Origin of the sequence: Pseudoalteromonas tetraodonis, assembly GCF_002310835.1 — a bacterium.
In the GTDB taxonomy this organism is placed as follows: domain Bacteria; phylum Pseudomonadota; class Gammaproteobacteria; order Enterobacterales; family Alteromonadaceae; genus Pseudoalteromonas; species Pseudoalteromonas tetraodonis.
The window spans coordinates 115,343-230,685 of record NZ_CP011042.1; the positions used below are offsets into that span (position 1 = coordinate 115,343).

At 40.3% G+C, this 115,343-nt stretch carries 82 protein-coding genes and 5 pseudogenes (2 of these 87 running past the window's edge); 47 read left to right on the forward strand and 40 right to left on the reverse strand.

The window, feature by feature from the left end:
• On the forward strand, positions 1 to 360 hold the end of the coding sequence (locus PTET_RS16345) for an HNH endonuclease signature motif containing protein (protein ID WP_096038967.1). 1,179 nt of this gene lie to the left of the window's left edge; only the last 360 of its 1,539 coding nucleotides appear in the window; its start codon lies off the left edge, out of view; it ends in the stop codon at positions 358 to 360.
• 803 nt (positions 361 to 1,163) lie between these two features.
• Positions 1,164 to 2,648, forward strand: coding sequence for a hypothetical protein (locus PTET_RS16350; protein WP_157740517.1), 1,485 nt, complete (start codon positions 1,164 to 1,166; stop codon positions 2,646 to 2,648).
• Between the two features lie 9 nt (positions 2,649 to 2,657).
• Here PTET_RS16350 and PTET_RS16355 read toward each other — a convergent pair whose 3' ends face one another.
• Both PTET_RS16355 and PTET_RS16360 read right to left on the reverse strand, forming a co-directional pair.
• Positions 2,658 to 5,810 carry a DUF3427 domain-containing protein gene (locus PTET_RS16355; protein WP_096038969.1) on the reverse strand — a complete coding sequence of 1,051 codons (3,153 nt, stop codon included), beginning with the start codon at positions 5,808 to 5,810 and terminating at the stop codon, positions 2,658 to 2,660.
• 329 nt (positions 5,811 to 6,139) lie between these two features.
• The gene (locus tag PTET_RS16360) at positions 6,140 to 6,802 is read right to left on the reverse strand and encodes a hypothetical protein (protein WP_036955386.1); all 663 of its coding nucleotides are present in this window, start codon (positions 6,800 to 6,802) and stop codon (positions 6,140 to 6,142) included.
• A gap of 340 nt (positions 6,803 to 7,142) precedes the next feature.
• Here PTET_RS16360 and PTET_RS16365 point away from each other — a divergent pair, with 340 nt between their 5' ends.
• From PTET_RS16365 to PTET_RS16380, 4 genes are all read left to right on the forward strand, one after another.
• The gene (locus PTET_RS16365) at positions 7,143 to 7,619 is read left to right on the forward strand and encodes a hypothetical protein (protein ID WP_036955383.1); all 477 of its coding nucleotides are present in this window, start codon (positions 7,143 to 7,145) and stop codon (positions 7,617 to 7,619) included.
• Between the two features lie 2 nt (positions 7,620 to 7,621).
• Entirely contained in the window at positions 7,622 to 8,752 is a 1,131-nt protein-coding gene (locus tag PTET_RS16370; RefSeq protein ID WP_096038970.1) for a DUF1570 domain-containing protein, read from the forward strand.
• Between the two features lie 341 nt (positions 8,753 to 9,093).
• The gene (locus PTET_RS16375) at positions 9,094 to 9,393 is read left to right on the forward strand and encodes a helix-turn-helix domain-containing protein (RefSeq protein WP_096038971.1); all 300 of its coding nucleotides are present in this window, start codon (positions 9,094 to 9,096) and stop codon (positions 9,391 to 9,393) included.
• On the forward strand, positions 9,383 to 10,588 hold the full coding sequence (locus PTET_RS16380) for a type II toxin-antitoxin system HipA family toxin (RefSeq protein ID WP_096038972.1): 1,206 nt from the start codon (positions 9,383 to 9,385) through the stop codon (positions 10,586 to 10,588). Before PTET_RS16375 ends, PTET_RS16380 begins: the two co-directional genes overlap by 11 nt.
• 404 nt (positions 10,589 to 10,992) lie before the next feature.
• On the opposite strand, the gene PTET_RS16385 is transcribed toward PTET_RS16380, so the two are convergent.
• From PTET_RS16385 to dgt, 3 genes are all read right to left on the reverse strand, one after another.
• Complete coding sequence (locus PTET_RS16385; RefSeq protein ID WP_096038973.1) at positions 10,993 to 11,841, reverse strand: substrate-binding periplasmic protein; 849 nt, start codon at positions 11,839 to 11,841, stop codon at positions 10,993 to 10,995.
• A 162-nt stretch (positions 11,842 to 12,003) separates the two neighbouring features.
• Entirely contained in the window at positions 12,004 to 13,485 is a 1,482-nt protein-coding gene (locus tag PTET_RS16390) for a hypothetical protein (RefSeq protein WP_096038974.1), read from the reverse strand.
• Between the two features lie 345 nt (positions 13,486 to 13,830).
• On the reverse strand, positions 13,831 to 15,294 hold the full coding sequence (dgt, locus tag PTET_RS16395) for a dGTPase (protein ID WP_016899096.1): 1,464 nt from the start codon (positions 15,292 to 15,294) through the stop codon (positions 13,831 to 13,833).
• A gap of 149 nt (positions 15,295 to 15,443) precedes the next feature.
• Between dgt and PTET_RS16400 the strand changes: the two genes are divergently transcribed.
• Positions 15,444 to 16,664: an alkaline phosphatase family protein gene (locus PTET_RS16400; protein WP_036955370.1), complete on the forward strand. Its 1,221-nt coding sequence runs from the start codon at positions 15,444 to 15,446 to the stop codon at positions 16,662 to 16,664.
• A 119-nt stretch (positions 16,665 to 16,783) separates the two neighbouring features.
• Here PTET_RS16400 and PTET_RS16405 read toward each other — a convergent pair whose 3' ends face one another.
• Together PTET_RS16405 and PTET_RS16410 are read right to left on the reverse strand one after the other, a co-directional pair.
• Positions 16,784 to 17,527: a zinc-dependent metalloprotease family protein gene (locus PTET_RS16405; protein WP_024602595.1), complete on the reverse strand. Its 744-nt coding sequence runs from the start codon at positions 17,525 to 17,527 to the stop codon at positions 16,784 to 16,786.
• Positions 17,528 to 17,599: 72 nt separating this feature from the next.
• On the reverse strand, positions 17,600 to 18,313 hold the full coding sequence (locus tag PTET_RS16410; RefSeq protein WP_096038975.1) for a hypothetical protein: 714 nt from the start codon (positions 18,311 to 18,313) through the stop codon (positions 17,600 to 17,602).
• Positions 18,314 to 18,682: 369 nt separating this feature from the next.
• On the opposite strand from PTET_RS16410, the gene PTET_RS16415 reads away from it, so the two are divergent.
• Complete coding sequence (locus PTET_RS16415) at positions 18,683 to 19,840, forward strand: benzoate/H(+) symporter BenE family transporter (RefSeq protein ID WP_096038976.1); 1,158 nt, start codon at positions 18,683 to 18,685, stop codon at positions 19,838 to 19,840.
• Between the two features lie 157 nt (positions 19,841 to 19,997).
• On the opposite strand, the gene hemH is transcribed toward PTET_RS16415, so the two are convergent.
• From hemH to PTET_RS16435, 4 genes are all read right to left on the reverse strand, one after another.
• Positions 19,998 to 21,017, reverse strand: coding sequence for a ferrochelatase (gene hemH, locus PTET_RS16420; protein ID WP_064663630.1), 1,020 nt, complete (start codon positions 21,015 to 21,017; stop codon positions 19,998 to 20,000).
• A gap of 78 nt (positions 21,018 to 21,095) precedes the next feature.
• Positions 21,096 to 22,433: an HD domain-containing phosphohydrolase gene (locus tag PTET_RS16425; protein WP_096038977.1), complete on the reverse strand. Its 1,338-nt coding sequence runs from the start codon at positions 22,431 to 22,433 to the stop codon at positions 21,096 to 21,098.
• Positions 22,434 to 22,672: 239 nt separating this feature from the next.
• Positions 22,673 to 24,082, reverse strand: coding sequence for a sensor histidine kinase (locus PTET_RS16430; RefSeq protein WP_096038978.1), 1,410 nt, complete (start codon positions 24,080 to 24,082; stop codon positions 22,673 to 22,675).
• The gene (locus PTET_RS16435) at positions 24,079 to 25,263 is read right to left on the reverse strand and encodes an FIST signal transduction protein (RefSeq protein ID WP_096038979.1); all 1,185 of its coding nucleotides are present in this window, start codon (positions 25,261 to 25,263) and stop codon (positions 24,079 to 24,081) included. The genes PTET_RS16430 and PTET_RS16435 overlap by 4 nt, the downstream gene beginning before the upstream one ends.
• 473 nt (positions 25,264 to 25,736) lie before the next feature.
• Between PTET_RS16435 and PTET_RS16440 the strand changes: the two are divergent.
• From PTET_RS16440 to arfA, 4 genes and pseudogenes are all read left to right on the forward strand, one after another.
• Positions 25,737 to 27,745: pseudogene (locus tag PTET_RS16440) on the forward strand (EAL domain-containing response regulator).
• Entirely contained in the window at positions 27,742 to 28,899 is a 1,158-nt protein-coding gene (locus PTET_RS16445; RefSeq protein WP_096038980.1) for an HDOD domain-containing protein, read from the forward strand. Before PTET_RS16440 ends, PTET_RS16445 begins: the two are co-directional and overlap by 4 nt.
• A 438-nt stretch (positions 28,900 to 29,337) precedes the next feature.
• The gene (locus PTET_RS16450) at positions 29,338 to 31,866 is read left to right on the forward strand and encodes a TonB-dependent receptor plug domain-containing protein (RefSeq protein WP_096038981.1); all 2,529 of its coding nucleotides are present in this window, start codon (positions 29,338 to 29,340) and stop codon (positions 31,864 to 31,866) included.
• 183 nt (positions 31,867 to 32,049) lie between these two features.
• Positions 32,050 to 32,250 (forward strand): alternative ribosome rescue factor ArfA, encoded by a 201-nt coding sequence (gene arfA / locus PTET_RS16455; RefSeq protein ID WP_013462885.1) that lies wholly within the window; start codon positions 32,050 to 32,052, stop codon positions 32,248 to 32,250.
• Positions 32,251 to 32,793: 543 nt separating this feature from the next.
• Here the strand turns inward: arfA and PTET_RS18990 are convergent.
• Together PTET_RS18990 and PTET_RS16470 are read right to left on the reverse strand one after the other, a co-directional pair.
• Complete coding sequence (locus PTET_RS18990) at positions 32,794 to 33,519, reverse strand: MauE/DoxX family redox-associated membrane protein (protein WP_013462886.1); 726 nt, start codon at positions 33,517 to 33,519, stop codon at positions 32,794 to 32,796.
• Positions 33,520 to 33,882: 363 nt separating this feature from the next.
• Complete coding sequence (locus PTET_RS16470; protein ID WP_013462888.1) at positions 33,883 to 34,905, reverse strand: LacI family DNA-binding transcriptional regulator; 1,023 nt, start codon at positions 34,903 to 34,905, stop codon at positions 33,883 to 33,885.
• A 509-nt stretch (positions 34,906 to 35,414) separates the two neighbouring features.
• Here PTET_RS16470 and PTET_RS16475 point away from each other — a divergent pair.
• The 5 genes from PTET_RS16475 (at position 35,415) to nagP (ending at position 42,634) form a co-directional block, all read left to right on the forward strand.
• Complete coding sequence (locus PTET_RS16475; protein WP_096038982.1) at positions 35,415 to 38,105, forward strand: family 20 glycosylhydrolase; 2,691 nt, start codon at positions 35,415 to 35,417, stop codon at positions 38,103 to 38,105.
• Positions 38,106 to 38,268: 163 nt separating this feature from the next.
• Positions 38,269 to 39,180 (forward strand): N-acetylglucosamine kinase, encoded by a 912-nt coding sequence (gene nagK / locus PTET_RS16480; protein ID WP_013462890.1) that lies wholly within the window; start codon positions 38,269 to 38,271, stop codon positions 39,178 to 39,180.
• Positions 39,180 to 40,178: a glucosamine-6-phosphate deaminase NagB-II gene (nagB-II, locus tag PTET_RS16485; RefSeq protein WP_013462891.1), complete on the forward strand. Its 999-nt coding sequence runs from the start codon at positions 39,180 to 39,182 to the stop codon at positions 40,176 to 40,178. The genes nagK and nagB-II overlap by 1 nt, the downstream gene beginning before the upstream one ends.
• Positions 40,179 to 41,306 carry an N-acetylglucosamine-6-phosphate deacetylase gene (nagA, locus tag PTET_RS16490; protein ID WP_096038983.1) on the forward strand — a complete coding sequence of 376 codons (1,128 nt, stop codon included), beginning with the start codon at positions 40,179 to 40,181 and terminating at the stop codon, positions 41,304 to 41,306.
• A 32-nt stretch (positions 41,307 to 41,338) separates the two neighbouring features.
• Positions 41,339 to 42,634, forward strand: coding sequence for an N-acetylglucosamine MFS transporter NagP (nagP, locus tag PTET_RS16495; RefSeq protein ID WP_016899128.1), 1,296 nt, complete (start codon positions 41,339 to 41,341; stop codon positions 42,632 to 42,634).
• Between the two features lie 55 nt (positions 42,635 to 42,689).
• Here nagP and PTET_RS16500 read toward each other — a convergent pair whose 3' ends face one another.
• Entirely contained in the window at positions 42,690 to 44,189 is a 1,500-nt protein-coding gene (locus PTET_RS16500; RefSeq protein WP_096038984.1) for a phospholipase effector Tle1 domain-containing protein, read from the reverse strand.
• A gap of 94 nt (positions 44,190 to 44,283) precedes the next feature.
• Positions 44,284 to 45,588: an NAD(P)/FAD-dependent oxidoreductase gene (locus tag PTET_RS16505; RefSeq protein ID WP_016899130.1), complete on the reverse strand. Its 1,305-nt coding sequence runs from the start codon at positions 45,586 to 45,588 to the stop codon at positions 44,284 to 44,286.
• A 234-nt stretch (positions 45,589 to 45,822) separates the two neighbouring features.
• Between PTET_RS16505 and PTET_RS16510 the strand changes: the two genes are divergently transcribed.
• The 4 genes from PTET_RS16510 (at position 45,823) to PTET_RS16525 (ending at position 49,815) form a co-directional block, all read left to right on the forward strand.
• Entirely contained in the window at positions 45,823 to 47,763 is a 1,941-nt protein-coding gene (locus PTET_RS16510; RefSeq protein WP_028834291.1) for a RecQ family ATP-dependent DNA helicase, read from the forward strand.
• A 107-nt stretch (positions 47,764 to 47,870) separates the two neighbouring features.
• The gene (locus PTET_RS16515) at positions 47,871 to 48,944 is read left to right on the forward strand and encodes a porin (protein WP_096038985.1); all 1,074 of its coding nucleotides are present in this window, start codon (positions 47,871 to 47,873) and stop codon (positions 48,942 to 48,944) included.
• A gap of 11 nt (positions 48,945 to 48,955) precedes the next feature.
• Positions 48,956 to 49,363 (forward strand): substrate-binding domain-containing protein, encoded by a 408-nt coding sequence (locus PTET_RS16520; protein WP_013462898.1) that lies wholly within the window; start codon positions 48,956 to 48,958, stop codon positions 49,361 to 49,363.
• 149 nt (positions 49,364 to 49,512) lie between these two features.
• A complete protein-coding gene (locus PTET_RS16525; RefSeq protein WP_013462899.1) occupies positions 49,513 to 49,815 on the forward strand; it encodes a YkgJ family cysteine cluster protein in 303 nt (100 codons plus the stop codon).
• 32 nt (positions 49,816 to 49,847) lie between these two features.
• Here the strand turns inward: PTET_RS16525 and PTET_RS16530 are convergent, their stop codons facing one another.
• The 3 genes from PTET_RS16530 to PTET_RS16540 are packed head-to-tail and all read right to left on the reverse strand — an operon-like array spanning position 49,848 to position 53,334.
• Entirely contained in the window at positions 49,848 to 51,212 is a 1,365-nt protein-coding gene (locus PTET_RS16530; RefSeq protein WP_096038986.1) for a TrkH family potassium uptake protein, read from the reverse strand.
• 2 nt (positions 51,213 to 51,214) lie between these two features.
• A complete protein-coding gene (locus tag PTET_RS16535; protein ID WP_016899132.1) occupies positions 51,215 to 51,868 on the reverse strand; it encodes a potassium channel family protein in 654 nt (217 codons plus the stop codon).
• 11 nt (positions 51,869 to 51,879) lie between these two features.
• Positions 51,880 to 53,334: a TrkH family potassium uptake protein gene (locus PTET_RS16540; RefSeq protein ID WP_096038987.1), complete on the reverse strand. Its 1,455-nt coding sequence runs from the start codon at positions 53,332 to 53,334 to the stop codon at positions 51,880 to 51,882.
• Between the two features lie 205 nt (positions 53,335 to 53,539).
• Between PTET_RS16540 and PTET_RS16545 the strand changes: the two genes are divergently transcribed.
• The 4 genes from PTET_RS16545 to PTET_RS16560 all read left to right on the forward strand — a co-directional run bounded on the left by PTET_RS16545 (position 53,540) and on the right by PTET_RS16560 (position 59,440).
• Positions 53,540 to 54,865, forward strand: coding sequence for a DUF4118 domain-containing protein (locus tag PTET_RS16545; RefSeq protein ID WP_096038988.1), 1,326 nt, complete (start codon positions 53,540 to 53,542; stop codon positions 54,863 to 54,865).
• On the forward strand, positions 54,858 to 55,526 hold the full coding sequence (locus tag PTET_RS16550) for a response regulator (RefSeq protein ID WP_096038989.1): 669 nt from the start codon (positions 54,858 to 54,860) through the stop codon (positions 55,524 to 55,526). The genes PTET_RS16545 and PTET_RS16550 overlap by 8 nt, the downstream gene beginning before the upstream one ends.
• A 244-nt stretch (positions 55,527 to 55,770) precedes the next feature.
• Positions 55,771 to 57,885: an ATP-binding protein gene (locus PTET_RS16555; protein ID WP_244152527.1), complete on the forward strand. Its 2,115-nt coding sequence runs from the start codon at positions 55,771 to 55,773 to the stop codon at positions 57,883 to 57,885.
• A gap of 19 nt (positions 57,886 to 57,904) precedes the next feature.
• Entirely contained in the window at positions 57,905 to 59,440 is a 1,536-nt protein-coding gene (locus tag PTET_RS16560) for an HD domain-containing phosphohydrolase (protein ID WP_033103016.1), read from the forward strand.
• Between the two features lie 51 nt (positions 59,441 to 59,491).
• Here the strand turns inward: PTET_RS16560 and PTET_RS16565 are convergent, their stop codons facing one another.
• The 4 genes and pseudogenes from PTET_RS16565 to PTET_RS16580 all read right to left on the reverse strand — a co-directional run.
• The gene (locus tag PTET_RS16565) at positions 59,492 to 60,109 is read right to left on the reverse strand and encodes a glutathione S-transferase family protein (RefSeq protein ID WP_036983685.1); all 618 of its coding nucleotides are present in this window, start codon (positions 60,107 to 60,109) and stop codon (positions 59,492 to 59,494) included.
• Between the two features lie 45 nt (positions 60,110 to 60,154).
• Positions 60,155 to 61,183 carry an NADP-dependent oxidoreductase gene (locus PTET_RS16570; RefSeq protein WP_013462909.1) on the reverse strand — a complete coding sequence of 343 codons (1,029 nt, stop codon included), beginning with the start codon at positions 61,181 to 61,183 and terminating at the stop codon, positions 60,155 to 60,157.
• A 172-nt stretch (positions 61,184 to 61,355) separates the two neighbouring features.
• Entirely contained in the window at positions 61,356 to 61,532 is a 177-nt protein-coding gene (locus PTET_RS16575) for a GNAT family N-acetyltransferase (RefSeq protein WP_083494676.1), read from the reverse strand.
• Positions 61,533 to 61,807: 275 nt separating this feature from the next.
• Positions 61,808 to 62,116 (reverse strand): annotated as a pseudogene (locus tag PTET_RS16580) (GNAT family N-acetyltransferase); the annotation flags it as partial.
• Positions 62,117 to 62,269: 153 nt separating this feature from the next.
• Here PTET_RS16580 and PTET_RS16585 point away from each other — a divergent pair.
• Positions 62,270 to 63,475 (forward strand): anhydro-N-acetylmuramic acid kinase, encoded by a 1,206-nt coding sequence (locus PTET_RS16585; protein ID WP_096038991.1) that lies wholly within the window; start codon positions 62,270 to 62,272, stop codon positions 63,473 to 63,475.
• Positions 63,476 to 63,511: 36 nt separating this feature from the next.
• Here PTET_RS16585 and PTET_RS16590 read toward each other — a convergent pair whose 3' ends face one another.
• Positions 63,512 to 63,997: a hypothetical protein gene (locus PTET_RS16590; RefSeq protein WP_013462913.1), complete on the reverse strand. Its 486-nt coding sequence runs from the start codon at positions 63,995 to 63,997 to the stop codon at positions 63,512 to 63,514.
• A 429-nt stretch (positions 63,998 to 64,426) separates the two neighbouring features.
• Here PTET_RS16590 and PTET_RS16595 point away from each other — a divergent pair, with 429 nt between their 5' ends.
• Positions 64,427 to 66,682 carry a bifunctional diguanylate cyclase/phosphodiesterase gene (locus tag PTET_RS16595; protein WP_024602620.1) on the forward strand — a complete coding sequence of 752 codons (2,256 nt, stop codon included), beginning with the start codon at positions 64,427 to 64,429 and terminating at the stop codon, positions 66,680 to 66,682.
• 1 nt (position 66,683) lies between these two features.
• Here the strand turns inward: PTET_RS16595 and PTET_RS16600 are convergent, their stop codons facing one another.
• The 4 genes from PTET_RS16600 to PTET_RS16615 are packed head-to-tail and all read right to left on the reverse strand — an operon-like array spanning position 66,684 to position 72,492.
• Positions 66,684 to 67,691, reverse strand: a complete 1,008-nt coding sequence (locus tag PTET_RS16600) for an L-threonylcarbamoyladenylate synthase (RefSeq protein WP_024602621.1) — start codon at positions 67,689 to 67,691, stop codon at positions 66,684 to 66,686.
• A gap of 8 nt (positions 67,692 to 67,699) precedes the next feature.
• On the reverse strand, positions 67,700 to 68,497 hold the full coding sequence (locus tag PTET_RS16605; protein WP_024602622.1) for a DUF6671 family protein: 798 nt from the start codon (positions 68,495 to 68,497) through the stop codon (positions 67,700 to 67,702).
• A gap of 3 nt (positions 68,498 to 68,500) precedes the next feature.
• Positions 68,501 to 70,927: a YbcC family protein gene (locus PTET_RS16610; protein WP_024602623.1), complete on the reverse strand. Its 2,427-nt coding sequence runs from the start codon at positions 70,925 to 70,927 to the stop codon at positions 68,501 to 68,503.
• On the reverse strand, positions 70,924 to 72,492 hold the full coding sequence (locus PTET_RS16615) for an NADH-quinone oxidoreductase subunit L (RefSeq protein ID WP_024602624.1): 1,569 nt from the start codon (positions 72,490 to 72,492) through the stop codon (positions 70,924 to 70,926). Before PTET_RS16615 ends, PTET_RS16610 begins: the two co-directional genes overlap by 4 nt.
• Before the next feature lie 96 nt (positions 72,493 to 72,588).
• Here PTET_RS16615 and PTET_RS16620 point away from each other — a divergent pair, with 96 nt between their 5' ends.
• The 3 genes from PTET_RS16620 (at position 72,589) to PTET_RS16630 (ending at position 76,063) form a co-directional block, all read left to right on the forward strand.
• Positions 72,589 to 73,467 (forward strand): LysR family transcriptional regulator, encoded by an 879-nt coding sequence (locus PTET_RS16620; RefSeq protein ID WP_096038992.1) that lies wholly within the window; start codon positions 72,589 to 72,591, stop codon positions 73,465 to 73,467.
• A 119-nt stretch (positions 73,468 to 73,586) separates the two neighbouring features.
• A complete protein-coding gene (locus PTET_RS16625) occupies positions 73,587 to 75,542 on the forward strand; it encodes a hypothetical protein (protein ID WP_024602626.1) in 1,956 nt (651 codons plus the stop codon).
• A gap of 62 nt (positions 75,543 to 75,604) precedes the next feature.
• The gene (locus PTET_RS16630; RefSeq protein WP_024602627.1) at positions 75,605 to 76,063 is read left to right on the forward strand and encodes a TlpA family protein disulfide reductase; all 459 of its coding nucleotides are present in this window, start codon (positions 75,605 to 75,607) and stop codon (positions 76,061 to 76,063) included.
• A 40-nt stretch (positions 76,064 to 76,103) separates the two neighbouring features.
• On the opposite strand, the gene PTET_RS16635 is transcribed toward PTET_RS16630, so the two are convergent.
• The 4 genes from PTET_RS16635 to PTET_RS16650 all read right to left on the reverse strand — a co-directional run bounded on the left by PTET_RS16635 (position 76,104) and on the right by PTET_RS16650 (position 80,503).
• Positions 76,104 to 77,414, reverse strand: a complete 1,311-nt coding sequence (locus tag PTET_RS16635; RefSeq protein ID WP_024602628.1) for a DASH family cryptochrome — start codon at positions 77,412 to 77,414, stop codon at positions 76,104 to 76,106.
• 123 nt (positions 77,415 to 77,537) lie between these two features.
• A complete protein-coding gene (locus PTET_RS16640) occupies positions 77,538 to 77,873 on the reverse strand; it encodes a hypothetical protein (RefSeq protein ID WP_024602629.1) in 336 nt (111 codons plus the stop codon).
• Positions 77,874 to 78,029: 156 nt separating this feature from the next.
• On the reverse strand, positions 78,030 to 78,470 hold the full coding sequence (locus PTET_RS19240; protein WP_244186399.1) for a winged helix-turn-helix domain-containing protein: 441 nt from the start codon (positions 78,468 to 78,470) through the stop codon (positions 78,030 to 78,032).
• Positions 78,471 to 78,784: 314 nt separating this feature from the next.
• Positions 78,785 to 80,503 (reverse strand): DUF885 domain-containing protein, encoded by a 1,719-nt coding sequence (locus tag PTET_RS16650; RefSeq protein ID WP_029750443.1) that lies wholly within the window; start codon positions 80,501 to 80,503, stop codon positions 78,785 to 78,787.
• Between the two features lie 200 nt (positions 80,504 to 80,703).
• On the opposite strand from PTET_RS16650, the pseudogene PTET_RS19075 reads away from it, so the two are divergent.
• A pseudogene (locus PTET_RS19075) lies at positions 80,704 to 80,877 on the forward strand (DUF4202 domain-containing protein); the annotation flags it as partial.
• A 41-nt stretch (positions 80,878 to 80,918) separates the two neighbouring features.
• Positions 80,919 to 81,425 (forward strand): TFIIB-type zinc ribbon-containing protein, encoded by a 507-nt coding sequence (locus PTET_RS16655; protein WP_024602631.1) that lies wholly within the window; start codon positions 80,919 to 80,921, stop codon positions 81,423 to 81,425.
• A gap of 53 nt (positions 81,426 to 81,478) precedes the next feature.
• Here PTET_RS16655 and der read toward each other — a convergent pair whose 3' ends face one another.
• From der to ndk, 9 genes and pseudogenes are all read right to left on the reverse strand, one after another.
• Complete coding sequence (gene der, locus PTET_RS16660; protein WP_010389444.1) at positions 81,479 to 82,948, reverse strand: ribosome biogenesis GTPase Der; 1,470 nt, start codon at positions 82,946 to 82,948, stop codon at positions 81,479 to 81,481.
• 93 nt (positions 82,949 to 83,041) lie between these two features.
• Positions 83,042 to 84,220, reverse strand: coding sequence for an outer membrane protein assembly factor BamB (bamB, locus tag PTET_RS16665; protein WP_013462927.1), 1,179 nt, complete (start codon positions 84,218 to 84,220; stop codon positions 83,042 to 83,044).
• Between the two features lie 10 nt (positions 84,221 to 84,230).
• A complete protein-coding gene (locus PTET_RS16670) occupies positions 84,231 to 84,851 on the reverse strand; it encodes a YfgM family protein (protein WP_013462928.1) in 621 nt (206 codons plus the stop codon).
• A gap of 45 nt (positions 84,852 to 84,896) precedes the next feature.
• A complete protein-coding gene (gene hisS, locus PTET_RS16675; RefSeq protein ID WP_013462929.1) occupies positions 84,897 to 86,177 on the reverse strand; it encodes a histidine--tRNA ligase in 1,281 nt (426 codons plus the stop codon).
• A gap of 186 nt (positions 86,178 to 86,363) precedes the next feature.
• Positions 86,364 to 87,482, reverse strand: coding sequence for a flavodoxin-dependent (E)-4-hydroxy-3-methylbut-2-enyl-diphosphate synthase (gene ispG / locus PTET_RS16680; RefSeq protein ID WP_008111348.1), 1,119 nt, complete (start codon positions 87,480 to 87,482; stop codon positions 86,364 to 86,366).
• A gap of 5 nt (positions 87,483 to 87,487) precedes the next feature.
• Positions 87,488 to 88,357, reverse strand: coding sequence for a RodZ domain-containing protein (locus PTET_RS16685; protein ID WP_036983706.1), 870 nt, complete (start codon positions 88,355 to 88,357; stop codon positions 87,488 to 87,490).
• A 649-nt stretch (positions 88,358 to 89,006) separates the two neighbouring features.
• A pseudogene (gene pilW, locus PTET_RS16690) lies at positions 89,007 to 89,912 on the reverse strand (type IV pilus biogenesis/stability protein PilW); the annotation flags it as partial.
• A gap of 116 nt (positions 89,913 to 90,028) precedes the next feature.
• Positions 90,029 to 91,159: a bifunctional tRNA (adenosine(37)-C2)-methyltransferase TrmG/ribosomal RNA large subunit methyltransferase RlmN gene (locus tag PTET_RS16695; protein WP_010389431.1), complete on the reverse strand. Its 1,131-nt coding sequence runs from the start codon at positions 91,157 to 91,159 to the stop codon at positions 90,029 to 90,031.
• A 183-nt stretch (positions 91,160 to 91,342) separates the two neighbouring features.
• On the reverse strand, positions 91,343 to 91,774 hold the full coding sequence (gene ndk, locus PTET_RS16700; protein ID WP_036983708.1) for a nucleoside-diphosphate kinase: 432 nt from the start codon (positions 91,772 to 91,774) through the stop codon (positions 91,343 to 91,345).
• Positions 91,775 to 92,047: 273 nt separating this feature from the next.
• Here ndk and PTET_RS16705 point away from each other — a divergent pair, with 273 nt between their 5' ends.
• From PTET_RS16705 to PTET_RS16775, 15 genes and pseudogenes are all read left to right on the forward strand, one after another.
• On the forward strand, positions 92,048 to 93,373 hold the full coding sequence (locus tag PTET_RS16705; protein ID WP_069439100.1) for a methyl-accepting chemotaxis protein: 1,326 nt from the start codon (positions 92,048 to 92,050) through the stop codon (positions 93,371 to 93,373).
• 365 nt (positions 93,374 to 93,738) lie between these two features.
• Positions 93,739 to 95,127 carry a prephenate-dependent tRNA uridine(34) hydroxylase TrhP gene (gene trhP / locus PTET_RS16710; protein WP_096038994.1) on the forward strand — a complete coding sequence of 463 codons (1,389 nt, stop codon included), beginning with the start codon at positions 93,739 to 93,741 and terminating at the stop codon, positions 95,125 to 95,127.
• Between the two features lie 14 nt (positions 95,128 to 95,141).
• Complete coding sequence (locus PTET_RS16715; RefSeq protein ID WP_083238652.1) at positions 95,142 to 95,387, forward strand: YfhL family 4Fe-4S dicluster ferredoxin; 246 nt, start codon at positions 95,142 to 95,144, stop codon at positions 95,385 to 95,387.
• Positions 95,388 to 95,589: 202 nt separating this feature from the next.
• Entirely contained in the window at positions 95,590 to 97,203 is a 1,614-nt protein-coding gene (locus PTET_RS16720) for a type I restriction-modification system subunit M (RefSeq protein WP_096038995.1), read from the forward strand.
• A 13-nt stretch (positions 97,204 to 97,216) separates the two neighbouring features.
• Positions 97,217 to 98,764, forward strand: a complete 1,548-nt coding sequence (locus PTET_RS16725) for a restriction endonuclease subunit S (RefSeq protein ID WP_244186409.1) — start codon at positions 97,217 to 97,219, stop codon at positions 98,762 to 98,764.
• A 51-nt stretch (positions 98,765 to 98,815) separates the two neighbouring features.
• Positions 98,816 to 102,136 carry a type I restriction endonuclease subunit R gene (locus tag PTET_RS16730; protein WP_096038997.1) on the forward strand — a complete coding sequence of 1,107 codons (3,321 nt, stop codon included), beginning with the start codon at positions 98,816 to 98,818 and terminating at the stop codon, positions 102,134 to 102,136.
• Positions 102,137 to 102,235: 99 nt separating this feature from the next.
• Entirely contained in the window at positions 102,236 to 103,495 is a 1,260-nt protein-coding gene (locus PTET_RS16735) for a hypothetical protein (protein WP_096038998.1), read from the forward strand.
• Positions 103,488 to 105,455, forward strand: a complete 1,968-nt coding sequence (locus PTET_RS16740) for a phospholipase D-like domain-containing protein (RefSeq protein WP_096038999.1) — start codon at positions 103,488 to 103,490, stop codon at positions 105,453 to 105,455. Before PTET_RS16735 ends, PTET_RS16740 begins: the two co-directional genes overlap by 8 nt.
• The gene (locus PTET_RS16745; protein WP_167378577.1) at positions 105,448 to 108,024 is read left to right on the forward strand and encodes a DEAD/DEAH box helicase; all 2,577 of its coding nucleotides are present in this window, start codon (positions 105,448 to 105,450) and stop codon (positions 108,022 to 108,024) included. The genes PTET_RS16740 and PTET_RS16745 overlap by 8 nt, the downstream gene beginning before the upstream one ends.
• Before the next feature lie 15 nt (positions 108,025 to 108,039).
• The gene (locus PTET_RS16750) at positions 108,040 to 109,014 is read left to right on the forward strand and encodes a WYL domain-containing protein (protein WP_244186405.1); all 975 of its coding nucleotides are present in this window, start codon (positions 108,040 to 108,042) and stop codon (positions 109,012 to 109,014) included.
• 73 nt (positions 109,015 to 109,087) lie between these two features.
• On the forward strand, positions 109,088 to 110,185 hold the full coding sequence (locus tag PTET_RS16755; protein WP_096039001.1) for a cell division protein FtsZ: 1,098 nt from the start codon (positions 109,088 to 109,090) through the stop codon (positions 110,183 to 110,185).
• Between the two features lie 50 nt (positions 110,186 to 110,235).
• Complete coding sequence (locus tag PTET_RS16760; RefSeq protein WP_096039002.1) at positions 110,236 to 110,562, forward strand: cyclic-phosphate processing receiver domain-containing protein; 327 nt, start codon at positions 110,236 to 110,238, stop codon at positions 110,560 to 110,562.
• A 27-nt stretch (positions 110,563 to 110,589) separates the two neighbouring features.
• Positions 110,590 to 111,309 carry an SIR2 family NAD-dependent protein deacylase gene (locus PTET_RS16765; protein ID WP_096039003.1) on the forward strand — a complete coding sequence of 240 codons (720 nt, stop codon included), beginning with the start codon at positions 110,590 to 110,592 and terminating at the stop codon, positions 111,307 to 111,309.
• A 155-nt stretch (positions 111,310 to 111,464) separates the two neighbouring features.
• Positions 111,465 to 112,280, forward strand: coding sequence for a TlpA disulfide reductase family protein (locus PTET_RS16770; protein ID WP_096039004.1), 816 nt, complete (start codon positions 111,465 to 111,467; stop codon positions 112,278 to 112,280).
• A gap of 256 nt (positions 112,281 to 112,536) precedes the next feature.
• Positions 112,537 to 115,343, forward strand: a pseudogene (locus PTET_RS16775) (TonB-dependent receptor) (it continues 121 nt past the right edge of the window).

A 115,343-nucleotide genomic window follows, 5' to 3' on the forward strand; every position in this document is an offset into this window, starting at 1 on the left:
GATGAAAGCGATATGGAGTTGATGGATGCACCACTTGGTGCAGGTAAGCTCGACCCGCAAGTGCATTTTTTAGCGCACGCATCGGGTAACTCTATGAATGGTGGTAAGCACCCAATACTTGATGGTGATTTACTGCTACTTGAGCTTATAACGTCCGATAAAGCAGGATCGTTACGCGGCCAAATAGTGGCGATAGAGCGAGATGATATAGGCGGGGAAGGGCAGTATTTACTGCGTAAGGTTAATAAATTACCTAACGGGCAATATGAGCTAATCGCTCAAAACCCCGATTACGAAGTAATGATTGCTGATGAAAGCATGCGAACTTTCGCGCGGTTTAAACAAGTGGTTGCAGAGTAGTTTGTAGTCGCGCTTTAACTTGTAGTCGCTGAGCTTGCTCGCGCGAAAGCGCAGCTTTTAAATTTGTAGGTCGTGCCGTAGGCGAGAGTTTACCTCGCGCTTTTAAAGTGAAGGAATTGGCTTGAGCCGTGATTTATATATGATTTTGGGAAAGGGATTAAAAACCTTTATTCGAGGTTCTATCGCGTTGGCGATGGCAACCAAAGAGAGGCTGCCGCCGACCTCTCTCTGGACTCTCTCGGCGCACCCGAGGATCACACTGTGTCCTCAAGTTAAAAATTGATGTGAACGTAATCGCCGTGTATTCGCCATCCATGGCGAAGTCACGGCTTAACTTGCATCCATGCAAGTGATTACTCATCAATTTATAACTTTTGGGTGTGATCACGGGGAATTGGAGTGTGCTGGTAGATTGGTGTTTATGAATGTAGGCGGGAATTTATATCAGGCTTTTAACTTGTAGGCGTAGAGCTTGTTCGTGCGAAAAGCGCAGCTTTTAAATTTGTAGGTCATGCCGTGGTGGGAGTTTACCTCGCGCTTTTAAAGTGTAGGAATTGGCTTTTGCCGTGATTTTACATGGTTTTGGGAAAAGGGATTTAATAACCTCTATTCGAGGTTTTATCGCGTTGGCGATGGCAACCAAAGGGCGAATACCGCCGACCGTCCTTTGGAATCCCACGGCGCACCCGAGGATCATACTGTTCTCTCAATTTTAAAATTTAAGGATAAAAATGAGTTGTATATGCGAAGTTCAGAATTGTAATTTTGATACTTTTAAACAAAGTAGCATGTGTGTTTTACATATGGAGAAAAAAAATCTAAATTCTAAAGAGCTAAATTGCGTTGCTAAAGATTTTGATAATAAGCTTGTGTCATATGTTATTGACTACTTAGATAAGCACGAAGAAAAAACAGCACAGTCACTCAATGATAATGACTTGAAAAGTTACCTTTTAGAAAATACCGAAGTACACTCTTTTCCCCAAATCAGAATAAACGATAGGTTAAAACACGCTATTACTTTTGATCACATCAGCTTTCCAAAAACTGAGAGTTTCACTGGATTTAACTTCATAAAAATATTAAATAAAATTAAAAAGATTCACTTTAATTACTGCTTTTTTGAATGTAATTATTTTAAACTCAAGGACACTCAAACTTTTTATCAAGATTGTACTTTTCTAAATCGGTGGGATGTGGGTAAGACAGATATATTAGCAAACGAAAATAGTGTGCTCTTTCAAGATTGTGAATTTCAAGAAGATGTGAGCATTAGCAAACAAAGCCCTTTAGAGTTCAGTTTATTTAATAATTGTAAGTTCCTTAAAACACTTGAGCTATCGAATCAGTTAATTAACTCCTCACCTTTTAATAATACCGATAAAGTCGATTTGAAATGTTCAAAATTAAAAATAGAAAATTGTATATTTTCAGCTAAGTTTTTGTTCAACAATACAAAGCTCGATGAAGTTATTATCAAAGATTCTATATTTGAAGAAAAATTCGAGTTCAAAGAGAACTTCGTAGATAAATTTGAAATAATAAATTCAAATTTCAAGAAGTTATTTGATGCATATAAAACAAAATTTATAAACTTTAGATCATTTAAAAGTATTTACGATGACTTTGTAGGTTTTGAAAAATGTCAGTTTGGTATTTCTGAAAAAAATAGCGAAGAAGTAGGCTCAGTATCAAGTTTTACTTATACAACGTTTATGAGCTTTACTAATTTTAGAAATACGAAGTTTAATTCAGGTTTGGATCTTAAAAATACTAACTTAAAAGAACCACCAAACTTTTTAAATACAGAGTTGTACACTAAGTTTACTAATCGAGAAACTTTCAGAGTAATAAAAGATTCATTTGATAAGATCGGCAATCATATAGAAGCTAATCGATTTTTTGTTGGTGAAATGCAGAAATATAGAGAAGAATTAAAATTAAAAGAAGGTTGGTCGCAAGAAAAGGTTATTTTCCATTTAAATTATTTGGTATCAGATTTTGGAAGTAGTTATGTTAGACCTATAATGTGGATACTGTTAACTCTTTATGTATTTGATTTATTAGTAATAGGCTATGAAAAAAATCTACTTTATAAAGTTGTACCCATTTACAACCAAGAAATAGCTGCTGTCGCTGGATTCTTAAATAGTATTGCATCATATGCTTTACCTTTTAAAAAATTTCTTTTACCAGGTATGGAGCTAATTAGTTTAGTTTTTTATATCATAATCATTAGCCTAGTTTGGCAGGCTGTTAATGCATTAAAAAGACATACCAAAAGGTAGGTTTTTTTATCACCCAACCGCTAATTTCCCAGCCTCGTGCCACATTTCACTTGGCATGGGGTTGGTTAGTTCCCACGTTATATTCATCGGCTGGCTGCCGTTGTGGCTTTGGTATTTAACCTCGCCGTAGTTTACAAATCCCATAGTTCGGCCGTTTTCGTCTTTGCCCTGTTCGCGCACAAATAACAGGATGGTTTTGCCTGTTTTTTGGTGTTGCAAGTAACTCAAACCTCGGCCGTGTTCTGGGCGGGCGCTATTTTGCGTTTGCCAATGGAACAGGGTAGGGCTGATTGCGTAGTCGTGATACAACGTAGTGGGTGAATAGCTTTTTTCGCATTTATTCAGCGTTACAAATAACAGCTCGAGGTTTTGGTTTTTAAATTCTAAAACGCCTTCGCGGGCGGTCGATTTTTTATCGAACGTGTGCGCGCCAAACGCGGCCAGTATTTGTTGGCGCGTGTAGCGGCTGTGTAATTTTACTGGGTGATTAGGTAAGCACGTTAAATCGCTTTCTTGCTGGTAAATACGGTTTATTAAAAGCGTAATTACTTGCGCGAGTTCCTGCTGTAGCTCTTTGTGTTTAAGTGCTTGTAAGCTTTGCTCAAGCGTTTTAAACCCTAAACTTGTGCCTGTGGTATCCCAAAAGTTGTAATGCGCCATAAGCGCGTACTGCTGGTTTTGCGCTGTTGGGGTAAAGTTAAAGTCGTTTTTACATAAATCACGTAAAAAGCACAAGTAACTGAGTGAGTCGCAGCCGAGTAACTGGGTGTTGATTGCGCGGTAATACGCGGCGTAAATGTCGGCTTGGTCTGCGAGTATTTCATCGCCTTTTAGCCAGTGCCAGCCGCCGAGTTTTTTATCTTTTGGTTTGTAAATATCTTCAAGCGTGACCTGTGGGTTTATATGTAAAAAGTTACTTAGCGTAAGGGCGTCATTGGTATGTTGCGAATAGCTATTTATCAGCTGCTGTAAACGGCGTTTAGTGTTTATGGCTTGCTGAATATTTTTTAGTATTGTTTGTTGTGTGCGCTTTTGTAGCTCTATGCGGCAACCCAGTGGTAAATGCGGGAAGTGATTTTCAATCTCGGTTTTTATTGGTTGGTTGCTTTTACCAATCAATGCGCGGAACTTACTGGCAAAGTCGTATTCTGGTCGGGCGTTGCCTACAAAGTCGAGTACGGTACAGCATTGCTTTTGGCTGTTGTCGGGCAGGCGCATGCCACGGCCGAGTTGCTGTAAAAACAGCGTTAAGCTTTCAGTTGGGCGTAAAAATAAAAGTGTATCGACCTCTGGAATATCGACCCCTTCGTTAAAAATATCAACCACGCAGAGTATTTGTATTTCACCTTGTCGCAGTGCTTGTTGTTTGGCTGCGCGCTCATTGGTGTTTTTGCTGGTCAGCACATCGGCGTTTATACCTGCTAAGTTAAATTTAGACGCCATAAACTCTGCGTGTTTTTGGCTTACGCAAAATGCCAACGCTTTTATATCGTGAACATTAGTCACTATATCAGCCAAGCTCGATATAATTTTGTTAGCGCGGCTGTTCTCCCCTGTATAAAGACTACTTAGCTCGCTTATATCGTAACGGCCACCACGCCATGTTATTTGGCTTAGGTCGATATCATCATCTAGTCCAAAGTATTGAAACGGGCATAAGTGGCGTTGGTTTATTGCCTCGGGTAAGCGAATTTCAGCGGCTATTACACCGCAAAAATCATCGAGTATATTTGCGCCATCTTGTCGCTCTGGTGTAGCAGTTAAACCAAGTAATATTGTGGGCGTAAAGTGGTTTAAAATAGCGCGATAACTAGCTGCGCTTACGTGATGCACTTCATCTATCACTATGTAGTCGTAGTAATCGTGGGTTAGATTAAGCGATTCAATTTGGCTGTTTAATGTTTGGATTGACGCAAATAATTGGTTGTAGTGTTGTGGCTTATAGTTACCTACCCACAGCTCACCAAAATCGTTGTTTTTAAGCACGCCACGGTAAGCGCTTTGCGCTTGTTTAAGTATTTCTTCGCGGTGGGCTACAAACAAAAAGTGTGCGTTTGGGTTTTTATCGTAAACAGTTTTAAAGTCGAACGCCGATATAATGGTTTTACCCGTGCCCGTTGCGGCAACCACTAAATTTTTAAAGCGATTATGCACGCTACGTTCAACGCTTAGTTTTTCTAAAATAGCGAGCTGGTGCGTTTTTGGTGTTATATCAAAATAAAACTGGCTACTTGCTTGGCCAACACCGCGTTGCTCATTAAGTGAATTTATGAGCTTTTCTTTACATTCAGCTTTGCCAGTAAATAGTTCGAAATCTGGCGATTGCCAGTAGGTTTCAAAGGTACTTTTGGTTTTAGCTATAATGTGCGGTATTTCTTGCGCGGTAATTTTTAAGTTCCACTCAAGGCCGCTGGTAAGCGCTGAATGCGACAAATTAGACGAGCCAATATAACCGGTATGAAAACCCGTATTACGCATAAACAAGTATGACTTTGCGTGTAAGCGCTCTTGCTGGTTGTTGTAACTAAGTTTTACTTCAGTGTTTGGTAGGTTTGCTAAAAACTCCACCGCTTTAGCATCCGTTGCGCCCATGTACGAGGTGGTAATAACTTTGAGCTTATTGCCGCTTTTGGTAAAGGCTTCAAGCTCATTTTTAAATATGCGCAGCCCTGTCCATTTTATAAATGAGACAAGCCAGTAAATAGTGTCGGACGATTTAATCTCGCGCTTTAGCTCGGTTTCGAGCGATATACCTGCATTAGCACCGCTAAATAATTCGCTTTGTGTAAGCCCTGTTAGCGGAAAAATATCGTGAGAGTAATCTTTAAGATTTGCAGCAATAGGGTTTTGAGTATTAAACAGTGCAGTAAGAATACGGCCTTGGCTGTCGATAAGGTTTTCATTGATCAGCTCGTCATCGCGGATATGATCTTTAAGCCACAGCACAAGGTTGTTTGCGAGGTTAATTTGCTCGTGCAAACGCTCGCTTGAATTAGGGATTGCATCAATGGCATGTTCAACCAGCTTGCCTAAAAAACGCGAAAGCCACGTAGCCGCCTCAGCCGATTCTAGTTGGCGTTCGCCCACATAAAATTGGTCACGATTTAAATTTTGCTCAATTACTTGTGTAATTAACTGCTCGTAAATACCAATCTGTTGCATTAAATCGCTCCCTGTTTGCGAGCATTCAGTTTACTAAAAAATGCAATGTAAACAAGCATTAACTCATTATTGAATTAAAGGCAGCTGTTAAGATAATTCCCCCGTCATTTTGCCCGAAAAGACTCAATTGATGAGTAATTAATTGCATGGAAGCAATTAAAGACGTGACTTCGCCATGGACGGCGAATACACGGCGTTTACGTTCATATCAATTTAGGCTTTGAGGAAAGTGCAAAATGCTCGGGGCGCCGAGAGATTCCAAAGAGAAGTCGGCGGTTACTTCTCTTTGGTTGCCGTCGCCAACGCGACATTTTCTTTAGTTAATTAGACTATTTATTAATTTCTTCAACAGTTCTAATTACAGCTTTTTTTAAAGCGCTGCGCATAACTTCGTTAGTTAATTGATCCAATAATGTCTTATGGAGGACCCCCATACCCTCATTATTGGCCATAGTTGCATCAAATAATTCACGTGTAATTAATTCTTCCCCTAGCTTATTTACTAATGAAAGTGAAAAAGAAACATTTCTATTGCAGTCTAAAGTCCACGCACCATGACAATTAACATCAAAACTCATCAGGTCTGCAGAAATTAACATTTCAACTTGATTATTTATTGCAATATTACTTAGTAGTTTCGCTTCGCTAGATGCGGGTATTATGTCAATCTTTTTTGCATTTACACCTAATGATTGAAGTTCATCAATAAAGGCATTTCTTATAAAGTCGGCAACTCTAACAAATTCCTGTCCATCACTTGTCATGCCGATTGTTGCAGGGCCCATTCGCATAACTGCTTTTTCTGCTAATTCATCTTTAACAGTGGCAAGGTTTCTTTTATCTCTCCATTGGGTTACACCAATAGAGTCGATGTTTTTAACCTCTACACTTTCGATTGTTTTTTTATGGTATTCCACAGGGAATGAGTTTTGTATAGTACAACCAGATAAAATGGATAAGAAAGTGGCAGTTATAGTAAGTTTTTTTAACATATATTTATTTCCATATAAGGCTAAATATCGCACTTTTATCAAGTGCAAACCTAAAAAAGTTTAATTACTTACAATGATACACAAATTTTTATGAAAATAAGATCAATACTTTCAAATGGCTAAGTTATATTACAAATATAATAAACAGGTAAAAATTTGTAGGGGTCATTTCTATATAACTAAAAAGTAGATACAAACTCTCATCACAAACTGCTACAACAATCCCGCTCAGGCATGATTTAACAATTTGCTTAAACTATCTGTTTCTATTTTAGATTCAATCCTCTATATTCAGCCTAGGCGCCCAAAGGAAAAACAGCACTCAATTTAGGGATAAATAATGATTAAATGGATTTTATTGATACTACTTTGCGTATTCACTTCTCTCCCGCAAGCATACGAGCAATACTCGCAAGAACATTGCGATAGTATTGTAAAAGAACGTGAAACAATACGTTCACGGTTGCGTCAAAGCTATAAGGTGAAAGAAGGTGAGCGGTTAAAAGCACGGTTTAAATATTTGTTTGAAGAACTTGCAAAGCATTGTGATAAGCCCAAACAAACCAATCGAACATATCAACGCTCTTCGGCTTACAGCTCAAGTAACAATGCATTATTGCACACGCGGGTGCCTAATATGAAATTGCATAGCGACAGCTATAGCGATCCCGAAAAGCTAGCTGCATGGTCTGAATTTTATACTTTACCAAAGCGATGCCGTTCAAAAGGAATGCAATCATCCGATTTCGTGTGGTGCAGTGAATACCGTGGTGAACAAAAGCGCTTATTTGAAGCCCAGTGGAACAAGCGACGATAAAGATGTTGAGCACAAAATGGCGCGTGCTATTTGTATTTATTGTGCTGTTAATTGCAGCGGCACTTATTGCTAATCACCTAACTGGGCGGGTATTCAACTACCATGATCCTATTGGCAGTGTACGGACTATTTACGAGGATTTAAAAGTCGAAATCGAAGTAGTTGAAGAAACAGAGCAAACCCTAATTAAACCCTCTGCAGGCTCGTTTACCACTAAAACAGTAATACAAAACCATTTACCACAAGCCGATACAACGCGTTGTACAGATGTTTCATTAGGTGAAGTTAAATATAAGCGTAATGGCAATATTTACACTTGGACTGATAGCCATGGTGTGCCCCATTTTAGTGATACTAAGCCAGACTTTGCGGTTGAAACACTTGATACTGACTTAGTTGAGCCGCTCGATTACTTTGAATTAACGCTACAGGCCGCTAATTTACCGCCGTCGTTTACAGAAGAATTGCGGATAAAACTAAATACTGTGTTTAAAGTATATGGCCAAATTATAGGGGCAGATGCATTAAAAAAGGTAAGGTTAAACCTGACTGTATTTGCAACACGAAGTCGTTACGAACAAGCGATTAAACAGCGCGGGGCAGATCCAAGTAATACTGATGGTATATATTTTCATGCTACTAACTCTGCGTTTATATATTATCGAAACGAACAAAGCGCAATGCGCACAGCAATACACGAAGCGGTACATGCTATAAACAAAGCAATACTAGGCACAACTCCTCGTTGGCTTAATGAAGGGCTGGCTGAATATTTTGAATATACCAAAAACAGCATGCAATTAGTCAGCATTGAACCTCACCTAAGTTGGATAAGTAACAAACACATAGCGCAAAGTGTTTTCACTATTAATTGGTTGATAGGTTTAGATAACAAATGGCAAACAGCTGATGACACTAAACTTTATGCGAGCAGTTGGGCGGCGATATATTTTTTAATGGGCTCGAGCAAAGGCAAGCAGTTTTTAAAAAGCGTTATGTTAGCCGAGCAAAATTCACCTTGCAGTAAACTCACAGCTGAAACACTGGAAAGTATGTTGTATCAGCACTTTCCGCAGCTATCTAAAGACTATAAAACATGGTTAAACAAACCATTTATAAAGCACCGTTTTTAAAAAGATATTTAAAGCTGCGCTTTTCGCGTCAGCAAGCTTAACGCCTACGCTGATAAAAAGCGCTAGGTTGTGTTTTCTGCCCGTCGCTCGCTGCTCGAAACCCGCTGTCTTCTCTTTGTGCAAATATAGTTTTAAGTGATTTATTCGCAAAGAGGTTATGAGGCGCTGCGCTAAAGAGGTAACGCAAAAGGGACTAGGCGCTTTAAGCTCGAACCTCGAAGCTCGAAGCTCGAAGCTCGAACCTCGAAGCTCATTTCGTATCTATTTAAATAATATTGCAATCATATTAAATACCGCTAAACTAATCATTAGTATATTAATGACCGATTAGGTAGTCATTTATGAGATCTGAACAAGCATTAAAACTGGCGCGTCGATTGGGTGATTTAATTCGCCAGCATCGTACTTTACTTTATACCCAGAGCACGTTCGCTAAGATGATTGGTGTATCTCGCTCCACGGTACAAAAGCTTGAGCAAGGGGAGGTAGTAAAAAGCGATATATTGTTTGAATCCCTTGTTGTACTTCAATTGCAAGGCTCATTACTGGATGAAATTAACGAGCTTGCCGCAGATGTGGGCGGTTATAATGCAAGACAGCGTAAAAGCAATAAAACTCAGGTGATTAACGATGACTTCTGAAGCCTATGTATTTATTGACGGTTTAGAAGACAACCCGGTAATTTGTGGTTTTTTTAAGTTAAATACACAAACAGGCCGAGGTGAGTTTAATTATGGTAAAAGTTACCTTGCGCGCTCTGATGCGTTTGCGCTCGATCCGCTGCATTTACCATTACAGCCTGGCATCGTTAGTTATTCTGCCAATAAAGGTGTGTTTGGGGTGTTAAGTGATGCGGGGGCTGATTCGTGGGGGCGTAAGCTTATACTGTCGCTACATAATACCAAACCAAAAAATGAGCTAGAATTTTTACTCGCAGGCTCTGGGTATGGTGTTGGCGCCTTGGTATTTAGTTTGTCGCGCAGCGCATCAAAACATAAAGCGAATAAAAATACTTTAGCCGATTTAGCCTTATTGGATCAAGCAAAGGACGATTTGCTCGCCAATAAAACGATTTCACAGGAAGCAAAAAAAGCCTTTGAATTTGGTCAAAGCATGGGGGGAGCAAGACCTAAAACCTCTGTGAAAATTGACCAAAAACTTTATTTGGCAAAGTTTAATCGTCAAGACGATTTGTTTAATTTAGCTAGGGCTGAGCATGGCGCTATGTGTATGGCTAATGAATTGGGGATTCGCACTGCAAATACCCGTATTCATGAAACAGAAAATGGCGATGTTCTGTTAGTTGAACGTTTTGATGTAAGCGATGACTTACCAACTCATCACTTTTTAAGCGCCAATAGCTTATTACAAAAACCAAAAGTCGCGATAAACGACTTAGCAACATACTATAGCTACGGTGAATTGGCTGAATTTATTCGCCACCACACAGGTGAGTTCGCTGCTGATGCTACAGAGCTCTACAAGCGAATGGTATTTAACGTATTTATTGGTAATACTGATGATCACAGCCGAAATCATGCATTTTTGTATCACTTTTCAGGGCAAACGTGGCGTATGAGCCCCGCTTATGATATTACCCCTATTAATAACTCAAAGCAGCATGGCATAGGGCTTGGTGATGATGGCCGATATGCTAGTATCGATAATTTACTGTCGCAAGCCAAACGCTTCGGCCTCAACAAGGCTCAAGCAACAAAAATAATTGCCGAGGTTGAGAGCTATACTCGCCAGTGGCCAGCGCACTTTAAACGTTTTGCTAATATCAGTGATATTGACATAAAACGCTTAGAAAGCGTGATACCCTCTATAAGTTAAAGGCTAATAAAGCAGTCATTAGTGGTTTAATGACTGATTAAGTAGTCATTTATTAATTGGCGCTTATATGAACCTTAAAGCGGGAATGAGAAGGCAGCGGGCTTCGAGCGACGAGGCGCGGGTAAAATGCAAAAGCCTATAAATACGCGATATAAAATTGCTGCTACAGAATAATATTTGGCTTTTTTATTTCCTCTAAAAGCGCAGCGTCTCATAATCTCTTTATGAATAAATTACTTAAAAATTATTTGAACACAGAGAAGACAACGGGCTTCGAGCGACGAGTAGCGAGCTTGTACAAACACTAGAACCTAGAACCTAGAACCTAAAACCTAAAACCTAGCTCGTAGCCCGAAACCCGCGTTCCAAACATAAAACGCGCTGCATAAAGCCCTGCCTACAGGTTAGTCGGCCAGGGCGCTATTTGTGGGTTGATAAGCGCCATTATCTAACGCATCAAAGTAGGCTTGATAACGGCCGTTTTGTTTAAATTTAAGTAATTGCTGGTTAAATATTTCAAGCCGCTGTTCACTGAGTGGGTTATTTTTAGGGAACATCATAAAGCTTTGGTTTACCAACAATGCTTTGGGGTGGTGATTAATAGCGCTGAATAGGTCAGGTAATTTACTCGCTAATGTGAAATAGCCTACGCTTTGCTCTTCGGCAAAGGCGTCGATTCTGCCCATAGCTAAGCGTTTAAAGTTTTGCTCTGTGGTACTTACTCGCGACATATCGAATAAGCCTTCATCGGCTGCTTTATCAAAGTCTTTGCCGTAACTGTAGGCAAGCCCACCACCGAGTAATAAGCCTTTTAAATCGTTTAGATTTTGCCAATCAAAAGGGCGTTGTTTATGATAAAAAAATACAAAACGCTCGTTTAGCACTGGCTCACTGTAAAAATAATTCTTAGTACGTTGTTGTTCAAACATCCATACGGCAGTGGCTGCGTATTTATCATTAATGGTGTCGTGGTAAGCACGCGGCCACGGTAAAAAGGTAAAGTTAACTTTAATGTTAGCTTGTGCAAATATATCGGTAATTAAATGCGCAACCACGCCTTTGTGAGGCAGCGATTCGCTTAAAAAAGGTGGCCATTCGCCTGTACTTATATTTAAAGTAGCATGGTGATTAGGCGCTTTGCTTGAGGGTTGTATTGCTTCAATTGCGTGCGTGTAATGACTGGTAAAAGCCATCAGCAAAAAAGATGCGATATAAATACGGTATCTTAATTTAGCTGATAACATAACATGCATGTGTATAAGTCTCTCCTTCTATTAAATATACCCTTTTGGGATATAAAGCGGCTTTGAGCGTTGCTTAAAAAACAGGCTATTTTAAAGGCGTTAACTGAATGTAGGCTTAAGGGCTATACCGTCGCTTTACAGACTTATTTTAAGTATTTTTATGTTACCGCGTTATTCTTTTGTTTGCATGTTTTTTGCGCGTTCTTCTGCATCGATGAGTGCTTGTGATTTAGGCGCGCGTTTTTTTTCTTCTATTTTTGGTTTTTGTGGTGAATTTGGATCCCAGCTTTCATCAAGCGATAAATTAGCAAATGGATTGCTGCTTTGTGGTGAGTTATCAGGCTTACTTGGCTCTTCAGGGGCAACCTTTACTTGCTCAGGCATTACTTTTATTTTTTTAGTTGGTAGTGGCGCGTCGGGATCGAAAGTGCGTACTTCTGGCTCTTTAAAGTCGTGTTCAGTGGTTGAGCTTAATGATGAACGCTGCGTTTTTGCAGGATGGAAATCAGCTTGTGGCTGATGGGGTACAATGGGTTCAGGTGCGCTGTGTGAAGGCTTTATAGGCGCTTCTTGTTGTACCTTTTTGATTGGCTGATTTATAGGATTACGCTGAATTTTGGTTTGTTTGGCTTCGGGGTCAAAATCTCTTACTTGTGGCTCGGCAAACTCTGTTGCATTTTTTATCCGCTCTAAGGTTGCTTTAGCAGCTGCTTCAAACTCTGCCGTGTTAGGCTCCGGCTTTATTTTCACTGTATTAACTCGACTAGAATCAGGCTCTTTACCCTTGCTTTCGACGGCTGGGTTTTGCAGAACAGAGCCAGTCACCATCGGCTCAGTAACAACACTGTGAGTTTGATCATTGTCGTGACTTGGGGACATTTGCAATGGTATGCCAGTATCAGCCGTTTGTTTATTTTGCTTAATATTGCGCAGGCGCATTAATACCACAACCGTAATTACCACAATTAACAATAGTGCCACACTTGGTAATACTAGCGAGATTATATTAGCCCCTTTGGGCATTGAAGAGGCAATAACGGCTGTTTGCTCGCTGGCTTTTATAGTGATAGGTACGGCGGTTTGTGCAGGCTCAACGGTGGCTTTTTTTACCTCTGGTTGCGTATTTTCCTCAGTGTTTGATAATTCACTGGCCGGTATTTTGCCGGGCTGTGCATTTTTTTCAGAAGCGCTGCTTTGTTCAGCCGCTGCTGTTACATTGACTTGTGACTCATCAGGTGCTGTTGTGGTTGATGCTACTGGGGCATTTTTTTTAGCTTGCTCTATAGTTTGAGTGGCGCTTTTTTCGATTACATTATTTTGGGGTCCAGTTGCACTTTGCTCAGTTGCAGCGTCTGGGAACGTTGACTGTAAAGTGGGTTCTGTTTGTTGTGATTTTACAACCTCCGGGGTCGATTGTTCAATAACCGGCTGCGGTTTAGGCTTTGGTACTGGCAAAGTGCGTGCCGCTTGCGGATCACTGCAGTTTTTTTCAAAGTCTCGCGCAGCATTACGGTATTTACGGCTGGCTTTATTATTGCTGTGTTGCTGCATTTCTTGTTTTATAAGAATACACATAGCTTCGTTATAAGCGGCACTGCTGGCACTATAAAACAAAGCAAAACAAAAAAGTAAGCAACTCAGTAACGGTTTCATAAAACTCAAAAGTGGTTAAGCATCAATGCCCTAATCTTAAGCGTAAAGTGAAAAATTATCTAGAAGCGCCTAGCGTTAATTAGGGTCTGTTGACCTTTGCGGATTACAATTTGTTCAAACTAGGGGCGGTTTAATCGCGGCGCGAGGTTTGTAACCTAGTGGACTAAGTAAAAACCGAGCAACAAAGAGTAAATCGCTCCTAGGCAGAACCCGAAGGGCAGCGCCTGTTTGGCATTGATGCTGCGTTATCGCCTATTTATGGGGAACAACCACACTACATAGGCTCTGCCTTGCCTAAATACCAAACAGACTGCTGCAAATTTAACCTTGAAAGGTCAACAGACCCTAGTCAATTACCATTAAGCTTCGGTACTCGTCGTAAGCAAATTGATCGGTCATACCGCTAATGTAGTCTTGAATTAACCGACAGCGATAATAAAATTCATAGGCTGCAAAATGATCGGGCTCTTCTTGCATCGCATTTATGGCATGCTGATAGCTACTTAAATGCTTTTTAGAGAGCTTTTTAACGAGTCTCGATTCTATTAATAAGCGGTTGTCGCCATGCAATGCACGTTTAAAGTCATCGCTACTCAAAAGCAGCAAAGGTTTATAACAATCGAGTAGGCCATTAATAATACGGTAGCCTTGCAGTTCGAGCTTTTCGACTTCTTTGTGCGAAAATACATGCTCAAGCGCGACTTGTTTGAGCGCTTGGGTTGCTGCATGCAGGTAGCTGCGATCTTCTAATAATGCATGGTTAAAGTCGCCATGATAAATTGGCTCTATGTTTTCAATAAAGCGTTTTGCGGCATGGTTTACTAGCGGGTGCAGTAATGACACGCGTAAATAAATAAAAAACTCACTATTAAAATTAAAGGGCTGTGCTTGTGCCCGTTCTATGGCGTAGTTTATGGCGTCGTCCACAAAGCTTTGGTGTTGGGTGTCGTTAAGGGCTAAGTTAATTAGCGCTTTTTGATACTGCTTTTTTAGTTGCTCGCATAATAACTGTGTGGTGATAATGTCTTTTTCTACGGCGTCTTCTATGTCGGCAAGGCAATAAGAAATATCGTCAGCGGCTTCCATAATATAACTGGCAGGGTGACGGCAATAGGGCTCCATTTTCAGCTCAGTTTGCAGTGCCTCTACAAAGCTTTTTTCACTGTAGTAATACCCCACTTTTTTCATAATGTAGTTTTTATTTTGAGGAATATCTTGCTTCGCTAAACTTGCAGGGCGGGTGTACTTTAAAATAGCGGCAGTTTGGCTATAGGTTAAATTTAGGCTCAGCAAAGAGTGAATAATACGTATTCCTTGGGCGTTGCCTTCAAAGCTGCAAATATCTTGGGCTAAATGTTTAAAAATAACGCCAATGCTGCTGTTTGTTGTTTGGCAACGCTCAGGCGTAATGCTGGCTAAATTAGCATTAAACCAATTATTAATAGCCGCTTCGCCAAAGTGACCAAATGGTGGGTTACCAATGTCGTGCATCAGGCAGGCCATTTCTACTAGGGTTTCTAGTGGGCGCTCTAAACCCGACAAACCATATTCTTTTTGTTGCTGGTAATTTAAATTGGCAAAAATGCGCTGCACAATAAAGCGGCCAACTTGCTGAACTTCTAATGAGTGAGTTAGGCGCGAACGCACTGCCGCGTTGCGCTCCAGCGGAAATACTTGGGTTTTTTGTTGCAGCCGACGAATGGCTGCACTATTAATAATTCGGCCACGATCGCTCTCAAGCGCCATTTGTAAATTGGCAGTGGTGCGCTGCATACGTGCAGGGGTTACTTTGCTACTGAAGTTGATCATGGTAATCCTTTTTATGTGAATTAAGCACTTATTAAACGCACGATTATTTATTTTTAATAGTTTGCTTTAATTTATCAGCATGTATCATAAAGTAACAACTTGCTTTAGTATTATTTTTTATAAAATTAACATACATCTAGGTATTTAAAATGAAGTTGTGGATCACTAAGGTAATGTGTTTTTGCCTTTTATTGGGTGTGAATAGTGCGTTTGCCGCTAAAGAGCAAACGGTTGTTATGATCTCTATTGATGGCTTGCGTTGGGATTACATTGAAAAGCACGGTGCGCCTAATTTAAAAGCAATGGGTGAGCAAGGCGTAAGAGCGCAAAAAATGCAGCCTGTTTATCCTACTAAAACGTTTCCAAATCATATTTCGGTGATCACCGGTTTACTGCCAGTTAACCATGGCATTGTAGATAATAAGTTTTGTGACAAAGCGCGCAATAATGAATGCTACAGCATGGGGAAAGGACAAAAAGACAGTACCTGGGTACGCGGCACGCCACTGTGGAATTTAGTTAAAATGCATGGGCTTAAATCGGCGGTATACTTTTGGCCTGAGTCGGATGCGCGCTTTAATGGTATGACGCCTGACTATTATTTTCATTACTCTAAACAAGGTGACTACCAAGACCGAATTGATCAAATCATTCAATGGTTAAGCTTACCTAAAGCACAGCGCCCACGTTTTGTGGCGAGTTATTTTTCGTTAGTCGATAGCATGGGGCATGAATATGGCCCTGATGCGGTGCAAACGCGTGATGCCGTTAAACAGCTAGATGCGCTGATGGGGCAATTAAAAACCCGCTTGAGTAAGTTAGAGCAAGAGGTAAATCTGGTGATTGTGTCTGATCATGGTATGGCACAAGTTGAGCCTGAGCAGAGCATTGTTGTGAGCAGCTTACCTAAAGATGATAATTTTATGGTTGTTAATACCGGTCCTCGATTACTCATTTATACTAAAAGCGATGCTAAAAATGCAGATGTAGAGGCTTATAAAGCCCGTTTACAACATGCAGCAAAAGGACGTTACACGGTACTAACAGAGGAGCAGCTTGCAGGATATCACTATAATAAAGGCACTCGTGTGGGCGATATTGTGGTACAAACGACAGCGCCTGCGGTATTTAGCAGTAGTGCTAAAGTGCCTTACTTAGGAACGCATGGCTATGCCTATACCGATGATATGGCAGCGACATTTATTGCTACCGGGCCGGCGTTTAAAAAAGGGGTGAGCATTGAGCGAGTGAATAATTTAGATATTTACCCTGTGCTTGCTAAGGTGATGGGTTTAAAGCTAATGAGTAAAGTGGATAGCGATGGTAAAACCTTACTCCCTGCCATACAACAGAAAATGATTAATCATTAAAAAAGAGCGCCGAGGCGCTCCGCAAGGGAAACTTAATTGGTAAGCATGGGTAATTTACCCATGCTGATATTGTTATTTAAGCTGAATTTTGAGAATACATTTATTATTCAGAATTGAGCTTATTTAAAGTTAGCGATACTGGTTTTTGTGTCGGTAACGGTACGAATGGCGTACGACTGATTGGTCACCCCAAATGGGATACCGTTTACGCTCCAGTTAGGGTTTGAGAAATAGTCGTACTGTGTTGCACTGCCAAATACAAATGGGTAGGCCATAATACTGGCAAATTCATTTTGTACACCGTGCCCCATACCATCAACGTATACACCACCGGCTGTATCGCCTTGCTTACGTGAATGCGCTAAACCTTGGTTATGACCAAGCTCATGAACAAAGGTTGTGGCTCCACAATCGATTGCGGTGATTGAGTACATGCGGCTGCTCATTGAGCTGTATAAATTACCATTTGTGCCTTGGCCAACCCATGCTAAGCCACATGAAATTAAACCGTTACCTGCACTTTGGCCTGTACCGAGTACGGCAACCATGTCGGCTTTCCAATCATTGCGTAAACCATCTACGTAACTACTATTTGTGACGGCATTTAACCAATCTTCAGAAGGGGTTACTGCATAGTCACCTAAATTTTGAGTCCCAACTAAACGTAGCGTAATGTCAACGCCATTTTGGCTGTATACTTGGTTACTAAAAGCAATAAGCTGATTAATTTTGGTATTGATATTACTGGTAGCTGCTGCAGATTGATCGGTATATAAAATACCAATATCAATGGTTTCTGCTGACACTGTGCTGGCCGCACATAGCGCCGTTGCAATAGCGGCTGTTGAAATTACTTTTTTCATTGTTGTATTTCCTTACTTTTTACGATTGCAGTGTTTACTGCTAGGTCTTGTTGCCTGCGTTGACAGGTTTGTTTAAAAAGAGGGCGTGTTTTCAGCACGAGGTGCAAATGGATCTATGTCATCCGCATTTTTTGGTGCAGGTTCACCAACCTGATGCTCTATATGTGTTTTATATAGGTCACGCTTAGCTGCAATCCAGCCATATTGACCTTTACTTTCAAAAACATAATTACCACTTGGGGCTGTAAATTGACCGTAAACCGCATCATTGCCAACGGTTAATATGGTGGTGTGCATTGCGCCATTGGCCCCAATAACCTGACCAACAATGCTTTTATCGCCGTTACTGGCACGGGTAACATTGGTTATTTCAGCGCTGTAGGTTTCTGCGGTTTGCGGTATTGCAAGGTCAAAATTATCACCCGTTTTGAGGGTTTTTAGCGCCGCTAGATCAAATTCTATGTAGGCTTCATTTTGTAAATCGGTTGGCAGTACTTTTGCCGCTTTAAGTATTTCTTTAGCCTTTGCTGAAGGTTTATTAATTGCGTCAAATGAGTTTGAAGGTACGTTTGATTCAATGTTAGCGGGTTTTGCTGCAATAGGGTCTTTACTCATATCAATGGGCGATGGGTTATGTGTTTTTTTTGCAAACTCAGAATCAACAGGAACGATATCAATAGCAATGGGCGCTTCTACCTCATCGGTTTTTTTCTGATCATTAAGCAGCGTATACAAGGCAAATACAGACAAAGGAATAGCGATAGTTAAAACAATGTAACGTTTCATCTGTTTCTCTTTTAGGTTAAATGGTGAACTAATTGTTAAGTTTTATCTTAAAAAAAGAATTAGATCAAATTTAAATTGTAACCATAAAGTGGTAATTGCTTTTTTTATAACTTATTGTAAGTATTTGCTTTACCTTTTTTAGGTATACTTTTTTGGTTTAATAGGATGGCTTTTTTGTAGTAATGGCGCACCCTGTGGCATGTTTTTGGGTACGTGTGTGTTTTTTAAATCACACCGATTTTGACAAGTAAAACTGACCAATAAAATTTTTTAGTAACGTGATCATTTTTCATTATTCAAAGGGCTAATTGCAAAGTATAAATAGGCAAAGTATGTTGTATCGTTAAACACCTATTAAAAGAGGGAATTATGGCAGGGACTGATCAGTTACTTAGTCGAATTATGGCAGGACTTGTTGCGGTCATTATTGGTTTTTCAAGTTCTATTGCATTGATTTATCAAGTGGTGATCACCTTAGGTGGTACACCTGAACTTGTGGCAAGCTGGATATTAATGCTGGGGCTAGTAATGGGCGGTACGTCTATTATGCTGTCGTTTTATTATAAGGTGCCCATTTTAATTGCATGGTCGACCACCGGTGCAGCATTACTGATCTCAAGTGCCCAGGGCTACAGCTTACATGAAGCGATAGGCGCATTTATGCTATCAGCCTTATTGGTATTGGTATCTGGCATTACCGGTTGGTTTGAAAAAATCATGAACCGTATTCCCAGTGAACTGGCCTGTGCTATGTTAGCGGGGGTATTAGTCACATTTGGTATTGATGTGTTTAACTTTATGAACGACTTGCCATTGGTGATTGGTTTAATGGTGGTGGTGTACTTTATTGGCAAGCGCTTTTTTGCTCGTTTTGCAATGCTAAGTGTATTGTTAGCGGGTATATTTTTAACCTGGTATATGGGAAATATCGATACTAGCACCGTGCAGTGGCAGGCAAGCAGCTTTGCTTATATTGCACCAAGCTTTAGTTTGCAGGCATTTATAAGTATTAGTATTCCTTTGTATATAGTAACTATGACTTCACAAAACTTACCCGGTTTCGCTATTTTAAAAGCGCATAACTATAAAGCGCCAATATCATCGTCATTAACTGTGACCGGGTTAATAAATTTAGTAACCGCGCCATTTGGCACCTATTCAATTAATTTAGCGGCCATTACGGCTGCTATTTGTATGAGCGAAGAGGCCGATAAAAACCCTGATAAGCGCTATTGGGCGAGCATTGCTGGTGGGATGTTTTACATTATTATGGCGCTGTGTGCTGCAATGCTAGTGGCGATTGTAGCAAGCCTGCCGCAAGCACTGGTATTGGCGTTAGCGGGTATTGCTTTGTTTGGCACCATCGCTAATAGTTTGCAGCAGTCTTTGCACAGCCCCGAATATACAGAGGCGGCCATTATTACCTTTTTAGTTACGGCTTCTGATTTAACGTTATGGTCAGTCGGCTCTGCGTGCTGGGGGATAATAGCAGGGGCACTCACGTTAATGGTGACACGTAAGAGCTAAGAGCAGATTTTAGGTGTTAGGTGCGGGGATCGGGTGTCGAGCAACGGGTTTGGTACTGTGCGCGCGAGGTAAACTCACGCCTACAGTCGATCACCGCACTTAGCTGATCTCTTGCTGATCGCTGACAGCTAAAACCTAACCGCTGCTCTTCCCGTTTTTATAGCATTGGTTTTAACACATCAAACATGGCGTCTATGTGATCGTCACGGTCGTTAAGCGCTGCTATATAACGGTATTTTTCGCCGCCGGCTTCTTCAAAAATCTCTCGGTTTTCACCTTCTAATTCTTCAAGTGTTTCTAGGCAGTCGGCGCTAAAGGCAGGGCTGATAATAGCCACATCTTTAATTCCTTCGCCAGGTAAGCTCTCAAGAGTTGCATCTGTGTAAGGTTTTAACCATTCAGCTTTACCAAAACGGCTTTGGAAAGTGGTGATCACTTTGTCTTTATCTAGGCCTAGCTTTTCTACCACTAAACGGGTGGTTTGTTGGCATAGGCAGTGATAGGGGTCGCCATTATCTAAAAACTGTTTAGGCATGCCGTGATACGAAAACACCATTTTTTGTGGCATGCCGTGTTTTTCTAAATCTTCGCTAATGCTGTTAGCAAGCGACTCTAGGTAGGTTGGGTTTTTGTGATACCCATTTACAAAGTGTAGCTCAGGCACCCAGCGCCATTTTTTTAATACATTTGCCACGGCATCAAATGTTGAGCCTGTGGTTGGACTTGAATATTGTGGGTAAAGTGGTAACACAATAATGCGGGTTAAGCCTTTATCTCTGAGCTCTTCAAGGCCCGCTTCGATTGATGGATTACCATAGCGCATCGCCATAACCACTTCGGTGTTGGTATAGCCGTGCTGTTTTAATAAGGCATTTAATTTAATGCTTTGTTGGCGTGTAATGTGGGTCAGTGGCGAGCCATTTTCAGTCCATATGCTTTTATACAATTTAGCTGAGCGCTTTGGGCGTATACGCAAAATGATGCCATGCAGAATAAGCATCCACACAATACGCGGTATTTCTACGATACGAGGGTCTGACAAAAACTCACGTAAGTAAATACGCAATGCACTTGCTGTTGGGGCATCGGGGCTACCTAAGTTGGTCAGAAGTATTCCCGTTTTTTGGTTAAAACGCCCGTCGTGGGGATTGTCGGTAACGGCAGAAAATCGCGACACGTTGTGCTCCTTCAAGCAATGGATTTATAGGTATCTATTTAGGCTTAGTATAACGAATAAAAGAGTATTTTAGATCAATCATTTAGCCATTTTAACCATAATTCTAAATGGGGTCGGCTTTTTGGCTTCGAGTTGTTGTAGCTTAACAATCGATTTCGTATTGAAAATATGTCCTTTAGGCAAAAGCATAATACCTGTATGGCTGTGCAGTGAGTTTGCCAATATCATATTTTCTTCGAGTTCTTGTGCGCTCATCACCTTTATTGAACCAATAGAGCTGTCAGAGGCAATGAGTTTAGCGTGGCTGGCTTCAAGTGCATCGACAATACGCGGGTGGTATAAGCTGCCACTGTTTGATTTAATACTATTGAGCGCAAATTGATGGCGTTGTTTTGTTGTAAGTAACGGCTCACTTTGCTCGTAACTCTCCCAATAGTCACGAGCAACACTGAGCACCATAGCACCAATGGGAATATCGTTTTTAGCAAGTCCTTTGGGAATACCTTTGCCATTGTAGCGTTCGAATTGGTGGTAAATTGCATCAGACACATCGCTTAAATGAGTCGCAGGCATGAGCATTAATTGTGAAATACTTGGGTGGGTGTAAAATGTTTTTCTTTGAACTTCATTAAGCTCGTTAATGGGTTTGTTGTAAAGCTCAGGGTCCATAGCAAGTAAACCAATTTGAGCCAAATACCCCGCAATAGGCGCAAGTTCAATGCTTTTTTGCGATACGTTAAGGTAACGCGCTATTTGAGTACATGTACCGGCTATATTTTCTGCTCTTTTACCATCGAGATAGGGGTTTGCATTGATAAAATTATAAAGCAGTTCAACAGTAGATTGGTGCTCTCGTTTTTCACTTTCATTAGCGACTTCAAGTTTTTTTAATACGCTTCTTATTTGTTTTGTCCGCTTTTCGACGAGTTGCTCTAGGTTAGTATTCAGCTCTTTTAATTGTTCATTTTGCTGATTTACATGGCGCTGTAAAATCTCATTTTGCTTTTTGAGTCTAAACTTTTCGACGCCTGATTGGATAACGCTAATTAAGTGATCGTTTTGCCAAGGCTTTTGCACGTAGGCGTGAATGCCTCCTTCATTAACAGCACTAATTGTTGACTCTAAATCAGAAAAACCAGTTAACAAAATACGCTGGCTATCGGGGGCAACTTTTCTTGCTTTAGCTAAAAACTCAGCACCACTCATTAGTGGCATACGCATGTCACTGATGACGACATCAAACTGTTTTTTTTGCATTTTTTCAAGTGCATCATGGCCACTGGTTGAAACACTCACATCAAATTTATATTGGCGCAACAGTCGTACTAAAGATTTGAGTACATTGGCCTCATCATCTAGGCATAAAATGCTCGGCGGCTGTTCATTTAATTGCTCTAATACATCAATGTCCGTCATTTTTTTACCAATAAGATAGTGAGTTGTATGGCTAAATTTAGTCTAAGCTTTGGTTGTAAACAACTGATTTATTTAAGCCGTTTCCAAGTATAGTATTTGAACAATACGCAAATCATTGTTGTTAGGATTAAATAAGGTAACGCTGTGTTGTAGTTTGTATCTATTTTTACTGTAATTCTCTGTAATTCAACGTGAAGATGAGTACTGATATATAAGCAAAATCGAGAGTGTGACATAGCTTACTCAATTTGTTTGTTGGCATGTAATATGGTCAGTACGTCGTCAGTTAATGTGGGCTTCTTAGGTAACGTAATATAAAAAGCAGTGCCTTGGTTTAACTGGCTTTCAACCCGAATTTGGCCACTATGTTGCTCTATAATTGCTTTACTTATAGCTAGCCCTAACCCTGTGCCTTGGCCTATTGGTTTTGTAGTATAGAAAGGGTCAAAAATTTTATTTAATTTGTCCTCATCAATTCCACTGCCATTATCGGCAATGGTTATATAGGCATTTTTTTTATCGGCTTTAGTGGTAATAGTGATGACACCGACTTTGTCGCAAATGGCTTGAGCGGCGTTAAAAAATAAATTTAAAAATACCTGAGAGAGCTGGGTCGAACGTCCTGTGATGATAACGGGTTCTGTGTCGTAGTGTTTTTCAACGTTGGCGTTGTATTTAATTTCGTTCCAGGCAACACGTAATGTGTTATCAATGAGCTCTGTTATATCAATATCGCCAATTTGGGTTTGATCCGGATGAGCAAATTGCCTTAATCCTTGAACAATCTCCTTAACACGATCAGCCCCTTCAGTCATTTCAGCAATGATATCGCTTGAGTCTGTTTGTAATTCATCAAATTGATAATGTTGTAGCGTATCTGCTAATGTTTGCTGCGCTATGGCTTTTTCTGCTTTGAGTGCGTTAATTAAATGACTAAATTGCTCAAGGTTGTAAGCCAAATTTTGGATATTACTGACAATGTAGCTTAAAGGGTTGTTTATTTCGTGTGCAACGCCTGCCGCCATTTGCCCTAACGAAGCCATTTTTTCAGAGTTGATTAACACTTGTTCAATGTTACTTTGTTTTTCTTCCATTTCTTTTTGTTTAACAAGTAAATTTCGTTTTTCAAATTGTGAAATTGTATTCCCTGCAAAGCTGACAAAGCGTTGCATTAAAGTAATATCGTGCTGATTAAATGCGCCAATTGTTTCTGAAAAAATATAGAGCTGGTAGCTTTCTGTACTGGTACTTACTGGGGTGGTGAGCATTGCATGCTGCGAATGCCAAAAAGGATCAGTTACTTGCCAATCAGGAAGTTGGTGTAAGTTAAATACATTTTTAATGTCTCTATTGGGTTTATTTAGTGCTTTGAGTTGGGTAATTATTTCATCACTTTGTGGGTGCGATGCTGTAATTAACGTCGTGGTTTCATTGCTGGGGTTTATTTTAATTAAAATAGCCGCAGAAAAAGCAATGGCTTGCTGCAAAATATCAAAAAACTCAGTGAGTAAGGTTTCAGTTTTGTCGTTCTTTAAAATGGCATCTAAGCCATTTAAGATCAGGCTATTAAAGGCACGGTTTTCTTCAAGTGCTAAATTATGAACTTGTAATAAGTGTAGCTTTTCTAACAGTATTTCATTGCTACTCATTCAGGGCCACCAAAGATTTCGCATGAAATCATTAAATTACCATGTTTACTTGTTGAATCGCTGAATGTGCCGAGCTCCCCAAAAGTAAAGCCCATAATAAACGGTGTGTTGGGTAATTGTGCTGCAATAGACTCTTTAACTTCTTGCATGGCGTCTTTAATTGACAGCATACAGCCTCCGCAAAAAATGATAATGGCGCCGGTAATATTTTTTATGGCATGGAGTTCTGCCAATTTAGTTAATGAGGTGACAACCATATCACCTCGTTTAATTAATTGCTCTGGGCTTCCCGAAGCTAAATAAATAGTATCGCCAACGCTTAAATTTGAAAATAATTCTAGCGTGCCATTTTCAGCTACCGCTGGATGACTTAACAGTAATCGAGGGATTTCATCATTTAAAGAAAGGGCGCTTGCCAATGGGGTCATTGTTGATTGAGCAAGGATATTTCCTGAAGTTAAGGCGTTTAAACCTATGTTTTTTCGCCACTGATTATAAACATCAAACGCGGGCTGGTTATCAATTGTTTTTAATAAACGACCATCCACGTCTGTCACTGTACCTTGCTGGTCGGTTTTATCGTAGCCTGAACTATAAAAGCCGAATGTTTCTACACTGGGGTATAACACCGCAATAATAAAACCTTGTTGGTATACATTTTCAGTATCGCTAAAACACCACTTTGCTGAAATATCGTTGTCGGCGCAACTTCCTCCAAAAACAGGTATACGCTGCCCGATAGCATCTTGAATTCCCTGCAAAACCAGCTCCTCATTACCTGGGACTTGAAAGCACCAGACCATTTTTGGGGCGAGGCCTGCTTGGCCTGCATTAGCAATGGCTTTAAGTACGGTTTGAGCAGCATTTTCTCTTAGATTATCGGCTGCATTACAACTTGCAACACCATAATGACCATTTGAGTCTTTAATCGAGAATAAACTAATACTTTGCTCATTTAATGATAGGGTTTGGTCGGTTGATGACCCAAGACACGAAGAGATGATTAAACAATTGCGAGTGTTTTTTAAAAAGCCTGGCTGGTTATTAAAAAGGTATTTAATGGTATCGGTTGTAGCAAACCCAAGCAGTAAATCTGGGCTGTTGTTCGTAAACTGACTAACAGGTTGGATAAATTTATCTATATCGCTGCCGTGAGTGTGAAAAGTATCAATGGCGAACATAGATGCCCCTTGGTAATAACAATAGCCACAACCGTGGATGTTTTAATTATTAATAATCGCTTAGAATTTATTCTAGACTATATATTAAATAGAATGAATTTAGCTGCTAATTATTAGTCGATATCACCTTTGCCCACGAGTTTTATTTGTCGTGCTGCGTTTAAATTTATGTTAGCGTTGCGTTAAAATCAAGCTAATAATATTGACATTTTCAGCCCCGGTAAAGCTGAATAAGGTTGCTAATTACTTATATCCTCATCAGTGTATAGAAACGCTGGATCAATGTAGGAGGCCTAAAAGGGCACTCATTAGCTGAGCGAGGTAATTATAGCTACGAGTAAATAACTTTATTGCTTATGTGTTTAGGCACAACATGCTGATGTGAATTTATTTAAATCATTAAGTAACGATACATGGATGAGCTGTGTGAACAATTTACTAGGCACAAGTAAAACTCATTTGAGGTATAAATAGTGGCTTTGCGAATTTTATTGGTAGACGATGAACTCAATGTATTGAAATCTTTAAAACGAGTACTTGTTCGTTCAGGTTATGATGTAATGACGGCATCCACTGGTTTTGAGGCACTTGAAATATTAGCGGCTAATCAAGTTGAGATAATTATTACTGACTTTAGAATGCCAGAAATGAACGGCGCTGATTTATTACGCCAAGTTAAAATTAATTGGCCCGATTGCGTAAATTTAGTGCTCAGCGGGTATGCTGATTTTAAGTCTGTGGTTGAGTTATTAAATCAGGGATTAGTATTTCGTTTTTTAGAAAAGCCATGGGTTGATAGTGAGCTACTTGAAAACATTAGCGAGGCGAAAGTAAAATATGAACAGCGCCGAGCTAAAAGAGTAAGAGATCAGTTATTAATGGGCAGTATGTCGGCATTAATAGAAATAGACAATGACGGCATTATTAATCGTTTTAATGCACCTGCCGCTGAAATCATTTCAGATATTCATTTATACGAAAACAAACACCTCGCCAATTTAGATACAGCTCAAAACAAAGCGGTAAGTCAGTCGTTTGTTGATAAGCAAAGCAGTACACTTTTTATTAATTATGCTTGCACTTCTGATCTAGCTAAAAGCGAAGAAGTTATGATTGAGCGTTGTTTACATGACGGTTTTTGCCAGCTTTTAAAGTTATCAATTAACTCAAATAGTATGAGTAATATTTTTCAACTTACCAGAACACCATCAGTGGTGACTAACGAGTCTGATTTTTATCATCATTTAGCCCTGTGTGAAGCGAATAAAGAATGTTATGCCCTCGTTTATATAGGTATTGCGCAGTTTCAATTAATCAATGATCTGTTAGGCGCAGAAGATGGCAGCCACCTTATAAAATTGGTTTTGGAGGTGCTAAAAGGCGTATCAAAGCAACCGGTGAAAGTTCTTCATAAGAGCGCCGATCGGTTTGTATTATTTGTTCCTGAAATTAAATCTGATAGTGAAATTTTAACCGATTTAAATAAGGCGATGAATGATCTGAAAAAACTACTCCCTAGTAAATATAACGATGCCCATGTGCAGCTTTATGGCGTGTATGGGTTGTTTCCTGAAGATAATTTGAAAGGAAAAGAACTCGTTAATCAAATGCAGTTGACGATGAATTACCAAGTAAGTGAACAACAGCGTATTTGTTCTCGGTTTGATCCTCAGCTGGTAGCCGATTATAAAAAGAACTTTGAGTTAAGCCGTTTATTATTAACAGCGGTAAGTAATGATGAACTGTCGTTGCGTTTTCAGCCAAAAGTAGACACTAAAACAGGGCAAATATTGATTGCTGAGACGCTTATTCGCTGGTATGAGCCGAGTAAACATGGCTGGGTACCGCCAGCTCATTTTATCCCGATTGCTGAATGTGATGGCCAAATTATATCAATAGGACGCTGGGTTATTTCTCAAAGTTGTAAAACGTTAAAATATTGGACAGAGAACAATACAGGCGTGCGTGTATTGGCAATTAACTTATCTGCTAGACAATTAAAAGATGATCCCGATTGGATTGACTTTATGCTCGAGTGTTTAAGTCGCAATAATTTAGAGTCATCACAGTTGGTTTTTGAGTTAACAGAAACCTATTTAATAGAAGATTTTACTATTTGCGAACAACAGTTAATAAAATTAAGAACGTGGGGTTTAAGTTATTGATTGATGACTTTGGTGTAGGTTACTCATCACTTGGCTATCTTTCTAAGTTGCCAGTAGATGGTGTTAAACTAGATAGAGCCCTTATTGCTGATATAGAGTCGTCTTTAGCGATGCAAAGTATGATTCGTAATATTACGCGTATGTCACATGATCTAAATCTTAAAGTTGTTGCTGAGGGAGTAGAAACAGCCTATCAATGTGAATTAATTAAAAAGTTAGGGTGTGACTACATACAAGGCTATTACTATAGTGAGCCTTTAGAGCAGGATGATTTTTGTAATTACTTAAGCCATTTCAATTCTCAAGGTGCGCAATGAGTTCAATAGCGGTAGTCATACTAGATGACGATGCTTTTTTATTAAAAGTATTACAAAGAACTATTCATCGAGCCTTTCCAGAGGTTGATATAATGACAACCTCTGATATTGATGAATTTTGGCAACTACTAAACACTAAGCAAGACCTAGATTTAGTATTAAGTGATTATTTAATGCCGCAAATGAATGGTTTGGATGTTTTAGAGCAATGCTCGTCGCAAAACCCTTACCCAGTGAGGGCATTACTTACTGGCGATATGACACTGAGTACCATGATGCGACAGCCTAATGTTGTGCATGCTTATCTTGCTAAACCGTTTAATGAGGCAGACATAACCGCACTTTTTAACAATGTGGCGGCGTTAAAGTCGTTACCCTTTGCTTTTAATGTGCGCAGGCAGTTAGGGGCTATGATCAGCTTTCCTGTTTATCCTCTTATTTTGAAAGAACTCAGGGAGTTAGTACAAAGCGATGAATTTGATTTACACGACATTGCCCATGTTGTTTCTCAAGAGCCAATAATAACTGCTAAATTGTTGCAACTTGCAAACTCATCTTATCTTGGGTTTGTAAGGCCAACATCGTCAATTGATGAAGCTGTGTCGAGGCTCGGAACAACGATATTAATGGCTATCACCACTTCTTTATTAGTTGCCAAAAATTTTGAATCATCCATTCCTTCGGCTATCCATGAGAAACAATTGAATATAGCAGCGAATTACGCTAGTTGTGTTAAGCGTTTTGCTAAGCAGGCAGGTTTTAACTTACATGATCAAGAACTATTATTTTCAGTGGCGTTATTGAGTTTTGTTGGCAAAATTATTTTGCTGTCTCAAGGGGAAAGTGAAGCGTATTTTGAGCATGAAAAAGCCGTGAGTGAAGAATATGCTAGTTCTAACTTTATTTCGGCCTATGTTTTAAAGTTATGGGGATACGACACGAAAATGTGTAGCTTATTAATGAGTTGCCATGATTTAGCCGCCACTGATGATAATGAGTTAATTCCGCTTAATCATACGTTATTTATTGTTAGGCAAATTCTTTTTGATAAACACTCCCCCATGCAGTTACGCGCATACTGTGACTCAAAAGGTGTAGACCCTATACTTTGCCATCTAATTAGTGAATTTGATTGGCATAGTTATACCTCTTAAATAGGCCTGTACAAAATATTGTTTAAAAATGGACAGTACTACATAACTAGCTATGTATAGTTTTTTCTGAGTACCCTTTCTTCCCTTTATTATCTACTTTAGTCTTATAAAAACCGCATAAAACCTCATTTGGAGTGTATTTTTTGCTCATTGCAGAGTAAAAAATATACAAAACCGTTATTTTCACTAATTATGAATAAAACCTCATTATTAACATTGTATTAACTTTGGGCGCTGTGATATTAAATTGCTACTTTGGTTGTATTTTGAGCTTTTATAGGTGTTATTTTCCTGTTTTTAAAGTTATTTGCATTCTTATGCTAATTTTATCAAATTTTTTGTTTCTTTTTGTTTGTGTATGTTGCTAGGATGTTGGCAATGGGATACAGGAATATACCCCACACATATTATAAGAATACACAAAACAGGGTCATCATTATGTCAACATATCGTTTAAACACCTTGGCTGTAGCGGTTGCTTTTGCTTTCAGTGCACCAAGTATGGTTAATGCACAAGAAGCGCCTGCTAAAGCTGAAAAAAATATCGAACAAATATCTGTGTTAGGGTCGCGAGTTTCTAACCGAACAGCAACAGAGTCGTCATCACCTATTGATTTAATTGACGCGGATGATTTAAATAAAGGCGGCTTTACCGAGCTTGGGCAAAGCTTACAAGCGACAGCGCCATCGTTTAACTTTTCTCGTACACAAGTTTCTGACGGTTCCGATTTATTTCGCCCAGCAACATTACGCGGTTTACAGCCAGATCAAACGCTGGTTTTAGTCAACGGTAAGCGCCGCCATAATCAATCTATTTTTGGTTTAACTAGTACCGTGGGCGGTGGCTCTGCGGGGACTGATATGAATGCGATCCCGCTTATTGCCTTAAAAGGGGTTGAGGTTTTACGTGATGGTGCGGCGGCGCAGTACGGCTCAGATGCGATTGCGGGGGTTATCAATTTATCACTTAATAACTCAACAGATTTAACCACAGGTTATGTGCAATACGGTGAAACGGCAGAAGGCGATGGGGAAACAATTTCTGCAGGTTTAAATCGTGGTTTTGAACTAGGCAACGAAGGTGGATTTATTAATTTATCGCTTGAGTATCGCGATGCAGATAAAACCAATCGTGCCGAGCGAGATACCGGTGGTTCACTTAATGTCGCACCAGGTACTTTATCGGACGAAGTTCGTTGGGGACAAGGTAATGCAGAGAGTGAATTTACTTCGGTATTTTACAATATGGCATTGCCAATGAGTGAGGGCGAGCTTTACTCATTTGGTGGTTATTCTGAGCGTACTGCACTAGGTAACGGCTTTTATCGTAACTTTAACGAAGCATCTAAAAACGTGATTCAAGTCTATAGCGATGGATTTTTACCGCAAATAGACAATGAAGCACAGGATATCTCTGTTTCAATCGGTTTTAGAGGTGATATTAACCCTGATTGGAATTACGATGTATCGGCGGTATATGGTGAAAACCAATACGACTTTACCTCACGCAATACATTAAATGCCTCTTATGCTGCTGAGTATTTATTTAATAACCCAGGTGCAAGTGATGCCGATATTGCTGCAAATGCAGGACCAACTGAGGGGTATTCGGGTGGCTTTAGGTTTGACCAAACAACATTCAACGCGGATGTGAACGGGATTGTTGATATTGGCCGCAGTGAGCCTGTGTACGTGTCAATTGGTGCTGAATACCGTAAAGAAAACTATGAAATTGTACCCGGTGAAGAAGCCTCATACGCGTGTGGCACTGCTAACACAGATACTTCATACCCATCTGTGAACGATCCGAATCAATTTGCACAATGTGGTTTTCAAGCTTACAACGGCCTTCGCCCTGAAGCATCAAATAAAAGTGATCGCGATAGCTACGCCGTTTATATTGACGCAGAAACCATGGTTACCGATGCGTGGAATGTTAGCGGTGCACTTCGTTACGAAGATTTCTCTAATGCGGGTGACGACATAATTGGTAAAGTAGCCACGCGTTATGAATTTAACGATGATTTTGCGGTACGTGGTGCATTATCAACGGGTTTTAGAGCGCCATCATTACAGCAAAGCGGTTACACTGCGTTTACCACTAACTTAGGTTCTGACGGCACGTTAAGCCAGTCGTTTACAGCAACAACGGGCTCAGCATTTCCAGCTGCATTAGGCGTTGATAACTTAAAGCTTGAAACATCAACTAACTACAGTGCAGGCTTTGTTTATGATGTGACCAGTGATTTATCGTTAACGGTGGATTTTTACCGTGTAGAAATTGAAGACCGTATTACACTGGGCAGCTTGTTATCGGCTAATGATGTGGCATTTAGTCCTGATGCAGTTGCCGCGCTACAGGCAACGGGTGCAGTACAAGCGAATTACTTTTCAAACTCAGTGAATTCGACAACGCAGGGTGTTGACATTATTGCGTCCTATCGCACCGATTTATATGACGGTAATTTTTCTGCTACGTTTGCCGGTAATTTAAATGAAACTAAAATTGACAGTGTTAATGCAGCACCGGGTATTCCTGAAAATGTAGCACTTGATGATATCCAAAGTAGTTTTTTAACTGATGGGCAGCCGGGCGAACGTGCAACGCTTACGTTTGATTATGAGCGTGACGCGTATAGCTCAATGATCCGCTTTAATTACTTTGGCGAAACCGATGTGAAGTACTTTGGTAATGACCATATTGAACTTGCAACAGATGGCTCATTTAAAGCAACCAGTACGGTAGAATCAGCCGTATTAGTGGATTTAAATGTAAGTTATCAAATTAACGATATGTTTGCTCTATCGGTAGGTGCAGACAATGTATTTGATGAAACACCGGATGAATTAGGCGATGATGAAGTATTAAACGCTATTTCAAATGGGGCATTTAAATATCCGTTACGAGCCGTACCCTATGGCTTTGATGGTCGTACTTACTACGCAAAAGTAAGCTTTAGTTTTTAATTTTTAGGTTAAGTTAAACCAGCAAAGGCGCCGTTTATAAAGGCGCTTTTTTTATGGCTAAAATATATTTAAAACAGCATTAAAAATGATTGCATGCTTGAAAATTAAGCATACAATCGCCATCAATAACACAGTGGGATATATATCCCTCGTTATACTCATTTTATTAATAGGAAAAAATAAATGGCGAAAAAAAGCAAAGCAAAAGCGGTTAACAAATCCGCAGTAGACACTGGGCGCGGTGTGATAAAACACAACGCATTGGCAGCACTGGTAACCTCTAAAGTATTTAAACCGCAAGTGGTTAAAGCCAAAAAAGGCAAAGGCTCGTTTAAACGCAGTAACAAACATGCAGGACAAGAGTCCTATTTAATCGCGGCTTAAATAGCACCGATCAAATAGGGATTTTGTTGCGAGTTAGCTAAGTGTTTGCTGAAATAAGGCGGGCTTCGGGCTTCGGGCTTCGAGCATAGAGCTATGCTTCATAATTTTAATCCTGGGGCGATGTAAAATCGCTGCTATCGGCCTATGTTTGGCTTTTTACTTCCTCTAAAGCGCAGCGCCTCATAACCTCTTTGTGAATAAATCAGTTAGAAGATGTTTGCACAAAGAGAAGAGAATGAGGAGAAAATGAGCAGACAAAAAATACGGACTTTTGATTGTATGCATCTAATTATACTTAATAATTTTAATTCTGACGCGATATAAAATCGCTGTTACCGCTTTATATATGGCTTTATATTTCCTCTTTCAGCGCAGCGTCTCATAACCTCTTTGTAAATAAATCACTTAAAACATGTTTGCACAAAGAAAAGTGAGTGAGGGTTAATGTGAAAATATAAAAACAGGAATGCTCTTCCCGTAGCTCTTAGCTCGCTATCAAAACATGAAGGGCGCGGTAGGTTTTAAACCTATCGCGCCTTTTTATTATTTAACTAGCATCCAGATACCGGCTGCTATCATAAATAGGTTTTCGGTTAGTGAAATAAAGCCAAGCGGTACATTGCTATCGCCGCCAACACAGGCACATTTAAGTTCGCGTTTGTCTATATACACGGCTTTAATCACGGATATTGCGCCGACACTACCAATCAACAAAGAGATAGGTGCAACCAAGTAAACCGGAAGTGCTGCAATCATGGCCACGCCAACAAAGGCTTCTAAAAATGGATATACATAAGCGTAAGGAATCACTTTCATGGCAAGTAAGTCGTAAGTGATAAAGGAATTTGAAAAACTGTTTAAATCTTGCAGCTTTTGAATGGCCAGTACCGCCATGGTTAATGCCACGAAAAGCTCAAGTGTATACATGCTTAGCCCTGCACCACTTAACGAAAAAGCTAAACTGAGCAACAAGGTAACCGCAAAAATCGCTATCACAGGGGTATAGGTTGTACCTTGCTGACCGGCAGGCGATTTATTAAAGAAACTTCTAAGCTCATCGTAGCCACCGATGCGCTTATCATCTATAAACGTTTGTGGTGTTGTTTCTACGTCGTGTTGCTGTTTAAACGCATCGGTTTGCGCTCTTGAGGTGAGTAAGTGATCGTTTACTTCAAAGCCTTGACGTTCAAGTAAATCTTTAGATTTTAAACCAAATGGGCAAATATGTTCATCGGTTGCCATTCTATACAATTGGGCTGACTTGGCCATATTTTACTCCTGTATATTTATACCAATTTGCAATAATACTTAATCATTTTGAGGGGGCAAACCAGACGCTCACAGACGTTAAAAACGTCTCATTTAGAACAACTCAATAACGAAATTTTTTGCCTTGCTATCGACACGATTTTCCTCCCTCAAAATAGCTCAGTTAATTAAGCGAATTGGTATTGGAAAGGTTAACTGAGTTATATAACCTTGAAAGATCAACAGGCCCTAAGTGTAAAATTTACAACATGTGCCGTTTTATTGTTAATAAACTCAGTGGTACAGGCTATACGTTCAAAAATCAAGCCGCTTTTAATGCTTTAAGCGCTGAAGGGGGACTTGCAGCGCGTGCCAGCTAATTAATTATAAAGCTATGGGAGGGGCTGTTGAATCTCTGACAACCAGTTCTGGTGTGTATAGTTTAATAATATCGCGGTCATTGCCATTACGAATTTGCGCTATCAGTAAGCTGGCTGCATCTTCAGCAATTTTATTATTTGGCTGATGCGCTGTAGTGAGCTTTGGCCATGTTTGGCGTGAGAATGGGCTATCCTCAAACCCTGTAATAGAAAGCTCGCTGGGTATATCAATGTTCATTAATCTGGCTGCAAATAACGCACCGGCGGCTATTTCATCGTTACATGAGACGATAGCGGTTGGCCTGTTTTGTTGATTAATGAGTGTTTTAGCACCCTCAACCCCGGATTCAAATGAGTATTCGCCATCAATAATTAAGCTAGGGTCTATAGTAATGTCGTATTGTTTTAAAGCCGCTTTGTAGCCCTCTAAGCGCTCTTTGGTGGAGTTATGTTCGCTGCCCCCAGCTAAAAAGCCGATGCGTGTGTGGCCATTATTTATAAGGTGTTCGGTAATTGATTTAGAGGCGAGGTTATCGTCAATCATAATACAGGGCGTTAATGTATCGGGGGCGTCGTGCCCCGATAAAATACGCACAACTTTTAGGTCAAGCTGTGTCAGCTTTTCAACAAAATGTGGCATCTCTGAAAATGGCGGCGTGAGTAAAATACCGGCAATTCGGGTGCGTTTTATCATGCTGGTTATTTCGTCAATAATATGTGCTTCTTTGGCATCGCATGGGTGGATAAGTAGTTCAAACCCTTGCTTTTTACACGTATCTAAAATGCCGTTTTGCATATCTATAATATAGTAGGCATTTGGATTGTCGTAAATGTAAGCAATGCTGTAAGCTTTTGTTCCTGCGAGACTTCTTGCAGCAAGGTTAGGCTGAAAGTTCAACTTTTTAACCGACGCCATGACTTTCTCACGGGTGTTGTCACGCACCGAGGTTTCGTTATTTATTACTCGTGATACCGTTTTTATTGATACCCCGGCATCTTTTGCCACGTCGTTTATTGTTGTTCTCATAGGCTTAATAGACCTTTACATATCATTTTGGGTACTAATTTATCTTTATCGGTTAACAACTACAGCAAAAGCAGTTAACAGTGCTCGGTTTTTATTATTTGACGGCTAAATTATAAAGACATCATTGAATATTAACAGTTAATTTATACGCCTTTCTTGTGAGAATGGTAGATAAAGTTTTAGGTAATAATTTAGTCATATTTAAATTTAATTTAAATACAATAGTTTAAAAGAATATTAAGCACATACATGTAAATTTTTTGTATCTTTTTTGCCCTTCTGTGTAGCTATAAAAGAAAAAAAAGGATACATTAACAACTTAATGACAGCGTTGTCATAAATTGGTGCGCGCTGTTAATTATTATTTAAACCCTAGGGTAGCGGATTGTGTGCGCTAAGGTGGCAATTGCTAGATGTGAATAGTGATTGATTTAAAAGCGGGATTAATTTAAGTATCTGAAAGAGATACTTGAGTGACTAAGTTAATAACAATAGAGGGAAAGTAGCGAATGAAGATTAAATCATTACTGACAGCATGCTGCTTAGCACTGGGTTTGAGTGCGTGTCAGGGCAATGTTGATGAACAAAATACGGTATCGGTTCAGCTAAGCCCTGCAAACGATAGCGCCGTAGAGTTACTTGCTAAAACCTTACAAATAAAATATCAGCAGGTTGATAACCGTCCATCAGCACAGTGCGATCCAGATATAGAAAACGGTCACTGTTTTAAAGCGTATTTACATTTAACCGCCAACTCGGCGATTAACTTTGACCAATGGAAAATTTACTTTAGTCAAATTACACCTATTCAAACGGCGGTTAGCGATGAATTTACTATTAAACGTGTTAATGGCGATATTCATGTCATTGAGCTTAAAGACGGGTTTACTGGCTTTAAAGCGGGTGAGACTAAAACGATTACTTTTTATGCGCACTTTTGGTCATTATCGCAAAGCGACGCAATTCCTAATTATATAGTTGTTAATAATAATGACACCGCTAAAGTGATTGAAAGCACAAAACCTAAAATTGACCCAGAGACAGGGTTAGAGGTGTTGCCACATGTTATGCCTTACACCGATTATGAACGTCAGTTTAAACGTACCGCGAATGATAAAACGCAGTGGCTTAGCGCTGAGCGCTTGTTTGAGCGCAATGAAAAATATGACTTTTCTGCTTATTTAACGTCGCAAAATCAAGTGAGCAATGTGATTGCTCAACAAATTATTCCGTCCCCACGTTTTAGCGAATTTAGCCAAACTCAAACGCTAGATATAAGCCAAGGGCTTAATATTAACTACTCAGGAATAGATAAAACACACTTATCTGCCGCAACACAAAGGTTAGCACTACTAGGTATTAATATAAGCGATGATGCAGCGGCCATTAAGGTCACACTTAATACAGTAACTAAAAATGATGAATTTGAAGGCAGCTATAAGTTAGCGATTAAAGCTGATGAAATTGTGATTAATGCCGCTGATGAAGCGGGCATTTTTTATGCTTTGCAAAGCTTAGCGAGTTTGTATCAGGTTAACAGTAATATGTTACCTGTGGGAGAAGTAATTGATGCACCGCATTATCAGTTTAGAGGTGTGTTGGTGGATGTTGCGCGTAACTTTCGCGACAAAGGCTTTATTTTAAAGCTGCTTGATCAAATGGCGGCTTATAAACTTAATAAGCTGCATTTACATTTAGGTGATGATGAAGGTTGGCGTATAGAAATCCCATCACTTCCTGAACTTACGGATATAGGGGCGAAGCGTTGTTTTGATCAAAGCGAGCAACAATGTTTAATGCCACAGTTGGGCGCAGGGCTTGATACTTCAAGTGCAGCAAACGGCTATTATTCGGTGGCTGATTATCAAGAAATACTTAAAGCGGCGAGTGCGCGTCATATTCAAGTGATCCCATCACTTGATATGCCAGGGCATTCTCGCGCTGCAATTAAAGCCATGCAAGCGCGTTATAATAAATACATAAAACAAGGCGATAAACAAAAAGCCGAGCAGTTTTTACTTTATGATCCGCTTGATACAACCGTGTATTCGTCGGTACAGCACTATAACGACAATACCATTAATGTGTGTTTAGACTCATCGTATGCGTTTATTCGTGAAGTAATGGAACAGGTAAAAGGCATACACAGTGATGCACAGCATCCGTTAACCCGTTATCACATAGGCGCCGATGAAACCGCCGGAGCGTGGGTTGACTCACCAGCTTGTGCTGATTTTATTAAACAAAATAAGTTAGAAATTACTGAAGCGAGTCAGCTGGGCAGCTATTTTATTGAACGTATTGCGAATATGTTGGCTGATATGAATATTGAAACCGCTGCATGGAGCGATGGTTTATCGCATACTAATCCAGAGAATATGCCAGAGGTTGTACAAGGTAATAGCTGGGATTTATTAATGTGGAACGGCCATCAACGTGCCCATGAATTTGCTAATAGAAATTGGCAAGTGGTACTCTCGTCGCCAGATGTGCTGTATTTTGACTTTCCGTATGAAGCAGACCCACAAGAGCACGGCTATTACTGGGCTTCAAGGCATATAAATACCGAAAAAATATTTCAGTTTATGCCAGATAATTTACCTATTCATGCTGAATTTTGGCTCGATAGAGAAGATAATCCCTATGTCGCTGATGACACGTTACAGCGTGATGAGCAAGGCAAGGTAGTATCAGCGCCTTTGGCAAAAGATAAACGCTTTATTGGTATTCAAGGGCAGTTATGGAGTGAAAATACGCGCACCAATAATATGGCCGAATATAAGCTCTTCCCACGGTTATTATCGTTGGCACAAAGAGCATGGCATAAGGCAGATTGGGCGGTTCCGTATGATCACAATGGCTTTGTTTATAGCCAACAAACAAATCGCTTTAGCTCAGCATTAAAACAGCAGCGCGATCAGCAATGGCAGACTTTTGCAGCCACAATGGGATTAAAAGAATTTCCTAAGCTAGAAATGGCTGATGTGCATTATCGTCTTGCAAATGCGGGCGCAAAAATTGAGAACGGCATGTTGTACGCCAATATTGCCTACCCTGGTTTGGTAATTGAATACAAACAAGGAAGCGGCCAATGGCAAACCTATAAACAACCCGTCAAAGTAACACAAGATGTATGGATTCGCTCTAAGACTCCATCAGCAAGTCGTGTAAGCAGAAAGCTCAAAGTAACGCACCGATAAAGTGCGTTTTCCTTTAAATTATTGAAGATGAAAGAAGTTATTTATTTGTAAATAAAAATAATGACAACGCTGTCATTTGTGCTAGTATAAGATTCATACAGTATGACAGTCCGGTTTTATTTTCAGTGTTTTGCAAAACGGTCGAACAAATTAAGAGGCAAAAATGATCACCAACAATATTAATAACAATCAACTCTTTGTGGGGATCGATGGCGGTGGCACTAAATGTAAAGCAATTATCGTCAATAGCTGTAATGAAATAGTAGGCACCGGTGTGGCAGGCCCTGGTAACCCGTTACATGGATTTAGCCAAGCAACGCATTCCATTGAGCAATCAGCGCGTTTAGCCTTGCAAGATGCAGGACTCAAAGAGACGCCTTTATCTGCATTAATCGCAGGGGTTGGCCTGGCGGGAGTTAACTTACCAAGTTTGCATAATCAAATGACCCAGTGGCAACACCCATTTAAAACTATGCATTTAACGACTGATTTACTCATTGCTTGTATGGGCGCTCATCAAGGTAGTGATGGCGCAGTGATGATTGCAGGTACTGGCTCGTGTGGATTTTCATACGTTAATGGTCAATCGTTTATGATTGGTGGTCATGGTTTCCCGCATGGCGATAAAGGCAGCGGTGCATGGATAGGCTTTACTGCTTGTCAGCAGGTGTTGTTAAGCCTAGACAAGTTAATCCCAAGTGGTGCGCTTACTAATTTGATTATGAAGTATTTAGAAGTGCGTGATGCAATGCAACTTGTTGAAGTAATTGCGAATAAACCCGCCGCCTTTTTTGCGCAACTTGCAGGTTGTGTTTTTCAATCAGCACAAGCAAACGATGCCATTGCGATTGCCATTTTAAAAGAAGGTGGCGCGTACTTAAGCGATATTGCACGTCAACTATTAGATAAAAACCCACCAAGGCTTTCGTTTATCGGTGGCTTATTAGCCGTGATGACAACATGGTTAGATCCAGACATTCAAGCTATTTTATCAGCCCCATTATCGTCACCAGAAATGGGGTCTGTACTTTACGCTAAACAACAGCACGTTAATTACAGCAGCCAGGAGTTATGATGTTTAACACCCTAATGGAAAAAGAAGCGGCGCAAACGCCAAATGTTATTGAAAAGCAAATTATTGCCAACCAACCTTTAGTGGAAAAAATTGGTCATAAGCTTCGCGATATGGCCCCTAAGGTGGTGATGATGATTGGTCGCGGTTCATCAGATCATGCTGGCGTTTTTGGTAAGTACTTAATTGAAATTGAAGCCGGTGTACCGGTCAGTTCAGCAGCGCCATCAGTGGCGAGTGTATATGGTAAAACATTAAAGCTTGAAGGCGCTGTGGTGATTGTAATTTCTCAATCAGGACGCAGCCCAGATATTCTCGCTCAAGCAAAAATGGCGAAAGAGGCGGGCGCTTATTGTATTGCACTGGTTAACGATGAAGCGTCACCATTGCAAGACATAGTAGATGATTTTGTCCCCCTTAAAGCCGGTGATGAAATTTCGGTGGCGGCAACAAAAAGTTACTTAGCCACGTTATCGGCATTGGTACATATTGTTGCTAATTGGACGCAAAATGAGTCATTATTACAAGGGCTTAAAGAGCTGCCTAGCGCGCTTGATGCAATGATAGACTCGCCAACTCAGTTACAGCCTAGTGAGTTTGCAAACATTAAGAACATGGTGGTATTAGCCCGTGGTTTAGGGTTTTCTATCTCAAAAGAAATGGCACTTAAGCTTAAAGAAGTGTGTGCTATTCATGCTGAGTCATTCAGTAGTGCAGAATTTTTACATGGTCCGGTAACCTTAGTTGAGCAAGGGTTAGTGATTTTAGATTGCTCGGTTGATGATGAAACTAAAGAGTCACATCAGCAGCAAATTGCTGAGGTTAAAAAACGCGGTGCACACGTGATTAGCCTTAATCAAAACGGTATTAACGTACACCCTCGATTAGCGCCATTTTTAGTATTGCAGCGTTTTTATCTTGATGTGGCAAAAGTAGCGTTAAGCCGTGGTTTTAACCCTGATGAGCCTAAGGGGCTTAAAAAAGTAACAAGGACATTATAAATGTCAGTAAAACGTATTCATGTAGCAGAACTTTTTGATGGCGAGCAATTTGTTAACGACAAAGTGTTGAGCATTGATGCGGGTATTATTACGGCAATAGATGATAACGTGCAACAGGCAGATGAGCACCTAACGGGGTTAGTTGCGCCAGGCTTTATTGACATGCAAGTAAATGGTGGCGGTGGTGTATTGTTTAATCGTACTAGCAGTGTTGCTGGGGTTAAACAAATGCTGCTGGCACATGCCAAGTATGGCACAACTGCCATGTTGCCGACTTTAATTACTGACACGGTTGAAGTGATGCACCAAGCAGCCGATGTCATTGCTGATGCTATTGCTTTGCAGACTCCCGGTATTATTGGTATTCACTTTGAAGGCCCGCACTTATCTGTTGCAAAAAAAGGCGCTCATAGTGCTGATTATATTCGCCCTATTTCTGAACAAGAATGGCAGGTATTATCTCGCCAAGATTTAGGTAAAGTGGTGGTAACAGTTGCACCTGAAAATGTTCTGCCAAGTGATATCGCTAAAATGCGTGAGGTAGGCATACACGTTTGTTTAGGTCATACCAATGCAAGCTTTGCTCAAGCTCAGCGCGCGGTTGATGCTGGCGCAACCGGATTTACGCATTTATATAATGCTATGTCGCCATTACAGGGGCGTGAGCCAGGTGTTGTAGGCTGTGCATTATTAAACGATGACACCTATTGCGGCCTAATTGTTGATGGGCATCATGTTGATTACGCTGCATGTCAGCTTGCGTTAAAAGCAAAGCCAATGGGTCGTGTTTTTTTAGTCACTGATGCGATGCCACCAGTGGGTACGAATGACACCGAATTTGCTTTTTTTGACCGTACCGTCACCTTAGATAATGGTAAGCTCACCTCTACCACGGGAGAACTGGCAGGATCTGCGCTTGATATGGCAACCGCAGTAAGAAATACAGTAACCCATTTAAAGCAGCCATTAGCGCAAGCGCTTAATATGGCGAGTTTATATCCTGCTCAGTATTTAAAGTTGCCTGCCACACACGGGCGATTAATACCGGGTAGTCCAGCAGATTTTGTACAATTAAACACACAACAACAAGTCATTAGCACGTGGATTGGCGGCGCTCAGGTTTGTTAACAACATAATAAATATAAATAAAGGAAAATAACATGACAACCAATGTTATGGATACGTCCAAAAATAGTAGCGTGGTTCCAATGGCCATTGTTGCGGTATTATTTTTTATACTGGGCTTTGCTACTTGGCTAAATGGCTCATTAATGCCGTATTTAAGTCAAATTTTACAGTTAACTCCGTTTCAAGGGTCGTTAATTTTATTTTCCTTTTATATTGCCGTCACCTTTACTGCGCTTCCCTCGGCCGTGTTAATTAAAAAAGTTGGCTATAAGAACGGGATGGCGCTTGGCATGGGGTGTATGATGTTAGCGGGTTTACTGTTTATTCCTGCTGCTATGTCACAGTTTTTTCCTCTTTTTTTATTAGCCCAGTTAGTGATGGGCGCAGGTCAAACTCTATTACAAACTGCGGTTAACCCGTACGTAGTGCGTTTAGGGCCAGAAGAGTCGGCTGCTGTGCGTATTAGTATTATGGGTATTTTAAATAAAGGCGCAGGGGTTATTTCTCCGATGGTATTTACGGCCTTAATTTTAAGCAACTTTACCGGTACGGTAGGCACAGAGCTTAGCCAAGAGCAAGTTGATGATATGGCCAACGGCCTTATTTTACCTTACTTAGGCATGGCCATATTTATTGGTTTATTAGCTTTTGCGGTTAAAAAGTCGCCGCTACCTGAACTTATTAATGATGAAGTTGACGCAATAAACGATAAGGGTGAAATTCGTGAAACACTCTCTCATCCAAACTTAGTGTTAGGCGCTATTGCGATATTTTTGTACGTGGCGGTTGAGGTTATTGCAGGCGATACCATAGGTACTTTTGCACTATCGCTGGGAGTCGAAAAATATGGGGTAATGACCTCATACACTATGATGTTTATGGTGTTTGGTTATATTTTAGGTATTTTACTTATCCCTAAATTTATTTCTCAGCAGAGCGCTTTAACCGCATCGGCTGTATTAGGGATTGTTATTACATTATGTATTTTACTGCTTGATGCACAGTCGTTTGTTATTGCCAATGCGCTATTGGTGCCTTTAGGCGGCGCTAATTTGCCTGATGTTTTACTGCTGATTGCCTTTTTAGGCTTAGCAAACGCGATTGTTTGGCCTGCGGTGTTCCCACTAGCATTATCAGGGTTGGGTAAACTTACTAGTACTGGTTCTGCGCTTTTAATTATGGGGATTGCCGGAGGTGCATTTGGTCCCGTTTTATGGGGGCTACTGAGTGGCTTTACCTCGTTACAAACAGGCTACTCGGTGTTGTTACCTTGTTATCTATTCATATTATTTTATGCCGTGAAAGGCCATAAAATGAAAAAGCAATAACCTCCACCAGCTATCCCTAGCTCAGTGCACTTTGCAGTATAAAGTGCACTGATTATCAGCTTAATCGCGTTACTTTAAGTTTTATCCTACCGGCATTCGCACCATAAAAACGACTTAAATCATTAGCAAAAGGGCAAAACTCTCCCGATTTTTTAATGGTTATTTCAACGCCTTCAGCAATTTCAAAGGCATGTTCATCGCTTTGACCAATCGTGCCGATCAAGCTAAACCACTGCGATGTAGCTAAACGTCTAAATGGCTCAAGTAATGCCATAGGGATTTCTTTAACGCCGAGTTGCACGTTATCGCGATGCCACCCAGAAGGAGAGCACTTTATACCATCGTCATACCAATATTGATTAGGATAAGGTGTAAAACGGTAGGTCGCACCTTGGGCAAGCATTAAGCCGGTGGCGTTGTAGGCTTCACTGGCATATACCATCACATCTTGGCTTTGGTTTATGCTAAGTAAACTCATATTTTGGTTGGCTAGCATTATATGGGCACTGAGTCCCATAAAGTTTAACGTGCTGTCGTCGCTGTAAATCATTTTATAATGTAAGTTTTTTAACGATTCGGGGCGATAGCTGGTTAGTTTATTAATTCGCTGTGCAACACTGTGATGTATTAATGGGGCGACGTGGCTGATTTCATCGTCAATTAATACACAGCACTGCCTATCAACAAGTTTAAAAAATGAGTTTAGCCAAAAGTAATTTTGCTGATGACTTAACGCCAGTGGATCGGGAATAACAGTCACATCGTCTTGGGCAACCAAGTTACTCTCAGGTAAAAGGTTTTCGTAATCGATGTCATGACTGGTTAGCAATGAAACTGACAGTGGCTGAGCAATGAGCCACTCAAGTGCATAACGCAAGCAAATATCGGCAAGTCCATCGCGATAGTAGCCGCCTCCCACATCAGAATGGGCTCCTGCAAACCACAGCTCGGTAATGTTAGCTTGCTGGTTCATTAACGTCGGTTCAAAGGCGCGACGTTTTTCATCAAGCGCTACACAGTGCAGCGCCTCAGAGACATTACTGGCAATGGTGTGATTTTCAAAAATAACATGCTCTGCACCCCAAGTGGCTTTACTCACTTTTGACATGCCAATTGAGGCCACTGTATCAAACACACATAAATACACCTTTTCATGTATGAGTGGCTCTAAGCACTTTGCAAATCGCCGCGCTAATGCAGCGCCTCTGCTAAAGCCGGTAAGTAGGAGGGTATCGCCGCTTTGGTAATGCTGTTTAAAATCATTAATAGCTTGATTTAAAATGCTGGCTACATCGTCTGAACGTGGGGCGAGTGCTTGATTTAAAATTCGTTTTAAACGACTGCCTTTAGTGCCTATGCCTTGGTAATAAAAACTTAACTGTTTGGAAAATGGGGTGGTGGGAGAATCATCAAGTTTACCACCGAGCAATAAGTGTAGTTTTAAAATATTAGAAATACTGGCGTCTTCTTTAAAATGCTCTGTACTAAACTGATCTGCGTCTCGGGGTTCACTGCCGGTACCATCAAAATTAAAAATAAGCGTTTTATCCGACATAGCCTGTTTCCTTAAAATTTTTGTGTACTTTATATAGCTAATATTAAAAATTAAAGACAGTGGTAACTTAAATTACCACTGTCTTTAATTTTGGCTAGTGCAGCTTCATTTTAGGGCGCACAACACGCAGCACTTTTTCGCTGATCCACAAAGCAAAGGTTTTGGCACTGCCATGAATAGCGCGCTGATGCATTCTATATAATGAAATATACATAAAGCGGGCAATTTTACCTTCAATAAAAAAGCTATTACTGGTTAGGTTACCCATTAAGCTGCCTACTGTGCTGTAGCGCGATAAATTAACCAGTGAGCCATGGTCGTTATACTCGAATTTTTTAAGGGGCTGCTCACGTAATGTGGCGATTAAGTTTTTTTCAACGCATTGTGCCATTTGATGTGCCGATTGTGCGCGTGGCGGCACTTGCGTACCATCATCTTGCGTAAACGCGCAGCAATCACCGAGCACATATATTTGTGGGTCAAGGTTGCTTTGTAAGTACTCGTTTACTTTTATTTGGTTATTACGAGTCAGCTCAAAAATACCCAGCTCTTTAATAAAGTCAGGTGCTTTTACGCCCGCCGCCCACACCATAATATCCGCATTTATTTGCTCATCATCATTGGTGATAAAGCCATGTTCGGTTGCTTGTTTAACTTGGGTATTTTCCCGAACGGTGACGCCTAATCTTAATAACTCACGCTTGGCCGAACTGGCAATTCGCTCAGACAGCGCCGGAAGAATCCTGGGGCCCGCTTCAATCAGGTGAATATGTAAACGCTTAGCCGACATATTGGTTAAACCGTATATTTTTAGTAAATCAGAAACATGATATAGCTCAGCCGAGAGCTCAACCCCAGTTGCTCCACCGCCAACAATGGCGATGTTTAATGAGTGTAATGGGTCATCGTCTTGATGAAGGCGAGTAAAGTTATCCAGCAGCGCGTGTTGAAAGCGCTCGGCTTGTTGGTTTGAATCAAGGTAAAAACAATGCTCTTTAATGCCTGGCGTATTAAAGTCGTTACTCACACTGCCAATAGCAATAACTAAATGATCATAGTGAACGGTGCGTTTAGGTAAAATTTGATGCCCTAACTCGTCATATAGAGGGCTTAAGGTAATGGTTTTATTGTTGTTATCGAGGTTGCAAAAGGTACCAAGTTGAAAGTTATAGTGGTGTTTGGCAGCATGCGCGGAGTAAACAACCCCATCTAAATCGGCATCAATAGAGCCAGTTGCAACCTCGTGCAATAACGGTTTCCATATATGAGTGCGATTTTTATCGATGAGTAATATATTTGCGTGTTTTTTCTTTCCTAATTTGTGCCCTAATTGAGTTGCTAGCTCCAGCCCACCAGCGCCACCGCCGATGATGACGATTTTTGGTATGGTTATATCCATGACTATGCCCTTAAAAATAATATACCGAAGCAATTTCTGTACGTTGATTTTTAAAATGACTTGGGTATCAAAAAATTATTTTGGCAAAGCTCGTTTTTATGGGGCTATAGTGTGCGCCTAATTAAAGGATATGTCAGCAATAAATCACGTCATTTGATGTATACTGATATGCAAATATTTCATCTACTGCGCATTTACAGCATTTATGGGCACCGACATAAAAAGGACGCTTTTATGAGTACCTCGCTAGTTCAGTCTCTTGAGCAACATTTTGGTTTTAATCAGTTTAGAGCAGGGCAACAACAAACCATAGAGCAGCTGCTAAATGGCCAATCATCACTGGCAATATTTCCTACAGGATCGGGTAAGTCGTTGTGCTATCAACTCACCGCGTTACATTTACCGCATTTAACGCTGGTGGTATCGCCGTTATTGGCCTTGATGAAAGATCAAATTAGCTTTTTAAATAGCAAAGGCATCTATGCCGCCAGCCTCGACTCAAGCCAAGACCAAATGCAAAGTAGCACTGTAATGAACGACGTACGAAGTGGTAAAGTTAAAGTGTTAATGGTGTCGGTTGAGCGCTTTAAAAACGAACGCTTTAGGGAGTTTATAAGCCAAGTGGCGCTTTCTATGTTGGTTGTTGACGAAGCGCATTGTATATCTGAATGGGGGCATAACTTTAGACCCGATTACTTAAAACTACCTCGTTACCGTGAAGAGCTAAATATTCCGTTAGTGCTACTATTAACCGCTACCGCCACTAAAAAAGTAAAACGCGATATGGCCGAGCGCTTTGCTATTGAGCCACAATGTATTGTGCAAACGGGGTTTTATCGCGCTAATTTAGATTTAAATGTGCTGAGTGTTAAAACGGCGGATAAAAACAATGAGCTTACTAAAATTGTCCGTGCGCAAACCGGCCCCGGTATTGTGTATGTCACGCTGCAGCAAAGTGCTGAGCAAGTGGCCAATATGTTAAGCGCGCAGGGCCTGCAAGCAGTGGCGTATCATGCAGGGCTTGAAGACACCCTACGCGGGCAAATTCAAGACGATTTTATGGCAGGCAAAATAAATGTAGTGGTTGCTACCATTGCCTTTGGTATGGGGGTTGATAAATCAGACATACGCTTTGTAATTCACTACGATTTACCTAAATCAATAGAAAACTACAGCCAAGAAATTGGCCGCGCAGGGCGTGACGGCAACCCATCAAATTGTTATACCCTGGCTAATTTAGATGGCTTAAATACAGTAGAAAACTTTATTTACGGCGATACTCCAGAGCTCAGCGGTATTGAATATGTTATTAACGATATTCGCCAAGCTCAACAGCAATGGGAAATGCAAGAATATAGCCTTTCAAGCGAGAGTAATATTCGCCAACTTGCCCTTAAAACCTTGCTGGTACAGCTTGAAATGCAAGGCGCAATAACCCCGCAGTATGCTTATTATGCCGATTTTAAGTATAAATTTTTGGTTGATAAAAATGAGTTACTTAGCCAGTTTGATGAGCAGCGCCAAGCTTTTTTAACACAAATATTTAGTCATACCGACTTTAAAAAAATATGGGGCACACTTAATTTTGACTCCCTAACGCAAGCCGCGCAGGTTGACCGTAAACGTGTGGTAGCCGCGCTTGACTATTTGGCTGAAAAAAACCTTATCACCCTTGAAACCAAACGTATTACTCATGTGTACAAAGTGCATAGCGAGGTGATTAATAATCCTGCACTTGCCCAGCAGTTACACGATTATTTTACCGATAAAGAGCAAGCGGAAATAAAACGGATTGCTGCTTTAGTACGCTTTTTTGAGCTGCAATCTTGCTTAAGCTATAACTTAGCCCGTTACTTTGATGATGCGAATGCGCCACAGCAGTGTGGACATTGCTCGGTGTGTCGTGGGCATTCAGTTAAGCTTGAATATTCAATTCCCCCTGCAACGATTGATACAGCGCTTATTTATCAAAAGGTCGATGAGTTTTTAGCGCACATGGCAACTAAAGGTGTACACAATGTAGGTATTGAAACCCAATGCCGGTTTTTAGCGGGAATGAGCGTGCCACTGTTTGCGCGTAATAAAGTACGTCAACTAAGTGGTTTTGCACTGTGCGAGCAACAGCGCTACAGCGAAATTAAAGGGACATTGCTATCAAGGTCGATGGCTAAATAATATTAGAAATCAGTAAAAAAATAAAAGAGTGTTAATTTTTTGTTTCTTTTTCTTGCTTTACTATACTCAAGTTGGCTATGACAGCCATTATAATAATGAGGTGATCAATGAAACTGCAAAAAATTATACTATTGGGAGCATTTATATCAGCAAGTAGTTATGCTGAAATTAATATTTCGGGTTTTGCAAGTATTAATGCAGGTAAGGTACTGAGCGGTACAGGTGTCCCGCAATATGGCGTTGAACCAACATTTCTTGCGGACTATCCAAATGTTAGTGCATACACTGAAGATTTATCCTTTTCGCCAGAGTCTTTGATTGGATTACAGGTATCAGGCGATTTGGGTGAAGGTCTTTCTGTAACAGGTCAGCTAGTTGCCAGAGGAGTCAACGACTTTGAGGCAAATTTTGAATGGGCTTATATTTCTTACGATATTAATGATAATTGGACTATTCAAGCAGGTAAGAAGCGTTTACCACTATTTTACTACTCAGACTTTTTCGATGTAGGTTATGCATATGTATGGATGCGGGCCCCTGCTGACAACTACACATGGCAAGTATTTAACTACGAGGGGGTTAATTTACTTTATTCAGGCTCTGTAGGTGATTGGGGAGTTTCTGCAAATGTTTATACCGGTAAAGAAGATGATGACGATAACAAGCTGTTGTCAGACTTCTTCTTTCAAGAGCCGACAAGAGAAATTTGGGAAGATATGTTAGGCGGCGTACTGTTACTTAATCGTGACTGGCTCGAACTAAGAGTGACCCACATGCAATATACCAACAAGCGTTTTCGCGCGGGTGAACCCGTTTTGTGGGATGGTAAAGACAGTAGAGATGGTAAATTTTATGGCTTAGCTGCAAATCTTGATTTTGGTGATTTTTTCGTTTTAAGTGAGCTTAACCGCTTAGACTTAGATGGTAATCTCGACACTTATATGATCAGTGCGGGCTATCGTTTTGACTCTATTACACCTTATGTCATGTTTTCAGACTTCGAACAAGAAGGTGAAGGTGATACAGAGCAGCATAATACATTTGCTGTTGGTGTGAGGTGGGACTTTCATCCGTCAGCTGCATTTAAAGTGCAATACGATAGAGTCAAAGATGACTCGTTTGATTTAGCTGTGGCCGGTGATAGTAAAGCTATCACGCTTGGTGTCGATGTTGTATTTTAAGGAGAAGTAAAATGAAAAAATTAATATTAAGTGTAATATTCCTGTTTACGAACTTCGCCTATGCAGATTTTGCTATTATCGTGCATCCTTCAAATGAAAGTAGCTTTGATGAGTCTGTTATCAGCCGAATTTATACAGGAAAAGAAAAGTCATTTAGCAATGGCAATAAGATCATTCCAATATCTCAAGAACCAAGTAGTGCTGCAACCGAGCAATTTAATAGTAAATTACTTAATAAAACGTCTTCTCAGTTAAAAGCATATTGGTCAAAACTAATTTTCACAGGAAAGGGCACACCACCTAAAGAGTTAGAAAATGACAGTGAAGTAATCAAAATGGTCGCAGCTAACCCTGACACCATTGGCTTTGTCTCTTCATCAGCTGTATCGGATAACGTTAAAGTGGTTTTCAATTTTTAATCTTAAATAAGCGTGCTGGTTAATCAGCACGCTTTTTTAGTGATTAGTTAATTACAATATAACGATGTTTAATATCTGACGTTATTTTACTGTCACCCTTGCCTCGCTCGTGTATCCTATAGCTTGTATATCATTTATCAAAAGTCTGTATGCCAAACTCAATCATTGCTGTTGAAAATATCAATACCCAACCAGTCACTTGCGCTAACTGCCAAGCGTGTTGCTGCCAATTAGAAGTGCGTATTGTCACTGATACCGGTGTTCCTTTTCGATATATTGATTACGACAAATGGGGCAGTGAGGTCATGAAGCGCGGCGACGATGGCTGGTGCGAAGCACTTGATAGAAATACCCTCATGTGTACTATTTACGAAAATCGCCCATTAACGTGTCGAGAATTTGAAATGGCATCGGGTGAGTGTATTACTGAGCGGGAGCTAGCGGGTATTTAAAACGCGGGCTGATTAACCCGCGTGAATGTTTGTTAGCCAATAGAGAGTTGCGCGCTTGGGTATCTTAGCTTTTTAGTGCGTGGACTTGCTAAAAAATAGGCGATAGTGAGCGGACCTACTCTGCCCATGAACATTAAAAACATAATAATAAACTCTCCCAGTGGTGATAGCGAGGATGTTAAACCACGTGAAAGCCCTACCGTCCCCAGTGCAGATACCGCTTCAAAAGCAACATCTAAAAAAGGCGCATCTTCGACGACCAGTAAGGTAAAAATAGCTAACCAAGTGACTCCTGCTGAAATAATGGTTAAAGCTAATGCTTTATACACAGATTCTTTGTCTATTTCTCGGCGTAACACAGTGACGCCTTTGTCACGTCTTAGGTAGCTATAGGTTGCTAAAATTAAAACGATAAACGTAACGACTTTAATGCCACTTGCGGTACTTAAAGAGCCGCCACCAATAAACATAAGCATCATAGTTAAAGCGGTGCTGGCATTTTTTAATTCTTCAATGGCAATGGTATTGAATCCCGCAGTACGGGGAGTGACAGCTTGAAACCAAGCAGCTAACCATTTACCTACTTCAGGCAGTGGTTGCAGTGTTTTTGGATTATCGTATTCAATCGCGTAAATAAGCAATAATGCAATAACGTTAATAATAACTGTGCTGATCAACATTAATTTACTGTAGGGACTGAGCTTTGCCCAACGCTTTGATTTATATAAATCCATTAATACGGTAAAGCCAAGCCCACCAATAATAAACAAACCGGTAATAGTTAAATTCACAACGGGGTCTTCAACATACTGCATTAAGCTGTTAGGACTCAATGCAAACCCTGCATTGTTGAAAGCGCTAATGGTATAAAAAAGAGCATGAAAAAAGCTTTTCTGTAAACCCATTTCAGGTAGCCAATACAGCGTTAAAATAACAACGCCTATGGATTCTACGATTAGTGCAAACAGCAAAACAGACTTAGCGGTATTGACCAACGTAGATGTATCTGTTTGATTAAAAGCAGCTTTGGTGACTGTTTTTTGAATAAAGCCAACTTTATTTCCCAGTGCCATTAAAGTTACAACCGCAAAGGTCATTAACCCCAGACCACCCAGTTGAATTAATAACGCAATAACGCCTTGTCCAAAAGGGGTAAACACTGAACCGGTATCCACTACAACCAGTCCAGTTACAGTCACCGCAGAGGTTGCCGTAAACGCACTTTGTATCCATGAAATAGGCTCATAGGTTGCAAAAGGCAGTTTTAATGCCAATGCCCCTAGCGTTATTAATATTAAAAAACTGCAACATAAAATAAGAGGCGGAGCCGCATTGATTTTTTTATGCCCACTGACTTTGCGCTCAATAGGCGTTTTGAGAGGGTGCCATAAAACCATGATTATAAGAGCCTTGGAGCTAGATAGTTTAATTCGACTCGGCTACCTGATAGCAGTAAGGTGTCGTGGGTATGTAACTCAAAGTCGTCATCAAGTTTGACAAACGTTTGCTTGGCGCGCTTTACCAATAGAGGGTCTACAGTGCCTTTTATTTCTCTGAGTAGATGCCCTAGTTTTGTTTTATGTAGGTGAGCTTTTATACTTACTTCAACAACGTATAAGCCATTGCCTAATGAAATATAGTCGTTCACTATCGGGTAATTAAGCGCTTGTGCAACGCGCACCCCCATTTCTTCCTCAGGGTGAATAATGCGTGTTACACCTAATTTAGAGATAATAGTGTGATGGGCTTTAGTACTCGCTTTTACCCATATTTGCTCAACAGCTAAGTTTTTTAATGCAAGCGTGCACAGAATGCTCGATTGCATATCTTCCCCAATCGCCACTAAAACAGCCTGACTACTCGCTAAATCAAGCTCTTTAAGTGCGGCTTCATCGGTGGAGTCGCAAACGACGGTTTCAGATAAATGCTCAACATACTTTTCGGCGAGTTTTGGGTTACTATCTACGCCAGTCACTGTGTGTCCTAAATGAATTAACTCAAGACTTGCTGCAATGCCGAAGCGACCTAAACCAATCACTGTAAAATGTGCCATATTATTCCTCGTTATTTTTTCCAAAAGCTATGAGTAAAAAGTGCAAAAACAGTAAAATATTCTAACCGGCCCACGATCATAGCGACCGAGAGTATCCAAATACCGGTATCTGAAACGGGTTGAAAGTTAGCGCCAACTTCACCAAACCCAGGGCCAAGTACATTGACGCAAGCAGCTACCGCAGTAAATGCACTCCAAAAATCAAGACCCGTTGCCATAAGTAACATTGTAAACAGTAAGCTTGTACCAACAGCAAAGGTCATAAATGCCATAATTGCATGGCGTACATCTTCTTTAACGGGCGAACCTTGATATTTAAGTGTGAATATCGCTCTTGGATGAAGTAGCTGTTTAATATTGTTATTAATCATTCTGCCAACAATAATGTTACGAATTATTTTATTTCCGCCAGCGGTTGAACCTGCGCAACCACCAAGATAGCCAGCAATAACCAGCAAAAACCCAGCCTCAGCTGGCCAGTCAGTAAAGCCTGCTGCGCCATAACCGGTGCTGGTAATAAAAGAAATAATATGAAATGTGGAGAAACTAAATGCTTCAAGTACATTTGAGTAGCTGTCTTTAAGCAGCAACATGGTGGTTAAAAGAACTGATAAAAACACGACGATATAAATAAAATAACGTGTTTCTTCATCGTGATAATAACTAGTAATGGCTCTTTTGTGCGCCACTTTGAAGTGCAAGGCAAAGTTAATCGCACCTGCAAGCATAAAGACATTAGCTATCCACAGCAGTAAATGGCTGCGGTAATACCACATACTGGCATCATGCGTTGAAAAACCCCCAGTTGAAACTGTGGTAAAGGCATGTGCAATCGCATCGTATAAACTCATTCCACCAGCATAATAGGCTAAAATACAAAGTACCGTGATTGCAAAATAAACACCCCATAAATAATGCGCGGTACTGGCAACGCGCGGAGTTAATTTTTCGTCTTTAATGGGGCCTGGGGTTTCTGCTTTTAATAATTTCATGCCACCAATATTCAGCATAGGTAAAATAGCCACTACAAAAATTACTATGCCTAAACCGCCCATCCATTGTAAAAATTGTCGATACAATAAAAAGCTAGCAGGCATGTTATCGAGCCCTGATAGCACGGTTGCACCAGTAGTAGTTAAGGCGCTAATTGACTCAAATACTGCATCGCTAAAGTTAACGCCAGTGACAACCAAAATGGGAATAGCGCCTAACACACCGGCTATAATCCACGTTACTGTGGCGTAAATGAGTGCATCTCTGAATGTTGCACCGGTATAATCTGTTTTACGTAAATTGATAAGTAGCATTAAAGCGACTGAGATCATCGTTGCGCCAGAAATAAGAAACGCACTAATAACGCGATCTTTAAAAATAAATAATGAAAGCGCTGCGAATACTAGTTGCACCACTCCCATCCAAATAATAGGAAAGGCGAGTAGTCTTAAGGTGATTTTCCAATTTATCATCAATACGCCTTATCAAATACCTATTGCAGGTAACACGCAATCACTAAAGTTGAGTTGAATATACGGGATCAAATACTAAAGTCAGCGCTGCACTGCAAAGCTTTATAAAGATTTAACGAACGAGATAAAGAACTTTATAAAAACTTTATAGAGGCAATATCGAAAAGGCAGTAACCTAAGTGCTCAAATGTTAGAGGAATAATTAATGAATCAGGTCGAGGCCAAACCAAGTTGGTATAAAGCATTTTTTTTGGCGGTAATAATGCCATTAATTGTGGTTATGGCCATTTTCCCTGTACGTAACTGGTTTACTACTACCGATATTGTAATGCTTCAGTTATTGTGGGTGACTTGGGTTGCTGTACGTAGTAACCGTCGCCTTGCGATACTGACCACCTTAGTAAGTGTCGCATGTACCGATTGGTTTTTTGTTGCCCCTAATTTTACTTTTCATATTGAAAACATAGAATATTTAGTAACTTTTATTGTTATGCTAATTGTTGGTTTTGTGATCAGTCAATTGGCGGGGGAGCTCAGTACTAAAGTCAGAGATGTGCAATTACACGCAAGTAATAGCCGCACCTTGTATGAACTGGCAAAAGACCTAAATAGCCTAGATACGCTGGACGAACAAAAAAAGTACTTTGTACAGCGGATCGGTAAGCATTTAAATGCATCTTGCACATTTATGCCTGCAGCACCGCGAGGCAGCAGTGAATTTATATTACTTAGTGAGGCTAACCCGAGCTGGGGCGGGTTTAATTTTACTAAACGGTTAACGCAAGGGCAAAAAGCCTTTGCTGATACCGCTATTTCACTGCTTTATCAAGTACATGAAAAAACGTTATTACGCCAGCAGTCGGCTGCTATTTCGGTGCAAGCGGAATTAGAACGCGCTAAAAATGCACTTTTACGTAGTTTGTCACATGATTTACGCACACCATTGGCAACTATTATGGGCGCATCCAGCATGCTTGCAGATGATGAAATTACCCTCAGCGACAGCGTGATAAAAGAGCAAGCGAGTAATATTTATGAGCAAAGTAAAATACTTAATCAGCACTTTGATAAAGTCATGGAGTTAAGCCGAGTTAATAAAATGGGTGAAAACCTATGTTGGCAAACAATAAACTTACAAGCATTACTCAGTGAAGCCAAAGCTCGCAGACAGCAGCAACTCACTCATTTTGTTATAGATACCAATATAGACGCTCAGTCAAAATGCATAGGGGATGTGACTTTATTAGAAATTGCGCTAGCTAATATGCTCGAAAATGCATGGCGTTATGGTGATGGGAAGGTGAGCGTTGAATTTACTCAAAGTAGCAATCAGCAAAAGGTATGTTATCAGTTACTTCTCACTAATAACGTGATCACTAAAGCGCAAACAAGTAGCGATGAAGGCGTTGGGCTGGGCAGTATTATTTGTGATGTGGTAGCTAAATTTCACCAAGGTACATTTACATTAACAATTAACAACGAGACACAGATGGCGTACGCAAAATTGATCTGGGAAAAAGACAATGACTAAAATCTTAATATTGGAAGACTCTCCCCCTTTACAAAGCTTTTTAAAAACCTTGTTGCAAGCCAGTGGTTACGAGCTAAGTATTTGTGATAAAGGCTTAGATGGTTTTGCACGTTTAAGTGAGCAAAGTTATGATCTTGTGTTATTAGACTTAGGCTTGTTAGATATGGACGGTCAAGACTGGCTGATTGAGTTTCGACAATGGAGTGCCTTACCTGTTTTGGTGCTGTCAGCGCGAGATGGCGAAGTTGAAAAGGTAACCGCGCTTGATAATGGAGCAAATGACTATATTACCAAACCGTTTAGCGCGAATGAGTTACTCGCCAGAATTCGGGTGTTATTGCGCACCCAAAGTCAGCCGAGTGTGGCGTTTACCTGTGGGAATATAAAAATAGATCCACAAAAGCACATAGTAACCACCTCGGGGAATGAGATAAAACTGACTAAAAAAGAGTACGCAATATTATTATTGCTGTTTCAAAATAAAGATAAAGTACTCACTCATAATGCAATTTTAAGCCATGTTTGGGGAGCGCAGTACATAGATCGTCCTGAATATGTGCGGGTACATGTAGCGCAGCTCAGACAAAAACTAGAAGCTAACCCTGCTAGTCCAAAATACATATTAACTGAACCCGCTGTGGGTTATCGGTTGGTCGATTAAACAATAAGAACTTTACAGTCTGCTCTACAACTCAGCGAGTCTGATAAATTATATAAATAACGCTTTTGTTTCCAAGCGATACTCTATTTAACAACCTTGTCCGTTATATAGCGGGTATTTTAATACCCCGCTTCTGCATTAATTTCTACACAATTGATTTGCCTAGAAAGTTTTTATAGTCTAATTTTTAAGCTTAATACTTCAGATCCTCAGGATGTTGGCTTGCTTGTTTAAGCCTAAAATTATGCGACTACCACTCATACACTCTTTGCAAGGAAAGATGCTGCTGTATTTGGCATTGCCCGTCATGCTCATTATTGCCAGTATCTTGAGTTATTGGTATTCAACTAGCCTTAATCAGGCTGTTATACAAGCAAAACTAAATTTAAGCCAGACGGCAGATACGATTGCCGCGAAGGTAAATGAAGAAACGCAATTAGCGGTACGCACTACAGAGATTATGGCCTTAGCACAGCAAAATGGGTTGTTTGGTGATAGAGAGGCAAGTATTAATTTTGTTCGTGCAGTGCTTAAAATGAACCCTTCATTTGTGGGGGCTTCGTTTGGTTATGAGCCTAATGCCGATAATCAAGATCAAGCCTATATTAATGCTCCACCGTTAAAAGAGGGCGTTTATGTAGACCAAACTGGCCGTTTTTTACCTTATTGGCATCGTGATTTTAATGACTCTGAACGTTTGTTACTTGAGCCCTTGGTCGATATGGAATCAAGTCTTTATTATGAGGGAGTACGTCAACAGTTTTTACGTGATGGTAATACCGAGACGATGATCACTGAGCCCTATGTTTACGAGGGAAGAATGCTGGTTGAACAAAGTTCGCCAATTATTATTAATGGCGAATTTGTCGGTATGGCAAGTGTAGATAGAGCACTTGCTGATATAACGGAATTCTTACAAACCATAAAGCAGCAACTAAAAATTGATGTTTTGTTACTCAGCCAACGTGACAACGTGATTGCCACGACATTAAATCATTCAGGACTAAAAACGAAAGCCATTTTAGACACAGATTATGCAAGTATAGCCAAACAGCTAAAATCACAGGGGCAAGCAAGAGAAATATTATCTGCTAACGATCCTTTTGATTCTGGAATATTCTATTTTGATAAAGCCAAGGTTGCCACTGGGCATTGGACAGTGATAGTGCGTCGCTCTGAAACCGATATTATTGGGCCTATTCAAGCGCAATTTAGCCCATTATTGGCAGCGGCTTTTGCAAGTGTATTACTGGTGTTTTTACTCTTTTGGTATTTTATTAACCGAACAACCAAGCGTATTAATATTGCGATTAAATCTGTTGAACAGCTAGCTAATGGAGATTTATCTATTCATGTTCAAAAGTATATGACTCAAAAGGATGAGCTTGGCACCATGTTTAGAAGCTTTGAGCGTTTAATTAAAGCCAGTAAAGATATTGATCAGGTTTGCTCTGCGATTGCAGCTGGGGATTTTTCTCAAACAGTTTCTAAGCGCAGCCCTTATGACAGTTTAAGTGATTCTATTAATTTAATGTCGAGTAAACGCCATGAGGCAGAGCAGGCTCTACTTGAGCAAACCATAGAGCTTCGTCGCACTCAGCAGGAACTTGTTGAAGCAGAGAAAATGTCTTCACTTGGAAGTTTAGTCAGTGGTGTGGCACATGAGGTGAATACACCGTTAGGTGTTTGTGTGACAGCGACATCTCATTTGCGAGAAATGTTAATTGAAACTAAAAACAAAGTGGCTTCTGGCACCTTAAGTAAAACAGAGTTTAGTGAGTTTATTAGTGAAGTTGATTTAAGCTGTGACATTTTGCTAAAAAACATGCAACGTGCCGCTGATTTAATAAGCAGTTTTAAACGTGTAGCGGTTGATCAAACAACCGAAGAATTACGTAATTTGTATGTAAGTAGTTATTTTAATGAGGTGCTAAAAAGCCTCTATCATACCCTTAAAGCAACACCGGTTGATATTACCATTAGTGCAACGGAGCCTGAGCCAGAAGTGTATTCTGATCCCGGTGCCTTAGCGCAAATTCTCACTAATCTAGTAATGAATTCAATTATTCACGGTTTTCAAAATGGTAGAAAAAAAGGGCAGATAAGTGTTCATATTGAGTACTTAGACTCTGTCTGTATTCATTATCAAGACAGTGGTCAAGGCATGACAGATGAAGTTCAGAAAAAAGTGTTTGACCCGTTTTACACTACAAATAGAGCGGGTGGCGGCAGTGGCTTGGGGATGAATATTGTTTATAACCTCGTAGTTCACCGCCTGAAAGGGCAAATTGCAGTAAAGCAAAAAGAATCCACAGGCGTTTATTTTTTCATTCAATTTCCGGTAACGCCACCGAATTAATTAATAGCAGGGTGTGTTTATGGAGTGGTTACAAGATGATGTAGTGTCAGATAAAGCGGTTGCTAACAGCAATGCTAAGCCATGGAAAATCTTAATTGTTGATGACGATGACTCTGTGCATCAGGTAACTCAACTTGCAATGAAGCGCTTTGAATTTGAGCAACGCCCTGTTGAACTACACAGTGTTTACAGTGCATCTGAGGCGAAAGAGAAACTACAAAGCTCAGAACGTTACGCATTAATTTTACTAGATGTCGTAATGGAAACAGAACATGCAGGATTAGATCTTGCGCGATTTATTCGCCAAGACTTACAAAATGGTTATAGTCGAATTATTTTGCGAACAGGTCAGCCTGGGGTTGCGCCTGAGCGCAGTGTTATTCGCGATTATGATATTGATGGCTATAAAGCGAAGAGCCAACTGCAAAGCCAAGATCTTGAATTGATTTTTTATACCTCTTTACGAGCCTACCGTGATATTTGTATGCTACAAACTCACCGCTATAATTTAAAAAGACTAATAAAAGCTATCTCTACCATTACCCAAATTGGTGACTTGGTAGAGTTTACCTCTGTTGTCATGGAAGAGTTAAAACTTGTACTGAATATGAGCTCGGCCAATTTATATATTGATGCGCCTAAAGTATTTGGTATTTGTCAGTTAGATGAAAAGTTGCAAATGATTGAAGGGGAAGTCTCAGGTATACATCTGTTCACGGGAAGTGGTATTGATAGTATTCCGAAAAAGCATCAAGAGTACTTTTTAAGGGCGAAACAAACCAAGCAGAATTTTATTGCAGAAGATCATTATGTTTATTTTCATCATTCACAAAAAGGTCTAGATTCAATACTCGCATTTCAATCATTGCAACCGGTTAAAAAAGAAGCGCAACAGCTTGTTGACTTGTTTTTGGGCAATGTTGTTCTCACATTTGAAAGTTTATTATTAGCTAATTCAATTGAAGAAACCCAGCAGCTGGCTATTTCACTGATGGGAGGTGCCATGGAGTCGCGCTCCAAGGAAACGGGATCTCACGTAATTAGGGTTGGCTTATATGCAAAATTACTCGCGCAGCTGCATAATCAAAATCAAGCGTACTGCGATAAAATTAGCCTAGCTGCGCAATTACATGATGTAGGAAAGGTAGGTGTACCAGATCTCATTTTAAACAAGCCGGCAAAATTAGATGCTGACGAGTGGGAAATTATGAAACAGCATACCACTAAGGGCTGGGAAATTCTCAAAGGGACAGCTAATCCTGTTATTGATATGGCTGCAAACATTGCGATTGATCATCACGAGCGTTGGGATGGAGCCGGTTATCCGCACGCAAAAAAACAGCAAGAAATCAGTTTAGAGGGACGAATTACTGCGATTGCTGATGTGTTTGATGCGTTATGTTGTCGCCGTTGTTATAAAGAGCCTTGGAGTATGGATGACGCAAAAGCGGAAATAATTAAAGGTGCAGGTAATCATTTTGATCCAAACTTAGTTGCACTTTTTGAAGCACATTTTAATGATTTTAAACAAATCTACCTGGATAGGCCTGAATAGCAAGGCAGGTATCGCTTTGACTGTGAAACCACAATCAAAGCGAAAGTTAAGTTAGTCGTACTTGGCTTCTAACTCGTTAGCGGTATGAAATTTTTCATGAGATTGTAATTGCTCATCGTATTTAAGCAGGTTTTTAAAGTGCTCTAACTGGCCTGCATTTTTAACGATTTCAACAATAAACGACATCATAAAATCGGCACCGGTTAGGGTCTCGCCCACTAAATAACGCTTGCCTTCAAGACGGCTGTTAAAATAGCTAATCACTTTAGCGGTTTCTGCATCAGCATAGCCCTCTAAAAACTGGGTTTTAGCACCATCTTTTTGCACAAACATTTTGAGTAAAAGCGGTAAAATTGCTGAACTTTCTGCAAAATGTAGCCATTGCTGGTAGTCAACGTAATCAGGGGTGCCTGCTTTTGGGGCAAATTTACCTTTGCCATATTTAGTGATCAGGTAATCTGTGATAGCGCCAGACTCGGCAATCACTAAGCCATCATCTTCTATAACTGGCGATTTACCCAGCGGATGCACATTTTTAAGCTCATCAGGGGCTAAAAAAGTCTCAGTGTTACGTTGGTAAGCAACAATTTCGTAATCGACCTCAAGCTCTTCTAGTAACCAAATAATACGTTTAGAGCGAGATTTATTTAAATGGTGTAGTTTAATCATTTTCTTCCTTATTGAGCTGTGTTGAATTACAACACAGCTTGAATATTATAGTGGGCTGTTAATCTTTACTACGGTTTTACCAAAGTTCTTCCCACTGATCATGTCGTTAAATGCACTGATGGTGTTTTCAATGCCTTCTACCAGATGTTCGCGGTATTGAATTTTTCCGTCTTGTAGCCATTTTTGCATGTCTTGTGCAAATTCGTCATAGCGGTGGCCATAATCATCAAAAATAATAAAGCCTTGCATTTTGATGCGCTTAGTTAGTAATTGCCCCATTAGCATGCCCATGCGGTCTGGGCCCTCAGGCAAGCTGGTCGCATTATATTGCGATACCAAACCACAGATAGGCACGCGCGCTGAGGTATTAAGCAAAGGTAATACGGCGTCAAACACTTTTCCGCCCACATTTTCATAATAAACATCAATACCTTGGTCACATGCTTTTTCTAATTGCTCGGCAAAGTCATCGGCTTTGTGATCAATACAGGCATCAAAGCCTAGCTTTTCAACGGCATGAGCACATTTTTCGCTGCCACCGGCAACTCCAACCACTTTACAGCCTTTAATTTTAGCAATTTGGCCAACCGTTGCACCAACAGGTCCCGTTGCTGCTGCAACGACCACGGTTTCACCTGCTTTAGGGGCGCCAATATCGAGTAAACCCATGTAGGCGGTAAAGCCAGGCATACCCATAATACCCAATGCGTATGAAGGGTTTGTTGGTTCTTTACCTAATGACATTAAGCCTTCGCCATTTGAGATGGCGTAAGTTTGCCAACCTGTGTACGCTAATACCCATTCGCCTTCGCTAAATTTATCGTTTTTAGATGTTTCTACTTGGCACACCGTTGCACCAACCATTACATCACCAATTTCGACAGGGTCGGCATACGATTTAGCATCGCTCATACGGCCACGCATGTAGGGGTCTAATGATAAGTAAATTGTACGCAACAGTACTTCGCCCTCTTTTAACGATGGAAGCTCTTTGCTTTTAAATTCAAAGTTGTCATTGGTAGGGGCGCCATGTGGGCGCGAGGCTAAAGTAAATTGACGGCTAGTTGTAGACATAAAAATCTCCAAAATAAAGTGAAAAAACCACCTATTACCGAATGTTTAAGCTTTAAAACAATACACGGCTCAACAATAATGCGCGGATAGGCAGATAAAATTTGTACCTTGATACACGAGCTTTGGGCGAGAGGGGGTTAATTCAACCTTTGCAAACATTTAATTAGAATAATTACTCTGTTTTTAGCATGCTAAATATATGGCTATCAAAATAGTGACCATTTTTATAAATTGCTTGTTTTAAAATAGCCTCGGTATTAAAGCCACTTTTAAGCAGCGCCTTTATTGAGCCCGCATTACCAGCAAATACAGCTGCATGAATACGGTTTAAATTAGTACTTTTAAACACTTCTTTAGGGTCTGTTGACCTTTGCGGATTACAATTTGTTCAAACTAGGGGCGGTTTAATCGCGGCGCGAGGTTTGTAACCTAGTGGGCTAAGTCAAAACCGAGCAACAAAGAGTAAATAGCCCCTAGGCAGAACCCGAAGGGCAGCGCCTGTTTAGCATTAATGCTGCGTTATCGCCTATTTATGGGGAATAACCACACCTCATAGGCTCTGCCTTGCCTAAATACCAAACAGACTGTTGCAAATTTAACCTTGAAAGGTCAACAGACCCTAATAATCAACCCAATGGCTTGGGTGATAATACCTTGCCCCCAATATTGCTGACTAAGCCAATAGCCAATTTCGCCACTGCGGCTATACTCAAATTCACCAGGAATAACACCAATACAACCAACACACAGGCCATCAACTTCAATGGCTTTAATGATGCCACATTTTGCTCCCTCGTTTATCCACCAATTCGCATCTGCCTGCGTATACGGAAATGGAATTTTAGAGGATAAATAGCGTGCTACTTGTTGATTGTTCAAAATGGTTACGATTTGTAAGGTATCGTGTTGCTTGAACTCACGTAAAATCATCATATGGTAAATAAGTTTATTATTATCAACCAATAACCTAGCAAGCTTTAGGCGTTTAAACAATGAAACTATCTTTTTAAAATTAAAGTGTATACAGCTATAACTTTGCTTTAAACTCTTTTAAAATATGATAAAAAGTACCTACACAGAGTCACTATGCACCCACACATTGCCGCCCTTTATAATAGCGCTAAAAAGCCTAGTCGTTTAATTATTGGCCTAATGAGTGGCACCTCTTTAGATGGTTTAGATGTGGCGCTATGTAAAGTAACCGGAGCGGGTTTGCATACCCAAATAGAGGTATTAAAATTCACCACGGTTGAGTACAACGACGAGTATAAAACTAAAATAAAACAGGTGTTTGCTAAGCGCGAATGCGATTTAGAAGTGCTGACTTTGTTACATCCGTGGGTAGGTAAACTCCATGGTGTTATGGTTAATCAGTGTTTAGCACTGTGGCAAGTAAATCCAGCCGATATTGATGTAATAGCCAGTCACGGGCAAACTATTTATCACTGCCCGCAATCCCAACATAACCACCACGATTTTAAAAATGGCACGCTACAAATTGGCGACAGCGATCAAATAGCGTTTACTACAGGCATTACCACGATAGGTGACTTTAGGCAAAAGCATATTGCTGCTGGTGGTGAAGGCGCACCATTAGCTGTGTATGGAGATTATTTGTTTTTTGCCAGCCCAAATGAAAATCGTATTTTACTCAACATGGGGGGCATTGCTAATTTAACATTTTTACCTAAAAACGGCGATACTGGAGCGGTCTTTAGCTCTGACATTGGCCCTGGCAATACTATTATGGATGCTTATGTACAGCATTATTTTAAAGGGCTGCATTATGATGAGGGAGCTAAACTTGCCAAAGCTGGTAAAGTGAATACAAAGCTTCTTGCTGCGCTTACCGATAACGCGTTTTTTAAATTACCACTGCCTAAAACAACCGGACCTGAGGTGTTTAATTTAGCTTATTTACGGGCGGCACAAATGCATTCAACGACACAAAGACTAAACCACGAAGATGTTTTAGCGACTTTAAATGCCCTTTCTGCCACTACGATTGCCAAGGCGTTAAATGACTGTGCTCAACATACTCAAGAGTGTGTAGTATATGCCAGTGGTGGAGGTATTCATAATCCATTATTAATGGAGCAATTACTGATGCACTGCCCAAACATTAAGGCGTTTAAAAACACCGAGAATTTAGGCGTAAATCCTGATGCCAAAGAGGCCGTGCTGTTTGCTATTTTGGCAAATGAATGTTTGGCAGGGCAACGTCAAGGCTTAAATAATAACAACCAAGGGATTTTAGACATAACTATGGGTAAAGTGAGCTTTGCTGATTGAGTAATAAAAAACCAGTGGAAAATTGTGCGCCAATAACTAAAAAAGCGAAAGTAAAGCTGTTCCCATATTAGCGAAATACTGACGTACCCGATGCGGCCTAGGCGGCGCTATATAAGTTGCAGGTGCAGTATAACCACTACCAAATTGGTTAATATGCATATCAAACTGCAAACTATTTTTTAACGTGCCGTGCTTACCATGCAAAATCATTTGCATCACAAAATCATGACTATGTGCTATTTGACTCAAAGTTAGGTTGACTCGCCCTTGTTCTAGATCAGATAGGTTGAGTGTTTTTTCTGTGTAGTATTGAGCCGCTCGTGCATTTGGCTCAGTTGCGCTGAGTGAAATAATATCACTTTCATGAGCAGCCTCAGGTAAAACGCATTGCAGTGTGATTTGATGCTGACTGTTAGCATCCTGCGATAGCGTTTCAAATTCCATGCTGTGACTCATTGCCGCAGACATAGGATCTTCAAATGACGGAAGTGCAAAGGTAAGTTGCACTATAGATTCGCTCATGAGGGGCTTCAAATGCTATTTTTGATTAATAATGCAGCTATTATTACCGATCATTATTGCAAAATTATGACTAAACAAAACGACTTCATACATGAGCTGGTTTAAATTACATTTTACAACTAAAGCTATTGTTTTAAATCAATATTATATTTAATAAATAAACTACAATAGTCGCTTAATAATATCGTTTATTAAATGCAAGGACACAACGAGGCCTTAGCTTAGCAATAACAATAATGCTTTTATCGAGCTTGCTGGTTGTTAATTAATGTTGCCTTTATTGTTAATTAAAGGTGTTTATTTGTGTGTATTTTCTTAATTTTGCAATAAAATTGCTTGAAAAAAAACCAAGCTAGCCATAAAGTGCTTTTAAGAGCCCAAATACATAACACACTACCAAACAGGTTGTGGCGGGGTTGTGAGAATTAGATGGCACTAATAAAAAATAATTTATGGAAACTCTTCTGTTTTTTGCTGTTGGGTGGCTTAATTTTATTAAGCGTGCTTTTGGTTTACGAGTGGAAAAACATCAAAAAAGATTACCGCACGAGCTCCCAAAATCGTGTGGAATTTTCTGCGCAAGCACTTAAAAGCACCCTTAGAAATAAAGAGCTGATGCTAGATTTAATTGGTAGAGATATTCTCTCTAATAATAATTTACATGAAAAAACGTCGACAATTAAACTTCTTGATAATATTTTGCTCGAAAATCCCGTGTTATTAGGCTTTGGACTGTTTAATCCGCAAGGCGAGATTATTTATTACAGCTCAAACTTAAACGCTTCAACCATGATCAACCTGAAAGAAAATAAAAATACACGCCAAAGCTTTGCGCAAACCCTCGTATCAGACAAAATGGTATTAGGACAGACTTACTTTAATGAATCTTTACAAGAGTGGGTGATCCCAATAAGAAAAGCATTACGCGATAAGAGCGGCACAGTAATCGCGGTTATGACGGCAGGTATGGCGGTGTCGAGAGGGACTAAGTACTTAAATATTTTGCAAAGTAATCGTGATGATTACATCATGCTAGCAAGAGAAATAGATGGCTTTATTCAATACAGCTCGGTTAGAGATGCAGATATAGCAAGTTATATAAAAACCCAGACTAAAGAGGCATTGGGGTTATCGGGTAATGCTTTGATAGAGCAAACAGGTAAAACAAAGCAAACACTTAAATCTTCCGAGGAAGTGTTTAGCATAGAAACGACGGTAAAAGGCAAACCGTATATCACCTCAGCAAAATTTGATAACCGTTATCAGTTGTGGACTCTGTCACAAATGGCGATGCAACCAATAAAAAATCTGTATTATTGGAAAGTTGGCTTGTATGTCCTAGTTTATGTGTTTATTTGTATGGTGCTATTTTTTGGTTTTAGGCTTATTGCACGTGCTGAAAAAAAGCGTATTGATGAGCTATTCCATCTTTCAAGACATGATGATTTGACCAAACTCCCAAATCGAAAAGCGTTACGAGATAGCTTTGAAGAAAAAAAAGAAACATCGTTTAGCTTAGCAATCATTAACATTACCAACTTGCGTTCTATGAATAATCGCTTTGGCATGGAGTTTGGCGATAAAGCGATAAAAACCTTTGCTGGCTTTTTAAAAACAACATTTTTATCACCCTATTTAGTATTTAGAAATAGTGGGAATGAATTTTGTATTATTGCACCTCACACTTTTGATGAGCAAAACAGACGTGCATTCGAGCATATTTTAGAGTCAGCAATCCAGCAATATGAAACCAACAATAGTGAACGATTACTTAATATAAGTGTGGGCATAGCCTGTTATCCAGAGCATGGTATAACAAAGAGTAAGCTCGTACGAAGTGCGCATTTAGCTAACCAGTGGGCAAAAGATACCGGCCAATGGCTGTGTCATTATCATGCTGATATTAAACAAGCTTACTTACGTCGTTTAAAAGTAGAAGAGCGGCTTAATATGGCGTTAAACGAGCAGTCATTGTCTATGGCGTATCAGTGCCAAGTAAATGAACAGGGTAAAATCCATGCTATGGAGGCGCTCATTCGTTGGAAAGATGGTGAGCTTGGTATGGTATCACCCGCTGAGTTTATTGCTATTGCAGAGCAAAGTGATTTAATTTTTAAAATTGGTGACTTTGTTTTAGCGCGATCTATTGGTGAGTTTGCAAAAATGCAGCAACACAGCGATACCCCTCTTGAATTGGCAATAAACATTTCAGTAATGCAATTTCAAAGTAGTGTATTTATTCCTACATTATTACACAGTTTAGAGACGCACAATGTTACTGCGCAAAGTATCATTTTAGAAATAACAGAATCCCTCTTTATGGATAATCTTGAACATGTGATTGATACGATTAAGAGCTTAAAGTCACGTGGAATACGCTTTTCAATGGATGATTTTGGCACAGGCTATTCATCACTGAGTCTTTTGAGACGCTTACCGATAGATGAACTGAAAATAGATAAGAGCTTTGTTGATGATATTTTGGTGGACTCTAAATCAAATAGTATGGTGCAAAGTATTATTGCCATTGCCAACAGCCATAACTTAAGTGTTATAGCTGAAGGCGTGGAAGAGCAGGCACAGTTTGATATGTTAGTTAATATTGGCTGTAAACGTTTTCAGGGGTATTACTTTTATAAACCTGTGGCAGCAGCAACGGTTATTGAATACCTATCGGTTAATTAACTTATCCTGCAAATACTGTGGTGGCACGGCTAAGGCGGTCATTCACAGCACCCCACTCACTGCCTACTGGCGGCTTTTCGATATAAATATTCATCGGGGTTGTCTCATCAATAAGATGCAGCGTTTTATACATGTTTTTAGCATACTCAACAGGGCAAGCACTGAGCTTAGTAATATACTGAGGCGAAATGTGATTAGCTAATAACTGTTGCTCTGCCTTGGTTGAATAGATTAAATAATGTGTTTGCAAATGGGGAGTGTTACTCAAAACACTTGGAAAATCTGCGCTATTAACAAGTATTGCAGGAGCATGGGGCTGATAATGCGCCTTTACATTACCAGGCACTGCCTCATTGTGTGAAAGCGGTGTAGTGACATTTAGTCCGGTTTTTTGCAAAATATCAGCAGCGGATACGGGCCCTGGGCGTAAAATGCGAAGCTGCTCAGTGGTGGCATCAACAATCGTTGACTCAATACCCACATCACATTGCCCGCCCTCTAATACCGCGCTAATTCGGCCATTTAAATCGCGCATAACATGGGCTGAATTTATTGGGCTTAGTTGTTTGTAGCGGTTAGCTGAGGGAGCTGCAAGTCCAGTATTTAATTGTTTTAAAACGGCTAAAAATTGCGGATGTGCTGGTACGCGTAAACCGATGCTATTCAATCCACCTGTTACAGGGCTATTTAAATTATCTTTTGCATTTAAAATAAGTGTGAGCGGCCCTGGCCAAAAGGCTTCAGCAAGTGTAATCGCTGCCTTATTTACATTTTTTGCCCAGTGGTGCACATGTGATAGTTCAGGAATATGCACAATTAACGGGTGGTTTGTTGGGCGTCCTTTCGCGGCAAATATTTTTGCTACAGCATCACTATTGCTCGCATCGGCAGCAAGGCCGTACACAGTTTCTGTGGGTAAGGCAACGCATTCGCCCGCTTTTAATAGTGCCACGGCTTGGTTAATACGCTCTTCAGTATTCAATAATTGAGTGGGTTGTAATGATGTCATAATAACTCTTAAGGATTACAAAACTGGCAATATGTTGCATCAGCAACGCGTTTTTTATTTGTTTCAATGTGGCTAAAGCCGCAACTATCACACACTGAAGTAGTTGATTTCATTTGTTCTGTTGGCATATTACATAGCTCACAGGGCAAGCCTTTTGTAACTTGTTTAGCAACAAAGTTAGGGTTTTGGCACTGTGGGCATGTTGATGATATTCGCCTTGCAAGATCTTCTGCAGCTCGGCTAATAATTACTTGGCGTTGCGGGCTATACATGGCCCTTAGATCAGGCGCGATTGTACCTGTGCTTGGCGTTTTTTCTGTATATAAAGCAATAAGCGCTTTTATACTAAGCCCTTTATGAAGCGTTTGGGTGTCGTCAAGTATCCAATGTTGGTTTTTATAGCGCTGACATGCAGTAGCGATTGATTCAGCACTGGTTTCACTGCTAATGCTTAAGCTGCTCGGCGAAAATGGCCCGCCAGCATATCCATAAATAGTATTGTTATTGTGTTTATCATAAAAACAAATAACTTCTTCGTCCCAGTTCATTAAACCCGGGTACGGCCCACCCCCAAAACTGCCTTCACTGCCAAGCCCAAATTGCTCGCCTGTGAGTTCACATGCGCGCTGAGCTTTTGTCAGTGCCGCTGTGTTGGCACTACAATGACGTTGTACTTCGTGACTAAACATCCCAAGTGTATCGGTATCAAATAAATCAGTAGTGAATACCTCAAAACCAAGTGGCTCCAAAGCGGGAGCTACTAAAGGCGCCTTTTTATGTTTCGTGGCAATGACTATCTTTGGCATAGCTTATATTGGCTCATTAGAGGCTGAAATAGTTGAGAAATGTCCATTTTCGAACTGCTCTAGGGTATTATCATCGCCCCAGCGAATGAGAGTGAGCCAATGGTTATCAATCAGCTCCTTCACCATGACATGTTTGTTATAAATTGCCGCGATTGCCGATTGCGGCGCAGCAATATATACATTAAGGCGAATTGGTTCGTGCATCCATTTTTCCCCATTGTGCAGTGACTGCATGGCTAAGCCAATACGAAGGTCACCGCCATTACCTTCAAATAATCCAATATTACCGCCGACTGCGTTGTGAAGTATTTTATTACCACTGCCGTATTTATGGTTGTCGGTAACCGAGGCATTATATTGACTATTGATCCAATGGGTTACTATCATGGGGGCGGTCATGATCAGTTCTAATACCGCAAATTCGTTATCGTTTTCCCATTCATAATTATGTAAAAAACAGCGTCCTTGTAAGTTAACACTGCGAGTCCAGGCTCGTGGTGCAACAATAAAGGCGGCGTTATTAGCAAGCCCCCATTCTGGGCGTACTTGCGACCAATCGCGGGCACGCTGTTGATAAGCATGGTTAATTTCATCCGCGGTTTTATTAACTAACTGCGGGTCGATATTTACTAAGCGTTCTTGCTGAGCGGTTTGCGTGGCAACGGTTAGCCATTTTTTTAGATTGTCATTAAGCTCGGTATCGTAAGCGGTGATGACATCCGTGGTTGTGTTATGAATAGCGGCAATAAATTGCGTGCTCTGTGCCAGTGTTAGCCCTCGCTCTTTAAGCGCTTGGCGCACTTGGGTATCGTTTAGTAAGTTAGCCAGCACGCGTACATTAACTTCGCCACTTTGCCCTCCACAGGCTCCACATTCTAGGCCAGCGCTGTGCAAGTTATTAGTTGTATGACTGGCGTGACCTACCAACATAACATGCGGCGCAAACTCTTTTATTCCTAAGGTGTTAAGCACTTTTTGAGCTAAGTCGGTTTTGTCTTTTAGGGTCAGTTTTTGCTGGTTTTGTGTTAATTGCCAGTCGGTGGTTGCGCACTTTTTAGCTTTACCTTTAGATAAAAAGGTATTTTTTATTAATTTAAATGCATACAGCCAGCCTGCTGATTCAACCATAGAAAACGATGAGGGGGCTGATTTTGACCAACTTTGCCATGTAGCACTATTTTGACGAGATGCTTCAAGCGCCGCGTCTTTGTGTGTTTGTGTGGCATGTATGGCTGGTTTGAGTAGCCCGGGTAGTTGAGGACGAGTAATTGCACTACCATTTTCTTGATATTCTAGTGGCAAGCCAAAAAAGCCGGCAAAGCCGAAGGTTTCTATATTTTTACTTTGCGATTCAAGCGCGCGGCGAATAACCTCTGAGCGTACATCAATACAAAACACAGCTTGTAATTGAGCGTTGTTCACTGGCGTTTTAGTGGCGTTTTGCAGCGCATGATTAAGCGGGTATTGATAGCTCAGCTCCAGTGCTTTTGCCCACACCCATAATGGCTTTTGTGCCAATTTGTGTGCATGCAGGCGCTCAATTACGAGTGACTTTTCTTGCTGCCACTGACTTTGTAGTTGTTTAAATGAAGCACTATCATGATCTGCTAGATACTGCCAAATAACCAAGTCCCATGCCATTCGCATGGCCAGTAGCTGTTTCATATCATCTTTGGGTTTAGCGTAAAGTTGGCCTTGGAATCGCAAATACGCTAACCACGATGCCCAACCATTAATATCTAAAAGCAGCGAATGAGCATATAACTCTAACGAGTCGTTATCTATATTAAGGGTTGAGAGTGTTAGTGCAATCAGTTCATCAGCGCAAGTGGGCAGTCGTTTAAAGTAGCCATTTAAATGCTTTTCATCCATTACAATACTAATGCCTTTATCCGCTTGAATAACGGTTAACCAATGGCGATATAAAGGTGATTGTGATGATGTGTCATCACCATGAAGCATAGGGCCAAGCTGCTGATAATGCGCGGCACAAAACTGGCTCAATTGATGGGTAATTTCATCATGCCAAGCCATTTTATGTTTATTGCGCTGCTGGTCGAGTAAATCTGCAATGTTGTGCCAATCCACTAAGGGAACATCAATGTGAAGGGTTTTTGTGAGTTGCTCATGCGTAAAGTCACTGTTAAGTAACTTGGCTGCATCAGCTAAGTGGTTATCAGTAATTATGCCGTTGTCGTACTTGTGCTGATAAAAGTCTTTAGGCATGAGCATATTGGCATTACATAAGGTATCAATGCGTGCGCTTACATCTTCAATAGGCAGGTGGCGCATTTCCCAAAATGGGTTAACGGCAATCATCTGATCTAAAGGCCAGTTTGGTGCTATGTAACCGCATACTTTATTAAGTATGTTGTTTTCAGTGTCACTTAACGATAATGCCGTGTGATTTGAATGCGTTTGATTGCTCATTTTGATTCCTCAACGGTGATTCCAGCTGCATGATTTTTTAAATCGGTGTGGCCATTATTAGGTAAATTTATCGGCCATATTTTTAGGGTTAATCGCGTAAACCACTCATCTAAATACAAGCCTGCAAATAATAGGGTGGAAAGTGATTTAACCTGTGGTCGCCAAGACTGGTAGCGTAAAAAGTAGCTGGCAATCATTAACGTTAAAATAAGGGCTATTACCCAGCTATCGGCGAGGCTAAATGCAGCTTCGCGCCACTGCTCAAGCTCTAGTGCTAAAGTAAATATATTTTTAGCAACCACATAGCTAAAAACTACTAAGAGTGCAATTAACAACTTTTTACTGCGAGTTTGCACGTTAGAAGCGCCATGTTGGTTGGCCAGTAAAATAGTTAAAGCCGATGCTAAAAGTAGCCACACACTGACAGCACCTTGATAGCCGCTAATGAACCATGCAGCGCCAACTAGGGTAATCGACACCAATGCCCCCGTTAACCAAGCAAAGCACGTGGGTGATTGTTTTGGAATGTGGCGGCGAATCAGATCTTCGTTTACACCGTTGCCTGAGTTTAAAAATGCAAAGGCTTTATAGGTTGAATGAGTAACAAGGTGAAGCAGAGCCAGTTCAAATAATCCCAGCGCACATTCTATGAGCATTAATCCCATTTGCGCACTGGTAGACCAAGCAAGCCTTACTTTAACGCTTATTCGGGTAGTCATTATCAAAGCGCTGATCACCGTAGTTAAACCAGCAATAATTAAAATTAACCACTGTGCAGCCGCAGCTTGAATAAACAAAGGCGCAAATAAAACTAATAAAAAGCCACCTAAATTTATCACCCCAGCATGCAATAAGGCACTGACGGGTGTAGGCACCTCAACCACTTTGATTAGCCAGCCATGCATAGGCAACTGAGCACATTTGATTAAAGCTGCAAAAGCGATTAAAAAGGCCGCGAGTTGTTCAGCCAAAGATAGCGGTAGTGTGGTGGTGTGATAAAAAGTAGTGATATCGCTAATGTATAGGCTATTGTGAGTAACCGATAATATAATAAATGCGACGAGTAATAAGGATTCAGCTACGCGTGCCACAATAAACTTTTTATGAGCGGCGAGTACCGCACGAGGGCGCTCAGGATAAAACATTAATAGTTTATGCAGTGCTAAACTAATTGACACCCAGCCTAGCCAAAATAGCGCTAAGTGATTGCTCATAACTACAATCAGCACTGCGGTTACGGTTAATAGCAGCCAGCGCCAAAAATAGTTTACACGTGGCTCACCTTGCATATAGTGTTTGCAAAACCGAATTAATATTAGCGTTATGAACAGGATTAGTCCTAGCATAATAGCGCGGGTCACTGAGAGCGATAAGAAACTCAGTAAATCAAAGGCATAAATACGATAAAGTGCAACGGCACTGATAAATGCAACACTATTAAATAGCATCACTTTAAACAGTACATTGCCATTTGAGGCACAAGGTTGTCGGCCAATTAGCCACGCCGCTAAAAATGTGCTTAATGGCATCATTAGTAATAACAACGAAATAATATACTCGCTCATTCAGTGCTCCTTATTTAGTTATTGGAGTATGACAAACTAGATAACTAAATAAAAATAGATATAATGCATATAAACGTTCTATAAAAGAGAACTATAATGAGCCGTTTGAACTACCATCACTTGTATTATTTTTGGTCTGTTGCCCGAATTGGTAACTTAACCCAAGCCGCTAAAGAGCTGCATTTATCGCAGTCAGCGCTCTCCACTCAAATTAAACAGCTAGAGCACACCATTAATATTGAGTTATTTGAACGTAAAGGACGTACCTTGGCATTAACCGATATGGGAAAGCGGGTGCAAATGTACGCTAACGATATATTCACTAAGGGCGAAGAGCTGTCGTCTTTTATTCATAAAGGGATGATTTCCCAAACTCAGCATTTATCAATCGGGGTGCTTAATACGCTCTCTCGTAACTTTATCGAGGAATTTATTAACCCTTTAATGAGTAACGACGAAGTACGCTTTTCGCTTACTGCAGGGCGTATGGATGGGCTGTTAAATGGTTTGGCAGAGCACGAAATGGATTTAGTTTTAACCAATAAACCCATCGGACTTGAGCACTACGATCAACTGTGGCAAAGCCAGTTGGTATCTCGTCAGCCATTAGCCATAGTGGGCCCTGCAGATAAAAAAACACGCGGTCAATTTCCTAGCGGTTACACAGATGCACAATGGGTGCTACCCAGTAAAACCTCCGCGATTAGAGACTCATTTAATGCTTTGTGTGCCCGCTGGCAATATCAGCCAAAAATAAAAGCAGAGGCTGATGATATGGCTATGCTGCGATTACTTGCTCGTGATAGTGGTGCACTATCGGTATTGCCATCAGTTGTAGTAAAGGATGAAATAGAACAAGGCCTACTGGTTGAATACCAACGTTTACCTGATGCATTTGAGCACTTTTATGCCATTACCGCACAGCGCAAATTTGTACCTGATATACTCAAATCATTGCTCGCCAAAACGTGTTAATTACTTTTAAACTAACGTTTTTATTAAAATATTTTATGCTTGAATAATAAAAAAAGAATTAAAGGTTTTAATTAGATGGCCGACAAAGTACTTAATTGTACTGAAGATTAAGGATAATCATGGTTAATAAACTGCAAGGCAATTATGCTAACCTAAATGCGTTGCTTGCCCAATCAGTCAATAATTCAAACCACAGCAATGTGCCCACAGGTTTACAATCGAGAGCTCACTTAGCGCCAAGCACGGCAACAATCACTGATGAAATGCTCAGTCAGTTTAGTGACGAACAAGTCGATGAAATACTTAATCAGCAATTATCCTCTTTACTCACGATTTCCAGCACACCCAGTGGCTCAAATTATAAGCTCTCTAGTGAAGAGGTTGCACTACGTACGGTGATAAGTTCTCAGCAAGAGGGCCTATTAAAAAATGAACGTAGTGATCAGTTAATTGAGCGTTTAAACAGCTCGGTAAAAAATATTCAAGGCGCTTATGCTAACACTAGCGATATTTTATCAAACTTGGGGCAGCTTGGGTTCAATCAAAAAACGTTTTTAGCGTCTAGTCAGCAGCGTGTTGAACGCTCGCTAGACCCCTTTATGGAAAGTTTTAACCGCGAGCGATATGAAGATGATGATAACTATGGGTTTGAGCTTTCGGTAAAAACCAAAGAAGGTGATGTTATTAAAATCACTCTTCATTCTGCGCAAGGTTATGATGAGGAAACAGGCGAAACCACTGACGAATTTAGCGTAAGTTATGAAGTAGATGGCGACTTATCTGAGGCTGAACACCAAGCATTAACGCAAGTACTTTCTGGTGTTGGTGAAATGGCGGATGAATTTTTTAAGGCTAAACAAAGCGCTTACAGTCGTTACGTACCCGCAAACCAAGCTGATTTAGATTTAAGCTTTCTAAGCAATTTTGATAACAAAGAACTTTCGGGTTTTGATTTGTATTTTTCAACGTCAGAGGGAAATACTGCCGATGCTGATGGAGCGCTACTTGGAAAAGACAATGAGCTTAATTTAAGCTATACCCTTGATGAGGATTCTGAGCAGCAAATACTAGAGTTTGAATCGGTAAATGGACAGAACAACATTGATTTTTCGCTTGATATGTCAACCATTGGCGCTCAAGACAAAAGCCAAATGCAGCAATACATAAAAGCGCTCGATAAGAGTTTAGAAGATAGCCAGCTCAATAGCTCAGAGAAAAGTACGCGTTCGGCGTTTGGCCAAAAAAGTGATGAAGTAATGAAACAAGGGTTGGCTGTATTTAAAAGTGCGTTTAGTAGTATGTCATCAGCCGCTGAGCGCTACAGTGAAATTGAGTCAGTTGCTACAAAGCAGTTTACTAATGGACGCGAGCTTGTCGCTAATTTAGTTGACAATATGATCACCCGTGATCCACGTTATCAAGGGCTAGGAAGCAGTAATAAAAATTCCTTAGGTGATGGTATATCTAAGTTAGCTGATTTTGATGCGAAATTTTCTTTTGCAATGGATCAAGGTGATTACATAGCAACAAGCACCACAAAGCTGAGTCAAAATACAGAACACCAAAAATCAGCAGGGTTAACTGGAGTTACTCAAGATAAAGCGGCGAGCACGCGTTTTAATTATGAAGAAGGTAACCGCTCTGACATCCCTCCTGATTATTATGACAAACAAGAAAATTACACTATTGGTACCGCTGTAAAAAATAACGAATTGGTTGCCCTTGATCAGGCTCATGAGGTGGATGTAGATAAAAAAGTGTATCAGTTTAATCCCGAAATATCTCAATACGAGCTAAAAAAGGAATTAAAAGAAACAACCACCAGTGAGAGCAATATTCGTGTTATTAACGATATTTGGCTCGAGAAAAATGAAGATAGTCATCGTATGGATGAAAGAAAACGACTCAGTGGTGTGGGGGCGTCGAACGAGTTTAGAACAACATCGAGTTATTCACATACGCAATTAGTAACGTTAATCGGTGACTTAGATAAATTAGAACAAAACAAAGAAGTCAAACGTGAGTACTTAGCCGTTTTATCACAAGTGGATGATTTTATGGATAAAAGCATGTAAATTTTATTTACTTAAGCTCGATTGTGGGTATAGTAACTAAAACACTATTTAAGTATAAGATTATGTTTAAACAATTAATTTTTCTTTTAATGTTGAGTTTACCACTGGCAGTGAATGCAACGCTCAAACCACACTCGGACGCTATTTCTGCTAAGCGTTTATTAAGCGAGCACGATAAATTTGCTAAACAATACCAAGCATTTCCGCCCACACCGCAAGACATTGCATTGATGCAAAAACTAGCAGGTAAAGAGGTATTAGTGCTTTTAGGTACGTGGTGTCATGACAGTGCCCGTGAAGTACCTCGATTAATAAAGTTACTCGATGAATCGAAGGTCAAACTCTCGAAAATAACTTTTGTTACAGTCGGTTATGACAAACGTGATGAAGCAGGTATTGCCCTAGCGCATGACTTACAATATACCCCCACTTTTATTGTTAAGCATAACGGGGTTGAAGTTAACCGCGTAGTAGAAAAAACCAGCGACACTCTCGCCCAAGATTTAACCTTAGGCTTATAACGAGAGTCAGCTAGCCAATATCATGTTCGAGGTTTTATTTTTACACTGGCCAATCAGCGGCGTCTAAGTCATCTAATTGTGCATCGCAATGCTCATTTCCTTGCCACTTGGTAATATATTCACCGTGCGGATCGTATTGCTGAGTTTGTTTTTGCAAATTAAAGTGACGTCCGCCGCGCGGATCGACACCAACTCCAGCAATATATTGCCAATTACCCCAATTCGACGCCACATCGTAATCGATTAACTGTTGCTCAAAGTAAGCCGCACCATAGCGCCAGTCTAGTTGTAGTTCGTTCACTAAACAGCTAGCAACGATTTGTCTTGAGCGGTTGCTAATAAAGCCTGTTGCGTTTAGCTCTTTCATAATGGCATTAACTAACGGGTAAGGTGTACTGCCTTGGCACCATTTAGCAAAACGATTCGGGCTAAACGTGGTAAGTGGCGAGCTTTGTTTCTTACCTTTAAAGGTAAATAACTGATGCTTAACATTAATTGCATGCCACTTAAAATACTCACGCCAGAGCAATTCAAACTTGATCCAGTAAGTTGACTCGTTTGCTCCATGGCGCGCTTCATAAGCATCTACGGCACAAAAAATTTGCTTGGCACTAATACAGCCAAAAGCCAGCCAACTACTAAATTTTGTTGAGTTATCAAAGCCATCTAGCTCATTGCGAGTGATTTTATAGCTACTCGGTAGTGGGGATGAAAAATAGTTGAGGCAGTGCTCAAGCGCAGCCTGATGCCCACCAAGTAATTGTGTATTCCCTGTTGCTGGCTTTTCTATCGGTTGTTTTGCGCAAAGTATAATAGGTGGAGGCAATCTTGCTGCTGAAAATGTATGTGTGGCTAAACTAATTTCTGCCGCTTCGATCTTTTTTCTAAAAGGTGTAAAGCCGGTTGGTAAATTAGCTAGTTCAAAGGGCAGTTGCTGTTGTTGATATAAAGTATCTTGCATCACAGATTTAAATACCAAAGTCGTGCATTTTGACTTAAGAGCACTAATTTGGCGTTGCTCATATACACCTATTTGCTGGCTATATACAACTTCGTTAATGCTAAGCTCATTAATACGCTGTGTTAATACCTCAACTGGATCGCCTTCAATAATATGTAAAGTTTGGCCAAGCTCTAAAACAGACTCCTGTAGCTCATATAGGCTTTGCATTAAAAAGCGTTGTTTGTGGACACCATAGGGTTTTTGTTGGTAGTTATTGCTTTTAAACCAAGCAGGGTTAATCACAAAGACCAAGTCCAACTCACATTGTTGTTGTGATAAATCATTGAGTATGGGGTTGTCGTCAATGCGCAAGTCATTTTGCAGCCAATACAGAATACTTTTTTTCATACTTATGCTCTGGTTTTTAAAATCATTTATTTTACGAAGCAAAAACGGGTAGGGATTAGTTAGCTGCAAGTTTTAGTAATTAAAGGGTGAGCAAGTAATACTTACTCACCTGCTTAGGTTTTATTAAGCTTGTTTGTTCGTGTTAGTTAGGTTTATAGATACATAAGCAATTAAATACACAAATACGCTAAGCGGTAAACTACAAATAAATAAAGCAATTTTGTACTTTTTAGCAATAGATGGTTTAGGCAGTATTACTGCAAAAAGCATATTCATTGCTAACCAAAAAATAGTAACTAGTGGTGATAGCGTTGTTTTAGAGCTTGATAAATCACAAGTGCCGAATGAAATACTAGCAATAGATGCGCTACCTATTTCTATACATTGAGCGTTACCTATTAGGCTGATAGTAACTAATGTTGTAATAAATAATAGTGTTAGCGGGAGTAAATGTTTCATATTTTTTTTCCTTAATTATTTAATTTTATGGGTCGCTCTACAGCGCCTAAATAAATTAAAACGTTTGGCAAAAAATAACGATAACAAAGCCGTTAACTAGTTATTATAAAGTTATAACCATGGTATTACCTTGGTTATAACTTTTATAAATTATTATTATTCAATTGGTTGTGTTTTTATTTCAGCTATTAGCTGATACCCTCGTTTCATTACAGACTTTATGTATTTAGGATTTTTTGTGTCGTTATCATTGAGGGCTACACGTAGTTTGCTAATAACTCGCCTAACTGCGGTGTCGGTTACTATTTGATTCTCCCATACATTATTATGTAACTCTTCAAGACTAACTATTCTTGGTTGTTGTTCAACTAAATAGCTTAGTACCTGCATGCATTTAGGCTCTAATGTGAAGTGACTATCTTCTTTAATTAAAGTTTGCTGCATGCTGTCAAAAGTGTACTCACCAATTATTATCAAATTAACGCTCGACTTTTCATTAATTGGTTCTGTGCAATCATAGTTAGGTTGGGGTTTATTTGCTGTCGTATTTGAATGCTTTTTATAAATGCGAGATACCATTATTCCAGTTAAATTCATTAAAAGTACTAACGGGCTTAGTGGGAGCGCACAAAGAAAAAGTAAATATTTAAAACCCACGTGTATATTTGGTTTATTAAGAGTCTGTCCGAATAACACGTTTAAAAGCATCCATATAATAAAATAAGGCGTAAGGAGAATTGAATCAGTTTGATCCCCACAAGCGCCATAACTTACGCCCTCTATATAGTTTGATAAATCCAAACAAAAAGCATTTGCTTGGCCGCTAAATAAAATGAGCGATATAAAAATAAGTAGGTGTTTCATTAAAAAGTCCATTTGGTAAGAGGCGGCAAATAGTACCGCCCCTAGCTTTATTTTTGCTGTGCTATCCAGTCGTTAATTACATCTTCAAGTACCGCCATAGGAAGTGAACCTTGACCAATAACGGTGTCGTGAAAGCTGCGTATATCAAATTTAGCGCCTAGCTGTTTTTCGGCTTTTGCACGCAGTTCGCGTATTTTAATTTCGCCCATTTTGTATGAAAGCGCTTGGCCTGGCCATGAAATATAGCGGTCTATTTGATCTTCCACGGCGCTTTGTGGCAAGGCGGTATGATCAGCCAAATAATCAATCGCCTTTTGGCGGCTCCAGGCAAAGGCATGAATGCCGGTATCAACCACTAAGCGCACAGCGCGCCACATTTCGTAGCCTAAACGGCCAAAGTCACTGTATGGGCTTTGGTAAAAGCCCGCTTCTTTACCTAAACGCTCTGTATAAAGTGCCCAGCCTTCGCCAAAAGCAGAGTGACTAAGTGTGCGTCTAAATTCAGGAACGTCTAATTCCATTGCAATGGCGTTTTGTAAATGATGCCCAGGTATGGCTTCGTGCAGACTAAGTGCTTCTAAATTATATAAAGGCTGTAGCTTTGGAGTTGAGGCTAAAAAGTAAGTCCCCGGTGAGCGGTTATCAGCAGGTGGCATATAAAACGCACCGCGACTCGCTGAGCCTTTTATAGTAAAGGTGTTACGCGGCAAATGGCCAAAGTAAGTGGGGAGTTTGCCATACATTTTTTGGGTTATAAAAGCGGTCTTTTCGAGCAAGTCTTGGGGATCGGTTGCGTAAAATTGCTCATCGGTTGCCAAAAATTCTAAAAACTCGCTATAGCTGCCATCAAAGCTAACTTCATCAATAATACTTTGCATTTGCGCTTTGATGCGTGCCACTTCTTTAAGGCCAAGCTCATGGATTTGCTTGGGGGTCGCATTTGTTGTGGTGTAATAATTTACTGTATATTTGTAATAATCAAGGCCCCCTTTGATGCTTGCAATACCGGGCTGCGCTCTACAATGTGGCATATACTCGTTTTCAAAAAAGTCGTAAAAGTGCTCGTAAGCAGGCACGACTTTTGAGGCAATTAACGCTTTAGCTTTATTTTGGTAAGTTTCTTTTTGCGCTGCAGTAAATGTATTAGGGATGCGAGTAAATGGCTCATATAAGGCGCTATTCTCAGGTTGTTTAACTATATGGGCGCTAATACTTTGGCCATAATTTTTAAACGTTTCGCAGTAGTGGGTAAAACCAGTTTGAATGCCTTGCTTCAGTAAATTAATGTTTTGCTGATTAAAGCGCGGGTAATCACCAAGGCTCACTAAAAAGGCATCGTAATCCTCGGCGGTTAAAAAGGCCATGTTAGCCGGCGCTTCTGCAAAGTAAGTATGCCAGCCACTTAAAAAATTAACCGGAAAGTATTTATCTTGGTAAAGGTAGCTTTGCTGCTCGGTTTCTCGCTCATATTTAAACAAGCGGTAGTTCATTAACTGCTCGCTATTGAGCGTTTTAGGATCAATGCTGGCTAAGTTTTTTAGTACGCTGTTGTTGTAAGCTTGGCGCTTCGCAATGGCTTGCTCGCTCCAATCGGGTAGGGGGCCGTTGGGCTTCCAACCATCAGGATCAGTTCTAAAAAATATTTTCTCAGCTTTGGCGTTTTGCCAGTGGTTATCAATAATGGTTTTTAAATCGCTGTTACTGTCGGCTAAGCTTGGCAGCGAGGTGGCTGCTAAGGCAATAGCTAAAATTGTTTTTTTTAGCATGTTGAATTTCACTTTTTAAAATTTTAATTATTATTTATGCGCGCTGATTTTATGATAATAACAAGTTCACTCAATTAATGCGTTGGTTTTTAACAGCAGTCTAGCTTATTGTTTTACTGGTGTTTAAAATAAAACATATTGGGGTGGCGATATTTAATAACGTATTTTGCTAACCGATAAGGCGAATAGCCAACACCCAAATATTTATTGAGCATTTCATGCTTAGCTTTGCAGGTTCGAAATCCGATTATGATGAAGAAAAATGGATTGGGATTACTCGCTGTACTTGGAAAAAAATGTCAGATAATGCACATGAGTTTGTATTGGCAGGTCACACACCATTAATTGGCCTGATACACAAAGCGTTAGAATAACTATTTAACTTTAGGTATGAAAATAAAAAGGATTTTTGAAAATGTTGTGCCCTCGAACAAAGACACCATTGGAGCCTATATTAGTTGGCGGTATCACTGTTTATACATCGTCGTTAGGCGGCGTTTTTTTCGATAACAGCCAAATTTTTAAATTTAGCTCGCCAGAGTTAAAACATGGTCAGGTTTTACTTAAGTATTTGAGTAATTATGCCGAAGGTGAGGGTGAAGTCGCAATGCGAGTAAATTGCCCTAAATGCCCAAGCATAGTGATGATGCGTAGGTATTTTTCACCGCTAAAAGCAGTTGAAATAGATGAATGCCCAAGCTGTGCAGGAATATGGCTTGATAGTGGCGAATTAAGCAAAATACACGAAAACCATTTAACACCCAAAGAACGAAAACTGCTAGCCCATGAAATGGCCACCAATCATGGGTTTATAACTATTAAGCCGCCAAAATCGAAATATTATCCTAAAGCGCCTAAAAACGTTCAAGGCACTACAGTTGAACGGCTGGTGCAATTGGCATTACTTAATTTTGAATCATAAAAAACGGCGTCCTATAAAGTACGCCGTTTTTTCAATTGACTAAATTAAAGCCATTACGATTTATTGCGGTTTTCTTTACTAAACGCGCGAATCTTACGTTTTTGCGACAGGGTTACTTTATTAGTACGCCCTGCAAATGGGTTATCGCCTTCTCTAAATTCAATTTTGATTGGCGTACCCATAATCTTAAGTGCTTTACGGTAGTAGTTCATTAGGTAGCGTTTGTAGCTATCAGGTAAATCATGAACTTGGTTACCATGAATGACGATACGCGGCGGATTATAACCCCCAGCATGCGCATATTTAAGCTTAACACGACGACCGCGAACAAGTGGCGGCTGGTGATCCGCTTGTGCCATGTCCATAATACGACGCAGCATAGCGGTGCTTATACGTTTAGTTGCCGACTCATACGCTTCGTCAACTGATTCAAATAAATGACCAACACCCGTACCATGTAGCGCAGAGATAAAGTGCAAGCGGGCAAAATCAATAAAGCCCAAACGACGATCAAGCTCAGTTTTAATACGATCTTTAACGTAGTTATCTAGGCCATCCCACTTGTTCACGGCAATCACCAATGAGCGCCCTGAGTTAAGGGCAAAGCCTAATAAGCTTAAATCTTGATCTGAAATACCATCGCGGGCATCAACCACTAATAGCACCACGTTACAATCTTCGATTGCTTGTAGTGTTTTAATGACTGAGAACTTCTCAACCACGTCACTTACTTTTTTGCGTTTACGCACACCGGCTGTATCGATAAGAATATATTCTTTATCATTACGGGTCATCGGAATATAGATAGAGTCGCGCGTTGTACCTGGCATATCGTATACAATAACGCGATCTTCACCCAGTATACGGTTAGTAAGGGTTGACTTACCAACGTTAGGACGACCAATAATAGCCAGCTTTACCGGCTTGTCGGCAAACGCTTGGTGATCTGTGTCATCTTCTTCACCTTCTTGATATAAGTCGATAAGTTCTTCATCGTCATCGGCTACATCTTCATCAAGTGCGGCAAGTTCAGCAATAACTGGCTGAAGTGTTTGTTCGAGCAGTAAAGTGATACCACGACCATGTGCAGCAGCGATATGATGAACTTCACCAAGTGAAAGTTGATAAAACTCAGCACAGTTCGAGTCAGCATCAATGCCGTCTGTTTTATTGGCTACCACAAAGCACTTTTTCTCTTGCTTACGTAAGTGATTAGCAATGGCTTGATCAGCGACTGTCATACCCACACGGGCATCAACTAAAAATAAAACAATATCCGCTTCTTCAATGGCTAGTAATGACTGATCAGCCATTTCGGTTTCGATACCTTCTTCTGAGCCATCAATACCACCCGTATCTACCACGATAAATTCAAAGCCGTCGTAATTTGCTTGGCCATATTTTCTATCACGCGTTAAGCCAGGAAAATCGGCAACGAGTGCATCACGAGTACGTGTTAAACGGTTAAATAATGTGGATTTGCCCACATTGGGTCGCCCTACAAGAGCGATCACGGGAAGCATAAACTACCTCTTTAAAAAACAACAAAAGGCTTCGCAGTGCGAAGCCTTACAAAAAATAATTAACTATTAGTGCCTTACACTAATAGTAGACAGTTAGTTCGGTATTTTTACCGCGCTAACTTCACCATCACGGGTGTATAAAATCAACTTATCGTCAGCAACAACAGGCTCAACAAAAAAACCTGAGCTGTCAAAGTCTTCACGAGATACTAGCTCGCCAGTGTCTTTATTTAACCAATGCAAATTGCCTTCTTGGTCACCTAACGCTAAATAATTACCGGCAACCGCTGGGCCTGTTAAGTACCAGCCACGAAGAGCAGGTTGGCTCCAACGCTCAATGCCTGAATCTTTATCAAGTGCATAAACAACGCCGTTACTATCAACAACGTAAATTGTTTGCAAATCCATGGCAATTTCACGGTAGCTGCTGTATTCACGTTTCCATACAACATTACCAGAACGAATATCAACTGCTGATAAGTTCCCATTGTATGCAATCGCATAAGCAAACGGGCCACTAATAAGTGGTTGTGTATCAACATCAACTAAACGCTCAAACTCTGATGCGCCTTTTGCTACTGCAATTTCTGCGCTCCACGCTGAGTAGCCGCTCTCAGAAATTAAAACACTGAGCTTACCTGTTTCAAGGCCAACCAACACACCACCATTAGCGACGGTTGGTGAACTTTGACCGCGTAAGGTAAGTGCTGGCACTTCTTGCTCAAAGCTCCAGCGCTCTTCACCCGTATCAGGATGCAGGGCCAGTAACTTACCTGATGCTAAATTAACAAACACTAAACCATCGCCTGCAGCAGGTTTAGACAGTGATTCGCCTGGTACTTTTTTACGCCATACCTCTTTACCTGTCTCACGATCAAGGGCAATGACATAGCCATGTTCTGAACCTAAATAGATTTTACCATAAGCTTGTAATATTCCGCCTGATAATTTTGCACTATCGTTATCGCTCCAAGGCCAAAACGATAAATCATGACGAACATCGGTTTCCCAAAGCGTATCACCATTGGCAAGTGATAACGCTTCTACTTGGCCTTCGCGACTCGCTACATACACAGTATCTTTATAAACAGCTGGTGATAGGCGTGAGAAGTAATGCTCTACACCGCTACCTATTGATTCTTGCCAAACAACTTCTGTTTCAAACTGATTGGCTATTTCAGGAAGTACCAGTTCTTCATCATCATCACTTGATGAACAGCCCATAAGTGTTGCTATACAAAGGGCGAGCGTTGCTGTTGTTATTTTTCTCATGCCTAAAACCTTATGCCGCTGGGCTAGTTACTGCTAGGTCATCTAACTTAATTTGTAATAGAGGATTGCTGGTTAATCCACCGGCATCAACCGCAGCTTGGTAGGCTACGCGTGCTTGTTCTTTATTGCCTTGCTGAGTGTAAATATCGCCTTTTAACTCAGCAATATTTGCATTAAATGCCTCTGGCAATGGTGAATTTAATGTAGTTAATGCGTCATCGTATTGTTGTTGAGCAATTTGCACACGCGCTAAACGCGTAGTGGCAATGGCTTTTAGCTGCGCGTTATCGACATTTGATACAATCCAGCTTAGCTTTTCATTCGCTACATCTAATTTTTGTGCATCTACCGCTTCTTTTGCAGCAACAAATGCCGCTAAAGTTGCGTACTGAGTGTCTTTATTTTCACTGATGAAGGCATCAGCAGAGGCTAATACGTCATCACTTTCAACAAGCTTAGTGTAGGCATCAGATGCTTGCTCTGCTGTTGTTATTTGGTTTTGGTTGTAGGCCTTCCAACCGTACAAACCACCTAAGCCAACAATTACACCTAACGCAAGTGATAGGCCGTTTTCACGAAAAAAGCGTTTAATCGCTTCTGCTTGTTGTTCTTCAGTTGAATAAATTTCCATGCTTACCTCTATTAAAGCGCTTTACTCGCTGCGCTTTATGTAATTTTAACTATTAATTAGTTCTGCAAGTAGCGCTTTAGCTTGTTCTAGTTCTAATGTGACTTGTTCTTTACGCTCACGTAAATACTTTATGGTCACAACGCCTTGCTCTAATTCATCTTCACCGATAATAACCGCGACTAATGCATCGCTTTTATCAGCACGTTTTAATTGTTTTTTAAAGTTACCACCGCCAGCATGCACCATAACGCGTAATCCAGGTACGTCTCGACGTAACGTAGATGCAATAATAGGCGCTTGAATGCTGGCTTTGTCGCCCATGGCTGCTAAATATACATCAGTACTACGGCGTATGTCACCTACACATTCAAGTGCTTGAAGTAGTAAAACTAGGCGCTCTAATCCCATCGCAAAACCAACTGCCGGGGTTGATTTACCGCCTAATTGCTCAACTAAGCCATCATAACGACCACCGGCACATACTGTACCCTGTGCACCTAAGCTATCGGTTACCCATTCAAATACAGTACGGTTGTAATAATCTAAGCCACGAACTAGCTTTTCATTAACCGTGTATTTGACGCCTGCGGCATCTAATCGTTCACATAAATTTTCAAAATGTTCTTTTGATTCAGTATCTAAATGTTCAGATAATTTTGGCGCATCCACTAATATTGCCTGTATATCTGGGTTTTTAGTATCCAAAACGCGCAGCGGGTTAGAGTACATACGACGCTTAGAGTCTTCATCTAGTACATCGGTATGTTGTTCTAAGAAGGCAATTAAGGCATCACGGTACTGCGCGCGCGCTTCATTTGAGCCTAATGAGTTAAGCTCTAAGCGTACATGGTCGCTTATGCCAAATGCTTCCCAAAGTTGCGCCGTGAGTAATATAACTTCAGCGTCTATATCGGCGCTGGCAATACCAAAGGTTTCTAAACCAAATTGGTGAAATTGACGGTAACGACCTTTTTGTGGGCGTTCATGGCGAAACATAGGGCCCATGTACCAAAGGCGTTGTTCTTGATTGTATAACAGGCCATTTTCGTTACCTGCACGTACACACACCGCGGTACCCTCAGGGCGCAGAGTTAAATTATCACCGTTACGATCGGCAAAGGTGTACATTTCTTTTTCTACAATATCGGTTACTTCACCAATAGAGCGTTTAAATAGGTCGGTTGATTCTACAATTGGAAAACGAATTTCTTGATAACCAAACGATGATACGGTCTCGCGTAAAATGTGCTCTACTTTCTGCCAAACTTGCGTATCGCCTGGCAGGCAATCGTTCATACCGCGAACTGCCTGAATTTGTTTTGCCACTGATAAATCCTAAATCTGTTTATGTGCAGTCTTAGACTGCAACCACGTAAAACTAAAAAAATCGACCGCGCATTATAACCCTAACTACAAGGTAATTGCGAGTATAGCGGTGTGTATGTAATTTGTACTGCGCTGTGAATGCCGCTACTAAAAAAGTCAATTGAATGCATATTGCTGGCGTTTAAATCACTCTACGATTTTTATATCGATTGGTGTTTGTTGCTGCTTTTGCTCGATAAAATCGCGCACATAGCCTTCGAGCTGATCAACAATATTATTGTTATCAATACGGGCTTTTTGGCGTTCGCCATTTATGTATAAGCCTGAGCGACGGTTTGCACCGGCAAGGCCAATATCACTGACTAGCGCTTCGCCTGGCCCGTTAACCACACAGCCAATGACTGACACTGAAACTGGCTCAATAATATCTTCTAAACGCTCTTCAAGTTGATTCATGGTGCTCACTACATCAAACTCTTGGCGCGAACAGCTAGGGCAAGCAATAAAATTAATGCCGCGAGAGCGAATACGCAATGATTTTAATATATCAAAGCCTACTTTTATTTCTTGAACTGGATCCGCTGCTAGTGATACACGCAGTGTGTCACCAATACCTTCAGCCAATAGCATGCCTAAACCAACAGCCGATTTAACTGAACCAGAGCGCATGCCGCCTGCTTCAGTAATCCCTAAATGCAGTGGCTGGTCGATTTCTTTTGCGAGCAAGCGATACGCGCCAACCGCTAAAAATACGTCTGACGCTTTCACCGAAATTTTAAATTGGTCAAAGTCTAAGCGACGTAATATATCTACATGGCGCATAGCCGATTCTAATAAGGCTTCAGGTGTTGGCTCGCCGTATTTTTCTTGTAGGTCGCGCTCAAGTGATCCACCATTTACGCCAATACGAATTGGAATATTGTGCTCACGGGCTGAGTCGACAACCGCTCTAATACGCTCTTCACTGCCAATATTGCCTGGGTTGATACGTAAACAATCAACGCCATACTTTGCTACTTTTAATGCAATGCGGTAGTCAAAGTGAATATCAGCAACCAGCGGTATCGATACCTGCTCTTTAATACTTTTAAATGCTTCAGCGGCATCCATAGTTGGTACAGATACACGCACTATGTCAGCACCGGCATCTTGAATCGCTTGAATTTGAGCTACTGTGGCATCAATGTCCATTGTGTCTGTGTTAGTCATTGACTGCACGGCAATTGGTGCACCATCACCAATAGGAACATTACCCACATTTATGCGGGTGGATTTTCTGCGTTTTATAGGAGATTCTGAAAACATAGCGACTACTCTGCTAAGGGTAATTTAAATTTAGCTAAACGGTTTTTAGGAAAGGCCGAAATATCAACTGGCTCACCATTTAGGGTAATACGAACAACATCATGCTTGCCTAATACCACTGAAAAAGGCGCTACTCCGGTTAGGGTCATTTCGTAGCCTGCTTTTTTTACACCAAAAGCAATTTTTTCATCATTGGCATCGTGAATTTCTACCCAGCTCTCATCGTTAAACATCATAAAAATGGTGCTTAAATCACTGTTTTTTGGTTCACTGGTGCTCTGTGCATCATTAACTGGCGCGGCTTGAATTTTTTGTTGCTCATTTTGTAATGCTGAACTCACTTCTTCTGCAGATTCACTGTCATTTAAAAGTGCCTCGTCGGCGGCTTCAGCTAACAGTTTTGTGTTTTCTTGTTGCTCCGAAATAAGCGAGTTATTAGCATTAATAGTGTTAGTTTGTTCATCAATAGGCGTTGCATTTTGCCACCACCATACAGCTGATGAACCAATAACAATGGCTAGTATTAAATAGCTTACCGTCATCAGTCGACTGTCATGCGCTTCTTTTTCTGTGCGCCTTGAAAAGCTTTGCATATCTACTAGCTTATCTGATGTGCTAAAAGCAGGCAGCATGGCTAAAATAGCGCTGCTATCTATGCTTAGTGTGCGGCAATAATTTTTTATATAGCCTTTAACGAACGTTTTTGCACCGAGTAAATGATACTCGTCGCTTTCAATATGCTCAACTTGTGATTCTGTTAGCTTTAATAGCGAGGCGATTTCAGCAAGGCTGATATTTGCATTTTCTCTATGCGATTTTAGCATTTGTCCTACAGAGGGTCCGTCGCTCTGCGGTTGTGTATTATCTTCATTCATAATATGTATGAGTCTGGATCCACGAGTAAAAGTTAATGTTTTGGCTTAATAACCAGAGTAAGACTTTGTTTTTATTTTTAGTGTTCGGTTATTCTTGCTACTGGAATGCACGCTTTTAAAGGGTATCATCAGCTGCGGTTTTATAAAAACGTTACTATTGTCCTTTTAAAATTTTTGCTGTTTTTATTTTTAAAGCCCTTTAATGCACCTAACATATAGCAGTTTAGCATTGAATCACACTGAAATGCTAAATTGGTTTACAGCAAAACGAGCGATATCAACCGATACACTCGTTTTTACTCTTATTTTACTAGGGTCTGTTGACCTTTGCGGATTAATATTTGTTCAAACTAGGGGCAATTTAATCGCGGCGCGAGGTTTGTAACCTAGTGGGCTAAGTAAAAACCGAGCAACAAAGAGTTAATTGCCCCTAGGCAGAACCCTTCGGGCAGCGCCTGTTTGGCATTGATACTACGTTATCGCCTATTTATGGGGAATAACCACACCACATAAGCTCTGCCTTGCCTAAATACCAAACAGGCTGCTGCAAATTTAACCTTGAAAGGTCAACAGACCCTAATTTAAAAAGGTATTTGTGTCTTTGTTGTATTTTTGCAGCTTACTTTACTGAATCATCAGAGCTTACTGCAGATGTTGGACTTTTTTTACGAATAATTTTTATTTTTGGCTCCACAATAATTTGATTGTTATTACTGCTTTCTTGTAATTCATCAAGTTGTGCTTGGCGGTACTTTTCGCGCAGCACTTCAAACTCTGTTCGCCTTAATTGGTTGTCACGAATGGCGTTAGCTTGAATACTATTTGGGTATGTTTGCAAAATGGTAGCTGCAATTTTTTCAGCATCTTCTATTCTACCCATACGCTGTTTAATTAAATAACTAAGTAATAAAGCCCGTGCAGACACACGGCCAGTATCGTCATGGTGCTTTAAAACGTCGCTGGCTTTATGTAAGTCACTTTTAGCATAAAAAAGGGCGGCTAAGCTAATTAGGGTCGATGTACGCTGCGAGCTGTGGTTTAGCGCTTGTTGAAAGTAGCTTTCTGCATTTGTAAAGTCATTAAACTCAATGGCGCATAAGGCTAAATTTTCATAGCTTTGTGCTACACGAATATAACTTGGAATTTCAATCGCTTTTAAAAATTGATCGGTAGCGCGATCATACTCATCAATACTACATAAAAACGTACCGTAGTTATTTAGGGTGTTCGGATCGTCAGGCTTAATCGTCAACGCTTTTTGATAGGCTTTGTCGGCTAATGCATTTTCGCCAACTTGTTGGTAGTAATAAGCTAAAGAATAATGAACTTCGGGGAGGTTTGGTGCATATTCGCTCGCACGCTCAAGGTTATATTTTGCTTGGGAATTATTGCCGGTGTTTAAATATTGTAATGCCAAAGCAATGCGGGTACGCGCTGCGCCTGCGTTGTTTATTTTATTTTCGACGACGGGTTTGTCACTGCCGTTGTAACTATTTTCAGTAACACAACCGCTTAAAAGTAGTGTTGATAGTGCTAAAGCAAGTAAAGATCGCATTGCCTTGTCTCTTTATATATTTCCATAGCCTCTATCTTACCTCAAAGCCTTTGTGTTGCATCATTTATTTAAAAATAAACGAGTTATCACAAAGGCACCAGAGTCTTTTATAACGTTTAGGCTTGATGAATATTTACTGCAATTGCATTGTCATCACGCATTTTCTTTTTAGCCATACGTTTTGTTCTATCAACCACATCGCCAGCTAATTGACCACAGGCAGCGTCAATGTCGTCCCCTCGTGTACGACGAACAATACAGGTAATCCCCGCAGCTTGTAATACCTTTGAAAAACGGTCAATTCGGCTGTTGCTAGAGCGCGTGTATTCGTTACCCGGGAACGGGTTAAACGGAATAAGGTTTACCTTAGATGGCGTCCCTTTTAACGTTTTAACCAGCTCATGTGCTTGGTCGGTACTGTCGTTAACGCCATTAAGCATAACGTATTCAATAGTCACGTCTTTATTGGCTTTAGAGCCATCGATATAACGACGACAGGCCGCTAAAAATTCTTCAATTGGGTACTTTTTATTAATGGGTACCAAAATATCACGCAGTGCGTTATCAGGGGCGTGAAGTGAAATAGCCAGTGCTACGTCGATTTTTTCTTTCAATAAATCAAGGGCAGGTACTACACCCGAGGTACTTAATGTTACGCGGCGCTTAGATAAACCAAAGCCCCAGTCGTCCATCATCAGCTCCATCGCTGGTACGACGTTTTTGACGTTAAGTAATGGCTCGCCCATCCCCATCATAACGACGTTAGTGACAGGGCGTTTTTCACTGTTGCCATCAAGGCCAATGTCTTTGGCTACACGCCATACTTGGCCAATAATTTCCGACACTTTTAAGTTACGGTTAAAGCCTTGTTGTGCCGTTGAGCAAAACGTACATTCCAGTGCACAACCCACTTGAGACGATACACATAAGGTGGCACGATCTTTTTCTGGGATCCAAACTGCCTCTACTTCTTGGCCGCCCTCTAGTACTAATGCATATTTAATAGTACCGTCGCTGGCTTGCTGGCGAACTGAAATTTCGGGTGCAACGATTTCACACTCGTTTTTAAGCTTTTCTTTTAGCTTTTTGTTTACGTTGCTCATTTCGTCGAAATTATCTACGCCAAAATGATAAATCCATTTCATCACCTGATCGCCACGAAATGGCTTTTCACCGAATGATACAAATAACTCTCGCATTGCATCTCGGTTTAAATCTAATAAGTTAATCTTTTTTTGCTCGGTCATGTAACAACCTCAATCGGTGGCGGTGATGGTAAAAATTTACAAGGGCGAATTGTACATAATTCACCCACTATAATCATTAAGTAAAACATCATAAATAAACGATTAATACTTTACGTAATGACTAAAAAAGGGCTCGAAAGCCCTTTTCATACTTTGCATCACAGGGTTAGCTGTGAACTCGAATTAACGAGTACGTGGGCAAAGTTCTTCGTCAGCGAAGAAGTACGCAATTTCGCGAGCAGCAGATTCAACAGCGTCTGAACCGTGAACCGCATTTTCGTCGATGCTATCAGCGTAGTCTGCACGTAAAGTACCCGCAAGCGCTTCAGCTGGGTTAGTAGCACCCATGATTTCACGGTTTTTAAGAACAGCGTTTTCGCCTTCAAGAACGGTAACCATTACTGGGCCAGAAGTCATGAAAGATACTAAAGCACCAAAGAAAGGGCGCTCGCTGTGCTCAGCGTAGAAACCTTCAGCTTTCTCTTGTGAAAGGTGAACCATTTTAGCTGCAACGATTTTAAGACCCGCAGTTTCGAAACGGTTGTAGATTGCGCCGATGTGGTTTTTAGCAACTGCATCAGGTTTTATGATTGAAAAAGTACGCTCTAAAGCCATCTTTGTGCTCCAATAATTTTTAAGTGAAAGTGTGAATATTAACGGGCGCGAATTATACGCGTTTTAACGAAAAAAACCTAATTTATTATATCAACCATGTTATTTTGATTTAAGGGCGTTTAATTTTGAGCTTATAACCATGCTATTACGTATATTATTTTTAAATACTTCCGCTATATTTACGTCTATGTTAACAAATGGTTTTAGTTGTTAATAATAATTACAATAAACGCTCAATGTATAGTTCATACATCTCAATACTAGGATAACCATATGTTTTTTAACCAATCTTTAAAGAATCAAGTTGCTGATTTACAAAACAAACTTTTAGTTAGAGAGCAGGTTAGACAAAGCTTAGACAGTGAAATGCTAGTTTTAGAGCTTGATATGCAAGGTCATGTTATAAGACAAAATAAGAATTTTGAACGTACATTCAGCTATTCAAATAGTCAGTTGCTTAACCAGAATATTATTAACTTTATTCCTGAAAATGCACGGAATAATCCTGATTTTAATTTATTTAAACAAGCAATAAGTAAGCGTGAGCACTATGTAGGTGCTATTCAGTTGCTACACCAAAACGGGCAACGAGACTGGTTACGCTGCATTTTACATCCTATAAAAAACGAGCAAGGCCAGCTTGAGTATTTAACCCTGCATTGCACTGTGCTTACACAAATAATTGAAAGCTCAAGAGAAAACGAAGATTTAATTAAAGCCTTGCATCGTTCAACGGCGGTTATTGAGTTTGATACTCAAGGTATGGTGCTGCGTGTTAATGACAACTTTTTAAAAAGTATGGGTTATTCAAAGCAAGACGTGGTGGGCAAGCATCATAGTATGTTTTGTGATGAGCAAGTAGCGAGTAGTAAAGAGTATCAGGCCTTCTGGCAACGTTTGCGTAATGGCGAGTTTATTGCGAGCAGATTTAAACGTATTGATAAACACGGCCATGTAGTTTGGTTAGAGGCTTCATATAATCCTATTTTTAATGAAGCAAATGAGCTCTATAAAGTAGTTAAATTTGCCACAGTGATCACTGATCAAGTAAAAAGAGAACTGGCTACAGAGCAAGCGGCGAGTATTGCACATGGTACGTCTATCGAAACCGATAACAACGCGGATAAAGGTGCTGAAGTGGTACAAAAAACAGTGCAGGTTATGAACGAATTGTCGGTGCAAATGGAGCAAGCTGCTCAAGAAATTTCAGCATTAGATAAACAATCGCAACTCATCGCGAGCATAGTGCAGAGCATTAGCAGTATTGCTGATCAAACTAATTTATTGGCACTAAATGCGGCTATTGAGGCCGCGCGCGCCGGCGAGCAAGGCCGTGGATTTGCAGTGGTGGCTGATGAAGTGCGTTTACTTGCCTCAAGAACCAGTAAAGCGACTGAAGAAATAGTGGATGTTGTACAACAAAACCAAAATTTAACTCAATCAACGGTGGCTGTAATAGAGCAAGGTAAAAATAAAGCGCAACAAGGCCTAGCGCTCTCCAAAGAATCTGGTGATGTAATGAGTGATATTAAAAAAGGCGCGCAACAAGTTGTTGATGCGGTTAGTCAATTTTCGAACCAATTAAGCAGTAAAAAATAACTTAAATCTGCTACTCTTCATTTATTAGCGCAGAAGAGAAATTTTGATGATCTTGATCAAGGTTTCTCTTTTGCCCCCTCATTATACTTGCGCGCTTTATTATCCTTAATACCAATTCGCTTAATTAAGTGGTCTATTTTGAGGCTGGAAAAACGTGTTGATAGCTAGGCAAAAAAATTGCTATTTAGTTGTTCTCGGCAATTGCTCCTGCATTGCTCTACCTTCTGCATCCATGCAGTCGTAAATGAGATTTTTTTAACGAAGGTAGCGACACGTTTAGCCCCGAAAAATGATTAAGTATTATTGCGGGTTGGTATAATTATTCATGCAACCGACTTGAACTCGGTTCGATGTATGGAGCGCACATGTCAGCTGTTTCTTCCTCAATCCCGTTTATTCCTGAACTACTTTGCCCTGCAGGCAGCTTAAAAAACATGCGTTATGCCTTTGCCTATGGTGCCGACGCGGTTTATGCCGGTCAACCTCGTTACAGTTTAAGGGTTCGCAATAATGAATTCGATTTAGATACATTACAAATAGGGATTAACGAAGCACATGCGCTAAATAAAAAGTTTTATGTAGTGTCTAATATTGCCCCACACAATGCGAAAGTAAAATCGTATTTACGTGATATAGAACCTGTTATTGCCATGAAACCCGATGCGTTGATCATGTCAGATCCTGGGTTAATTATGTTAGTGCGTGAAAAATGGCCCGATATGCCAATTCATTTGTCGGTTCAAGCCAATGCAGTGAACTACGCAAGCGTACAGTTTTGGGCCAAGCAAGGTATTGAGCGGGTGATTTTGTCTCGCGAGCTATCGCTTGAAGAAATCAGCGAAATACGCACACTGTGCCCAGAAACAGAACTAGAAGTATTTGTTCATGGCGCGCTGTGTATGGCTTATTCAGGGCGTTGTTTACTCTCAGGCTATATTAATAAGCGCGATCCTAACCAAGGCACCTGCACTAATGCGTGTCGTTGGGAGTACGATGTTAAACCCGGCACTGAGAACGAAACCGGCGAAATGGTACATAAAATTGACCCTAAAACGGTTATACCTACGTTAGGTGAAGGCGCGCCAAGTAACGATGTATTTATGCTAGAAGAGCAAGGTCGCCCGGGTGAATATATGCCTGCATTTGAAGACGAGCACGGTACTTATATCATGAACTCAAAAGACTTACGCGCCGTGCAATACGTAGAGCAGCTAACAAAAATGGGGGTGCATAGCCTTAAAATAGAAGGGCGCACTAAGTCATTTTATTATGTTGCGCGTACCGCTCAGGTGTATCGCAAAGCGATTGACGATGCGGTTGCAGGTAAACCATTCGATGCAGACTTATTTAAAACTCTTGAGAACCTTGCTCACCGCGGTTATACCGAAGGTTTTTTAAAACGCCACGCCCATCAAGATTATCAAAATTACGAATATGGCCATTCAGTTTCTACCAAGCAGCAATTTGTCGGCGAAGTACTAGGGCGTAATGCCACTGGTTTGGTTGAAATAGATGTAAAAAATAAATTTTGTGTTGGCCATTCATTAGAGCTAATGACGCCAAAAGGTAATATTAGCTTTGTGCTTGAACGTATGGAAAACAAAAAAGGCGAAAGCATTACTGATGCCAAAGGTTCAGGCCATATCGTAAAAATTCCACTGCCTGACAACATCGATTTAGAGCACGCCATACTGATGCGCAATTTGGATGAAAACCAAGACACCCGCAACCCTTTCAAACAAGCTGTTTCATAATAGAGAGTTTAATCATGGCTTTATTAATAAACAGCAAATGCATTAACTGTGATATGTGTGACCCCGAGTGCCCAAATGAAGCCATTTATATGGGCGCCAAAATCTACCAAATAGACCCTACAAAATGCACTGAATGTGTGGGCCACTACGACAAGCCGACCTGCGTGAGCGTATGCCCCATTGACTGCATAAAGCCAGACCCTAATCATCGTGAGAGCTTAGATGAACTGGCTGAGAAATATGTCAAATTGACGGGGTAGTTTGTTAATTGGTTTTTTATGTTTCATCGGGTTACGAAGCTAAAGTTGCGACACTGTCGCAACAATTAAACTGCTCGCATATTGCGTATTGTTATCGATAAAAACCTCCTCATATATTTTATAATTAACACTCAAAAACCCACGACCTTTGCTGTATGATAAGCCAATAAATTATATTGATATTCTTGCAAAGAGAGACCACATGGACGCTGCATCAAAAAAGCCTGCTACAAAAAAAGCCGCAAAAAAAACACAAGTCGGGTTTGAAGAATCCCTTTGGGATGCCGCCAATAAACTGCGTGGCAGTGTTGAATCAGCCGAATATAAGCACATTGTTTTAAGCTTAATCTTTCTTAAATTTATTAGTGACAAGTTTGAAGCGCGTAAAAAAGCCATTATTGCCGAGTACGGCGACGAATACATCGACATGGTCGACTTTTACGCGATGGATAACGTGTTTTACCTACCAGAAGACGCACGCTGGTCGTACATTCAAGCCAACGCTAAGCAAGGCGATATTGCCGTTAAAATAGATACCGCACTACACGCGGTTGAAAAAAACAATAAATCACTCGCAGGCGCATTGCCCGACAACTACTTTTCACGTTTAGGGCTTGATGCCAGTAAGCTTTCAGCGCTTATCGATACCATTAATAATATCGACACCATTGCCAACCAAAACGAAAAAACAGAAGAAGACTTAGTTGGCCGCGTGTACGAATACTTTTTAGGTAAATTTGCCGCATCTGAAGGCAAAGGCGGGGGCGAGTTCTACACGCCTAAGTCAATTGTTACCCTAATTGCCGATATGATAGAGCCATTCGAAGGTAAAATTTACGACCCCTGTTGTGGCTCGGGCGGTATGTTTGTGCAATCGCTTAAGTTTATTAATAGCCATAACGGTAACCAAAAAAACGTGTCTATTTACGGGCAAGAGTACACTAACACCACTTATAAACTGGCTAAAATGAACCTTGCCGTGCGCGGTATTTCGGGCAACTTAGGCGATATAGCAGGCGATACCTTTTTTAAAGACCAACACCCCGACCTAAAAGCCGATTACATAATGGCAAACCCACCGTTTAACCAAAAACAGTGGCGCGCCGATAACGAACTAGTCGACGATGCCCGCTGGGCAGGTTACCCAACACCGCCTACCGGTAATGCCAATTATGCGTGGATCATGCATATGATCTCAAAATTGAGCGAGCATGGCACCGCAGGCTTTGTATTGGCTAACGGCTCAATGAGTTCAAACACCAGTGGCGAGGGCGATATTCGCCAAAAAATAATCGAAAACGACTTAGTCGATTGTATGATAGCCCTACCAGGGCAGCTGTTTTACACCACACAAATTCCGGTGTGTTTATGGTTTATAAGTAAAGATAAACGCGGTAATAACGAAAAAGGCTTACTAAAACGCCGCGACCGCCAAGGCGAAACCCTATTTATAGACGCTCGCGAAATGGGCTCTATGGTTAACCGTACTTTAAAAGAGCTCACTAACGACGACATAGCTAAAATTACCCAAACCTATCACCTTTGGCGCGGCGAAGAGCTTGCGACAGATAACGAGCAAAAATATGAAGATATCGCCGGTTACTGTAAATCAGCCACTCTTGCTGATATAAAAGCAAACGACTACGTACTGACCCCAGGGCGCTATGTAGGTGCTGCCGATATTGCAGACGATGGCATCCCGTTTGAGACTAAAATGAGCGAACTTAGCCAAACCCTTTATAGCCAAATGAACCAAAGCGATGAGCTTGATAAAGCCATTCGTAAAAATTTGGAGGCGTTGGGTTATGGGGAGTAAAACTTTACCGGGTATGCCTAATATACCTAATGGCTGGTATTGGGCTCCTTTATCTGATTTATGTAAAAAAGTATCAGTTGGACATGTTGGAGAAACTAGTTCAGTTTTTTGTGGTCCGGAAGGTGTAACTTTTCTTAGATCTCAAAATGTCAGGCCAGGCCGGCTAGATTTGAATGATGTTAAATATGTAACTAAAGCATTTCATGAAAAAAGCAAAAAAAGCCAACTTAAAACAGGCGACATATTAGTTGTTAGGGTCGGACAAAATAGAGGCGATTGTGCAGTAGTTCCTGATAACGTAGGTGAAATTAACTGCGCAAATATTGTATTTGCCCAGCCAAAGGATATTCGATATTCAGATTATTTAGGCTACTTCTTAAATTCAAGTTTTGGTCGAACTTCACTTTTAGCTGTAAGTACAGGCAGTGCCCAGGGAGTGTTAAATACAAAATCCGTAGCAAAAGTAGTAGTACCAGTCCCGCCAATTGATTTAGCAAAGAACATTGGGTATCGGCTTAAGCTAATCGATAACAAAATTGAACTTAACCAAAAAACCAACCAAACCTTAGAACAAATGGCGCAGGCGTTATTTAAAAGCTGGTTTATTGATTTTGATCCGGTGTTCGACAACCTACTTGCGAGCGTTAATTTTAACTTAGAAAACCTTGAAACTAGTCTGCCTGATGAGTTAAAACAAAAAGCACAGCGCCGCTTAGCGGCACTGAACAGCTTACACAATGCGGCCGAAGTAAAAACCTCACTCAGTGCGCTCGCTCACGAATTACAAGCACTTTCAGCAACACAAGCAGCAGTGCAAGCCGCTGAAACACCCGTTAAAGCAAGCCTTAACGCCAACCCTAAAATATTAGCGCAACACGCCAACACCCACGCCCACTTCCCCAATGAGTTCGAACACAACGAACAACTAGGCTGGATACCAAAGGGGTGGGGTGTAGGAGTAAGTGGAGATTTAGTAGATGTTAGGGATGGTACACATGATTCACCTAAGAAGTCCGAGAAAGGCTTTCCACTAGTTACTTCTAAACATATTACTTCAGGACGCTTAGATCTATCAGCAGCTTATTTAATCTCAGAGTTAGATTACAAAAAAGTCAATGAGCGCAGCAATGTTGAATATGGGGATATTTTGCTGACCATGATAGGTACTGTCGGTGTTCCATACCTTGTGATGGATGAGCCCGCTAACTATGCAATTAAGAATGTAGGGCTTTTTAGAACATCACAAAATTTATATTTGAAAAATTATCTACATATTTTACTAAAAACTGCTCATATGCAAGCTTACTTAAATGCAAGAGTTGCTGGCACCACTCAAAAGTACCTTTCGTTAAAAGTACTAAGAAATATAGATTTCCTATTACCTTCTAATATTGTTTTAGAGAAGTTTAATAGCATTGTAAATAATATGCTATTCAAAGAAAAATCAAATATTGATCAAATTAATCAACTAACCAAGCTTCGTGACACTTTGCTACCCAAGCTCATCTCTGGCGAATTACAAATACCCGATGTAATCACAGATGAAGAAGTAGTCGATTAATAACCTTAGCTGAGCGTTTAAAGGCCACAAAAACAAGAATAAGGATGTTTGATGAAATTTACTGAAGCCAAATTAGAACAAGCGGTGGTTGAGCTATTAGGCGAGCAAGGCTACCCGCATTTATTGGGCGGTGAGCTCACCCGTAGTAACAGCGAAGTATTAATAAAAGAAGACCTCCGTGCTTTTTTAACCAAGCGCTACGCTAAAAATAATATTACCACCGGTGAAGTAGACTCAATAATTGCAAAGCTCGAAAAACTCCCTGCCAGTGATTTATACGAAAGTAATAAAACTTTTTGTAAGTGGCTAAGTGATGGATTCTTACTTAAACGGGAAGTACTTACACACGAGCGTGGCAGTTTAGCAGGGAGTAAATCACAAAAAGATTTGTATGTTCAGCTGCTTGATTACGACAACGTTGAGCAAGGCATTAAAAGTAGCCTAATAGCAGGCAGTGCTATGGCTGCTTTGGATAATGTGAATGAAGCCAGCGTTACTTACCTGCAAGACGATAATATTTATCGGTTTGTTACCCAGTTAGAAATAGAAAGCCCCACCAGTTACGACAATATTGAACTGCGTATTCCCGATGGCATTTTATATGTGAATGGTTTACCACTAGTTGTGTTTGAATTTAAAAGCGCGATACGCGAGCAAGCCCCTATATTTGAAGCCTATGAGCAGTTAACGGTGCGCTACCGCCGCGCTATTCCGCAGTTATTTGTGTTTAATACCTTGTGCGTTATAAGCGATGGCGTAAACAATAAAATGGGTAACTTATTTGCGCCGTATCAGTTTTTTTACTCGTGGGGAAAAGTAACGGGACAAGAGCTAACCGCGCAAGAGGGGATTAACTCGTTACATACCTTATTGCAGGGCTTGTTTGATAAAGCGCGTTTGCGCGATGTTATGCGCAACTTTGTATTTTTTCCGGATTCTGATAATAAAAGCGCAGGCAAAAAAGAGATAAAAATTGTGCCGCGTTATCCGCAATATTATGCGGCTAATAAACTGTTCGAAAATATAAAACGCCACTTAAAGCCACAAGGCGATGGTAAAGGCGGTACGTATTTTGGCGCAACGGGTTGCGGTAAAAGTTACACCATGCAATTTTTAACACGTTTGTTGATGAAAAGCGTTGAACTTAAAAGCCCTACCATTATTTTAATTACCGACCGAACCGATTTAGACGATCAGCTTTCGCAGCAGTTTGGCAATGCTAAAACCTACATTGGCGACGATACGGTAAAAACAGTGACCAGCCGTACTCACTTACGTGAGTTACTTGAAGGGCGTAACAGTGGTGGGGTATTTTTAACCACCATTCATAAATTTACCGAAGACACTCAGTTATTAACCGACCGCACTAACGTTATTTGTATTTCTGATGAGGCGCATCGTAGCCAAGTAAATCTTGATCAAAAAATTACCATTACCGAAAAAGGTGTAAAAAAGACCTTTGGTTTTGCTAAATACCTGCACGACTCATTACCAAACGCTACCTATGTTGGCTTTACCGGCACGCCAGTGGATGCGACTTTAGATGTGTTTGGTGAAGTGGTTGACTCGTACACCATGACTGAGTCGGTTAAAGATGAAATAACCGTACGCATTGTGTACGAAGGCCGCGCCGCTAAGGTGTGTTTAAACAATAGCAAGCTGGCCGAAATTGAAGCTTATTACAAAGAATGTGCCGATGCAGGCAGTAACGAACTGCAAATAGAAGACAGTAAAAAAGCCACCGCTAATATGAATAGCATTTTAGGCGATCCTGACCGCATACGTGTATTAGCAAGGGACTTTGTTGAACATTACGAAAAACGCGTTGAGGAAGGTTCTACCATTGCAGGAAAGGCGATGTTTGTGTGTAGCTCGCGTGGCATTGCCTATCAGCTGTATCAAGAGTTAGAAGAATTACGCCCACAGTGGTTTGATGTAGTAGATACTGATGACGCGCAAACACTATCAGATACCGAGCGAAAGCGCGCTATTAGCGAGGGCCGTATTGCAGCCCCGTCTGAAAAAGTAAAAATGGTAATGACCCGTGGTAAAGATGACGTTGAACGCTTATATAATTTACTTGGCAGTAAAGACGAACGTAAAGAGCTTGATAAGCAATTTAAAAACAAAAACTCAAACTTTAAAATAGCCATAGTGGTCGATATGTGGCTAACCGGTTTTGATGTGCCATTTTTAGATACCATGTACATAGATAAGCCATTGCAAAAGCACAGCTTAATACAAACTATTTCGCGGGTTAACCGCCAGTTTGAAGGCAAAGATAAAGGCTTAGTGGTTGACTACATTGGTATTAAATCTGAAATGAATAAAGCGTTAGCGCAGTATTCAAAAACTGACGAAACCAACTTTGAAGACATTACCGCCTCGGTTATTGAGGTAAAAAACCACTTGGCGTTACTTGCCGAGTTATTCCATAAATTTGACAGCAGCCCCTACTTTACAGGCGAAGCCGTTGCCCAGCTAAACTGTTTAAACCACGCCGCCGAGTTTGCGCTAATTACCGAAAAACGGCAAAAGCGCTTTATGGATTTAGTTAAGCGTTTAAAAGCCGCTTACGATGTATGTTGCGGTAGTGAAAAAATAAACGAAAACGAGCGAAACCACATTCACTTTTACCTTGCCATTCGTTCTATTATTTACAAGTTAACCAAAGGCGAAGCGCCCGATACCGCGCAAATGAACGCCAAAGTACGTGAAATGATAAGTGAAGCCCTGCAAAGCGACGGCGTAAAAGAAGTATTTAAACTCGGTAATGAAGACGGCGGCGAAATTGATATTTTTAATGACGACTACATCGCTAAAATAGAAAAAATAAAACTCCCCAACACCAAAATAAAAATACTGCAACAAATGCTAGCCAAAGCCATAGGTGAGCTTAAAAAAGTAAACCAAACCCAAGGTATCGACTTTACTAAACGCTTTGAATCGCTGGTACAGCGCTATAACGAGCGAAAAGAAGATGACGTACTGGTAAGTAGCGTACTTGATGAATTTTCAGACAGTATGGTTGATATGATTTACAGCGTACGCGACGAAATGAACGCCGGCGACGAGCTAGGCATTGATATTGAAGAAAAAGGCTTTTACGACGCCTTAAAAATGCTCGCCATTAAATACGACTTTGACTACCCCGAAGACAAGCTCATTGAGCTTGCTCAAGCAGTAAAAGTAATTGTAGACGACAAAGTAAAATTTGTAGATTGGAACCACCGCGACGATATTAAATCAGCTTTAAAAGTAGAGCTGATTTTAATACTCGCTAAATTTAAATACCCACCAATCAGCCGCGATGAAGTATACAAAGAAATATTTGAGCAAGCGCAAAATGTAAAAGCGAATAAAGAGGTGTAAAGCCGATGATGATTCGTTTGTTTTGCTGACTGAGCTTGCAAGATTTCGGTTGAGTGCTTTTTATTTACTTTAATAAAATAACGGCCTAAGAAGGTTTACATGACAATAATAAACTGGGGTCTACTTGGCCCTGATAAACTTGAATCTGAACGACGCACTCGCACCTTGGGTCTTGCAGTTGCTGTACGTGCATTTAATGACTTGGCAGTACCTAATTTAGGTGGGGTAAAATTTAGTAAAAATGTTTTTTTAGCCTGTTTGGGCATTCATGTGGCTGAAAAAGTAAGATTAGAGGATAAGCAGGTAAGTAACATACAAGTTGCAAATGCAATTGAAGCGCTCGGCTGTATTTTGTCGTTTGAAAAAAATAATTGGCAGTCTGATGAAAGGTTAAGGGGAAACTCCAAGTTAGCAGGTGCAAAGGATTTATCATTTAAAGTAGTTGGCGCTAACAATTATTATGTAACACAGCCTATGCGTATGGCTACTGTGCAATTATTACCAGGACTTGGGTTAGTTGAATCACAAGGAGAGCGATTTAATAGCTATAGTTTGAACGACAACGGATTGAAGTTAGTTATTGCCGGCTGCGCTGATTTAAAATGTTATAACAGTAGTATTGTTAATTTTTTAGTTAAGTGGGTGCTAGGTAATCATAGAAACCCTAGAGTAAGTGGTTTAATAAAGGCGCTAGCGCCTATTTATAGTTTAGCGGCAGACGCTAAAGCCATTTTAAAAGACCGTTTGGTTTCTGGTAATGATGAGTCTGCACTTCGAAGAAGAAATGCATTAACGTGGGTTAGTAATATAAATACAAACCCATGTATTAATTGGCGAAAACCATCAGAATTAACAGACTTACATTTTAAAGACATAAAAAGTGGAGCTTACTTTTTCATACTCAGAGATAGTGTGATGATGTTATTAGACGCTATTGAAACCGCAGTTGCTAATGATAAGTCGGGGAGTTTAGATTTACGTAAAGGCACTCCTTTAGTTTTGCAAAACGCATTAACGAGAGTGAAGTCGGCTGCAACTAGTTTTGTTAATTTAAGCCATGATCCTACGCCTGATAAATTAGCGCTGAGTTTTGCACGTGAATGCTTACAAAGTCAGGATGAATTAATTATTTTAAGTATTGTTGAAAGAGATAATTTAGTACTTAAAGTAAGAGATAAAGCTGTTATTAAAGGATCTGCTTTTGGTGGAGTGCAGCAAGAAGCTAACGACGCTGGCGAAACAGAAAGCTTGTTTCCAAAAGGCGTTTCATTTCGTTTTTGGAACTTGTATTTACTGAATGTTGACTTCGATGGGCAGCTCGATATGTGGCTAAATAAAAAGGAGAAAGCAGATGAGTAACTCATTACCACTTTCTTTATCGGCTTATTTTGTGCCACCGACAGATTGTATTGGTGAATTTGGCTTGTTGACTGGATATTCGGCAGATACTCACTTTTTTAATGATGCACTTGATAAGTTTACGCAAACAATTAAATCACAAAGAGCCTATGAAGGAAGTGGTTATTTAGCCATGATGTTAGACCCAAACCATCACCAGATATCTGCGGTTGACTGCCCTGGGTTGGTTCATTTACCAGCTAAATCTAATATAGAAAAAAAGTTTAGATTGTTACATGCTAAAGTAGCGTTATTACTATTTAAAAATAAGCTAACAGAGCAAAAAATTATTAGGGTTATTGTTTCTACGGGGAATTGGACACGCCAAACAATAGAAGACAGTTTAGATATGGTTTGGTCGATTGATTATGAAGTAGCCTATAGTGATGATCATCAAGTGCAAACTGATATTGCCAAGGTGTATGATTTTATCAATCACACTTTAACTTTTTTTAATATCGATATATTAAATAGCGTAAGAATAGAAAATAAAGCAACAGCAACAGCGCTAAGGTTTAAACACTATCAACATGTTTTAGGTGAAATTAAGCCAGTAAAAAATGTACAACCTCGCTTTTTTGATAATACAAAGCAGGCACTCATCACACAGTTACCACATTTAATAAAAACACATAGTAATAATACAAAGTGCAATTATTTAGCCCTTGGTTCTGGTTTTTATGAAGGTGGAGATAATAAGAGCAAAGTGCCAAAAGTGATTTCTGAGATTGAAAAAGTATTACAGCAGGCTGGTCTCTTAACTAAAACAGCTGAAAAAGATATTTATGTCAACCCTGATAATTGTCAACTAGTCGCTCAAACTTTAGATATATTAAATACAAATGATTGGTCAGTTAGGCCTGCTTACGATGCTGTTTATCAAAGTAAAAATTATCAAAGATCATTGCATGCAAAGTTTATTTTTTCAGCCAAAAATGGAAATGACGATAGCTGCAAAAGCTCATGGTTGTATTTAGGATCAGGAAATTTAACAACGCCTGGCTTTTTAAGTAAAGCAAGTTTGCATGGCGGTAACCTAGAAGCGGGAGTTGTGTTTTCTCCAAAAGAATTGAGTTGGTATGGCGAAGATGACTCAACTAATTGCATTAGTGATAAATTGCCTATTAATTGGGATGAAGAAAGTATTATTACAGATGCTACGCAGTTGTGCTCAGGGAAGGGGATGCCAGAACTTGAAGGTGAATTTGTAGCTGCACCGATAAGTTATTTTACTATTTGTAGCTTAACTAAGACAGGTTGCTTATTACGACCTGATACTGATGATACAAAAGGCTATCAAGTTTGGTACGCTGAAAATTATGCGTGTGAGTGTAAAGGTGAAAATATAATTTGGCCCGATAATACTCCAAGGCAAGTGAAAGTTACGTGGAATATTAAAGATGCGACGCACAGCATTTATATACCTGTATTCGATGAGTTTGGACGAATGGCAGCAACCGCTTTGCCTGAGTTAGAGATAGATGACGCATGGAACTTACTAGGCGCATTCCCTACTTTGCCCGCAGAGGACGGTTTCGATGGCGAGGTGCTAGATGAAAGCCATTCAGTGGCATTAAATTGTCAGCATGAGGCATCAGGTTCTAATTATTATTTAAATAAAATGATGTTATTGATTGAACATGTAGCACAAAAACAAACAGAACTTGATCCATTCAACTGGGAACAGTGGTGTTATCGTTTAGAACAAATATTTTGTCAAATGAGTAAGTCAGCAGTAATTTCTTACTTTAAAGAAATTAATATTAATCCATTATCCCCTTTATGGGCTGCCCCTTTTAGACCTCATTTTGCAGAAGATTCAAGTACTGAGCAAGGTCGTTTATATGAGTCATTATTAAGAAAAATTGAACATAGTTTGGAATTGAATCAGTTAATAACGCTTGGAGGCAAAGGTGAGTAATTTTTTAGGTTGGGAAAAGGTTGCTGAAATAATAAAAGATACTCTCGGATTCAATGAGCGTCTGAACTCAACCCAAAAAGAAAGTGTAAATGCGATACTAGATAGGATAGCTGACACGGGAGTAATTATTGCTGATGAAGTTGGCATGGGTAAAACACGAATAGCAGTTGAGCTTATCCATGCTGTTAAACAAGCAGGTGGTCGTGCAGCCATTATTGTGCCCACAACATTAGGATTCCAATGGCAAAAAGAGCTTAATGATCGCGAAGCAGATTTAGCGCCTCAGCACACAGTAAATAGTCTCTGGCGTTTTATGTCTGCTTGGGCTGATTGTGACAAGCAAGAGCATTGGGATAAACAGTCGGTTATTTTATTATCTCAAAATTTTGCGAATTGGCGTATTGGTGGTAATTCTCATTCAAGTCGTTGGGCACTGCTACCAGAAGTGTATGCACAGTGGCGAAAAGCTAAAAATAACAGGTTACCTAATGGTTACAATAGCCATGAAGACCTAAAATATATGGATGCTAAATATTGCGCACGTAGAATTGTTGAACAAACATATTACCTATCGAATAATGATCCTAGAAAGAAAATTTTAAATTGCATCATTGAAAACTTTGAATGGGGTGTAAATTCATTTGGCGGGGATAATTTTTCTGCTGGAAGTGAATACCGAGATTTGTTAGAAAAAACGGTAGGTTTAGGACTCGGTTCATTTGACTTAGTTGTTATAGATGAAGCACATAAAAGCCGAGGTGAAAGCAGTAGCTTAAGCCGAATTTTGAATGAAATTATTATTCAAAATGATAATGGTCGCCGGTTAGCTATGACGGCTACACCTGTTGAGTTAAATGTTGAGCAATGGCAACAAATGCTCAATAGAATTGAGTTATCCGAATCTGATCAGCAGCCTATTTTAAAGAGTGTTGATAACTATGCTAAAGCTGTTGCTAAACTCAAGTTATATTGGAAGGTCGATGAGCAATCTCGGTTGAGTTTTCAGCGGGCCGCTAGAGCGTTTGAAAACTCGTTAAAACCTTATTTATTAAGAAGAGATAAGCGACAAGACCCAACAATTCAAAAATTTCACTCTGTTTCAAATTTACCAATTAATGAATATAGGAAGCATACCCAGGTTGAAATTAAAGTAGAAGAACTATCAGAGCAGTGGAAGCAAATAGTGTGCTCTGTTGAAGGGCTATCTGCTGCTTCAATTATGCAAGATGCGACTTCAAAAAGAGCACGACTTACGCTAGCTAATGGTCACGGGATTGCTGGAATTATAGATAACTCAGCTTATTCATCCCCTCAAGGTGACGATGACGAGCTAGAAAATGATTTGAACAATGATGATAGTAAAAAGCTTCAACGGGCTCACTGGTGGAAAAAACAGATTACTGAGGTATATGCAAGTGGAGATGAATCGTTATATCAACATCCTGCATTATTAAAAGTTATTTCAGAAATTGAAAATAATTTAATGTTGGGTCAAAAAGCATTAGTGTTTGGTAAGTTGACCAAGCCTATGAGGATATTAGTTAATTTATTAAATGCAAGAGAAATGCTACGCAGGCTAGATAAAAACGAGTTTTGGCCTCAAACTAAAATTCATATCAGTGATAAAGAAAATGATGACTCTGAAGTGCATGCGGCCAAATTTGCGTCAAAGCAACTTGGTTTAAATTGGAGTATTAATGAAATAAATGATCGTTTAAAACGTCAATATGAAAAGCATGCAAACCAAGTGGACCAAACTAAACAACACCTGATTGAAAATATTGAACACTCAATCTCTTTATTGGATACACGTTGTGAACAGCTCTTCAAAGCATTTAAAAAATCTGTTGAACAAGCCTGCTCAGAGGAACATTCTGTTCTTACTTTTATGACTCGTGCTATTTATGAGTTATCAGATTCAAGCGATTTTAATTTAACATCTGAAGAGGTTGCTCAGGGTTTTATTGATCTAATGGGTGCAGTCACAGCAGAGAATGAAGGTGATGCCGATGGTGATGGTCAATTAGATGAAAAAGAAGCAAGCAAGCTTTGGCCCTGTATAGAAGCAAGGGTAAAAGAAGAGTATGAACATGTTAGAGGTGGCATGGCGCGCTTAATGTATGGGAATACATCAGCGGCAAGTCGTCGTATGTTACAGTTGGGTTTTAATCGTAAGAACAGTTTTCCTAATGTGTTAGTTGCACAGTCAGTAGTTGGACGAGAAGGGTTAAATTTACATCAAGCTTGTCGGTTCGTATATTTATTGCACCCAGAGTGGAATCCTGGCGTTGTTGAGCAACAAATAGGTCGTGTTGATAGGCTCGGATCTCGTTGGGAGAAAGAGTTTTCCGAGCAACAAGAGCAAGGAGGAGAGCTTCCGTTTATTGAAATTAAGCAGGTTATATTTAAGGGAACTTATGACGAATATAATTGGCAGGTATTGCATGCGCGCTGGGATCAACTTCGCTCACAATTACATGGAGTTGTCATCCCTATAAGTGAACGAGATGATGCGTTTTCACATTATTATGATGAATTATGCTTAGCTGCACCGGATTTTACTCCTTAATATAAAAGTTTATTAATGAATTCACATCGTCATTTATTGATTCTCGAGCTTGTGCCAATAGCGCCAAGCTCTATCTCGACTCAACAGCTACAGAAAAAGTTAGTTGAATGTGGCTTTGAGTTCCCCATTCGAATGCTCCAGCGAGACCTCCAATCACTTTACGAGCAAGGTTGTTTTGGCCTTGAAAAAGACACGCGCAGTAAACCGTATGGTTGGTCTATTAATGCACAGTGGCGAGGTGGTAGCGCTAAAATTATGAGCTGCGAAGTAGCTGAGCATTATTTGTTACTAGAGCAGTTATTACCGCAATCTATACCGAGCGATGTTAAACGCTCAGTTCATATTAAAGCAGAACAAGCGCTTAAGCGTTTTAATGGCGATGTGCCTGACTGGCTTGCAACCCTGCCTAAACCGTCGTTAAAAGTGAATATTGATAGCAAATTAGTTGCGCAAATTGAGCATGCGATTAAGCATAAGCGTGCTGTGAGCGCTGAGCTTTATAGAGTGCTTTACGATGAGGCGCACTGGTTAAAGTTTGCTGAATTAAGCTTTTATAGCTTAGTTGAGCAAGGTGGCGTGTTGATGGCGCAGTTTATGGTGGGGTCGCTTCACGATAAATGTTACCAGATGCCGGTTTATCGCATTCGCAATGTTCATATCCTGCAAAAAACACGACGTGAGCCAAGTGCTGAGCAGTTAAAGTCGTTACGCAGTGCGATTAATAAAGGTATGAAGCAAGAAGCGATTGAGTTAGTTGTGAAAGTACCCAGCCACTCGGTGGTTAATCAAGGGTTTATTGAGCTTGGAGAGCTGACTGACAAGCAACATATTGATGAAAAAAATGTATTACTTACCTATCAAACTATTGATACTGAACAATTAACCGATGAGCTATTTAAATGTGCTCATTGGCTGGAAGTTATTAAACCTGAGCGCATTAGAAAAAGAATTACCACAAAGCTTAAAGCGGCTGCTAGTAACTATCAATAACGCTAATTAATTTTAGTGCGTCAATTTTTGACGCACCTATTTGTTATGCTCCTTTAAAAGTTAAGGAGTGGTTATGTTTCAATTAATTCAGCAAAATGATGGTTTATCGATTGGTGTATTTGGCATTGGTGGGTGTGGCTGTAATACGCTTAACAGTATTTTTGAACAACGCGAGTCTGAGCAGGCGCACTTATACAGCGTTAATACCGACAAAGTAGTGCTTGAGCATACACAGAGTGATGAAGCAGTACTGATAGGTGCAGAGCTCACTCATGGGTATGGTGCAGGAGCCGACCCTAAAGTTGGGCTGCAAGCGGCAGAAGAGAGTAAAGAGCAGCTTTTAACGCTTATTAATGGCTGCGATATAATTTTGTGTGCAACAGGGTTGGGTGGCGGTACTGGGACTGGCGCTAGCCCGTATATTGCAGAGCTTGCTAGTGAGCAAGGTAAGCCCATTATATTTGTTGCTACACTGCCATTTAGTAGTGAAGGACAGTTTAGAAATAATATAGCGCAAGCAGGTTTAAATGAGCTTAAAGAGCATGCTAATGCGGTTATTACGCTCCCTAACGATCAACTTATTGAAGTGCTTGGTAACGATATAGGATTATTCGATGCGTTTAAGCACTCAAACCAAATACTCCACTCACTGATAAAATCACTCATCGATATGCTTTGTTTTCAAGGGCTTATAAATGTTGATTTAAACGATTTTGCTAAAATTATGGATTGCCAGGGTGATGCAGTCCTAGGTGTTGGTAAATGCGATGAAGAAAGCGAGCTTACTACTGCATTGGATAGTGCACTCAATAACCCACTTGTTAATCAAGTTGATATGTCATCAAGTACGGGTGTAATAATACAAGTAAATTGCAAAGATGAAATTTCACTCGGTAGTTATAACCTCATTACCGATACAGTGCGCCAGCGGGTCAGCCCAAACGCGTTAGTTATTTGTGGTGTTTCTAAAATTGAAAATTTAGCAATGAATTATGAACTGTTGATCATTGCAACCGGTGCAAGCGCTAAGATGATTGTTGAACCTTTCGATAATGCGCCTAGTAGCGAAGTCGAACAATCGCCAGCTGCAAGAGCTAAACCTCAAGCTTCTGATATTTTTGACATACCAGCGTTTATACGTAATCAAGCACCAGCTCCTTGTGGAAAATAACTATGTTACTGCTTTGAGAGTCTGAATACATTTTTCAGTGAGATAACCCTATGAATGTATATTTAGATGATGAAAGAGAAACACCAGCCGGTTGGTTAAGAGCCTATTGGCCTAGTGAAGTGATTAAACTTTTGAAGACTGGTAAAGTAAAGCTGCTTAGCCTTGACCATGATTTAGGGAATGATAATAAAGGCACTGGCTATGACGTTTTACTTTGGATTGAGCAGGCAGTGTTTATTGATGGCTTTGTACCGCCAACAATAGCCGTTCACTCAGCCAATAGCTCAGCACGAATTAAAATGGAACGCGCAATTACACAAATTAATTTACTGGCTAAAAATCAAAAGGGTTCTAAACGCTGTGATGGCGAGTGGTGAGCTTTGCAAGTAAACAGGAATATTTTTATGAATACGTTATACATTACAGGAGCTGGTGTGAGTGCTGCTAGTGGTATTCCAACTTTTCGTGGTGAGGATGGCTTTTGGACTATTGGTAGTAAAAACTATACGCCAATGGAAATGGCGACACGTGCAATGTATGAAAATAACCCGAGTGAGTTTTTAGCTTGGTATTATCATCGTTTTGCAACTTATCGTAATCATGGTCCTAATGAAGTGCATCATTGGCTTAGTGATAAAAACTTAATTACCCAAAATATTGATGGGCTAGATGGTAAGGCGGGTAATAAAAATTACATTGCGATTCATGGTCGGCTTGATCAAATGACGCTGTTTCATCATCAGGGCGATGATGTCACACCAGAAGCTACGCTATGGAGTAATGTTGATGAGAGCAACTTACATCGCTCTCTACTTGCGTTATTCAATATTGAAAACCATCAGCCAAAGCTTAATCATTCTTTAAAGCCCTTTGTGTTGTTATTTGATGAATATTACACCGAGCTATACCGCATTACTGAAGCGCAATCGCGAATGATTGCGGCCGATAAAATGGTGTTTATGGGTACTTCGTTCAGCGTTAATATTACTCAAATGGCGCTCGAGATTGCGCGAAGTTACAGTATTCCTATTGAAATTGTTGACCCCGACCCTGCTCATGTATTGCACTCAAATGTAAGCTATAAAAAAATGACTGCGTTGGAGTACATACAGCAACAAGGTTAACTAGGTAAATAGGTTTTGTATTGCTGCTGGTATACATAACCTATTATGCGTTATTAATAATCAGTACAGCTTAGGCTATGTTATTGTTAGCCTTTAATTCACACTATGTACCGGTTATTTTAAGTACTAAAATACATTATAAGTAGACGACAGCAATGTTAAGTATTTCTCTTGGGCCTTTGGTTATTTCCATTTCACAGTTGATCATTTTTTTAGGGTTAGGCATTTTTTGGGGGCTTACCTATTTATTAACACGCCAACATCCATTACAAAAAGCGATTTTAGACACTGTTTTTAAAGCAATTGTGGTGGGCTTTTTAGTCTCGCGGTTAGCGTTTGTGTTTACTATGTGGGATGCCTATCAAGGTAACTGGTGGCAGCTTTTTAATATTAGCGATGGCGGCTTTATTGGTTATTATGGTTGGCTCAGCGGTATAGTGGTTTTAGCGTTTTATGCACGTGGTAAAAAAGCGGTAATGAAAAACTACGCTATTGCTGGGTTTGTTGGTTTTTGTTCAATGATTATTCCTAATTTTGCGCTGTCTATCTACCAAACGGGTGTGCAGTTACCGCAGTCTGTTGTGCAAAATATTCAAGGGCAGCAAGTTAACTTACAAAACTTCAAAGGTAAGCCGGTGGTGATTAACTTTTGGGCGTCGTGGTGTCCGCCGTGTCGAAAAGAAATGCCGGTACTGCAAGCGGCTCAAAAAAATAATCCAAATATTACGGTGGCATTTGTCAATCAAGGTGAAGACTTACACACGGTAAAAGCGTTCCTTGATAAACAGCAACTCGACCTAAATCATGTGTTTTTTGATCAAAGTAGTAATGTGAGTCGCGAATCAGGTGCTGCGGGCATACCAACTACTTTGTTTTATAATAGCCAAGGTGAGTTAGTTACCAGTCATATGGGAGAGCTTTCTCATGCGAGTTTAGGCTATTATATTCAAGCTATTAGTGATAATAAATAACGGTGTATTGCTGTTTAATTGCGTCATTCCTTTTTATGCCCTTTTAAAAAGCAGCTAAATAGCAATTTTGCTGCTTAACTTCCTACCTTTATTTGAATTGACTGTTTTTTGATAGTTTATTCAGTTACTTATCAGTTTGCATTAACAAACTATTAAGCTTGGTTATGTAAAATACAGCTACTTTTTTCGTACCATCTTTAGCTAGTACGATCATCTTTAAGTATTAACTGTATTTTAAAATGGAACTGTTAAAACTATGACCGCTCATCGGATAACCCACGCTGTACATCACTCTCTTCCACTTTTTATTAAATCAACGCTGTGCATCTCTATTTTATCTGTGATTAATCATGCATATGCTGATGAAGCAGAAGATAAAACATTAAAAAGCAAAGATATGGAAGTCATTGAGGTGCGTGGTATTCGTTCCAGTATGGCGGCTAATTTAGATATAAAGCGTTTATCGAGCTCTGTGGTTGATGCCATAACAGCAGAAGATATTGGTAAGTTCCCTGATAAAAATGTCGCAGATTCATTACAACGCGTACCAGGGGTAGTGATTGACCGTGACGGAGGCGAGGGCTCATCGGTAAGTATTAGGGGGTTATCATCTGAGCTAACCTTTTCTCAGCTAAATGGTAATTTTATTGCGTCATCACCAGGTGAGCCATCTCGTTCGTTTGATTATGCATTACTGCCCTCAGCCATGATTGAAAGCGTGGAAGTGTATAAATCACCAGAGGCACGTTTAGATGAAGGTGGCGTGGGCGGCACGGTATTAATGCATAGTCGTAAGCCGCTAAGTATGGATGCAAACTCAGGGGTGATTAATATTGAAAGCACTTATGCCGATGTGACTGAAGAGTCTGAGCCCCAAGTAACCGCACTTTATTCTTGGAAGAATGAGGCTGATACTTTTGGTGTGTTGTTTGGTTACACCTCACAAAAACGCACTAACCGAACTCTCTCAGGAGGCACAGATGCAAACGTATGGCGCTTTGCCGGTGATAACCCGATAGATACCAATGGCGAGCTGGTTGATAATAATAATCAGTGGGGCTCAATAAGTGATGCTCAGGGTAATAGTTATGACGATGTTTGGTTTCCTCAAGTGGTTCGTGGCTCAATTGTAAACGAATTACGTGAGCGAGAAGGGGTGCAATTTAGCACGCAGTGGCGCCCAACCAGCCGTGTTAAAATTGGCTTTAACTATTTTGGATTTTCACTTGATAAAAATAGAACTGAGTCGGTGATTGATATACCTGAATGGTCTTTAAATCCTGACTTTTTAACCGATGTAAGTTTGGATGAGTCGGGCACTATTATCAATGGGATGCAATTTGATGCAGCTGCGAGTGGCGCAGAGAATGATATGCAACTGCCGTGGATGCGAGGCTCTTATGTGCGTGAAGAGTCGACCTCAGACACTTTTGATTTTAATTTAACCTATGAAGGCGATTATTTTAAAGCCCGTTTTGTGGCGGGCAATACGCGCTCTGAAGGCGGGCCAAAGGAGAGTTGGGAAGCGGCGTATAAAAGTTCAAACGCCGGTGAAAATGAAAGCCGTATAGAAAATGCATCGCAAACAGCGGGTTGGCAAATTAATGAAAACGATATTAGTTTAAATATAGACCCTAATACGCTAGCTAACTTACTAAATGGTGTGGGCGGTGGGCGCGATCCAGGCTCGTCAAATTCAAGCTTTGTACGCAGTGAACTCGAAGAAGATTACTATCAAGCTGACTTTGATATTTATACCGATTGGGGAATTTTAAGAACAATTAAAACAGGGGTTAAGTACCGAGAAGCTACGCTGCATCGCGAAACCGGTAATACCTTCTTTTTAGATCCTAATTTTGATATTGCTGCAGCAGAAGCCAGCGAGTGAGGGATCACACGTTTTGACAGTTATCAGTGGAACAACGGTATGCCACTAGCACAAGACGTGTTTATTAACGAAGGTAACATTGCGGGTGGTTTTAATATTAACCAAATGCCCGGTATTGATTGGCAAAAATACCGCGATATTGTGACCAGTCATTATGTGCCGTATACACGCAAAGAAGATAACTTTATTTATGATATTGAAGAGCAAATAGCGGCGTTTTATCTGCAAGGTGATTTTGAGTTTAATAGCGTGCGAGGTAATTTAGGGGTGCGGGTGGTACGCACTAAAACCATGACATCATCAACCGACCTATATACTTATTTATTAGATCATACCAATGATGACAGCGGCGAGCCGGTAACCGGAGATGATCGATTTGTTGAAGACTATCAACTTATTACTCAAGAGAGTACCGATACTCAAATTCTTCCTAGCTTTAATATTGCATGGGATATAAGTGATGATGTAGTGGTACGAGGCGCGGTTGCTAAAGTGATGTCACGACCTGATTATGCCGATTTAGGCGCACAACAACGCATTACGTTTGTCTCAGATGAGTGGGCAGACGATAGAGCTGAGTTTAATGAAATTCCGGGTTTTAGTGGCAGTGGCGGTAATAAAAACTTAAAGCCATTTGAGTCGGTGCAAGCTGATTTATCTATTGAATATTATTACAGCGAAGGCTCTGCCATTGGTTTAGCACTGTTTCATAAAACAGTTGATAATTTTGTTGTTCCCTTAGTTATTGACGTACAGCAAGATTTTGCTGGTAAAGAGGGCATAGTTGAGGCAGGAAATATTACTGTATCGCCATATAGCACAGTAGGTAATGGCACTGATGCCGTATCTAAAGGGGCGGAAGTATTTATACAGCATGCCTTTGATAGTGGTTTTGGTTTTTATGCAAACTACACTTATAACAAAACCAATAAAGCCGATGTAAGTGTAAATGGTGAAGAATTTGGCCAATCACCATTAATAGGCAGTGCTAAGTATCAATACAATACCTCGATATATTATGAGGGAGATGCCTTTAATGTTCGTGCTTCTTATAATAAACGCGGTGAAACCGTGTTGGGTTTAAACAGCGGCTTAAATGTATACCAAGACCCATACGAGCAAGTTGATGTAAATGCTTCGATTAATTTATTAGAGGATTTGAGTTTGACCGCTGC

Coding starts and splice junctions, on each gene's coding strand:
- PTET_RS16350 (WP_157740517.1), top strand. CDS start 1,164: ATGGAGAAAAAAAATCTAAATTCTAAAGAGCTAAATTGCGTTGCTAAA.
- PTET_RS16355 (WP_096038969.1), bottom strand. CDS start 5,810: ATGCAACAGATTGGTATTTACGAGCAGTTAATTACACAAGTAATTGAG.
- PTET_RS16360 (WP_036955386.1), bottom strand. CDS start 6,802: ATGTTAAAAAAACTTACTATAACTGCCACTTTCTTATCCATTTTATCT.
- PTET_RS16365 (WP_036955383.1), top strand. CDS start 7,143: ATGATTAAATGGATTTTATTGATACTACTTTGCGTATTCACTTCTCTC.
- PTET_RS16370 (WP_096038970.1), top strand. CDS start 7,622: ATGTTGAGCACAAAATGGCGCGTGCTATTTGTATTTATTGTGCTGTTA.
- PTET_RS16375 (WP_096038971.1), top strand. CDS start 9,094: ATGAGATCTGAACAAGCATTAAAACTGGCGCGTCGATTGGGTGATTTA.
- PTET_RS16380 (WP_096038972.1), top strand. CDS start 9,383: ATGACTTCTGAAGCCTATGTATTTATTGACGGTTTAGAAGACAACCCG.
- PTET_RS16385 (WP_096038973.1), bottom strand. CDS start 11,841: ATGCATGTTATGTTATCAGCTAAATTAAGATACCGTATTTATATCGCA.
- PTET_RS16390 (WP_096038974.1), bottom strand. CDS start 13,485: ATGAAACCGTTACTGAGTTGCTTACTTTTTTGTTTTGCTTTGTTTTAT.
- dgt (WP_016899096.1), bottom strand. CDS start 15,294: ATGATCAACTTCAGTAGCAAAGTAACCCCTGCACGTATGCAGCGCACC.
- PTET_RS16400 (WP_036955370.1), top strand. CDS start 15,444: ATGAAGTTGTGGATCACTAAGGTAATGTGTTTTTGCCTTTTATTGGGT.
- PTET_RS16405 (WP_024602595.1), bottom strand. CDS start 17,527: ATGAAAAAAGTAATTTCAACAGCCGCTATTGCAACGGCGCTATGTGCG.
- PTET_RS16410 (WP_096038975.1), bottom strand. CDS start 18,313: ATGAAACGTTACATTGTTTTAACTATCGCTATTCCTTTGTCTGTATTT.
- PTET_RS16415 (WP_096038976.1), top strand. CDS start 18,683: ATGGCAGGGACTGATCAGTTACTTAGTCGAATTATGGCAGGACTTGTT.
- PTET_RS16425 (WP_096038977.1), bottom strand. CDS start 22,433: ATGACGGACATTGATGTATTAGAGCAATTAAATGAACAGCCGCCGAGC.
- PTET_RS16430 (WP_096038978.1), bottom strand. CDS start 24,082: ATGAGTAGCAATGAAATACTGTTAGAAAAGCTACACTTATTACAAGTT.
- PTET_RS16435 (WP_096038979.1), bottom strand. CDS start 25,263: ATGTTCGCCATTGATACTTTTCACACTCACGGCAGCGATATAGATAAA.
- PTET_RS16445 (WP_096038980.1), top strand. CDS start 27,742: ATGAGTTCAATAGCGGTAGTCATACTAGATGACGATGCTTTTTTATTA.
- PTET_RS16450 (WP_096038981.1), top strand. CDS start 29,338: ATGTCAACATATCGTTTAAACACCTTGGCTGTAGCGGTTGCTTTTGCT.
- arfA (WP_013462885.1), top strand. CDS start 32,050: ATGGCGAAAAAAAGCAAAGCAAAAGCGGTTAACAAATCCGCAGTAGAC.
- PTET_RS18990 (WP_013462886.1), bottom strand. CDS start 33,519: ATGGCCAAGTCAGCCCAATTGTATAGAATGGCAACCGATGAACATATT.
- PTET_RS16470 (WP_013462888.1), bottom strand. CDS start 34,905: ATGAGAACAACAATAAACGACGTGGCAAAAGATGCCGGGGTATCAATA.
- PTET_RS16475 (WP_096038982.1), top strand. CDS start 35,415: ATGAAGATTAAATCATTACTGACAGCATGCTGCTTAGCACTGGGTTTG.
- nagK (WP_013462890.1), top strand. CDS start 38,269: ATGATCACCAACAATATTAATAACAATCAACTCTTTGTGGGGATCGAT.
- nagB-II (WP_013462891.1), top strand. CDS start 39,180: ATGTTTAACACCCTAATGGAAAAAGAAGCGGCGCAAACGCCAAATGTT.
- nagA (WP_096038983.1), top strand. CDS start 40,179: ATGTCAGTAAAACGTATTCATGTAGCAGAACTTTTTGATGGCGAGCAA.
- nagP (WP_016899128.1), top strand. CDS start 41,339: ATGACAACCAATGTTATGGATACGTCCAAAAATAGTAGCGTGGTTCCA.
- PTET_RS16500 (WP_096038984.1), bottom strand. CDS start 44,189: ATGTCGGATAAAACGCTTATTTTTAATTTTGATGGTACCGGCAGTGAA.
- PTET_RS16505 (WP_016899130.1), bottom strand. CDS start 45,588: ATGGATATAACCATACCAAAAATCGTCATCATCGGCGGTGGCGCTGGT.
- PTET_RS16510 (WP_028834291.1), top strand. CDS start 45,823: ATGAGTACCTCGCTAGTTCAGTCTCTTGAGCAACATTTTGGTTTTAAT.
- PTET_RS16515 (WP_096038985.1), top strand. CDS start 47,871: ATGAAACTGCAAAAAATTATACTATTGGGAGCATTTATATCAGCAAGT.
- PTET_RS16520 (WP_013462898.1), top strand. CDS start 48,956: ATGAAAAAATTAATATTAAGTGTAATATTCCTGTTTACGAACTTCGCC.
- PTET_RS16525 (WP_013462899.1), top strand. CDS start 49,513: ATGCCAAACTCAATCATTGCTGTTGAAAATATCAATACCCAACCAGTC.
- PTET_RS16530 (WP_096038986.1), bottom strand. CDS start 51,212: ATGGTTTTATGGCACCCTCTCAAAACGCCTATTGAGCGCAAAGTCAGT.
- PTET_RS16535 (WP_016899132.1), bottom strand. CDS start 51,868: ATGGCACATTTTACAGTGATTGGTTTAGGTCGCTTCGGCATTGCAGCA.
- PTET_RS16540 (WP_096038987.1), bottom strand. CDS start 53,334: ATGATAAATTGGAAAATCACCTTAAGACTACTCGCCTTTCCTATTATT.
- PTET_RS16545 (WP_096038988.1), top strand. CDS start 53,540: ATGAATCAGGTCGAGGCCAAACCAAGTTGGTATAAAGCATTTTTTTTG.
- PTET_RS16550 (WP_096038989.1), top strand. CDS start 54,858: ATGACTAAAATCTTAATATTGGAAGACTCTCCCCCTTTACAAAGCTTT.
- PTET_RS16555 (WP_244152527.1), top strand. CDS start 55,771: ATGCGACTACCACTCATACACTCTTTGCAAGGAAAGATGCTGCTGTAT.
- PTET_RS16560 (WP_033103016.1), top strand. CDS start 57,905: ATGGAGTGGTTACAAGATGATGTAGTGTCAGATAAAGCGGTTGCTAAC.
- PTET_RS16565 (WP_036983685.1), bottom strand. CDS start 60,109: ATGATTAAACTACACCATTTAAATAAATCTCGCTCTAAACGTATTATT.
- PTET_RS16570 (WP_013462909.1), bottom strand. CDS start 61,183: ATGTCTACAACTAGCCGTCAATTTACTTTAGCCTCGCGCCCACATGGC.
- PTET_RS16585 (WP_096038991.1), top strand. CDS start 62,270: ATGCACCCACACATTGCCGCCCTTTATAATAGCGCTAAAAAGCCTAGT.
- PTET_RS16590 (WP_013462913.1), bottom strand. CDS start 63,997: ATGAGCGAATCTATAGTGCAACTTACCTTTGCACTTCCGTCATTTGAA.
- PTET_RS16595 (WP_024602620.1), top strand. CDS start 64,427: ATGGCACTAATAAAAAATAATTTATGGAAACTCTTCTGTTTTTTGCTG.
- PTET_RS16600 (WP_024602621.1), bottom strand. CDS start 67,691: ATGACATCATTACAACCCACTCAATTATTGAATACTGAAGAGCGTATT.
- PTET_RS16605 (WP_024602622.1), bottom strand. CDS start 68,497: ATGCCAAAGATAGTCATTGCCACGAAACATAAAAAGGCGCCTTTAGTA.
- PTET_RS16610 (WP_024602623.1), bottom strand. CDS start 70,927: ATGAGCAATCAAACGCATTCAAATCACACGGCATTATCGTTAAGTGAC.
- PTET_RS16615 (WP_024602624.1), bottom strand. CDS start 72,492: ATGAGCGAGTATATTATTTCGTTGTTATTACTAATGATGCCATTAAGC.
- PTET_RS16620 (WP_096038992.1), top strand. CDS start 72,589: ATGAGCCGTTTGAACTACCATCACTTGTATTATTTTTGGTCTGTTGCC.
- PTET_RS16625 (WP_024602626.1), top strand. CDS start 73,587: ATGGTTAATAAACTGCAAGGCAATTATGCTAACCTAAATGCGTTGCTT.
- PTET_RS16630 (WP_024602627.1), top strand. CDS start 75,605: ATGTTTAAACAATTAATTTTTCTTTTAATGTTGAGTTTACCACTGGCA.
- PTET_RS16635 (WP_024602628.1), bottom strand. CDS start 77,414: ATGAAAAAAAGTATTCTGTATTGGCTGCAAAATGACTTGCGCATTGAC.
- PTET_RS16640 (WP_024602629.1), bottom strand. CDS start 77,873: ATGAAACATTTACTCCCGCTAACACTATTATTTATTACAACATTAGTT.
- PTET_RS19240 (WP_244186399.1), bottom strand. CDS start 78,470: ATGAATTTAACTGGAATAATGGTATCTCGCATTTATAAAAAGCATTCA.
- PTET_RS16650 (WP_029750443.1), bottom strand. CDS start 80,503: ATGCTAAAAAAAACAATTTTAGCTATTGCCTTAGCAGCCACCTCGCTG.
- PTET_RS16655 (WP_024602631.1), top strand. CDS start 80,919: ATGTTGTGCCCTCGAACAAAGACACCATTGGAGCCTATATTAGTTGGC.
- der (WP_010389444.1), bottom strand. CDS start 82,948: ATGCTTCCCGTGATCGCTCTTGTAGGGCGACCCAATGTGGGCAAATCC.
- bamB (WP_013462927.1), bottom strand. CDS start 84,220: ATGAGAAAAATAACAACAGCAACGCTCGCCCTTTGTATAGCAACACTT.
- PTET_RS16670 (WP_013462928.1), bottom strand. CDS start 84,851: ATGGAAATTTATTCAACTGAAGAACAACAAGCAGAAGCGATTAAACGC.
- ispG (WP_008111348.1), bottom strand. CDS start 87,482: ATGTTTTCAGAATCTCCTATAAAACGCAGAAAATCCACCCGCATAAAT.
- PTET_RS16685 (WP_036983706.1), bottom strand. CDS start 88,357: ATGAATGAAGATAATACACAACCGCAGAGCGACGGACCCTCTGTAGGA.
- PTET_RS16695 (WP_010389431.1), bottom strand. CDS start 91,159: ATGACCGAGCAAAAAAAGATTAACTTATTAGATTTAAACCGAGATGCA.
- ndk (WP_036983708.1), bottom strand. CDS start 91,774: ATGGCTTTAGAGCGTACTTTTTCAATCATAAAACCTGATGCAGTTGCT.
- PTET_RS16705 (WP_069439100.1), top strand. CDS start 92,048: ATGTTTTTTAACCAATCTTTAAAGAATCAAGTTGCTGATTTACAAAAC.
- trhP (WP_096038994.1), top strand. CDS start 93,739: ATGTCAGCTGTTTCTTCCTCAATCCCGTTTATTCCTGAACTACTTTGC.
- PTET_RS16715 (WP_083238652.1), top strand. CDS start 95,142: ATGGCTTTATTAATAAACAGCAAATGCATTAACTGTGATATGTGTGAC.
- PTET_RS16720 (WP_096038995.1), top strand. CDS start 95,590: ATGGACGCTGCATCAAAAAAGCCTGCTACAAAAAAAGCCGCAAAAAAA.
- PTET_RS16725 (WP_244186409.1), top strand. CDS start 97,217: ATGCCTAATATACCTAATGGCTGGTATTGGGCTCCTTTATCTGATTTA.
- PTET_RS16730 (WP_096038997.1), top strand. CDS start 98,816: ATGAAATTTACTGAAGCCAAATTAGAACAAGCGGTGGTTGAGCTATTA.
- PTET_RS16735 (WP_096038998.1), top strand. CDS start 102,236: ATGACAATAATAAACTGGGGTCTACTTGGCCCTGATAAACTTGAATCT.
- PTET_RS16740 (WP_096038999.1), top strand. CDS start 103,488: ATGAGTAACTCATTACCACTTTCTTTATCGGCTTATTTTGTGCCACCG.
- PTET_RS16750 (WP_244186405.1), top strand. CDS start 108,040: ATGAATTCACATCGTCATTTATTGATTCTCGAGCTTGTGCCAATAGCG.
- PTET_RS16755 (WP_096039001.1), top strand. CDS start 109,088: ATGTTTCAATTAATTCAGCAAAATGATGGTTTATCGATTGGTGTATTT.
- PTET_RS16760 (WP_096039002.1), top strand. CDS start 110,236: ATGAATGTATATTTAGATGATGAAAGAGAAACACCAGCCGGTTGGTTA.
- PTET_RS16765 (WP_096039003.1), top strand. CDS start 110,590: ATGAATACGTTATACATTACAGGAGCTGGTGTGAGTGCTGCTAGTGGT.
- PTET_RS16770 (WP_096039004.1), top strand. CDS start 111,465: ATGTTAAGTATTTCTCTTGGGCCTTTGGTTATTTCCATTTCACAGTTG.